We start from the raw sequence: 115,343 nt of genomic DNA on the forward strand, positions 1-115,343 counted from the left end.
CTCGCTTGGCGGAGATTCCATCAAAGGAATTCAAATGGCGAGCCGCTTGAACCAGCACGGCTGGAAGCTGGAAATGAAAGATCTCTTCCAGCACCCGACGATCGAGGAGCTGACCCACTACGTAGAGTGTGCCGAAGGCAAACAGGCAGACCAAGGTCCGGTGGAGGGCGAAGTCATCCTGACGCCGATCCAGCGCTGGTTCTTTGAAAAGAACTTCACGAACAAGCACCACTGGAACCAATCGGTGATGCTTCACGCCAAGAAAGGCTTTGATCCTGAACGGGTGGAGAAAACATTGCAGGCGCTGATCCAGCATCATGACGCGCTTCGTATGGTTTACCGTGAGGAAAACGGGGACATCATTCAGACGTATCAACCGATCGGTGAGAGCAAGGTAAGTTTCGAAATCGTGGATCTGTACGGCTCTGATGAAGAGATGCTGAAAAAACAGATTAAGATTCTGGCGAACAGGCTGCAAAGCAGTATCGATCTGCAAAACGGGCCGCTTCTAAAGGCGGAGCAATACCGTACGGAAGCTGGGGATCACCTGCTCATCGCTGTACACCATCTCGTGGTCGACGGTGTGTCATGGCGGATTTTGCTTGAAGATTTTGCTTCAGGCTACATGCAGGCTGAAAGAGCAGAGAGCATTGTCTTCCCGCAAAAAACAAACTCCTTCAAGGACTGGGCGGAAGAACTGGCGGCATTCAGCGAATCAGCGCATCTTTTACAGCAGGCTGAATACTGGTCGCAAATTGCCGCTGAACAGGTTTCTCCTTTACCGAAGGATTGTGAAACAGAGCAGCGGATCGTCAAGGATACATCATCCGTCCTATGTGAATTAACGGAAGAAGACACTAAGCATCTTTTAACAGATGTTCATCAGCCATATGGAACTGAAATCAACGATATTCTTCTCAGCGCGCTCGGTTTGACAATGAAAGAATGGACAGACGGTGGCAAAATCGGCATTAATCTTGAGGGGCACGGCCGGGAGGATATCATTCCGAATGTGAATATCTCCAGAACGGTCGGCTGGTTTACGGCACAATACCCTGTTGTGCTCGACATGTCTGAAGCAGATGCCTCAGCTGTGATCAAAACAGTCAAAGAAAACCTGCGCCGCATTCCGGACAAAGGTGTTGGCTACGGCATTCTTCGTTATTTCACAGAAACAGCTGAAACAAAGGGCTTCACACCGGAGATCAGCTTCAACTATTTGGGCCAATTCGACAGTGAAGTCAAAACCGATTTCTTTGAACCGTCCGCTTTCGATATGGGGCGCCAAGTAAGCGGAGAATCAGAGGCGCTGTACGCATTAAGCTTCAGCGGCATGATCAGAAACGGCCGGTTTGTGCTTTCCTGCTCCTACAATAAAAAGGAGTTTGAAAGAGCCACGATTGAAGAGCGAATGGAACGGTTTAAAGAAAACCTTCTGATGCTGATCCGCCATTGCACGGAAAAAGAAGACAAGGAATTTACGCCAAGCGACTTTAGCGCCGAAGACCTTGAAATGGACGAGATGGGAGATATCTTTGACATGCTTGAGGAGAATTTAAAATAAAACGCATGGGAATTACAGAAGGCGGGAGCGAAACATATGAGTCAATTTAGCAAGGATCAGGTTCAAGATATGTATTACCTATCGCCGATGCAGGAGGGGATGCTGTTTCATACCATCCTGAATCCCGGCCAAAGCTTTTACCTTGAACAAATCACGATGAAAGTAAAAGGCAGTTTGAATATCAAATGCCTTGAAGAAAGCATGAATGTGATCATGGACCGGTACGATGTATTTCGTACCGTGTTCATTCACGAAAAAGTAAAAAGACCTGTCCAAGTCGTATTGAAAAAACGGCAGTTTCATATAGAAGAAATCGATCTGACACATGTAACGGACAGCGAGCAAACAGCCAAAATCAATGAATACAAGGAACAGGATAAGATCAGAGGCTTTGATTTGACGCGGGATATCCCAATGCGGGCAGCTGTTTTCAAAAAAGCTGAAGATAGCTTTGAATGGGTGTGGAGCTACCACCACATTATTTTGGACGGATGGTGCTTCGGCATCGTCGTACAGGATCTATTTAAAGTCTACAATGCTCTGCGCGAACAAAAGCCGTACAGCCTGCCGCCAGTCAAACCGTATAAAGATTATATCAAGTGGCTTGAAAAGCAGGATAAACACGCATCACTGTGTTACTGGCGCGAGTACTTAGAGGATGTTGAAGGACAAACGACGTTTGCGGAGCAAAGAAAGAAACAAAAGGACGGCTATGAGCCGAAAGAGCTGCTCTTTTCATTGCCGAAGGCGGAAACAAAGGCCTTTACCGAGCTTGCAAAATCGCAGCATACCACTTTAAGCACGGCGCTGCAGGCAGTCTGGAGCGTATTGATCAGCCGCTATCAGCAGTCTGGTGATTTAACTTTCGGTACAGTCGTTTCCGGGCGTCCCGCGGAAATCAAAGGCGTTGAACATATGGTCGGGCTGTTTATCAACGTTGTCCCGAGACGTGTGAAGCTGTCTAAGGATATCACCTTTACCGGCTTGCTCAAGCAGCTGCAGGAGCAATCGCTGCAGTCCGAGCCGCATCAATATGTGCCGCTTTATGACATCCAAAGCCAGGCCGATCAGCCGAAACTAATTGACCACATCATTGTTTTTGAGAACTATCCGCTGCAGGATGCGAAAAATGAAGAAAGCAGTGAAAACGGCTTTGATATGGTGGATGTTCATGTGTTTGAGAAGTCGAATTATGATCTCAACCTGATGGCTTCTCCAGGTGAAGAGATGCTGATTAAGCTTGCTTATAATGAGAATGTGTTTGATGAGGCGTTTATCCTGCGCTTGAAATCTCAGCTTCTCACAGCAATTCAGCAGCTCGTCCATAATCCGGATCAGCCTGTCAGCACGATCAACCTCGTTGACGACAGGGAGAGAGAATTTTTGCTTACCGGCTTAAACCCGCCGGCTCAAACTCATGAGACAAAGCCTCTGACCGATTGGTTTAAGGAAGCGGTGAATATCAATCCGAATGCGCCGGCGCTAACGTATTCCGGCCAGACCCTGTCTTATCGCGAATTAGATCAGGAAGCGAACCGCCTTGCGCACCGTTTGCAAAAACATGGTATGGGCAAAGGCTCCGTTGTAGCGCTGTACACGAAGCGCTCACTTGAACTGGTGATCGGCATTCTCGGTGTATTAAAGGCGGGAGCAGCTTATCTGCCGGTTGATCCGAAGCTGCCAGAGGACCGAATCTCGTATATGCTGGCTGACAGTGCCGCAGCCTGTCTGCTGACACATCAGGAGATGAAAGAACAAGCGGCTCAGCTGCCGTATACAGGTACAACGCTCGTCATCGATGATCAAACACGGTTTGAGGAACAGGAAAGCGATTCTGCCACCGCGATAGATCCCGATGATCCGGCATATATCATGTACACGTCCGGCACAACCGGAAAGCCGAAGGGCAATATGACCACTCATGCCAATATTCAAGGGTTGGTCAAGCATGTAGACTACATGGCATTTTCTGAAAAAGATACGTTCTTATCTGTTTCGAATTACGCCTTCGATGCATTTACCTTTGATTTCTACGCTTCCATACTGAATGCGGCACGGCTCATTATCGCAGATGAGCATACGCTGCTTGATACAGAGCGGCTCACTGATCTGATCAAGCAGGAGAATGTCAATGTCATGTTTGCGACAACCGCACTATTTAATCTTCTCACAGATGTGGGAGAGGATTGGATGAAGGGGCTTCGCTGTGTATTATTCGGCGGAGAGCGCGCGTCTGTGCCGCATGTCAGGAAAGCGCTGCGGGTCATGGGGCCGGGCAAGCTGATTAACTGCTACGGGCCGACTGAGGGAACAGTGTTTGCGACTGCTCACGTCGTGCATGATATACCGGATTCCATCTCCTCATTGCCAATCGGAAAGCCGATCAGCAATGCCAGTGTTTATATTCTGAATGAGCAAAGCCAGCTCCAGCCATTCGGGGCGGTCGGTGAACTGTGCATCAGCGGAATGGGCGTGTCAAAAGGGTATGTAAATCGTGCTGACCTCACGAAGCAAAAGTTTATCAAGAACCCGTTTAAGCCGGGAGAAACACTTTACCGCACAGGGGATTTAGCACGCTGGCTGCCGGATGGAACGATTGAATACGCCGGCCGTATTGACGACCAGGTCAAAATACGGGGACATCGGATTGAGCTTGAAGAAATTGAAAAGCAGCTGCAGGAATACCCGGGTGTGAAAGATGCGGTCGTTGTTGTGGACTGCCCTGAGTCTGGCGATGCATCAATCAACGCATACCTGGTGAACCGGACGCAGCTTTCAGCTGAAGACATAAAGGCGCACCTGAAAAAACAGCTCCCTGCTTACATGGTGCCGCAAACCTTTACTTTCTTGGATGAGCTTCCTTTAACGACAAACGGGAAAGTCAATAAACGGCTGCTGCCAAAACCTGATCAGGATCAGCTGGCGGAAGAATGGATCAGACCGCGCAACGAGATGGAAGAAACAATCGTACAAATCTGGTCTGAGGTTCTCGGCAGAAAACAAGTCGGCATTCATGACGATTTCTTTGTGCTCGGAGGACATTCCTTGAAGGCAATGACTGCCGCCTCTCGCATCAAGAAGGAGCTCGGAATTGATCTTCCGGTAAAGGTTTTGTTTGAAGCGCCAACAATAGCCGGTATTTCAGCGTTTTTGAAAAACGGGGGCTCAGATGGATTGCAGGATGTAACGATAATGAATCCCGATCAGGAGCAAATTATTTTCGCATTTCCTCCAGTCTTGGGGTATGGCCTCGTGTACCAAAATCTGGCCACCCGCTTGCCGTCATACAAGCTGTGCGCCTTTGACTTCATTGAGGAAGAAAATCGCCTTGACCGCTATGCGGATTTGATCCAGAAGCTTCAGCCGGAAGGGGATTTGACTTTGTTTGGATATTCAGCAGGATGCAGCCTGGCGTTTGAAGCTGCCAAAAAGCTTGAGGAACAAGGCCGTATTGTTCAGCGGATCATCATGGTGGATTCCTATAAAAAACAAGGTGTCAGTGATCTGGACGGACGCACGGTTGAAAGTGATGTCGAAGCGTTGATGAATGTCAACCGGGACAATGAAGCGCTCAACAGCGAAGCCGTCAAACAAGGACTTAAGCAAAAAACACACGCCTTTTACTCATACTACGTCAGCCTGATCAGCACAGGCAAGGTGAAAGCAGAGATTGATCTGCTGACTTCAGGCACTGATTTTGACATGCCGGAATGGCTTGCATCATGGGAAGAGGCAACAACAGGTGCTTATCGTGTGAAAAGAGGCTTCGGAACACACGCAGAAATGCTGCAGGGCGAAACGCTAGATAGGAATGCCGGAATTTTGCTCGAATTCCTTAATACACAAACCGTAACGGTTTCTTAAATGAAGTGATGAAAGGAGGAGACAGCCAATGAGCCAACTCTTCAAATCGTTTGATGCGTCGGAAAAAACGCAGCTCATCTGTTTTCCGTTTGCCGGCGGCTACTCAGCGTCGTTTCGCCCTCTCCATGCTTTTTTGCAGGGGGAGTGTGAGATGCTTGCCGCTGAGCCGCCGGGACACGGCACGAATCAAACGTCAGCCATTGAGGATCTCGAAGAGCTGACGGATTTGTACAAGCAAGAACTGAACCTTGGCCCTGATCGGCCGTTTGTGCTGTTCGGACACAGTATGGGCGGCATGATCACCTTCAGGCTGGCGCAAAAGCTTGAGCGTGAAGGCATCTTTCCGCAGGCGGTTATCATTTCTGCGATACAGCCGCCGCATATTCAGCGGAAGAAAGTGTCCCATCTGCCTGATGATCAATTCCTTGATCATATTATCAAATTAGGCGGAATGCCCGCAGAGCTTGTTGAAAATAAGGAGGTCATGTCCTTTTTCCTGCCTTCCTTCCGATCGGACTACCGGGCTCTGGAACAATTTGTGCTTCACGATCTGGCTCCGATCCAATCGCCTGTTCATGTCTTTAACGGGCTTGATGATAAAAAATGCATTCGAGATGCGGAAGGGTGGAAGAAGTGGGCAAAAGACATCACATTCCATCAATTTGACGGCGGTCACATGTTCCTGCTGTCACAAACGGAAGAAGTCGCAGAACGGATTTTTGCGATCTTGAATCAGCATCCGATCATTCAATCGTGATCAAAAGCGGACGGCTCAGAGCTGTTCCGCTTTTTTAGTGTTGAATGCCAATTTTTGCATGGTATAATAGTCGAAATACTCAAATAAAGGCAGGTCAAAACATGCGCACGTCTCCCAGGATGAAATGGTTTGTATTGCTGTTTACGTTTGTTTTCGCCATCGGAATGAACTCATTCAGAAACTCGTTTCAATTTTTTATGCTTCCAATGGCGGATGCTTTCCATGCCGACAGGTCGCTGATCTCGGTTTCTGTCAGCATTTTTATGATCACAACCGGCATCGTCCAGTTTTTTGTCGGTTTTTTTATTGACCGGTTCAGTGTCAGAAAAATTATGGCGCTGGGAGCTGTTTGCATCAGCGCAAGCTTTTTGGTGCTTCCGTATTCACCAAATGTTCATGTGTTTTCCGCTATTTACGGTGTGCTTGGCGGAATCGGCTATTCCTGTGCTGTCGGCGTGACGACCCAGTATTTCATCAGCCGCTGGTTTGATACGCACAAAGGTCTGGCGCTTGCTATTTTGACTAATGCCAACTCTGCGGGCTTGCTGCTTCTCTCGCCCATTTGGGCCGCGGCACCGTACCATGCCGGCTGGCAGAACACCTATACCATTTTGGGAATCGTCATGGCGGCTGTTCTGCTGCCGCTTCTCGCCTTCGGGATGAAGCACCCGCCACATGCACAAGCGCAGTCAGTGAAAAAATCTTATGACTGGCGGGGATTTTGGAACGTGATGAAGCAGTCCCGCCTCATTCATATCCTGTACTTCGGGGTGTTTACTTGCGGATTTACGATGGGAATCATTGATGCTCACCTCGTCCCGATACTGAAGGATGCGCATGTCTCTCAAGTCAACGGAATGATGGCCGCGTTCGGGGCGTTTATTATCATTGGCGGATTATTGGCGGGCTGGCTGTCAGATCTCCTCGGCAGCAGAAGCGTCATGCTATCCATCTTATTTTTCATTCGGCTGCTCAGCCTGATTTGCCTGCTCATCCCCATTCTCGGAATTCATCACAGCGAACTTTGGTACTTTAGCTTTATCCTGTTATTTGGACTCAGTTACACAGGCGTGATCCCGCTGACCGCGGCGTCAATTTCAGAAAGCTATCAAACAGGATTGATCGGCTCGCTGTTAGGCATCAATTTCTTTATCCATCAGGTTGCCGGGGCTCTCAGTGTGTATGCGGGCGGTTTGTTTTTTGACATGACTCATGATTATCTGCTGATTGTTGCTGTGTGTATCGTGTTTGTGGGTGTATCGGCTGTAATAGAGCTTGTGCCGTTTTTCAATAAACAAAAGGCAAAAGAAACCCATCAATCAATATAAAAGGACCGGCACTGTCAATGCCGATCCTTTTTAAATTTGAGTTTTTTTGTTTCGGTATTTTTAAGGATAATCCCCTTGAATCTGTTCATCTCCTCTTCGGAGTGGAAAAAATGTTTTGGTATCGCAATATATTGGCTGCTGGATGTATTGATCCGAAAGATATTCCTATATTCGAAAACAGCTGTGATTTCATTCCAATTAAAAATGAGGTTATATTTTTTAGAACTTATACGGATTCCTTCGTGATTGAGGGTATATGTTCTTTTGGATTTTATCCGTTCGTTCTTCTTGTATGCTCTGGAAAACTTCATATATAGAAGAAGGAGGAGCAGCAGTGTAAACAGAACTGACATCACGATAATCAACATACTGTTCATAAACAAGTTAAGCGCGTCACTGCCATAAACGATACGGGGCCATCCGTTAATGAAGTTAACTGAAGCAAATATGGCGCAAAACAACAGAAAGTAAAAGCATGACATTTTTCCGATTTGATAAAAAAAGATTTCTCTTACATCCTTAAAAGTGATTTCTCCTGGAAGATTGATACTTTCACTAGCATATTGAATCATACGGTAAACCTACACCTCTAACCACGTTTTTCCTTTCAGTCTAGCATAATTTCTCATTTTTTTGCAGGCATACCAGGGTGCTTTGTTTTTTTCTGCAGATTGGTATTGCTCCCCAGCACACCAATAATAATAAAAACCGCTCCGGCAAGATGATACCAGGCAAGGCTTTCGTTTAGAATCACGACTCCTGCAATCATTGTCACAATGGTGGACACATGATTAAAAGCGCTCATTTTAAACGCCTCAATCCGTGACAGCGTATAGTTAGACAAGAATGAAGTGACGAGTGAAGACAGCACGCCCAAATATACAATGGCGAGAACAAAGCCGGGTTCCCGGAATGGCTGGAAATAAGTGCTGACAGTACCAGCCGAGCCGTGGCGCACAAGGGCGATGGCGTTGAAGACGACAAAGCCGATGGCAGACATGATGTAGGTAAGCTCGGTCAGCTTGAACCGCTGCGTCATTTTTCTGGCGGCGATATTGTACATCGCTGAAGACAAGGCGGATAATAGAATCAGCAAAGACCCTTTTAAGCTGGCTGATTCCACGTCAACGCCTTTCATCACAAAAATAAACATGACGCCGGCAACAGATAAAACTGTGAACCCCTTTTGCGCCCACGTCGGGCGTTCCCTTAAAACATAAGCGGCAAACACCATCGTGAAAATCGGAATGGCTGCCTGAATAATTCCCGCTTCAGATGAGGACGAGTACACAAGGCCGAATGCCTGAAAGCTGAAAAATAGCGCGGGATACAGCAGGGCGAGCGGCAAAATGGCAATGACGTCCTTTACGCGGATTGAAAGCTTTACCCAGCCGAATAAGACAGGTACAGTGGCCGCAGCAAACGCAATGGTGAACCGGTGTGCCAAAATATCAAACGGCTCTGCTGTTTGCAGCGCGATTTTTATGAATAGAAAGGATAAACCGATAATGAACGAATATAAAACAGCCGCTATATAAGCGGAGGCTTGCTGATGTTTAACCATAATGGGAGGTGCTCCTTTACATGAATTGCAGCGCCGGTCGCTCCCTTTATTGTATGGCCGCGGTCAGAACGGTACAATGAGAAAAACAATGAACTGTACCGGTACAAAACAGGGGGGGGAGAACGCATGGAGAAATATATGAGTCTATTAACGAGGATAGAGGAGATGATGCAAAGCACCGCCTATCAAGAAGGAGACAGGCTTCCATCTATCCGTCAGCTGTCCGCCCGCTGCCAAGTCAGCAAAAGCACAGTAATCCGCGCGTTGCAGGAGCTGGAAAAGCGCCACCTTATCTATTCCGTTCCGAAAAGCGGCTATTATATTGTGAAAAAGACGGAGAAATCAAAAAGCGGGCAGCCTGGCCCCATCGACTTTGCCACATCTGCGCCGGATCCCGATGTGTTTCCGTATCTTGATTTTCAGCACTGCATCAACAAAGCGATTGATACATACAAAAACGATTTGTTTATTTATGGGACGCCAAAGGGGCTTCCATCACTCATCCGCGTACTCCGAAAGCTCCTGGCCAATCAGCAGGTATTTGCGGATGAACGGCATATTTTCATTACATCAGGTGTCCAGCAGGCGTTATCCTTGCTTTGTGCCATGCCGTTTCCAAATGGGAAAGAGAAGATCGCCATTGAACAGCCGGGCTACCATTTGATGGTCGAACAGCTTGAGACGCTTGGGATTCCCGCCATCGGGGTGAAACGAACGGAAGAGGGGCTTGATATAGCTGAGGTTGAGCGGTTATTTCAAACAGAATCGATTAAATTTTTTTATACGATGCCCCGCTTCCATAACCCGCTTGGCTGCTCTTTGTCAGAGCGTGATAAACAGGAGCTTGTGAGACTGTCAGAAGCGTATGATGTCTATCTCGTTGAGGATGATTACCTCGGTGATCTGGAGGAAAATAAAAAGGCAGATCCGCTGTACGCATATGATCTGTCCTCACATGTCATCTATTTGAAAAGCTTCTCGAAAATGATGTTTCCCGGCCTTCGCGTGGGGGCGGCTGTTTTGCCCGAAGCACTGACTGACACGTTCTATGCGTACAAAAAGCTGAACGACATCGACTGTTCGATGATTTCTCAAGCAGCATTGGAGATTTACCTGAAAAGCGGTATGTACGGCAGGCATAAGGAGAAAATCAAAGATTCCTATAAGGAGCGATCACTGAGGCTTCATCAAGCCATTCGAACTCACAGGCAGCTGGGAAGCGGACGCTTTAGGTTCTCCAGCGGGCAGGCACCCTGCATGCACACCCACCTGGTGCTTCATTGGGATCTGCCCGCCTCAAGAGTGATTCAAAGGCTGAAAAAACAAGGGGTTCACCTTGAGGCGATAGACCGTCATTATTTATCAGGTTATCAAAAAGAAAATCTATTAAAAATCAATATATCCAATGTGAAAACGGAAGATATTGATCGCGGTGTCAAGCTGTTGATGAGCCATTTATAAAAGCGCTTCGTACGGGACCATTGTGATATCCTCAGGGAAATCAGGGTGCGCGGCGCATACAGCCATTTTGTAGCCGGGATCGACATCATACGTTTTAATATAGCAGGAGGAATGGCTGTCCGGAAGCTCAATGGATACTTCTCCGTCCTGATGCAGGCGCACTGAAAAGGAATCAAGCGGAAGCGATAAGCCTTTGCCTTCCTGTTTGATAAAGCTTTCTTTCATTGACCATAGATGATAAAAATAGTCTGTCTGCTCGTCCTTGTTTTTGGCTAAAAGATCGCTGTACTCTGTTTTTGAAAAGAAGCGCTTTGCGATCTCAAGGCTGATTGGTTTCGTTTTTTCAATATCTATGCCGATCGGCTGAGAATCAAACGCGCAAACGACCCAGTGGCCGGAGTGGGAAATGTTGAAATGAGTGTCAGGCAAATCAGGGATGCATGGCTTTCCGTATTCCTGCGTGCTGAAGCGGATAGCGGCTTTGTCCAACTGGTGCTGCCTGCTGACGACTGAGCGAACGAGCACGTCTCCCAGCAGGGTGCGGTGTGCATCTTCTTTATGATAAAATCTCCGGCATTTCTCCCGTTTTTCAGGCGATATGAAAGACATGAACCGTTCAGTTTCTTCCTGTGAAAGCGGGCGGTCCATATAAATTCCGTAAATCTTCATTCTAGGTCCTCCGTCTGCAAAAGATTGTCAAAACCATCCTATCATACATCAACAAGACTCATATAGAGGAGAAAATAAAAAACAAAGCCAAGACGGCTTTGTTTTAGTGTACAGGCGGAGATGCTTTTACAGCGGCTGTCCGCCTTGCCACGGCATAATTCAGCAGCTGGATTGACTGGGGCAATGAAAAGCGCAAAATAAGTCCGGTGAAGATGGCGGTCAAAATGGTGCCAAAACCGATCGGGCCGCCCATGCCCCATGCCGCAAACAAAATTGTTATTTCCATGCCATTCCGCACCCATTGCACATTCCAGCCGGTTTTTTCTGTAATCAGCATCATCAGTGAATCACGCGGTCCCGCGCCAAGGCCTGCTGATACATAAACACCGACGCCGTAACCGATCAGTACCACGCCGAGAGAGAAGACGATGACCGAACCTGTGTAGGTCGAGGGGGCAGGCAGAATGAAATTGAAAAAATCTATAAATACACCAATGAGCACCATATTCAGGATGGCCCCAATTTTCGGCCAAGCCCTCGTAAACAATGACGTGAATCCGACGATGAGCGCTCCAATAATGATGGACCACTGGCCGACGGTAAGCCCGAAGTGCTGAAACAGGCTGTAATGAAATGCATCCCACGGACTAATGCCGAGTGCTTTTCCTTCTATCGTCAGGGATACACCAAAAGCCAAAATGATCAAACCGGCAAAATAAAATGTCCAGCGCAGAACAAGTTCTTGCTTCACGTGAGGTCCCTTCTTTCGTAAAAATCAGTCGATTGTCATTGTAGCACATCTGACAGAAGGGCGGAATAGGCGGAAGGGGCTCAACAAAAAAACAGGGCTGCCGCAGGCGCCCTGTTTTTCTTATTACAGCGGGTTCAAAATCCGGTTCAAGAACCGCTGTGTCCGTTCTTCTTTTGGGGCGGAGAAAATTTGCTCCGGCGGTCCCTGCTCCACGATAACACCGCCGTCGATGAAGATGACTTCATCGGCAACCTCCTGCGCGAACTTGATTTCGTGGGTCACCACGACCATGGTCCAGCCTTCATTGGCCAAGTCCTTGATAACCTTCAGCACCTCTCCGACGAGCTCCGGATCAAGCGCTGAGGTCGGTTCGTCAAACAGCATGAGCTCAGGCTGAATCGCCAGTGCGCGTGCGATGCCGACGCGCTGTTGCTGGCCGCCGGAAAGCTGGAACGGATATAAATCCATTTTGTCCTTCAATCCGACTTTATCAAGAAGCTGGATCGCTTCTTTTCTGACTTCCTCTTTGTTCCGTTTTTGCACCTGCACAGGGCCCTCCATTACGTTTTCGAGGGCTGTGCGGTGCGGGAACAGGTGATACGCCTGAAATACCATTCCGGATTTTCGGCGAAGCTTTAGAATATCCGCCTGTTTCACCTTTTTGGAGAAATCGATGGAGAAATCATCAAATGCAAGCTCTCCGCGATTCGGGATCTCCAGTGCGTTCAGGCAGCGGAGCAGCGTCGTTTTCCCTGAACCTGAAGGCCCAAGTATGGCGATGACTTTTCCTTTTTCAATCTTCATATCTATCTTTTTTAAAATTTCATTTTCACCGAATGATTTGTTTAATCCTTTAATGGTAAGCATACTCGGAACCTCCTTATTTGGCCACGTAGCGGTCAAGACGCCGTTCGATGACATGCTGGACGAGTGAAAGCAGGAAGCAGATAATCCAATAAATAAAGGCTGCTTCAATATAGATCACTAAAATTTGATCAAGATTCCGCGCGCCGATTTCCTGGGCTTTTCTGAACAGCTCAGCGACCAGAATTTGAGAGGCGAGGGATGTATCTTTAATCAGGCTGATAAAGGTATTGGATAATGGCGGGATCGACACACGAAACGCCTGCGGCAGTATGACGCGGAACAGCGTTTTTTGATGTGTCATGCCGATTGTGTAGCCGGCTTCCCATTGCCCTTTCGGCACGGATAAAATAGATGCCCGGATGATTTCAGATGCATAGGCGCCGACGTTTAATGAAAAGGCGATAACTGCGCTTGGGAATGGATCTAATGTGACGTTAAAGGCCGGGAACAGATAGAAAATGATGAACAATTGAACGAGAAGAGGAGTGCCGCGTATTGCGGATACGTATACGCTGAACACCCATCTCAAAGGTCTCACTTTCGACATTCTGGCAAGCGCCGTAATCAGCGCCAGGATCATTCCAAATATAAAGGAAAGAATCGTAAGGGGAATCGTATAGTAGATTCCCCCTGAAAGTATCGGCCAGAATGACTGCTGCACCAGATCCCACGGGATCGCCGTGCCAAGCGTCAATGCCGGTAGATTATTTAGAAACATCTTCGCCGAACCATTTTTTAGAAATTTTAGAAAGAGTCCCGTCCTCTTTCATTTCTTTTAATGCTTTGTTGACTTGATCAACAACCTCTCCGCTTCCTTTACGGAACGTGAAATAGGTTGACTGAGGATCACCTGTTTCAAACGCGATTTTCACGTTTTTATTGCCGGATGTTTTTAAGTAGTTCAATACGGCAAGCTTATCGTTGTATGTCATATCGACGCGGCCTTGCTGGATCATTTGAAGGGCCTGCGCCATGCCCTCAACGCCTTCTACTTTAGCGCCGGCATTTGTAGCTAATTTGTTGTAGTTGCTTGTCAGTGATTGAGCTGACGTTTTTCCTTTTACATCTGCTTCAGACTTAATATCGTTGTTGTCTTTTTTCGTCACGACAACGGCTCTTGATGTTGTGTATTTATCTGAGAAATCATATTGATTTTCACGATCTTTTTTTCCGACTTGGTTGGCAACAACGTCAAACCGTTTGGAATTCAGGCCGGCAAACATGCTGTCCCATTGTGTTTCTTTAAAATCGACTTTCAGCCCAAGGCGTTTTGCGACTTCTGTGATGACTTCGACATCATAACCAGTCAGCTTGTCAGTGTCTTTGTCGTGGTAAGTGAACGGCTCATATGTTCCTTCCGTTCCGACTGTGAGCACACCTTTTTTCTTGATTGAAGCCCAAAGATCGCCATCTTTGGCATTATCTTTTGACTGATTGTCATTTCCTGCTCCGCAAGCTGCAAGAGCTGCAATGCTTACGACCATGAATAAAGCCAATAATGCTTTTTTCATCTTATTCCCCACTTTTCTGGTTGATTTTATTGAAATAAAAAATTAGCTTACAAATCTAAAGGATAACTTTTTTTTAGTATGAGTCAAGTATTTGGTTTTCATAAGACAAAATCTTTTAAAATAAATCCAAAAATTGCTGTGCCGGTTTAGGCAAATAACTGTCCGTTCTCCACATGACAGCCGGCGTCATAATGAAGGGATTATTTTCGATATGGACGGTGTGAACGTGATTTCTCATATGAACGGGAATCATTGTGACAGGCAGAATAGACGCGCCAAATCCTGATGACACAAGGCTGAGCAAAGTTGCAGAGTCATGGCATTCACAAACAATGCTCGGCTTCAGGTTCAAACGATGAAATTCATTCATGACCTGATTATAAACGCCTTTTCCGTTGACAGGCCGCAGCAGAATCAGCGGAAACGAAGGAATGTCCTCCATCTTAATGGTGTCTCCGCACGGATATCCGGCTTCATCTGAAAGCACGAGCACACATGGAATGTCATCAAGCTGCTTGAATTGTACTCTGTCACTTTTGATCAGTGTTGTCGTGACCGCCGCATCGATTTGCCGGCTTTCCAGCAGCTCCAACAGTGTCGCAGGCTCATTTTCCCAAATATTAAAGGTGAGATGGGGGTATCTCTCTTTGATCTGTGTTACTTTTTCAAGCATCAGAGCCGCGCAATAAATTGTGGAACCCACGGCAAGCGTGCCGGCTACCTCCTCCTTCAGCTCCTGTACCTCAATGACAGCATCTTCAAACCTATGCAAAATCTCTTTTGCTCTTTTCAGAAAAACAGTTCCTTCATATGTAAGAGTCATTTGTTTTTTCTTGTTCCGATCAAACAGAACAACACCAAGCTCGTCCTCCAGCTGTTTGAGCTGCCTGCTTAAAGGCGGCTGCGCCATGTGAAGCTTTTTGGCTGCGGACGTGATTTTCTGTTCTTGGGCAATGGTAATGAAGTATCGAAGCTGGCGAATGTCCAAAAGAAAGCGCCTCCCTATTATACCTTTTAGGTATTAAATATAGATTTTATAGATATTTTTCATATGGATATATCAGGAGTATGATTGAAATGAAAGCAGAATTCAAGCGTAAAGGAGGGGGCAAAGTGAAACTCGTTGTCGGAATGACAGGGGCAACAGGGGCGATTTTCGGGGTCAGGCTGCTGCAGTGGCTGAAGGCCGCCGGAGTGGAAACCCATCTCGTTGTGTCTCCTTGGGCGAACGTCACGATCAAACACGAAACAGGCTATTCCTTACAAGAAGTAGAACAGCTGGCCACATACACTTACTCACATAAGGACCAGGCGGCGGCCATTTCAAGCGGGTCGTTTGATACCGATGGAATGATCGTCGCGCCGTGCAGCATGAAATCTCTCGCAAGCATTCGCACCGGAATGGCGGATAATCTGCTGACACGTGCGGCGGATGTCATGCTCAAGGAGAGAAAAAAACTCGTCCTCTTAACGAGAGAGACGCCTTTGAACCAAATTCATCTCGAAAATATGCTAGCGCTTACGAAAATGGGTACAATCATTCTTCCTCCGATGCCGGCATTTTATAATCAGCCGAGCAGCTTAGAGGAAATGGTTGACCATATTGTATTTAGAACGTTGGACCAATTCGGCATTCGCCTTCCTGAAGCGAAGCGCTGGAATGGGATTGAAAAACATAAAGGAGGAGCTTGATCATGGCTTATCAAGATTTCAGAGAATTTCTCGCAGCCCTCGAAAAAGAAGGACAGCTGCTTACAGTGAATGAAGAGGTAAAGCCGGAACCGGATTTAGGGGCCGCCGCACGCGCAGCCAGCAATCTTGGCGATAAAAGCCCCGCGCTCTTATTTGACAACATTTATGGCTATCATAACGCGCGAATTGCGATGAATGTCATCGGCTCTTGGCCGAACCATGCAATGATGCTGGGCATGCCGAAAGACACACCGGTAAAAGAACAGTTTTTTGAATTCGCAAAGCGTTATGACCAGTTTCCGATGCCGGTCAAACGTGAGGAAACAGCGCCATTTCATGAAAATGAAATCACAGAAGATATCAATTTGTTTGATATACTGCCTCTTTTCAGAATTAACCAGGGTGATGGAGGCTATTATTTAGACAAAGCATGTGTCATTTCCCGTGATCTTGAAGACCCTGACAACTTCGGCAAACAAAATGTCGGCATTTACAGAATGCAGGTTAAAGGAAAAGACCGCCTCGGCATTCAGCCTGTCCCGCAGCACGATATTGCCATCCATCTGCGTCAAGCTGAAGAACGCGGCATCAATCTTCCGGTCACTATTGCGCTCGGCTGTGAGCCGGTTATTACAACGGCGGCATCGACTCCGCTTCTCTATGATCAATCAGAATACGAGATGGCAGGCGCGATTCAAGGCGAACCATATCGCATCGTCAAATCAAAGCTGTCTGATCTTGATGTTCCGTGGGGCGCTGAAGTGGTGCTTGAAGGTGAGATTATTGCCGGAGAGCGCGAATATGAAGGGCCGTTCGGTGAATTCACAGGCCATTATTCCGGCGGACGCAGCATGCCGATTATCAAAATTAAACGCGTCTATCACAGAAACAATCCGATCTTTGAACATTTATACTTAGGCATGCCTTGGACAGAATGCGATTACATGATCGGCATTAACACATGCGTGCCGCTTTATCAGCAGTTAAAAGAAGCGTATCCAAACGAAATTGTGGCAGTAAACGCCATGTACACACACGGTTTAATCGCGATTGTATCCACAAAAACCCGTTACGGCGGATTTGCGAAAGCGGTCGGCATGCGCGCATTGACCACACCGCACGGACTTGGCTACTGCAAAATGGTCATTGTCGTTGATGAGGATGTCGATCCATTCAACCTGCCGCAGGTCATGTGGGCGCTTTCGACCAAAATGCATCCGAAACACGATGCGGTCATCATTCCGGACTTATCTGTTCTGCCGCTTGATCCGGGATCTAATCCGTCAGGAATCACTCACAAAATGATTCTTGACGCGACTACACCGGTTGCGCCGGAAACAAGAGGCCACTATTCACAGCCGCTTGATTCTCCGCTAACAACGAAAGAATGGGAACAAAAACTAATGGACTTAATGAATAAATAAGGAAAGGATGTTCGAAATGCATACATGTCCTCGATGCGACTCAAAAAAGGGAGAAGTCATGAGCAAATCGCCTGTAGAAGGCGCATGGGAAGTTTATCAGTGCCAAACATGCTTTTTTACATGGAGATCCTGTGAACCGGAAAGCATTACGAATCCCGAAAAATACAATCCAGCGTTTAAAATTGATCCAAAGGAAACAGAAACAGCCATTGAAGTTCCGGCGGTGCCGGAACGAAAGGCTTGACCAGCGTGAACTGTATGTCAGACCGTCTCTTTGAGCTGCTTGACGGGAGCTGCCTGAATGAGAAGCAGCATGAGGCCTTCGTTCTGCAAACAGTATCAGAGGATGGCTGGCCGCATGCCGCTATGATCAGTGCGGGTGAAATCATCGCGCTGAGCCGAACTGATATCCGAATCGCTCTGTGGAAAAACACAATGACGTCGGCCAACATCCTTCGCACAGGAAAAGCACAGTTCACGGCATGGTGGAAGGGAGCGGCCTATTATGTAAAGCTTGAATGCACGCCTTTGCCACCTTTGAAAGATGCCGAATATGAAAGAGACCGTTTTTCCTGCCGCATCGTTTCAGTGAAGGAGGACGTTGCGAAATACGCTGATTTGACTTCTGGTGTCCGTATCGAGCTTCACAGCCCTGAAGAGGTGCTGGGCAGATGGGAAAAGACCCTGGAAGATTTAAAAAGGTAATATCGATAGCCTGACGCCATGCGTCAGGCTTTTTTTATATAATGAAAACAAAGGGGGCGTGAGAAATGGAACGTGCGGGGATCTGTCACTCGGACGGCTTTGATTTAGCTTATCGAATTGAGGGCGAGGGCGCACCCATCCTTGTGATCGGGAGTGCGGTTTACTACCCGCGCCTTTTTTCCTCAGATATCAAACAGAAATATCAATGGGTCTTTGTCGATCATAGGGGATTTGCTAAGCCTAAGCGGGAGCTTCGTAAGGAGGATTCGAGGTTTGATGCCGTCTTGGCTGATATTGAAAGGATGAGAACATTTCTTCAGCTTGAGGATGTTATTATCCTGGGACATTCCGGGCATGCTTTTATGGCTTTAGAATATGCCAGGACATATCCTGAACATGTCCGGAAAGTGGCGCTCTTCAATACTGCGCCTGATAACAGTGAAGATAGACAGCGAAAAAGCGAATCATTTTTCATGGAAACAGCCAGTCTTGAGAGAAAGAAACGCTTTGAAAAAGATATCGCGAATTTGCCGCAGGACATTGAAAAAGATCCTGAAAGACGCTTCGTGCACATGTGTATTCGCGCTGAAGCGAAAAGCTTTTATCAAGAGCTGTTCCATGCAGCTGCTTTATGGGATGGCGTATTTACGAATATGCCGATCATGGATGAATTATGGGGGAATACATTTGCCCGGCTGAATCTCATTCAGCGGTTAGCTGAGGTGCAAGTGCCGGTGTACATCGGCTTAGGAAGATATGATTATTTGGTTGCGCCTGTTACGCTATGGGATGGTGTTGAAGATTTATATCCCCATGTGGAGAAGGTTATTTTTGAAAAGAGCGGCCATCAGCCGATGCTGGAAGAACCGCAAGCCTTTGATCAAAGCTTCAGCAAATGGCTGGATCAATAAAAAAACAGCCCGCAGATCAAAATCCGCGGGCTGTTGCTGATTATAAGACCCCTTTCATCGCGCGTTTGATCACCGGCGAGAGCAGCAGGAGAATGCCGCCAAGAACGATAGAAATCAAACCGATGGTGCCGAAGTATGTTGTTTCAGGAATTTTATCAAACAACCCGGCTACTTGGGCATTGATCGCTTGGGCTGCTGCGTTCGTCAGAAACCACATACTCATTGTCTGTGCAGAGAAGGCAGCTGGCGCCAGTTTCGTTGTCACGGATAAACCGACTGGAGACAGGCACAGCTCTCCAAGCACGACAAGCAGGAAGCTGAGAACGAGCCAAAGCGGGCTTACGAGTGCTTCTTTTCCTTGCATAGCCGGGAATACCATTATGATAAATGACAATCCGGCAAGAATAATTCCGATTGAGAATTTAACTGGTGTGGACGGCTGGCGTTTGCCGAGCTTCATCCAGAGCCATGCGAATATTGGCGCAAAAATGACGACAAACAATGGATTTAATGATTGGAACCAGGATGATTGAAGTTCGAATCCGCCCAATGAAAGTCTTATGCGTTCATCGGCATATACCGCAAGAATGGTCGCTCCCTGTTCCTGAATGGCCCAGAACATGACAGCACCGATAAACAAAGGAACGTAAGCGGCAAGACGGGATTTTTCTGTTTTGTCCGCTTTTTTGCTTGTAAACATGATGATGAAATAAATGACAGGAATCAAAATACCGAGAATACTAACAAGGTCGATGAAACGATTGATCGTCAGCACGCCTGTTTGTACAGAGATAATCACTGCGATCGCCACAATGATAACACCGATTCCGGTGCCAATCGCAGATTTTTTAGACAGCGGATTCGGCACATTGGAACCTGCAAGCCCGAGGTTTTTCTTTCTTGTCAAAGCAAATACGATGAGTCCGAGAAGCATTCCGACCGCGGCAGTTCCGAAGCCGAGATGATAGTTGTACTTCTGTCCGAGTGTTCCGACAATTAACGGCGCAAGTAAACCACCAAGGTTAATCCCCATGTAGAAAATACTGAAACCTGAGTCGCGGCGCGGGTCTTCTTTCGTGTAAAGATCCCCAACCACGCTTGAAACGTTTGGTTTTAATAAGCCTGTTCCGACAATGATAAGCACCATGCTGATATAAAATGCGATCGCGCTGCCCGGATAGGCGAGTGCAATGTGGCCGAACATAATGAATATGCCGCCGTAAAACACGGTGTTTGCGGTACCGAATACCCGGTCAGCAAGCCATCCGCCAATAATAGTGGACATGTATACGAGTGATCCGTAAATCGACATAATGGCAACCGCAGTGCCCTTGTCAAAGCCGAGCCCTCCGTTTACCGTCTCTGTATACAAATAGTAAAGTAAGATTGCTCTCATTCCATAGTAAGAGAAACGCTCCCAAAATTCGGTGAAAAATAGTGTAAATAGTCCTCGCGGGTGACCAAAGAACCCTTTTTGCGGGACGCTTTTAATGATACTTTCGTTATCAATCGAAGCCATGTCAGCCAAACCCTTTCTAAAAAAAGTGTATTATAAAAATCATATTCTTATATAATACTTGTGTCAATATAATTTATACTCATTTCAAATAGTTCCATAATGGAAAAATTATAAATACCTAAAAATAGTGATTTTCTCCTAATTTTTAAGTCCTTTATCGTGAGATTTTCTTACACAACTATTCCTTTATATTTTTTTAATAAAATTTTAGAGAAATGTACAAGCAGACCGGGCCTTTGTGAGTAACATGATAGTAATCATAGAGAAGGAGGCTCGCAATTGGCTGAATTCATATTAAATGCAGCGGATTTCGGTGTTCCTGGAGATGGTCAAACGGATTCGACAAAACTGATTAATCAGTGCCTCAGTACAGCTGTTTCGAAAGGCTATCATACTGTCTGGTTTCCAAAGGGAACATATTTAATAGATGGAACGCTTGGCGGAGATTTTAATCAGAAGTTTCGAAACGCGGGGATCATTGTTCCCGGTAACCTTGAGATTATGATGGACCCAGAGTGTATCATGAAAGTAATCCCGAATAGTTCGTGGGGTTATTCCGCATTTTATGTAGGCAAGCAAGAGAATATAACCATTTCCGGGGGACAAATTATCGGCGAACGCGATGAGCATACGTATGCCTCGGCGGGGATCAGGTCTACCCATGAATGGGGCTTTGGCATATGTATTGAAGGATGCTCGAATGTTGTCATTGATCATGTCAAAATTTCTGATTTTACCGGTGATGGGATCATTGTCAGTCCGAGGGGATTAAAGACCAATCAAGATTATCGAACGTCAGAGCAAATTATCATCCGCCACTGTGAGGTTCGGCGGTCGAGGAGAAATAACATTTCCATTACCGGATGTGACATGGTCACGGTGGAGGAATGCGTGATTGAAGATGCAGGAACGGGGAATGGGACAGCACCGAAATACGGAATTGACATTGAAGGGTATGGAGAAGGTGATGTTGATTATGAGGAACCGATTAATGTATCAATTCGAAATAACTACTTTATTGGAAACGTTTCAAGTTCTGTGACCAATTTTAACGGGTATGGCGTTTTAATAGAAGGAAATCACTCAGACAATACAATCAGCTACGGATATGGGACGCAAACAGTGATCAAGGGAAATATTCTGAGAGGCTCTGGAGACGCGGCGGCTGCGCCAAGAGTCGGGATAACCGGACTCGGTGTGTCACAAGGGAAAGAGACCAGTGATGCGGTAATCGCTGGCAATCTGATTACCGGATTTTCAACTGGAATTGATGTCAGGGGAAAGAGCGTTCTTGTGACCAACAACAAAATCAGCAACTTTGAAAACACAGGGATATTGGTTTATCAGTCTTCCGACGTAAAGGTAGACGGAAACCACATTCAAAACGGACTGTCTGAAACAAGACGCAGCATCGGTCTTCGCGCAGTGCTGTCAGATGACATCGCTTTTCTGAATAACTGTCTCATTCAAGTCATTGACGGTGTGAACATCTCCGGAGGCGACATGATCATTAAAGATAATCTCCTGAGAAAATTCAGCCGGGGCATTTGGATCGCTCAGGGGAATGCGGTGATTGAAGGAAATACACTAAATCCTGACACGTTTGAAGCAGTCCCGGAATCATATTCTGTTTCCGTCACAAATAATGCTGGCGCTATCATTAAAAACAATACATTTAAAGAGTTTAAAAATTACCCGATTTACTGCTCCACAAGTGCAAAAACCTCAATTGTCGGCAACCACCTTGAGAGATCTCCGCTTTTGGTCACCATCTATATCAGCACCGGTGTGCATGAAATTTTTGATAATACCATTTCAGTCAACAGAACAGCCGGGAATCCGATTGTGATTTATGTCAATGGATCTGCAGGATCTATCATTTCTGGAAACACCATCAATAACCTCTCCGCAGGCACTGCAACAGCTATTCAAACAAACACCTCAACCAATTCCAAAATCATTGGCAACCGCATTTTTAAAGGGACCATCAACAAACACAGCAGTGATACACTAGACGGAAATATTATTGCCTGAAAAAAGCGCCCCCTCTAGGGGCTCTTTTTTTTCGATTTATAGATCACGTACATTTCTCTCACAAGGACTATCACAAAAAATAAAAGCACGACCCATTCCGCAAATGTTGTCATCTTAAAGCTGGACATATTGTTATAAATGGCTTTTGTTAAACTGAACCCTTGAAGCATGTCCATCAATACAGAAATAGTTAATAAACAAATTAATATGACTCCTGTCACGCCCAATATCTTCATGCTTCATCATCCTCCGCTTTTAGTGTCTATCGTTGGCGGAGAAGTTATACGGCATCTAAACCTCATGCATAATCTCAATTCTAATAGGAAGAATATGAGAAAACGACAAGGAAAGGTATTTGTGTATGCCTTTATTTTCTAAGCGAAAGAACAATACCGGTTCAAAAGACAAGCAGAATACAGAAGAAAAGAATCAGGAACAGCAGCAAGAAAAAGAAAGGCCGGTTCTCATTTCTCCTAGTTTGGCAAAGAATATAGCGGAAACGAAAAAGGAAGTCGGAAGCAGCTCTGACGTTATCATTCGCGAGATTAAAATCGGGGAGCAGGATCGTGTCCATCTAGCTGTTATTTATATTGCTGGGCTGGTCGATAATAACACGATCCATGAGTCGTTAATCGACCCATTGGTACAGGATGAGTCTATCCAGAATACTCATGCGATTCAGGAAATTCTTGAAAAAACGCTCCCGCTGGGCGGAGTGAAAGCAGAAAAGAGCTGGGACAAGCTTTTTTCAGAGTTAATGCTCGGCAATTCGCTCGTTTTTGCCGATGGCTATGCCGAAGCGCTGATTTGCAGCACTCAAGGGGGGGAGCAGCGTTCCATCCAAGAGCCGAGCACCCAGGTGTCATTCCGCGGCCCGCGCCAAGGGTTTACAGAGTCTCTGCAAACCAATATTTCCATGATCCGGCGATACATTAAAAATCCGAATTTATGGGTTGAAAAAATGAAAAAAGGTTCTGTCACAAATACGGATATCGCTCTCATTTACATTCAAGGAATATGTGATGAAAAGGTGCTGAAGGAAGTGAAGCAGCGCCTGGAAAAAATAGATATTGACAGTATTTTGGAATCTGGATATATTGAGCAGCTGATTGAAGATGAAACCTTTACGACGTTTCCGACTATGTATCATACAGAACGCCCTGATGTTGTAGCGGGAAATCTGTTAGAAGGAAGATTCGCGATTATTGTGGACGGAACACCGTTTGTGCTTATTGCCCCGGCTTTATTTGTTCAATTTTTTCAGTCTGTTGAAGATTATTATTCGCGTTTTGATATTGCGACAAGCATACGGGTCCTGCGGGTTTTAGTCTTTTTCATTTCGCTTGTGGCTCCGGCTGTATACGTGGCAGCCACGACGTTTCACCAAGAAATGATACCGACTCAGCTGTTAGTGGTTATTGCGGCCCAGCGGGAAATTGTCCCGTTTCCGGCAGTTGTGGAGGCGCTAACGATGGAGGTTGCATTTGAGATTCTGAGGGAAGCGGGGGTCAGGCTGCCCCGGGTTGTCGGCTCGGCAGTGTCAATCGTAGGCGCGCTCGTAATTGGCCAGGCTGCCGTACAAGCTGGTATCGTCTCTCCGGCAATGGTGATTATCGTGGCACTTACCGCGATTGCGAGCTTCGCAACACCGGCGTTTGCAATGGCGATTTCAGCCCGGCTAATTCGGTTTATTTTTATTATTGCCTCAGCTGTTATGGGTTTTTACGGGCTGATTTTAGGGATCATTATGATGTTTGTGCACTTATGCAGTCTTCGTTCATTTGGCGTTCCATATATGTCGCCGCTTGCACCCTTTTCTTCACAAGGCGTAAAGGACGCGCTTTTCAGGGTTCCGTGGTGGGCGGATGAAAAGAGGCCGGAATCGATCAGTAAGGAAGATAAGGTGCGGCAGGGGCAAGATCAACGCCCAGAGCCGGCCGCATCACGAGGAATGGTGAACAAAGATTTGGAAGAAGGGGATCAGAATGGTACGTAAATGTCTATTAGCCGTTCTCATGCTTTTGAGCGTCATTGTGCTGCCCGGCTGCTGGGATAAGCGGGAGCTGACGGATCTTGCGATTATCTCGGCGATTGGCATCGATCGGACAAACGACGGCAACTACGTGCTGCATCTTCAAATTATCAATCCAGGAAATGTTGCCGGCGGCCTTCAAGGAGGCGGTGCTGGAGACAGGCCGCCTGTATCTGTCTATTCGATTGAAGGTAACAATATGACGGAAGCACTCAGGAAAGCCTCCATGAAGGTATCACGTCGGCTTTATTTTGCCCATACCAATCTAGTCGTGATCAGTGAAAAGCTGGCAAAAGAAGAAGGTTTGGATTTTGTTTTAGATAATCTTGACCGGGACACAGAATTCAGGACAACGGCAACATTTGTCGTTGCTCATAAAACAAAAGCAGAAAATATTGTGAAAATCTTGACGCCAATTGATAAAATTCCATCAAATAAAGTCAATAAGACCTTGGATTTCACGGAGGCGCAATACGGGCGGGTGGTCAAAACCAATATTCAGGACGTTTTGAAAACACTTGCCGCCAACACTAGGGCACCGGTTATTCCGGGATATATGATGATTGGTGACGATAAAAAAGGAGTCAGCATGGAAAACACACAGGCGACTGACCCAAAAGCCATTCTTCAGGCAGATGGTTTGGCGATTTTTGATAAGGCTGGGTATTTAAAGTATTGGCTTGAAGATCATGAAAGCGTGGGGGCAGTCTGGCTTATGAATAAGATCCAGCATACGTTTATTAATGCTGACTGGGACAAGACGAAGGATGCGGTCAGCTTGCAGGTTACCCATCAGGATACAAAGCTGGTACCGGAGATGCGGAACGGACGTCCATACATCCATGTGAAAGTGTCGGTTGAAGGAATTATAGATGCTGTCAAATACCCTTTCCAATTGTCTGACCCCAAGGTGCTGCCCGCTATTGAAAAAGCGCTCAACAAAGAGCTGGAAAAGGAAATCAGCCATACTGTGAAAAAGATCAAGAAGAATAAAATAGATTTTATCGGTTTTGGTGACACGATATATAGAAAGTATCCGGAGCAGTGGGCGAAAATGAAGGACACATGGGACAAAGAGTATTTGCCGGAACTGCCCATCGATGTGAAGGCCGAGACGTATATCAGAAGAACGGGATTGCGAAACAATCCGATCAAACACCAGTTTAAAGATGATTAGGTCTGAAGGAAGGGGAAGTGACAGATGGAAAAAGCCAGAATAAGCATAAGGCAGCTGTTTGTCATGATTATCATTTTTGAACTGGGCAGTTCCTTATTGATTACACCGGGATCAATGGCGGGCAGAGATGCTTGGATAGCAGTTCTATTAGGCTGTGCGGCCGGGCTGTTTCTTTTCTATTTGTATCAGGGCATTTATCAATGTTATCCGGAATCTTCGCCGAAAGAATATATGGATGATATGCTCGGAACCAAGCTGAGCTGGCTGTTTTCTTTTCTCTATATCTTGTACTTTGCCTATATTGCCGCAAGGGTGCTGCGTGACTTTGGAGAAATGCTGCTGACGTTTGCTTATCATGATACACCTATCATAATTGTAAATGCTTTATTAATGGTAGTAAGCATATATGCCGTAAGAAAAGGAATAGAAGTGCTCGCACGCGCGGCCGAACTTCTTTTCGGGGCCATGTATTTACTGGGCGCGATCGGCCTCGTGCTGATTATTGTCTCAGGCACTATAGACCCACACAATTTAAAGCCGATTTTGGCAAACGGCATTTCTCCTGTCCTTCACTCTGTTTTCACACAGACCATGTACGTTCCATTTGGTGAAGTTGTATTATTTGTGATGATTTTCCCTAACCTGAATGACAGAAAAGATGTGAAAAGAATGGGGATGATCGCCATGGCTATTAGCGGATTGGTTGTGGCGCTCACCGTTGCGATTAATATCAGCGTGCTTGATGTTGATCTTACACTCAGATCCCAGTTTCCGCTTTTAAGCACGATCCAGACAATCAAGGTCGAAGAATTTTTAGATCGGCTCGATGTCTTTTTTATGCTGGCGCTGATTATCGGCGGTTTCTTTAAGGTCAGCCTCTATTTATATGCCACTGTGGTGGGGATATCTACGCTCTTTAAGGAAAAGAACCCCTCTCAATTGGCTTATCCGATGGGATTGGGCATCTTAATCCTTTCGATTACGATTGCGACTAACTTTTCGGAGCACTTGAACGAAGGCCTGAAAGTGGTGCCGCTGTATATTCATTTGCCTTTTCAATTATTGTTTCCGCTCTTTCTGTTTATTCTGGCTGTTTGGAAAAAGAAGCGAAGAGAGAAGTCAAAAGGGGCAGGAGCGAAAAAAAGATAAAAAGAGCGGGGGGATGCAGCCGCCGCTCTTTTTATGTTCACTTCTATATAAAAGGGGGATATAGGGTGCGCCCCTGTCTGCACTGGCAGAGGCGCGTTTTGTTATACCACTGCGACGTTTTCCTTCACAGTAAAGCTTCCTCTTGAAAGTCTGATATTAATATCTGATACTTTTGCAATTTGCTCATCGTGCGTCACCATGAGGACGCATTTATCTTCCTTGTGCGCCAGATCTTGAAAGAGGCGCACAATTTCTTTTGATGTGTCCTCATCAAGGTTTCCGGTCGGTTCATCGGCTACGATAAGATCCGTGTCACAGCAGAAAGCCCTTGTAATTGATACCCGCTGTTGCTGTCCGCCGCTCAGTGTGAGCACTTTTTGCCGGGCTTGTTTTTCGTTGATGCCGACCTTCTGCAGCATGTCAAGCGCATATGATTCTTTGTTCTTTTCTTTAGATCCTGTGATTTCCATAGCAGTTGTGACGTTCTGCAAAGCCGTCATATACGGAAGCAGGTTGTACGCCTGAAAAACGATTGATACATATTGATTTCTGAAATTGGTTAAGCCGATTTTAGAAACCGCTTTTCCGTTGTAAAGGATGTTTCCTTCTTTTGGTGCGTCAAGTCCGCCTGCCAGAGACAGGAAAGTGGTTTTCCCCGTCCCTGATGTGCCGACGATTGTGTAGAATTTGCCTTTTTGAAAGCTGATGTTAATATCCTGAAACAACGGCTGGCTTTTGTCTTTATACCAGTAGCCGACTTGCTGAAATTCTAATAAGCTCATAGGTTCCGCCTCTTTCTATTCCTGTTTTGTCAATATCGTTTTCGGATGAAGCCGCAGTACTGAAATTGACGGCAGCAATGTTGCAATGATTGCGATGAAGATGCCGATTCCGCCAAGAACAAGCATGTCGTTCATAGAAACCGCGACGTTCAGTGAATCGATAACGTCCACGTTCGATGAACTGTGGCCGAACATTCTGCCGCCCATGCCGCCACCGCCGCCAGGCATTTGTCCGTTTTGCCCGCTTGCAGTTTGCGTTGAATCTGTTGATGAACTGATCTGCTGGGATAAAAGCTGATTTCCAAGCTGATTCGCGACGAGATTTCCAGTCACCGATGCAAGGCCGATGGCGATAACGGCCACGATCAGAATCTCAGTCAAGAACTGTCCAATCAATTTCCACCGCTTTTCACCGATGGCCATTAACACGCCCATTTCGTATTTGCGCTCCCTGATCGACATCATGACAATCAGGCCGAGAATGACAGCTCCTGCCACTGATACAAGATACACCACGTTTTTAGAGAAAGAAGCTACATTTTCAATTGGGCCGACCATTTGCTGGTAAAGCTGATCGTTTGTATTCAGTGTGTACGTGTCAAAGTCAATTGATGTTTTCTTCGCCGCCTTTACGAAAGCATTCATATTTTTTGCATCGTTCATATAGTAAACGGCAGAGTCAATCGTATTTTGATAGTCGTCGCCTTTCAGCGCCGCTGTTGCTGTGTAAGGCGTATAAAGCTTGTTATAAGGATTTAAAAAAGAGAAATTTTGGGCTTGGTCATCTCCTGAAGATGTTGTTTTATAAATACCGACGATCTTCAGCTTTACCGTCGTATCTTCATCTGTTGCTGATTCAATTGTGATCGAATCGCCAACGCTTAACTCATTTTCTTCCGCTAATGTTTCGTTGATCACTGTTACTTTTTTGCCGACATCTGATTTTGTAATCGCGCGTCCGTCAGTGATTTTTGAATCTCCGTCAGAGAAATCATCAACTAATGCTGTGCTGATGACACCTACAATAGAAAGATCGGCTTGAACCATTTGCGGTCCGCCTTGTCCGCCGCCTTGGCTGTTTTTAGCATTTGAGTTTGAACTGCTTGAGCTTTCAATCGCATCAAAGTTTCCCGCGTTGGCTGAAGCTGATGTGATGTAATTGTAGCTCTTCACATGATCGAGGGCTGCAAGCTTATTCGCATCAGACACTTTGATCGGTGTTGATTCGAAGCTGCGTTTTTCACCGTTGTCCTGCTGTTTTTCCATTTGCTTTTGGCGGTCAACCTGAAGTGTCACGCTTCCGCCGAGCTCCTGTCTGGCCAGTTCGCTTGATTTTTGTGCTGCTGACTGGATGGTGAGACCTGATAGAACAAAGACACATATGACTGTAAACACAAATAATTGCAATAACGTTTTTCCTTTTTTAGCCTTCATATTCCAAAAGGCCCGTTTGATAAAGTTCATTTATGTTCCTCCGTATTGGTATTTTTACTTATAAGACCGCCTCTGGGGCGCGCCCGCTTGCTGATAAATTAATAGTAGTCCAAAGGTATGAAAAAAATATGAACAATCTATTTCTAGTTGATGAAATAAAAACTAACAATTGTGAAACGCAAAACCTTCTGTTTAAAATGGTGCTATTATATAAAAAAGCATCAAAACAACCGGAGGATATAATGAAAATATTAATGATAGAAGATAATGTTAGTGTTTGTACGATGACGGAGATGTTCTTTTTTAAGGAAGGCTTTGAAGCGGAATTCGTTCATGACGGATTAGAGGGATACCAGCGTTTTACGGAAGAAAATTGGGATCTGATCATTTTGGATATCATGCTTCCATCTATGGACGGCGTGACCATTTGCAGAAAAATAAGAGAGACAAGCACGGTGCCGATTATCATGCTGACTGCCAAAGACACTGAATCAGATCAGGTCATCGGTTTTGAGATGGGGGCGGATGATTATGTCACGAAGCCGTTCAGCCCGCTGACATTGGTTGCCCGCATCAAAGCCGTCATCAGAAGGTACAAGGCGACAGGCAAAGCGGTTGTTGATGAAGATATGATCGAATCGGAATGCTTTACAATTAATAAGAAGACGAGAGAAGTCTTTTTGAACGGCGAGCCTGTAGAAAATCTCACGCCGAAGGAATTCGATCTGCTTTACTACCTTGTCCAAAATCCGCGGCAGGTGTTCTCCAGAGAACAGCTGCTTGAGCAGGTATGGGGCTATCAATTTTATGGAGATGAGCGGACGGTTGACGTTCATATCAAACGGCTGCGGAAAAAGCTTGCCAGCGAAGACAAGCCTTTCCTGTATACTGTGTGGGGAGTAGGGTATAAATTTGATGAAGATTAAATATTTATATCAGCTGCTGCTGAGCCATATCAGCATTTTGATTTTAGCGTTTGTCATTATCATTTCTCTGTTTTCCCACTTTGTGAAGGAATTTGCCTATCAAAACAAAGTAGAGGAATTGACGTCATATGCGGTGCAAATTGCTAGCGAATTCCAAGCCGGACAGGTTGATATGCGCAGGCTATATCCATATCAGGACATTTTGAGCACAAGAAAGACGCAGTTTATCATTCTTAATGAAGAGCAGCAGCCTTATTTTCTTCCTGAAGGCTTTCATCATCAACCAAGGGAACAGCTGAAGAAATCAGAATGGAATAAGCTGAAAAAAGGGCAGACTGTCATGATCAGGGCAGATGGCCGTTTTGATGATGAAGTGTCTCTTGTGGCGCAGCCTATATTTGTTCAGAACGAGTTTAAAGGCGCCGTTCTGCTGATTTCTCCAATCAGCGGCGTTGAACAGATGGTCAATCAGGTCAACCTCTATATGTTTTACGCTGTGATCAGCACGCTCGTCATTACGATTCTTGTGAGCTGGCTCCTATCCAAATTCCATGTCAAACGGATTCAAAAGCTGAGAGAAGCGACAGATAAAGTGGCTTCCGGCGATTATGACATCCACTTGGAAAACAGCTACGGGGATGAAATCGGCGTACTGGCGTCCGACTTTAATATTATGGCGAAAAAATTAAAGCAGTCGAGGGATGAAATCGATCGCCTTGAGAAGCGGAGAAGGCAGTTTATCGCTGACGTTTCACATGAATTAAAAACCCCGCTGACGACGATCAACGGTTTGGTTGAAGGGCTGAACAGCCATACGATTCCTGAGGATAAGAAGGATAAGTGCTTCTCGCTGATCAGTGAGGAAACGAAGCGCATGCTGCGGCTCGTAAAAGAAAATCTGGATTATGAAAAAATCAGGTCCCAGCAAATTACTTTGAACAAGCTGGATGTTCCGCTGATCGAGGTGTTTGAAATCGTGAAAGAGCACTTGGAGCAGCAGGCGGAAGAAAAACAAAACAGGCTGATAATCCAGGTAGAGGATCACGTGATCGTTCATGCCGATTACGACCGGCTCATTCAAATTCTCGTCAACATTACGAAAAACAGCATCCAATTTACGCAAAACGGTGACATTTGGCTGCGCGGAATAGAAGGTTATAAAGAGACGATTATTGAAATTGAAGATACGGGGATCGGCATTTCAAAAGAGGATATTGAGCATATTTGGGAGCGGTTCTATAAAGCAGATATTTCAAGAACGAACACGGCATACGGTGAATACGGACTCGGTCTCTCGATCGTCAAGCAGCTCGTTGAAATGCATCGGGGTACAGTAGATATCAAGAGTGAGGAAGGGAAAGGCACAAAATTTATCATCCGCTTTCCTTTAATGGCAAAACAGCAATAGCATACAGGGCGGCCATCGTCAGATGAGCCGCCTTTTTTTGCACACCGCTTCGGTTTATTGCGTGCTCCCGAAAACAAAGATTGCGTGTTTTTCGGGTTGGGACGGTCTATAAACATGATAAAATATGACATAAACAGTTTTTGATGGGAGAGGGTGAAGGAATGAAGAGCGGGGTAATTCCTTCTTCAGCGGTCGGTCAAAAGATTAACGAGTGGTACAAATATATCCGGACATTCAGCGTGCCGGATGCCGAAGTGTTAAAAGCTGAAATCCAGCAGGAACTGAAACACATGCAGCATGACTCCAACTTGCTGCTTTATTATTCACTAATGGAATTCCGGCACCAGCTTATGCTGGATTATCTTGAGCCGTTAGAAAAATTAAATATCGAAGACCAGCCAAGCCTGTCTGAATTATCACGAAACATTGACAGCAACCAGGCAGATCTTAAAGGGCTGCTCGACTATTACGTGAATTTTTTCCGCGGGATGTATGAGTTTGATAAGCGGGAATTTATTTCTGCCATTACATACTATAAACAGGCGGAGAAAAAGCTTTCCTTTGTCGCAGACCATATTGAACGGGCTGAATTCTATTTTAAAATCGCGGAAGCTTATTATTATATGAAGCAAACGTATTTTTCATTGATTAATATAAAAAACGCCTATGAAATTTACGTGGAGCAGGAAACCTATAATGTGAGAATCATTCAATGCCATTTCGTGTTCGGCGTCAACCTGATGGATGAAAGAAATTTCGAACAAGCCGCACGCCATTTCAAATTGGCGCTCGATATGGCCCAAGCGGAACAAAAAGCCCAGCTGGTCGGAAGAGCATACTACAATCTCGGATTATGCTATTACAATCAAGACCTTCTTGACCCTGCCATTGAGTACTTTGAAAAAGCGGTCTCCACGTTTGAAAGCAGCAGGATCATCAATTCTCTGCCGCAAGCATATTTTTTAATCACCCTGATTTATTATAAACAGGGAAAACATGATAAAGCTTCGGAATATCACAAGCGGGGCTATGAATATGCTAAAGAAACAGACGATGCAGACTATGCAGTAAAATTCGAGTTTTTGCAATCCCTATATCAGGATCAGCCCAGTGAAGAAGGAATCGAACGATGTTTTCAATACTTAAAAAATAAAAATATGTACGCTGATATAGAGGATTTAGCCCTAGAAGTAGCAAAATATTACTATGAACAGAAGTGGTTTAAACTGTCTGCTTCCTACTTTCTACAAGTTGAAGAGGCAAGAAAACAAATACAAAGGAGTGAAGGTTTGTATGAAATTGAAATCTAAGTTGTTTGTTATTTGTTTGGCCGCAGCCGCGATTTTTACAGCGGCTGGCGTTTCTGCTAATGCCGAAGCACTCGACTTTCATGTGACGGAAAGAGGAATGACGTAAGAACAATCCCCTTCTCATTTTAGAGAAGGGGATTTTTTAAAAAAAACACCGTAAGACAAAGAGTCTTACGGCGCCGCCTTCTAGGAGATTACTTTTACTTAGTAGCCTCCTACAAATGCAGTTCCCACAATGATCAAGAGGATAAATAACACAACAATCAAAGCGAAAGAAGTTCCGTAACCTGACATTATGTGCACCTCCTTGCGAGATTGCTTTAGCAAATGCTGCAAAACTGTGGCGGACAGGGTCCCGCAGAGACGGTCAGCAGTTTAGAAGCCGCCAACAAACGCAGTCCCTACGATAATTAAAAGAATAAACAATACAACGATTAAAGCAAAAGAATTGCCGTAACCGCCGCCGTTAGAGTATCCTGACATAAGGTTTCACCTCCCTATGAAGGATACTATAAGATATGCTGAGCCGATCTGTTTGGCAGGGATAATAGTGGACAAGAGAAAAAAATGAACAATTCGGCTATATGAAGGCAATATGAAAAATAGCGGGCGCTGCCGCCCGCTATTTTATGTACGATTAAGAAATCAGCACGCCCGCGAAAAATTCCTGGTATAACGCTTGAACGGCTTTTCTTTCTTCGGCTTCTTTTACGCCAAACATCATGCTCACTTCAGAAGATCCCTGATTAATCATTTCGATATTCACTTGTGCCTCTGATAATGCTTTGGCGGCTCTTGCTGTTGTACCGACATTGTGGCGCATCGCTTCTCCTACAACCATAATCAGTGCGAGATGATGCTCGACAATCACTTCGTCGGCATGCAAATCCTCTTTGATCCGTTTGATGACGCTGCGTTCAGTGGCGGCATCCATTTGCCCCTGCCGTAAAATGATCGTCATGTCATCGATTCCCGATGGAACATGCTCATACGTCAAACCATGCTCCTCCAAGATTTGAAGGGCCCTGCGGCCAAAACCGATTTCTCTGTTCATGAGATACTTGCTGATATAAATGCTGCAAAAACCGGTGTCGCTGGCAATGCCGACGACAGGCCCGTTTGTGTTATCACGCTTGCTGACGACGCGGGTGCCTCCGGCTGAGGGGTTGTTCGTATTTTTGATCTGAACAGGAATCCCCGCTCTGAATGCCGGAATGAGCGCTTCGTCATGAAACACTGAAAAACCCGCGTAGGACAGCTCCCGCATCTCTCTGTATGTCAACTCACTGATTTCCTTTGGATTTTCAACGAAGGACGGATTGACAGAATACACAGCGTCCACGTCTGTAAAGTTTTCGTACAAATCAGCTTGAAGTCCGTTGGCAAGAATCGAGCCGGTAATATCAGAACCGCTCCGTGAGAATGTGATCACATCGCCATCCTTGCTGAATCCGAAAAAACCGGGAAAAATAATGAGTCCGTCGCGTTCCCGAAGACGATAGAGGTTTTGATAGGATTCAGGAAGAACTTGCGCGTTGCCGGGTTCATTTGTCACAAAAAGGCCGGCATCCTTCGGGTTTACATATTCCGCTTTGACGCCTTTATAGCGGAAATAAGCGGCGATCAGCTTGGCGTTGTTATCCTCCCCGCTGGCCTTGACTGCGTCAAGATATTGCTCGGGATTGCTTTTGTCTCCTTCTAAAAGCGTAAACAAATCATCTCTGATTTTTTCGATAATGCTTTGCCCCAGCTGAAGCTCATTGGCGATGAGAGCGTACCGTTCCACAACCGCTTCCGCCAGTTCAGGTGCGCTGCCTGATGCCAAATATTGTTCTGCACATGCGATTAAGAGATCAGTCACTTTCGTATCCTCGGCATAGCGTTTTCCCGGAGCTGAAACGACTACAGCTTTCCGTGCCGGGTCTGAGGTAACGATGTGAAACACCTTGTCAAGCTGGGCGCCTGAAGCAAGTGAGCTGCCTCCGAATTTAACGACCTTCATGTTTACATCTCCTAATGTTTAAAATTTTCACACAAATTTAGTATTTATTATCTCTCTTTCAGTCCTGTAAATCAAGGGATAATTTCTTTCTGGAGAGAACATTTGTATTTTTCACAAGGAATAATGTCAGGTTTACTGACCGAAGACCTGCGTTATAAAGATAAATATGGTAAACAGCCTAACGTTTTGGGATGGAAAATGGTTAGAATGATTAGTAAAATTGATAAATGACTAGGTTAATAATTTTAAAGAATATTGACTAACCCTAAAAAAATGGTAATATGTAAATGATAATGATAATCAATTACTATATGGCCATATTGTTTGAGTCCTTGCGGAGTAGGAGATACGTTCTTTTTGCTGTAAGGATGTAAGGAGGCAGCATGAAGCTACGTTACTTATTTATTCTACTTATCATATTAGCAGTCACATCTGTATTTATCGGCGTAGAAGATCTGTCGCCGCTTGATCTCTTCGATTTAAGCAAACAAGAGGCGTCAACGCTGTTTGCAAGCCGTTTGCCGCGATTGATCAGCATTGTCATCGCGGGCTTAAGCATGAGCATCTGCGGTTTGATTATGCAGCAGATCAGCAGAAACAAATTCGTGTCACCGACGACGGCGGGCACGATGGATTGGGCTCGGCTCGGCATTTTAATTTCCTTGCTGCTGTTTACATCCGCCAGTCCTTTAATCAAAATGCTGGTCGCGTTTGTCTTTGCCCTAGCAGGCAACTTCCTGTTTATGAAGATCCTTGAAAGAATCAAGTTTAACGACACCATCTTTATTCCGCTTGTCGGCTTAATGCTCGGGAATATCGTCAGTTCAATCGCGACTTTTATCGCGTATAAATATGACTTGATCCAGAATGTGTCATCATGGCTTCAGGGAGACTTCTCCTTAGTTGTGAAAGGGAGATACGAGCTTCTTTATCTGAGTATTCCGCTGGTCATCATTGCCTATGTGTATGCGGATAAATTCACTTTGGCTGGTATGGGAGAAAGCTTTTCTGTCAATCTCGGCCTAAAGTACAAGCGGGTAGTGAACATCGGGCTCATTATCGTGTCCCTGATCACGTCTCTTGTCATTTTGACTGTCGGTATGCTGCCGTTTCTCGGTTTAATCATCCCGAATATTGTATCGATTTACAGAGGAGACAATCTGAAGAGCAGCCTGCCGCATACTGCGCTGTTGGGAGCGGTTTTTGTGCTGTTTTGCGATATACTGGGCAGAATCATTATCTTCCCTTATGAAATCTCGATTGGCCTGATGGTCGGAATCATCGGCAGCGGCATTTTCCTGTTTATGCTGTTAAGGAGAAAAGCGTATGCGTAACCAGATGAAAATTGCGTTGCTCGTTGGTTTAGCCATTGTATGTATTGGCTTGTTTCTGTTTTATGACTTAGGCAATTGGGATTACACCCTGCCGAGACGAATCAAAAAGGTCGCCGCCATTGTGCTGACGGGGGGAGCGATTGCGTTTTCGACCATGATCTTTCAAACGATTACGAACAACCGCATCCTGACGCCGGGCATCTTGGGCCTTGATTCTCTCTACATGCTGATTCAGACCGGCATTATCTTTTTGTTCGGTTCTGCGAATATTGTCATTATGAATAAAAACATCAACTTTATCATCTCTGTTCTTCTGATGATACTGTTTTCTCTTGTTTTGTATCAGATCATGTTCAAGGGTGAGGGGAGAAATATCTTTTTCCTTCTGCTTATCGGTATCGTGTTTGGCACGCTGTTCAGCAGCCTGTCTTCCTTTATGCAGATGCTGATTGATCCGAATGAGTTCCAAGTGGTGCAGGACAAGATGTTTGCCAGCTTTAACAACATCAATACAGATTTGTTATGGCTCGCGTTCATCATCTTCCTGCTGACAGGCGCTTATGTCTGGCGTTTTACAAAGTTTTTCGATGTGCTGTCGCTCGGACGCGAGCACGCCGTGAATTTGGGCATTGACTACGACAAAGTGGTGAAGCAGATGCTGATCGTGGTTGCTATTTTGGTTTCTGTTTCAACAGCGCTAGTTGGGCCGATTATGTTTTTAGGCCTTCTTGTCGTCAACCTGGCGAGAGAATTCCTGAAAACCTATAAGCATTCATACTTAATCGCAGGCTCTGTTTTCATCAGCATCATTGCGCTGGTCGGAGGGCAGTTTGTGGTTGAGAAAGTGTTTACCTTCTCAACGACGCTGAGCGTGATTATTAATTTTGCCGGCGGGATTTATTTTATCTACTTGCTGTTAAAGGAGAATAAATCATGGTAGAGGTCAGAAATGTAAGCAAACAATATGGCGGGAAAGTTGTCCTTGAAGAGACGTCAGTCACGATTCAAAAGGGCAAAATCACCTCGTTTATCGGTCCTAACGGCGCCGGCAAAAGTACGCTGCTGTCTATCATGAGCCGCCTGATCAAAAAAGATTCCGGCGAGATTTACATAGACGGACAAGAGATTGGATCATGCGACAGCAAAGAGCTTGCCAAGAAAATGAGCATTTTGAAGCAGGCGAACCAAATCAATATCAGGCTCACGATCAAAGACCTCGTCAGTTTTGGAAGGTTTCCGTACTCACAGGGCCGGCTGACAGAAGAAGATTGGGTTCATATCAACCAGGCGCTCAGCTATATGAAGCTGGAAGACATTCAGGACAAATACCTGGACCAGTTGAGCGGCGGACAGTGCCAAAGGGCATTTATCGCCATGGTCATTGCCCAGGATACCGATTATATCTTTCTGGATGAGCCGCTGAATAATCTGGATATGAAACATTCAGTTGAAATTATGAAACTGCTGAAACGGCTGGTAAAGGAGCTTGGAAAAACGATCGTCATCGTCATTCACGATATCAATTTTGCTTCTGTCTATTCGGACTATATCGTCGCTTTGAAAAACGGCCGCATCGTAAAAGAGGGGCCGCCTGAAGAAATAATAGAAACCTCTGTGCTAGAGGAAATCTACGATATGACCATCCCGATTCAGACGATTGATAATCAAAGAATAGGTGTTTATTTTTCTTAATATATAGAAGAGGTGAAGAGCATGAAAAAGTTCGCATTACTATTCATCGCATTGGTGACGGCAGTTGTCATTTCTGCATGCGGAAACCAAAGCACAAGCAGCAAAGGTTCTGATTCAAAGAAAGAACAAATCACGGTGAAACACCAGCTGGACAAAAACGGCACAAAAGTACCGAAGAACCCTAAAAAAGTTGTCGTATTTGACTTTGGAAGCTTAGATACATTAGATAAACTAGGACTTGATGATAAAGTAGCGGGCCTGCCGAAACAAGTCCTTCCTAAATATCTGTCCAAATTCAAAGATGACAAATATGCTGATGTCGGAAGCTTAAAAGAGCCAGACTTCGAGAAAGTGGCAGATTTAGACCCTGACTTGATCATTATTTCAGGAAGACAATCTGAGTCTTACAAAGAATTCTCTGAGATCGCGCCGACAATTTACCTTGGCGTAGACACAGCGAAGTATATGGAATCATTTAAATCAGACGCGGAAACAATCGGTAAGATCTTTGATAAGGAAGACGAAGTGAAGGATGAACTCGCAAAAATCGATCATTCAATCGCAGATGTAAAGAAAACGGCTGAAAAGCTTAACAAAAACGGTCTTGTGATTATGGCGAACGATGGCAAAATCAGCGCATTTGGCCCTAAATCAAGATACGGCCTGATCCATGATGTGTTCGGCGTGACACCGGCTGATAAAAACATCAAAGCGTCTACTCACGGACAAAGCGTTTCATACGAGTACATTTCAAAAACAAATCCTGATTACCTGTTTGTCATTGACCGCGGTACAGCGATCGGTGAAACATCATCTACAAAGCAAGTTGTTGAAAACGATTATGTGAAAAACGTAAACGCAGTGAAAAATAATCACGTTGTCTACCTTGATTCTGCTACTTGGTACTTATCAGGAGGCGGTCTTGAGTCTATGGCACAAATGATCAAAGAAGTGAAAGACGGTTTAGAAAAGTAAAACAAAAAAGAGCCTCCGCTATTTAGCGGGGCTCTTTTTTGGTGATCAGCGTGCCGGCTGCTGTTCGGCAGGGCGCTGAGGTTTCTTTAATGTGAATGAGAGAAGGAAGCCGACAAGTGCTATGACGGCAGCTACAATAAAAGCGGCGTTCATGCCGTGCAGGGCGGCGTGCTTTACATTTGACGTGCCTGCATGTGCCGCCTGGTTGCTCATCACGGAAACCAAGAGTGCGGTTCCGATCGAGCCGCCGACTTGGCGAATCGTGTTGTTCATCGCCGTTCCGTGCGGAATCAGGTGGCGCGGCAGCGCATTGATGCCGGCTGTTGTCACCGGCATCATGATCATGGCGGTGCCTAAGAGACGAACGGTGTATAAAACGACAATCCAAGCGAGTGACGTATGGTCAGTGAGCTGCATAAACGGCAGTGATGTCAGGAAGATGATGCAGAAACCGGCAATCGCCAGCCCTCTTCCGCCGACACGGTCAAAAACTCTGCCGATAATCGGTGACATGAAGCCCATCACAACGGCTCCCGGCAGAAGCATAAGCCCTGTATCAAAAGCTGTGACATCTCTGACGTTTTGTGTATAAAGCGGCAGGATGGTTTCCGTACCGATCAATAATGCAAAGACAAGGGTTCCCAGCAGTGTTGTTAAGCTGAAAACGCCAAACGTGAAGACGCGAAATTCCAGCATCGGTTTTTCAAGCTTCATTTGTCTTGTGATAAACAAGAGCAGTGCGATGACACCCACCAGCAGGGAAATTAAGACGGTTGAACTGGTCCAGCCGTAAGAGCCGACGCTTGAGAAGCCGTACAGAAGGCCGCCGAATCCAAATGTTGAAAGGATGACTGATAAAATATCAATCTGTGTTTTTCTTAAAGTCGTCACGTTTTTCATCAGGATGCTGGCAAGAATCAAATCAATCACAGCAAACGGAAGAATAATATAAAACAATGATCTCCAAGAGAAAGCTTCGACAGCCCATCCGGAAAGAGTCGGTCCGATCGCAGGCGCGAATGAGATGACCAATCCAACCATACCCATAGCCTGGCCGCGCTTTTCAATCGGAAAGATTGTCAGGAATACAGTCTGCATGAGCGGCATCATAATGCCGGCTCCGGCCGCTTGAATGATACGAGCCGTCAGCAGAACCGGGAAGTTCGGTGCGAATGCTCCGACAATTGTTCCGGCGGTGAAAATGCTCATTGCTGTGATGAGCAGCGCCCGGCTTGTGAATTTCTCAATTAAAAACGCGGTAATCGGAATTAAAATCCCGTTGGTTAACATAAATGATGTGGTCAGCCATTGTGCTTGGTTGGCATCGACATTGAAATCCCTCATGATATGGGGAAGTGCGGTAATCAACAATGTCTGGTTCAAAATCGCCACAAACGCTCCGGCTAACAAAATGCCGACAATGACAGAACGGTTAAAAGGTTTTTGTTCAATACTTGTGTCCAATACATATCCCTTCTTTTCTCTAAGTAATTAACAGTGTTTTTAACATGGAAACGGGCTGTGTTAAAACACCGGTTTGTTCCAGATAGCCAATCAGTGATTTGAGTAAAAAAGCGCGGGGTTCTTCCTTCTTCGCTTCTTCCTCCAGCATGGCGGCTGCGGATGTCAGTTCATCTACGTCATAGTCCGCGGCGGGCAGGGAAGAGATGCCTTTATGTAATTCCTTCAGGCTTTCCGATAATAGGACTGACTTATCCTTTGGCTTGTAGGAGGATGCCGAATGAATATAAAGCTCGATGGCTTCGGGCGGAAGAAGAGACTGACGGGTTTCCTTGTTTTTGACAATCTGATTGAGGGTGCTGATGATAAACTCTGCGATCGGGTCAAGCTCAAGCGGTTTTTCCTCGATTTTGATCAGCATTAAAAACTCGCGCATCATGCCGTGAAGAATGATGACCAAATCCCACACAAACGGGAGAATGGTTTCACCATAAGCCTGGATCAGCGAATCACGGTGCCAGCAGATAATCGTCGATCTGGTCTGATGGATATGCTGTTTGACCCGGTCATTATGCAGCTTGGGGTTTCCGTAGGTCAGCATATTGAAAAACTGCTGGTTCCGCCTGAAGCCCTCCAGTTCCATTTTGACCTTTTGCGTCAAACGCTCCTCCGGTGTTAGTTCGGTATTTTCCTGAAGTCTTGAGGCTGCGGCCACCATTTGCTTCTGGTTAAATGACAGCAGCTCCAAAAGCAGATCTTCTTTAGATTGAAACAGCTTATATATCGAAGCTTTTGACATCTTACATTCTTCTGCGATCGCCTGCATGGAAACCGACGTAAAATCCTTTTCCGAAAAAAGCTTTCGCGCGGCTAACAAGATATCTGTTTTTTTATCAAGCATCTCATGGCTTCCTTCTTTCTTGAACATTAGAAAACCCATTGGTTCACAGAAAACCAATGAGTAACAATGAAAAAATTTTACCAAATAAACGAAATAGAAGTCAATGGATTTTAACCGGGCAAACAAAAGGCCTGCCGGAAAATCCGACAGGCCGAATAAGGGCTTATTTTTCAACTTTAAATCCTTGTTTTTCAAGCATTTCACGGATGTGCGGATAGTACAGGCGCTCATAGTAAGAAGCGATGCTCTGTGACCAGTTTCTTGTTTCTTTTCCGTTTGTCCGTTTATTCATGTATTCAGACATCTGTTCGTCGTATGCCTGAATGTGAGACGTCAGCTCATCCTGATTCATATAAGTTTCCTGGTGATTGACAGCTTCCTGCGGCAAGCGCGGTTTTTTCGCTGAACGGTCGGCAGGATGCCCAATGACAAGGCCGGATAAAGGGAACACGTATTTTGGAAGCTCAAGCAGTTCGATCAGCTCTTGAGGGTTTCCGCGAACCGCACCGATCGGAACTGTGCCAAGTCCGAGTGACTCAGCCGCTGCTGTTGCTGTGCCGAGGGCAATACCAGCGTCTACTGCGCCGACAAGAACAGATTCCAATCCATTTGTGATTTCCATTTTGAAATCATGCAGATCTTCAAGCGCGATTTTGGCCCGGTTGAAATCTGCGCAGAACAGCAGGAAAACAGGAGCTTGATCGATCCATGGCTGTCCGCCTGCCAGCTCGGAGATTTTCTTTTTGCGCTCTTTATCCTGCACTGTGATCACAGTCACTTGCTGCCCGTTAATAGAAGATGGGGCTGCTTGCACTGCTTGAATGATTTGGTCCAATTGTTCCTGAGCTACAGGTTCATCTGTGTAGCTGCGAATCGAGCGGTGGTCTGTTAATGATTTAATCACTTCATTCATATGAGACACCCTTTCTTTACTCGCTAAGCTCTGTGCGGACAACATCAAGAGGTGCGCTCAGCAGTTCTTTTCCTTTTGCGACAAACCCTTGGAAATGCGCCGTTTCATTATGGAATTTCATTGCCGCTTCATCTTTCCATTTTTCAAGCATGACAAATGTATTTTCTTCGCCTACTTTTTCAAATAGGTCGTATTGCGCGTTGCCTTCCTCAGCTCTTGAATGCTGAACAAGTGATTGAGCCTCGCTCAAAAATTCCTCACGTTTTTCTGGTTTTACTTTGATGTAAGCTTGTAATACGATCATTTAAATCTCCTCCGTCGTTATGCGAATTTATTGTTCGAATTTCATCGAACTAACTTTACCATGTATTCTAAATAAGGTAAAGGAAAAACCCTTAATTAGTAAAATTGTCATTCTAATTGTTGTGTGATACATTTGTGTCATGAACATTCCAAACCATCCAGAAACAGAAACATTGCAGCTGACAAAGGTTCTTCATGCACTTAGTGATCCGCTTCGTTTAGAGCTCGTCAAGCAATTAGCTGAAGCAAAAGAAAAAACGTGCAGCACCTGTGCAGATGTGCAGGTTGCCAAATCGACTTTGTCGCATCATTTTAAAGTTTTGAGAGAATCAGGCATCGCACAAGTTCGGATAGAAGGGAAGCGCCGGTATTATTCGCTTCGCGCTGAAGACCTTGAAAAGGCATTTCCGGGCCTGCTTGAAGCTGTGCTGAATGTAGACCAGGACCGCTGGTGAATCAATCCCCTGTAACGGGGATTTTTTTATGTCCGTAAACCGCTTTGAAAAGACGCTGCACACCCTCCTGAATATCCTCTTCCTTCAGCCGAGCAAAGCCGATAATGAGTGCTGGCCTGCCTGTTTGCCGCTGGTTTTTCTTCAAATTAAATCGGCTCATTCCGAATATTTCAAGCTGCAGGCCGGCAGCATGTGACAGGATGTCTTGTTCGGTGCGGCTGGTATCAAATTCGGTAACAAAATGCAGCCCCGCATTTGCTCCTTTAACGGTAACTGCTCCGCTGAACCCTGCTTCTAAAGCGGTGATCAGGCGTTCTCTCTTTTCTTTATAATGCTGCTTCATTTTTTTTATATGCTTCTGATATTCGCCAGACTCGATAAATTCCTGCAGGGTGAGCTGCGTAAGTGACGAGCAAGTCTGCAGATCATAGCCCCGCTGTTTGTATGTCCTCAACAGCTCAGGCGGCAACACCATATAGCTGATCCGCAAGCCGGGGAGAAGGGACTTTGAAAAGGTTCCCATATAGATGACATTTTGAAAACGGTCGAGGCTTTGCAGCGCCGGAATACTGTCTACATCATATGTGAATTCACTATCATAATCGTCCTCAATGATATATCGGCGCGGCTCCTCGGCTGCCCAGTTCAGCAGCTGAATTCTTCTGGATACAGGCATAATCGTTCCGGACGGAAACTGATGCGACGGGGTGGTCACCAGCACATCAGGCTGCTGTCTGGCGATTTCAGCAATCGACATGCCTTTTTCATCCAGCGTAATCGTCTTTACTTGTTTTCCGGCATTCTTCAAAAGCTGATACATGCGCCGGTAGCCAGGCTCCTCCATCGCATACACGGCTTCCTTGGGTAAAAGCTCAGTCAACAGCTGCATGAGCACCTGTGTGCCTGCCCCAATGATCATTTGTTCTGGCCTGCATTTTACACCCCTCGTCAGGGAAATGAGCCTGGTAATGGCCGCTCTCACTTCATATATCCCTTGCGGATGTGACATATCGCCGAGCGTGCGGTATGAGCGGGAGGCCGCTTTTTGCTCGCAGCGGAACCAGCTTTTGATCGGAAAATGGTCTGTATCTGAACTCATGTGTGAAAACGATATCCAATCGCTCTGGTCGATGTGAATCTCTTTTAGATCATCCGGCAGTGCAAATGGAGGATGCTCCTCGGCGGAAAACATGTCTAGTTCCTCCACGAAGAAACCCTTACGCTCAATGGCGTACAAATACCCCTCAGCCAGCAGCTGCTGATAGGCTGAATTCACTGAATTTACGCTGACCTTGAGATTTTCAGCCAGTTCCCGCTTGGAGGGAACCTTCGAGTGCGGCAGCAGATTGCGGCTGAGGATTTCTTTTTTCAGCTTTTGATAAATTTGCTGATAGATATAATCAGCTTGTTCTGAACGATCGAGTGTAATCGTGATATCCATTTGCAGATTCTCCTTCTGATACCATCAAAAAGTTATAATTGGTACTTTTCATCATACCAAAGAGAAGTCAGAATGATAAGAAAATACCGACAGGGGGATATTCACATGAGTCAAACAACAGCAAGCATCACAACTGCACAATGGCAGCAAAAACGGGATCAATTTGTGTCAAAAGGTGTGAGCAACGGCAACCGCAGTCTGGCGGTCAAAGGAAAAGGGGCTGAGCTGTACGATCTGGACGGCCGGAGATTTATTGATTTTGCCGGCGCCATCGGAACGTTAAACGTCGGACACTCTCATCCGAAGGTGGTTGAAGCTGTGAAGCGGCAGGCGGAGGAGCTGATTCATCCAGGCTTCAATGTCATGATGTACCCATCTTATATCGAATTAGCCGAAAAACTGTGCGGCATTGCACCGGGCGGCCACGAGAAAAAAGCGATTTTTCTTAACTCAGGGGCGGAAGCCGTCGAAAACGCTGTAAAAATCGCCAGAAAGTATACAAAGCGCCAAGGCGTTGTCTCGTTTACACGCGGGTTTCATGGGCGCACGAATATGACGATGAGCATGACAAGCAAGGTAAAACCTTATAAATTCGGTTTCGGGCCTTTTGCGCCAGAGGTTTATCAAGCGCCATTCCCTTATTATTATCAGAAGCCGGCCGGCATGAGTGATGAAAGCTATGACGATATGGTCATTCAAGCATTCAATGATTTCTTTATCGCTTCAGTGGCACCTGAAACGGTGGCGTGTGTCGTGATGGAGCCAGTGCAGGGAGAGGGCGGGTTTATTATTCCTTCGAAACGGTTCGTACAGCACGTCGCTTCATTCTGCAAAGAACACGGCATAGTTTTTGTTGCTGATGAAATCCAAACCGGCTTTGCCAGAACTGGCACTTATTTCGCAATTGAACACTTTGATTTAGTGCCTGATTTGATCACGGTTTCTAAATCGCTTGCGGCAGGCCTGCCATTAAGCGGTGTGATCGGGCGTGCGGAAATGCTTGATGCGGCAGCGCCAGGGGAGCTGGGCGGCACGTATGCCGGCAGCCCGCTCGGCTGCGCGGCGGCTTTGGCTGTCTTGGATATTATTGAAGAAGAAGGGCTGAATGAGCGATCTGAAGAAATTGGCAAAACCATTGAAGGCAAGGCGTATGAGTGGAAACAAGAATTCCCGTTCATCGGTGACATCCGTAGACTGGGGGCGATGGCGGCAATCGAAATCGTCAAGGATCCTGACACGCGTGAGCCTGATAAAGCAAAAGCAGCAGCTATCGCAGCCTATGCGAATGAAAATGGATTACTTTTGCTGACAGCGGGAATTAACGGTAATATCATCCGCTTTTTGACGCCGCTTGTCATCTCAGACAGCCTTTTAAATGAAGGGCTAAGCACCTTGGAGGCGGGCCTGCGAGCTTAATCATTGGAAAGAAAACGGCTGGGTCTGCTATCATTTTAAGTAATCATGAAAAGAAAGGAATGTTCAATATGTCAGATCAATTAACGGTCTACAACCCGGCTACGGGCGAGGAGATCAAAACGATCCCTCAGCAATCAGCCAAAGAAGTAGAAAAAGCCATTGAACGTTCACATCAAGCGTTTAAAACGTGGTCTAAAACATCAGCGAACGAAAGAGCGTCTCTTTTGAAAAAATGGTATGAGCTGATTGTTGAACATAAAGAAGAACTTGCAGATTTAATAACAAAGGAAAACGGAAAACCCTATCAGGAAGCAGTCGGAGAGGTATTATACGGCGCAGGCTATATCGAATGGTTTGCAGAGGAAGCGAAGCGTGTGTACGGAAGAACGGTCCCGGCTCCGACAACGGGTAAACGAATTGTTGTCACACGTCAGCCCGTCGGCCCTGTTGCCGCTATCACGCCTTGGAATTTTCCGAATGCGATGATCACACGCAAAGCGGCGCCCGCTCTTGCTGCAGGATGTACATTTATCATCAAGCCGGCGCCGGACACACCGCTGTCTGCCTATGAGCTTGCGCGCCTCGCATATGAAGCGGGCATTCCAAAAGACGTGCTGCAGGTTGTCATCGGTGACGGAGAAGAAATCGGAAACGTGTTCACAAGCAGTCCGAAAATCCGCAAAATCACGTTCACAGGGTCAACACCAGTTGGGAAAATCCTTATGAAAAACAGCGCGGACACTGTGAAACACGTTTCAATGGAACTCGGCGGACATGCCCCGCTGATCGTAGATGAAGATGCGGACATTGACCTTGCCGTTGAACAGGCGATGGCGTCTAAATACCGGAACGCCGGCCAAACATGCGTTTGTGCCAACCGCTTGATCGTTCATGAATCCATCAAAGATGAATTTGCTGCGAAACTTAGCGAGCAAGTGTCTAAGCTGAAAGTCGGAAATGGACTTGAAGAAGGCGTCAATGTCGGCCCGATCATCAACAAAAGAGGCTTCGAAAAAATCGTCAGCCAAATTGATGATGCGGTTGAAAAAGGCGCTAAAGTTATTACTGGGGGCACATATGACCGAAACGATGACAAAGGTTGCTACTTTGTGAATCCAACAGTGCTTACCGATGTTGATACGTCCATGAATATCATGCATGAGGAAACATTCGGCCCGGTCGCCCCGATCGTCACGTTTTCTGATATTGATGAAGCGATTCAGCTTGCCAACGATACACCGTACGGCTTAGCTGCTTACTTCTTCACAGAAAACTACCGCCGCGGCATCTATATTTCCGAAAATCTAGAGTATGGCATTATCGGCTGGAATGACGGCGGACCGTCAGCGGTTCAAGCGCCATTCGGCGGAATGAAAGAAAGCGGCATCGGCCGTGAAGGCGGTTCAGAAGGCATAGAGCCGTACCTTGAAACAAAATATTTGTCCATCGGTTTGTAAAAGAATGCAAGCTCCTGAGAGCTGCCGGATTTTCCGGCAGCTCTTTTTGTGTTCCGGCGAATAATCACAACAATTCCAGCCAAAATAACAGCAAATACATTTTGAAAGAAGGTTCCCCAACAATGGATTTATTATTGGCTCTTCTCCCAGCTTTGTTTTGGGGGAGCATTGTTCTCTTCAATGTGAAATTAGGCGGCGGGCCGTACAGCCAGACTCTGGGAACGACGATCGGGGCGCTCATTGTTTCTATCGTTATTTACTTTTTTGTTCAGCCCGTTCTGTCACTTCGCATTTTTATTGTTGGAATCGTATCCGGCTTATTTTGGTCACTTGGCCAGGCCAACCAGCTGAAAAGCATTGAATTGATGGGTGTATCGAAAACAATGCCGATTTCCACAGGAATGCAGCTCGTTTCCACCTCGCTGTTCGGTGTGATCGTGTTCCGCGAATGGTCAACACCGATTGCGATTACGCTTGGCATTCTCGCTCTGATCTTTATCATTGTGGGAATCATTCTCACATCATTGGAAGATAAGAATGATAAAAAAGAGGGCGAGCCAAGCAATCTGAAAAAGGGCATTTTGATTCTCCTCGTCTCGACTCTTGGTTATTTGGTTTATGTAGTCGTAGCTAGATTGTTCAATGTGTCCGGCTGGTCCGCGCTGCTGCCGCAGGCAATTGGCATGGTGGTCGGGGGGTTAGTTTTAACCTATAGGCACAAACCCTTTAACAAGTATGCAATTAGAAATATTCTCCCAGGCTTAATCTGGGCAGGCGGAAATATGTTTTTGTTTATTTCTCAGCCGCGAGTTGGCGTTGCAACGAGTTTCTCCCTTTCACAAATGGGAATTGTCATTTCTACGCTCGGGGGTATTTTCATCCTGCGTGAAAAGAAAACGAAACGCCAGCTAATAGCAATTGCAATCGGGATTATCCTGATTATTGCGGCTGCCGTATTCTTGGGAATCGCGAAATCAAATTCATAACAAATGGAGGAAGATGTATATGTATCCGGATTTAAAAGGAAAAGTCGTTGCCATTACAGGAGCTGCATCAGGGCTTGGAAAGGCAATGGCCATCCGCTTCGGCAAAGAGCAAGCAAAAGTGGTTATCAACTATTATAGTGATAAACAGGATCCAAACGAGGTAAAAGAAGAGGTCATCAAGGCGGGCGGTGATGCTGTTGTCGTCCAAGGAGATGTCACGAAAGAGGAAGATGTAAAAAATATCGTACAAACGGCAATTAAAGAGTTCGGCACACTCGATATTATGATTAATAATGCCGGTCTTGAAAATCCTGTGCCGTCTCACGAAATGCCGCTTAAGGATTGGGAAAAAGTCATCGGCACGAACTTAACGGGTGCCTTTTTAGGAAGCCGTGAAGCGATTAAGTACTTCGTAGAAAACGATATCAAGGGAAATGTCATCAACATGTCCAGCGTGCATGAGATGATTCCGTGGCCGTTATTTGTCCACTATGCAGCTAGTAAAGGCGGGATTAAGCTGATGTCTGAAACACTGGCTTTGGAATACGCGCCGAAGGGCATTCGCGTCAACAATATCGGGCCAGGTGCGATCAACACGCCAATCAATGCTGAAAAATTCGCTGACCCTAAACAGAAAGCGGATGTAGAAAGCATGATTCCGATGGGATATATCGGCGAACCGGAGGAAATCGCAGCAGTAGCGGTGTGGCTTGCTTCTAAGGAATCCAGCTACGTCACAGGCATTACGCTGTTTGCAGACGGCGGAATGACGAAATATCCTTCCTTCCAGGCAGGCCGCGGTTAAACATAAAAAGCGACCCAGACATGACATCTGGCTCGCTTTTTTTATTAGGCGCGCTTTTTCTTAACAAGCGCTGCTATAGATAAAATAATGGCAGCCGCGGACAGCACAATCGCTGTGATGTCTAGAGCTGAAGAACCTGTGTTTTCAGAATCGTCTTCTGTTTTCGTGGCACCGTGCTCATCTGTCACTTGTTTTGCAGAAGTGATATTTGTAATGGAATGAGGTGTATCGGCATCCTCGTCACCTGTCCATTCAACAATGCTGCCGTCTTTGTAATATTGATATGCGTCCCAAGCGGCTTTCTCCGCTTTGTCAGGGTTTTTGGCAACAAAGGTAAACTGCTGGAACTGTCCTTCCTGAATGCCGCCGCCAGTCGCTTCCCACGTCACGGACACTGATTTGTCATCATGTTTTTGGGTGGAAACCTTCCAGCCCGGAATTGGCTCGTATTGCTGGAATTCAACATCTTTCGGCATTTTGAGGACAACCTTCGTTGTCGGTTGATTTTTCTCGGAAGGAACCTTCATTGTATACGTTTCCCAAGAGCCAGCAGCGGATTCAGCCGGTTTTACAGAAACGTGCGCGCTGGCAGGAGCCGTAAAGAATAAGAGAGAGGCGACAATAGCCGGACATAGTGTCAATGCGATTTTTTTCAACAACGTAAACACTCCTTTAATTGGTCTTTGTAAACATGATATTGATTTCGTTAAAGTCACCGGTCAGTCCGTGGACTTTGATCTTCCAGTTTCCCTTCTCATTAATGGACAGGTTTTCATCCTGGAAGACGCCTTTTGTTTTCTCTTTTAATTGAAACGTGCTTTTGTTTTCGTTGCCTGACAGCCCTGTTTTATAAATGGTTAACGTGATTTGCTGGATGTTTTTCACCGGATCTCCGTTATGGTCGGTGACTCGCAGCTCAAATACATTTTTCCCGGGCTGGTTTGGGCTGATGCTGAGTGAAACGCTTTGTCCATTCTCAATTGCTTTAGTTTGGTAGAACGGTTCCGGCTGCGGCTCAGGCGGGCTTGGCAGGCTTGTGAACACGGCAGCTGTGATCAATACAGCAATGCCGATTGCCCACTCCGCTTTCAACGTTCGACTGATTCCTGTGCGGCGCTGCTTTCTGGTAAGAAGAAAATGAATCGCGCCTAAGACCAGCATGAAAACAAACAGCCCGCTTTTCACTAAAAGAGCTTGGCCGTACGCTGTATGAAACAGTGAATCCATTGAACGAATGATGAAAAATCCATTGAGCAAGCCTGAAAACATAATGACGCCGACTGCAGTGAGTGCCCATGGGGAGAACCGGCTTACCGTTTCCCATGCGAGCGTTTTGTCAGGCTGCCTCCATTCTTTTGAGAGCAGCAAAACGAGTGCCGCGATTCCGCCGACCCAGATGGAAGCGGAAGATAAATGAAGGAAATCCATCAAAATGCCCACTGTTTTTTCTTCAACGACAGCGGCATGCCCGGTAAACGCCTTGGCAAGCAGGAGACCGAAAAAGAAAATAGTTGGCGCTGTCCAATAGCCAAAGGATGAAAAGCGGTTTTTCCGTATCGCAGGGATTACAGACAGTGCGAGCAGCACGAACAGCGCGGCCTGTATAATCCAAATAGAGCCGCCTGCTGTCTCAAACAGTGTTTCTCTAATGTAGCCCGGCTGGAATGCGCTGCCCCAGCCGCCGCCTGCGTTCGCTTTTGTTTGAATCGGAAGCTGCAGCAAAAGCGCCAGACCCAGTGCTGCGATCGAGACGATCAGGATACGCCTTGTCCGTTTAACGAGCTGTTCTGATTTCCCTTTATACCAGAAAAGATGGAAGAAAACCGTTCCGATAAACAGAGATAAGGCTGTATACAGAATCGCGCGATCTGCGGCTGTTCCCGGATTCAGCGCTGAAACGGATGCTTTTTGGCTGCTGAATCCGCCATCCGCTTTCCCGATACTGAACGGGATGACGCCGGAAACCGGATGCCCGTCCGCAGATACGGCATTCCATTCCGCTCTGTACACATCATGAGGCAGATTCTTTTTTAGCTTCACTGTCATGATGTGATTGTTGTCTTTTTTGATTTCCGTCTTGTCCATATCCACACGGTCGCCGTTTGAATTATAGACTTTAATGTAATGAAATCCTTCTTCAACAGGTTCATTAAATTCAATTTCCACCTGTGCAGGCGCGCTTTTTAATTCGCTGTTTTCCCCAGGTGAGGATTTGACAATATAGGCGTGAGCAAAGCTTGTTTTCGGCAAGAAAACAAGAAAAAGCAGCAGGATGATCCACCATCTGTTTCGCTTCATCACTCAGACACCACCTTCCGCTGTATGTGTTTTGTTATTTCTTGGTGCAGGTGCAGCGTTTCTTTCTGTCTTTAAGCATGTCTTCCAGCGCTTGGTCGAAAGTGCGGACGGCTCCGCCGAATCCTTTTTGAAATCGTTCGGCATGATCGAGCGTCGCAAACGGAATGGCCTGCGGCTGACAGCAATGCAGGTTTAATTCAGCATTTACTACGAAATAAGCCGAACTGGCACTGACGGTTGTGTGTAACAGAAAATCTCTGCAAATCAAGTGTGAAACCTCTTCCGTTTTATCCGCGTAACGCAAAAACGCACAATGTGCGCAGCATAGCTGTTCAATGTCTTGGTTTACCGTAATCAGCTGAACCGAATGAGCTTGATTGACGGGCTTCAAGGAATAGCTGCACATATGATCTGTTTGAGGTGTTCGGACGGGGAGCGTGATACCGCCGGCTGTTTTAATGACCTGATTTGACTGAACCAGCTGATTGACATCTCTATATACCGTCATTTCCGAAACGCCGAACCTTGCGCTGATGTCAGAAATTCTAAGCGAGCCTTCTTCTTTCAGCCACTTCAGTATGTGTTGCTGTCTATTAATCGGAAGCATTCATACACCCTCTTCATTAAGATCTATTTAAGCGTAGAGGATTTTAGAGACGGAGACAAGTAAGTGGATGATAAAAAATGTGAAAATGTGTTGAACAGCAACAAAACGAAACAGAAGGGACTCTGGTATAATAGACATATGGAATAGAAAGTGAGGAATACCCTATGAAAGAAACACCATGCCCGAACTGCGGCAAACCTTTGACAGGCGATATGGTCAGATCATCAAATGTGCCTTGTCAATTTCGCTGCGGCCACTGCCGGGAACGGCTTTATGAATATAAAGTTTCAGCTCCGATTATGCTGGTATCATTAGCGGCCATCGTGCTGCTCATTTATGTTTTGATGCTCCTCCGCAATGCGGCAGGCTCAGTGCTGCCAGTTGTACAGCACGTGCCGATGGCTGTATTTGCGCTTGTGTGCGCGTATCCCGTTTTTATAGTGAGTGAGCGGATGATTGCAAAGTACGTGATTCAAAACGGCAACATCATTTATAGAGGAAAGAGAAAAGGCTCCTGATATCAGGAGCCTTTTTTATTTTTAAAAAATTGTCACAGTCATGTGCCAAAGTCCTCTTTACTTTCAATTGTATAGGGGCTGTAAGCGTTTTAACATAGAGTTAAAGGGAAGCATCATTCTCTAAAACATATCTTTGTATCTTATAGCGACAAACAAAACAGGGAGGGTTTATATATGCAGCAAGAACAGCAGCAAGGCGGCATGAAAGTGAAAGTGCAGCGCTTTGGGAGTTATTTGAGCGGAATGATCATGCCGAACATCGGCGCGTTTATCGCGTGGGGCATCATTACCGCGTTGTTTATTCCGGCAGGATGGTTTCCGAATGAACAGCTGAACACGCTAGTCAGCCCGATGATTACGTATTTATTGCCGCTTTTGATAGCGTATACAGGCGGAAAAATGATCTACGACCACCGCGGCGGAGTTGTCGGCGCGACAGCGGCAATTGGGGTGATTGTCGGATCGGATATTCCAATGTTTTTAGGCGCAATGATTATGGGTCCGCTTGGCGGATACCTCATTAAACAAACTGATAAATTGTTCAAGGATAAAGTCAAACAGGGCTTTGAAATGCTGATCAACAACTTTACGGCAGGGATTGTCGGCGCGGCTTTAACGATTCTCGCGTTTTACGCCATCGGCCCCGTTGTCCTGACATTAAACAAATTGCTGGCGGCTGGTGTGGAAGTCATTGTACACGCTAATTTACTGCCGGTAGCCAGTGTTTTTGTAGAACCAGCGAAAGTGTTGTTCCTCAACAACGCCATTAACCATGGAATCTTAAGCCCGATCGGAATCGAGCAAGCATCTCAAACAGGAAAATCAATTCTGTTTTTAGTAGAAGCAAACCCTGGACCGGGGCTCGGCATTTTGCTGGCGTACATGTTCTTTGGCAAAGGATCTTCAAAATCAACGGCTCCCGGTGCGGCGATCATCCATTTCTTCGGCGGGATTCACGAAATTTATTTCCCGTACATTCTGATGAAACCGGCCCTGATTCTCGCAGCCATTGCCGGCGGAGCAAGCGGACTCTTAACGTTTACGATCTTTAATGCCGGACTTGTCGCGGCAGCGTCACCGGGAAGCATTATCGCATTGATGGCAATGACGCCAAGAGGAGGCTATTTCGGCGTATTGGCGGGCGTATTGGTCGCTGCTGCTGTATCGTTCATCGTTTCAGCAGTGATCCTGAAATCCTCAAAAGCAAGTGAAGAAGACCTGGCTGCCGCAACAGAAAAAATGCAGTCCATGAAGGGAAAGAAAAGCCAAGCAGCAGTTGCTTTAGAGGCGGAACAAGCCAAAGCAGAGGAAGCGTCTGAGCTGTCGCCTGAAAGCGTGAACAAAATTATCTTTGCGTGTGATGCGGGAATGGGATCAAGTGCCATGGGGGCATCCATCTTAAGAAACAAAGTGAAAAAAGCAGAGCTTGACATCAGTGTGACCAACACGGCCATTAACAATCTGCCTAGTGATGCGGATATTGTTATCACCCACAAAGATTTAACAGATCGCGCGAAAGCAAAACTGCCGAACGCGACACACATATCAGTGGATAACTTCTTAAACAGCCCGAAATACGATGAGCTGATTGAAAAGCTGAAAAAGTAATTTCATAGAAAGAGAGTGATACTCATGCAAGTACTCGCAAAGGAAAATATTAAACTCAATCAAACGGTATCATCAAAAGAAGAGGCCATCCAATTGGCAGGCCAGACGCTGATTGACAACGGCTATGTGACAGAGGATTACATTAGCAAAATGTTTGAACGTGAAGAAACGTCTTCTACGTTTATGGGGAATTTCATTGCCATTCCACACGGCACAGAAGAAGCGAAAAGCGAGGTGCTTCATTCCGGAATCTCAATTATACAAATTCCAGACGGTGTTGAGTACGGAGAAGGCAACACGGCAAAAGTGGTATTCGGCATTGCGGGCAAAAATAATGAGCATTTAGACATTTTGTCTAACATCGCCATTATCTGCTCAGAAGAAGAAAACATTGAACGCCTGATCTCCGCTAAAAGTGAAGAAGATTTGATCGCCATTTTCAACGAGGTGAACTGACATGATCGCCTTACATTTCGGTGCGGGGAATATCGGGAGAGGATTTATCGGCGCGCTGCTTCACCACTCCGGCTATGATGTGGTGTTTGCGGATGTAAACGACACGATGGTCAGCCTCCTCAATGAAAAAAAAGAATACACAGTCGAACTGGCAGAAGAGGGGCGTTCATCAGAGGTCATTGGCCCGGTCAGCGCGATTAACAGCGGCAGCCAGCCGGAGGAGCTGTATCGGCTGATTAATGAGGCTGCGCTCATCACAACAGCTGTCGGCCCGAACGTGCTGAAGCTGATTGCTCCGTCTATCGCAGAAGGTTTAAGGCGGAGAAACGCTGCCAACACACTGAATATTATTGCGTGCGAAAATATGATTGGCGGAAGCAGCTTCTTAAAGAAAGAGATATACAGCCATTTAACGGAAGCAGAGCAGAAATCCGTCAGTGAAACGGTAGGTTTCCCGAATTCTGCCGTTGACCGGATCGTGCCGATTCAGCATCATGAAGACCCGCTGAAAGTATCGGTTGAACCATTTTTCGAATGGGTCATTGATGAATCAGGTTTTAAAGGGAAAACACCAGTCATAAACGGCGCACTGTTTGTTGATGATTTAACGCCGTACATCGAACGGAAGCTGTTTACGGTTAATACCGGACATGCGGTGACAGCGTATGTCGGCTATCAGCGCGGACTTAAAACAGTCAAAGAAGCAATCGATCATCCGGAAATCCGCCGTGTCGTTCATTCGGCGCTGCTTGAAACTGGTGACTATCTCATCAAATCGTATGGCTTTAAGCAAACTGAACACGAACAATATATCAAAAAAATCATCGGACGCTTTGAAAATCCTTTCATTTCGGACGATGTGACCCGCGTAGCGAGATCGCCTCTCAGAAAACTGGGCGAAAATGATAGACTTGTAGGCCCGGCAAAGAAAATAAAAGAACCGAACGCACTGGCGGAAGGAATTGCTGCAGCCTTGCGCTTCGATTTCACAGGTGACCCTGAAGCGGTTGAACTGCAGGCGCTGATCGAAGAAAAAGGATACAGCGGCGTACTTCAAGAGGTGTGCGGCATTCAGTCCCATGAACCGTTGCACGCCATCGTTTTAAAGAAACTCAATCAATAACCAACCACCCGTGACACAATGTCACGGGCTTTTTTTACAATCTCGCCATCTAGTATAATAGAAAGCGCTTATGATAACAGGGGGAGGAGAATGACGATGAAACAATTCGAGATTGCGGCAATACCGGGAGACGGAGTTGGAAAAGAGGTTGTAGCGGCTGCTGAAAAAGTGCTTCATACAGCGGCTGAGGTACACGGGGGTTTGTCATTCTCATTCACGGCTTTTCCATGGAGCTGTGATTATTACATGGAGCACGGCAAAATGATGCCCGAAGATGGAATACATACGCTTACTCAATTTGAAGCGGTTTTTTTGGGAGCCGTCGGAAATCCGAAGCTGGTTCCCGATCATATATCGTTATGGGGGCTGCTGCTGAAAATCCGGAGGGAGCTTGAGCTTTCTATTAATATGAGACCCGCCAAACAAATGGCGGGCATTACGTCACCGCTTCTGCATCCAAATGATTTTGATCTCGTGGTGATTCGCGAGAATAGTGAGGGTGAATACAGTGAAGTCGGCGGGCGCATTCACAGAGGCGATGATGAAATCGCCATCCAGAATGCTGTGTTTACGAGAAAAGCGACAGAACGTGTCATGCGCTTTGCCTTCGAATTGGCGAAAAAACGGCGCGGCCATGTGACAAGTGCGACAAAGTCTAACGGCATTTATCACGCGATGCCGTTTTGGGATGAAGTCTTTCAGCAGACGGCCGCTGAGTATAGCGGAATCGAAACGTCATCCCAGCATATTGATGCGCTGGCCGCTTTTTTTGTGACGCGTCCGGAAACGTTTGATGTTATTGTGGCGAGCAACTTGTTCGGTGATATTTTAACCGACATCAGCTCGAGCCTGATGGGAAGCATCGGCATTGCGCCTTCTGCGAACATCAATCCATCCGGCAAATATCCATCCATGTTTGAACCGGTTCACGGCTCAGCTCCTGACATTGCCGGACAGGGCCTTGCCAATCCAATCGGCCAGATTTGGACAGCGAAGCTGATGCTTGACCACTTCGGGGAAGAAGAACTGGGAGCGAAAATTCTGGATGTAATGGAGCAAGTAACTGCCGACGGCATCAAAACACGCGACATTGGGGGACAAAGCACAACAGCTGAGGTCACTGATGAAATCTGCGCGCGTTTAAGAAAGTGCTGATGAAACAGGCCGGGGAAGTTGTCTGCCCCGGCCTGTCCATTTCCTTACGAAAATTTCCACAAAAGTCTAACCAGGCTGATCCAAATGCTGTATAATAATTTGGAATTCTTAGGAAAGCATTGGGTGAAGGAAGTTGAATGCAAAAACAATCACGTTAAAGAAAAAAATAAAAATCAAATGGATCGTTGTACTCAGTATCGTTATGATCGCAGCTCTCATTTTTACGATCAGATTGGTGTTTTTCAAGCCCTTTCTAGTTGAAGGCCAATCGATGGCCCCAACGATTAGAGATTCAGAAAGAATTCTGGTTGATAAAGCAGTCAAATGGACTGGCGGGTTTCATAGAGGCGACATCATAGTCATTCATGACAAAATGAGCGGCCGCTCTTTTGTCAAACGTTTAATCGGTTTGCCTGGTGACAGCATCAAAATGAAGAATGATCAGCTATACATAAATGATAAAAAGGTGGAAGAACCGTACTTAAAGGAACAGAAACAAGAGGCCGAAGAGTCGGGTGGAACCTTAACAGGCGACTTCGAAGTTGAGGTTCCTTCCGGTAAATATTTTGTAATGGGAGATAATCGTCTCAATTCACTGGATAGCAGAAATGGAATGGGCATGCCTTCTGAAGAAGATATCATCGGTACTGAATCTCTCGTCTTTTATCCTTTCGGTGAGATGAGACAGGCAAAATAAAACGCAATGCAAAAAGAACGTGAAACGTATGACGGCACCGATAATAAAGCGCCGTGTACGTTTAAAAAAATGATGATGAAACGGGGCGGAGCCGGCTTTCCGCCCCGTTTTTTATGATGGAAAGCGTTTTGAAGAAAAGGGCCCTGTCGAAATAAACAGAATCAGGATTGGCGAAGCCGTGAAGCGCATCAAATTGATAAATCTCCAGATGGGTATGCTGTTTCTCCCGAAGTTTTTTGATCAGAAGCGCTACGTCAAACGATGGCTCATAAGAAGGGAAAAACAATAGGACCGGGCAGGCTGGCACGTGATGAAGAGAATCACGTATCCGGGAACCGTAATAACAGACAGCTCCGCTTACCTCAGGCATACTGCTGCATTTCCATGCGATAGTAGCCCCTACGCTGAATCCAATCACAAAGATTTGCCGTCCGGCGTTTTGCCTGATCAAATTCTGGATGATGGTTTCTCCCGTTTTCAGCCGTTCATGTTTTGTAAATTGTTCGTATGCCGTTTTTTCCTCTAGCAGTGTGTAGACTTCATCTGGGCCGAGCAAGTTGGGCGTCAGCACATCATATCCAGCCATGTTGATCAGCCGGGCCATCTTTTTCATATGACTGTTTACACCGTATATTTCGTGGACAAGAATGACAAGCGGCTTTGGGGACATAACGGCCTCCTTTTGTGTTTTTTCCATTATATCCTATCGTTACGCTTTAGGCTGAGATATAATGGTCAAAAAAAGGAGATATACAATGAACTCATTATCTTTGCCTCACCGCTATCCATTTTTGTTTATTGATGGCGTGACGGATAGCGAGCCCGGCAAACATGCGGCAGCTTATAAACGAATTAGTGAGAACGACTGGTTTATCACTGATACGCAAACAGAAATGCCGTTTTCACTTGTGATTGAAGCGCTAGCGCAAACCGCTGCTTTTACAGGGATTACAGATGAGAACAGCTTGGGATTATTGTCTTCGGTGAAGAAAGCGGAAAAGCTGGGAGCCGCTGTGCCCGGTGACCGGCTTGATCTTACGTTTGAAGTCACGCGCAATCGGCGCGGGTTTGTGTTCGGACATGCCAAGGCGTCAGTAGGAGAGCAGCCTGTTGCTGAAGCTGAAATCGGCATCTATATTGAAAAATGAAAAAAACCCTTCACAACGTTTTGTGAGGGGTTCTATTTTGTGTCGTAATCCCGTTCGCTTTGAGAGTCATCTTTTTGCTGGCGTTTGTGTTTTTCATCATTCATATTTTCCTTCAGCTCTTCATTAGGAATTGGATCGGTTAAGTCGTTGTGCTCGGGATTTTCATTTGGTTTGTTTTGCTGTTTTCTTTCTGTCATGTTTGATCACCTCACCGTTTGTTTTCCTCTTATCAGTTCACCTCAAACATGGGAAATCGCTTTTTTGTCCCGCTGGGTATAATGTATTAGAATAGAGAGAAGCACAACAAAAAGATAAAGAGAGGTACATATATGTCTGTTCAAAGAGAAGATGTAGATATCAAGCTGATCGCAATTGATATGGATGGAACACTGCTGAACGACGAGCAGCTGATCTCGGATGAAAACCGCAAAGCCATTCGTGAAGCGGAGGATAAAGGTGTGTATGTGGTAATCAGCACGGGCCGGACGCTGATGACGTGCCGGGAGCTGGCGGAGTCGCTGAAGCTGTCATCCTTTCTGATCACGGCAAACGGCAGCGAAATCTGGGACTCGGATTTTAATTTGGTGGAACGGAAGCTGCTCCATACAGATCATATTCAAATGATGTGGGATTTGCGGAATAAACACAACACCAATTTCTGGGCTTCTACCGTGAACAAAGTATGGAGAGGCGAGTTTCCGGAAAACATTACGGATCATGAATGGCTCAAATTCGGCTTTGACATCGAGGATGACAACATCCGAAACGAAGTGCTTGAGGAGCTGAGAAAAAACAAAGAGCTCGAAATCACAAATTCAAGTCCGACAAACATTGAAGTCAACGCGCTCGGCATCAACAAAGCGGCAGCCCTTGCCAAGGTTACGGAAAAACTCGGCTTCGCGATGGAGAATGTGATGGCGATGGGCGACAGCCTTAATGACATCGCGATGATTAAAGAAGCGGGTCTGGGCGTCGCAATGGGCAATGCGCAAGACATCGTGAAAGAAACGGCTGATTGGATCACAGATACAAATATTGAGGATGGTGTCGCTAAGGCGATTCGCCATTGGGTACTATAAAAAAAAGAGAGTCCTAAGACGGACTCTCTTTTTTGGTTTGGCAGGTTTTCTTCTGGGACAATGGTAGGTTTTCTGACAAAAGTATTTCACAAACTAATATGATTGACTTATAATGAAATAAAGTTCAAAAATTCGGAATAGTTGTTCCGAATTTCGGGACAATAAATACATAAAGCATATCGTTTGCTTTGGCAGGAGGGATTCTGTGTTTCAAATTGATTTAAACTGTGATTTAGGAGAAAGCTTCGGAGCCTACAAGATAGGCCTTGACCAAGATATTTTAGAGTATGTGACATCAGCGAATATCGCATGCGGATTTCATGCTGGAGATCCTAGTGTTATGCGAAAAACCGTCGCGCTTGCAGCAGAAAGAGGCGTAAAAATCGGCGCGCATCCGGGCTTGCCGGATTTACTCGGTTTTGGGCGCCGCAATATGGCGATTTCACCTGAGGAAGCGTATGATCTTGTCATTTATCAAATTGGCGCGCTCTCTGGCTTTCTAAAAGCAGAGGGACTTCACATGCAGCACGTCAAGCCGCATGGCGCTTTATACAATATGGCGGCAGTCGATCAAAAACTGTCGGATGCGATCGCGAAAGCTGTCTATAAGATTGATCCCGGCCTTATTCTTTTCGGTCTTGCTGAGAGCGAGCTTGTAAAAGCGGGAGAACGGATCGGGCTTCAGACTGCAAATGAAGTGTTCGCCGACAGAACATACCAATCGGACGGCACGCTGACACCGCGCTCCCAGCCGGACGCACTCATTGAAAGTGATGATGCAGCCGTCACTCAGGTGATCAAAATGGTGAAAGAAGGAGCGGTCAAATCTCAACAAGGACATGATGTGTCATTAAAAGCAGATACGGTCTGCATTCATGGAGATGGAGCCCATGCGCTGACATTTGCCCGAAAAATCAGAAAAGAGCTTAAGGCAGCAGGAATTGAAGTGACAGCTATTTCAGAACAGAAGTCAACATAAAGGAGGAACCATAGATGGAGCAGCAGAAAAAAACAGCAGGAAAAAAAGCGGGCAGCTGGTCATTGCTGATGGGTGCCGCCTTTTTAATGGCAACCTCAGCAATCGGACCGGGTTTCCTCACCCAAACTGCAACTTTCACAAACACACTCACGGCAAGCTTCGGTTTTGTCATCTTAATCTCTATTATTTTAGATATTTTTGCCCAAACCAATGTGTGGCGCATTATCGCGGTTTCTGGAAAACGCGGTCAGGAAATTGCCAATATGGTGCTTCCGGGACTGGGGTATTTCATCGCCATTCTCGTCGTGCTTGGCGGGCTTGCTTTTAATATTGGGAATATCGGAGGTGCCGGGCTGGGGCTTCAGGTGCTGTTCGGCATTAGCCCGGAAACAGGCGCGTTGATTAGTGCTGTAGTTGCCATTTTAATCTTTTTAATCAAAGAAGCAGGAAAAGCAATGGACCGTTTTACGCAAATCGCGGGACTCGTGATGATTATTTTAACGGTCTACGTTGCGGTGACAACAGCTCCTCCGGTCGGACAGGCTGTCGCAAATACATTTGTCCCGGAACACATCAGCATATTTGCTATTGTCACCCTAGTGGGCGGAACCGTCGGTGGTTATATCACATTTGCCGGAGGACACCGTTTGCTTGATGCCGGAATTAAGGGGAAGGAATCCATTCCGCAGGTGACAAAAAGCTCGGTTGTCGGCATTTTAATTACATCTGTCATGCGGATCGCTCTATTCCTTGCGGTGCTTGGCGTTGTGTCAAAAGGCCTGCACATCGATGAAAGCAACCCCGCGGCGTCTGTCTTCAGACTGGCTGCTGGAAATGTCGGTTATAAAATTTTCGGATTGATCATGTGGTCTGCGGCCATTACATCTGTGATTGGAGCAGCTTATACATCTGTTTCGTTTTTCAAAACTTTTTCTCCAAAAATTGAAAAGAATTCACGCGGGATTATTATCGGATTTATTGTGATTTCTACGTTAGCTTTTGTCACAATCGGACAGCCTGCGAAGATCCTCGTCCTTGTCGGATCGCTGAACGGCCTGATTTTGCCGATTGCACTCGGAACGCTGCTTGTTGCAGCCTACAAGAAAAACATTGTTGGTGATTATAAGCATCCGCTATGGCTGACAAGCACAGGCGCGCTTGTTGTGATTGTAATGGCAGTTATGGGAATCTACACGTTATGTACACAACTTCCTCAATTGTGGAGCTGATATAAGTGGAGCAATTAAACAAAATGGCGCCAAAGGATGTACGCGCCCTGATACGAGAGGGGAAAATAAACGGGCCGACCGCAGGCATGTCCGGCGGCTATGCCCAAGCGAATCTTGTTGTTTTGAAGAAAGACCTTGCTTTTGATTTCCTGCTGTTTTGCCAGCGAAATCAAAAGCCCTGCCCTGTGCTCGATGTGACTGAAGCAGGTTCGCCTGTGCCGTCTCTGGCTGCGCCAGATGCTGATATCAGAACGGACTTTCCGAAATACCGTATTTACAGGCACGGTATCTTAACGGAAGAAGTATCTGATATTACACCATACTGGAAGGACGATTTTGTCGGCTTTCTGATCGGATGCAGCTTCTCCTTTGAACAGGCACTGATCAATAATGGGATAGCGGTCCGGCATATTGATGAGGGGACAAATGTCCCGATGTATCAAACGAATATCGATTGTGTTCCGGCGGGGGTGTTTCACGGACGGATGGTTGTCAGCATGAGACCGGTTCCTGAACGGCTGGCTGTACGTGCCGCGCAAGTGACCTCGCGTTTTCCGGCTGTGCACGGAGGGCCGATCCATATCGGCAATCCGGGAGCAATCGGCATTCGCGATCTGGACAAACCGGATTTCGGAGATGCCGTTTCCATTCGTGAAGGCGAGGTTCCTGTTTTTTGGGCATGCGGAGTGACACCGCAAGCCGTGGCTATGAATGTAAAACCTGAAATGGTCATCACACATGCGCCGGGGCATATGCTCATCACAGATATTCGAGACGAGTCGCTTGCGGTGCTGTAACCTCTCGTCATCCTGATGAACGAGAATTAAAAGAGGTGAGAAAGATGACTGTACGATATCAAATCGAACAGCTCGGTGATTCTGCAATGATGATCCGATTCGGAGAAGAAATCAACGAACAGGTCAACGGCATTGTCCATGCTGCGGCCGCTTATATAGAAGAACAGCCATTTCCGGGATTCATTGAATGTATCCCGGCTTTTACAAGTCTAACCGTATTTTATGATATGTATGAAGTGTACAAGCATTTGCCTCAGGGGATAAGCTCACCTTTTGAGAAGGTCAAGCGCGATGTCGAAGAGCGGCTGGTAGAAATAGCTGAAGACTATGAGGTCAACCGCCGTATTGTAGAAATTCCCGTCTGCTATGGCGGTGAATTCGGTCCTGATTTAGAAGAGGTGGCGAAGATCAATCAGCTGTCACCGGAGGAAGTGATCGACATTCATACAAGCGGTGAATATGTGGTGTATATGCTCGGATTCGCGCCCGGTTTTCCTTTTCTAGGCGGGATGTCAAAACGCATTGCAGCTCCGAGAAAATCATCGCCAAGACCGTCGATTCCCGCAGGTTCGGTCGGTATTGCGGGATTGCAGACAGGTGTTTATCCGATTTCAACGCCGGGCGGCTGGCAGCTGATCGGCAAAACGCCGCTGGCGCTTTTCCGGCCGCAGGAAAATCCGCCGACATTGCTGCGGGCGGGAGATACTGTGAAATTCGTTCGCATCTCAGAAGAAGACTATCACGCCTATAAGGAGGAGTCCAATTGAGCATGAAAGTATTAAAGCCCGGACTGCTCACAACGGTTCAGGATATAGGCAGAACGGGTTACCAAAAATACGGCGTTCTGGCCAGCGGCGCCATGGACACGGTTTCACTGCGCATTGCCAATTTGCTGATCGGAAACGGCGAAAATGAAGCAGGTCTCGAAATAACGATGATGGGGCCGGGTCCGTCGTTTCATTTTGCAAAAACGGCGCTGATTGCGGTGACAGGGGCGGACTTCACGCTGCGTATTAATGACGAGGAAGCGCCTTTATGGAAGCCTGTGCTCGTCAAGGAAAACAGCACGGTCAGCTTTGGCCCCTGCAAGCTCGGCAGCCGTGCTTATTTAGCCGCAGCCGGCGGCATTGATGTGCCTGCCGTCATGGAAAGTAAAAGCACATACGTCAGAGCAGGTATCGGCGGACTACATGGCAGAGCGCTTCAAAAAGAAGATGAACTGTCTATTGGAAAGATGTCAGCTCTTTCGCAAACCATCCTTTCCCGTTTAAGTCCGCAGCTTGAAAAACAGGGATTTGCAGCACCGAAGTGGTCGGTCAGCCGCGGCAGATTTCTGCCGCTGAAGAAGAATCCCATCATTCGGGTACTGGAAGGAAAGCAATTCGCCTTTTTCACAGAAGAATCAAAAGCGCGTTTTTATGAAGAAGCATTTCGTGTCACGCCGCAATCCGACCGTATGGGCTACAGGCTCAAAGGAGAACCGCTCGAACTGAAGGCCCCGCTTGAGATGGTGTCAGAAGCGGTTTCGTTTGGAACAGTACAGGTGCCGCCTGACGGCAACCCGATTATCCTGCTTGCAGACCGGCAGACGACTGGCGGCTATCCGAGGATCGCGCACATCATATCCGCTGATCTTCCGATTGTTTCCCAAATCATGCCGGGCGAGCACGTCCAGTTTGAGCCTGTGTCTCTTCAGGAGGCAGAAGCGCTTGCAGTAGAACGGGAACAGCATATAAAAGAACTGAAAACGAGAATGAAGATAGAATGGCTGACATAGCAAAGGGGATGAATGATGCAGAATAAAAATAAAACCGTAGTCAAATCTATGGCGCTGCTTAATTTGTTTTTGCATAAACCAAGTCTAACCTTAAGTGAACTGGTGTCGCTGACAGGAATGCCGAAGACCTCTGTTCACCGGATGGTCAGCTCTTTGGAGGAAATGGGGTTCCTCAGTCGGGATGCGTCCGGCGCTTATTTGCTGGGATTGGTGTTTTTGGAATTCGGACAGCTTGTCGCTGACAGGCTGGATATCAGAAAAATAGCGAAACCCGTGATGGAAGAGCTGTGCCGGGAAGTGGACGAGGCCGTGCAGTTGATCATGAGGGACGGCAATGAAGCGATATACGTTGAGAAAATAGAAGGGACACAGACTGTGCGGCTGTATACGGCGATCGGCAGGCGTTCCCCCCTGTATGCGGGAGCGTGCGCCAGAAGCATTCTGTCCTTTCTTCCCCGTGAAGAAATCGAAACATACATCAAACAAACCGAGCTCATTTCAATTGGCTCCGGAACGATTACCGATCCCGAAAAACTGCTTCAGGAGATTGATGCCTCTGTGCAAAATGGCTATACTGTCAGCTATTCAGAGCTCGAAAACTATACGGCGGCGATCGGCGCCCCGATTTTTAACCATAAGCGCCAGGTGGCAGCCGGCATTAGCATCGCAGGCTTTGAAGCGAGATTCACAGAAGACAGGCTGCCCTATTTAACAGAAAAGGTGAAGGACGCCGCTTTACAGATTTCAAGAAAAATAGGATATACATAAGTAGCCAATCTTTACTCTGCTGCGTACATTAACGTATCGACGTTCAGGAGTGGAGGAAAGAACATGGTGCTTCGATATACAGCTCTGGGCGATTCCTTAACGACAGGCAGAGGCTCCGGGCTGTTTTCACCCGGCTTCGTCCAGCGTTTTGGAGACATGATGTCAGCTGACTTGAAAACAAAAACGGCAATAGCCATATTTGCCAGATCAGGCCTGAATACAGAAGAGATTTTGGGACTCCTGTCATATTCCTATGTGCAAAAATGCATTCGATATGCTGATATGATAACGATCACAGGCTGCGGAAACGATCTCATCGATTCGGTCATAGCCTACCAAACCTCTAAGGATGAAACAATTTTCAGCCGTGTATCCGCCCATTGCCATGAGAATTTTGAAAAGATGATTGCCAAGATCGCCGAGATCAAAGGAAAAAACCCCTCCCCGTACGCTATCCGAGTGTTCAACTTATACAATCCGTTTCCCGGCATTGAAATCGCCGGCAAATGGATCACATCCTTCAATTCACATTTAGAAACACTAGCATCAGCACCCCATGTCAAAATCGCGGATGCCTACAGCATCTTCAAAGGCAAGGAGCAGGAATATCTGTCCTTTGACGGTGTCCATCCGAACAGCAAAGGCTATCAAGCGATGGCTGAAGCCGTTCACAAGTTACGCTATAAAGAATTGTCAGTTTCATAGAAAACGCGCCTAATGACAGGCGCGTTTTTTAAGTGTGATCGAAATATTAAAAGAAACTTAAAATTCCCTTCCTCCTGTTCTACATCCCAAAAAAGTGCGCTAGAATAATGGAGGGCGTAGGCAAATATAGCCATAGCGTTCAATATTTCGTATATAAGGAAGGATGGTCCTTTTGTTTCGCATTGTTAAAATGTCCTTTGCGGTTATCATTATTTTATTGGCGCTTATTGCTTTTAAATATACGGAACACACCTCTGTTATCCAATCGGTCATGCTCGTTTTTCTTGGCGCAGTCATGTTTATGCAGGGGCTTGAAGAACGCAAAAAAGAAAATGACGGCTCAGGCGCTTTTAATATTTATACCGCCGTTTTTGTATGGTCTGTCTCCCTTATCGGTTTTACACTTCATATTATATAAATCTATTACACATCCTGAAAATGCCCGACCGCCGGGAACGGGGTATAGAACCGATGAAGCAAGGCTTTCCACTCTTGATACTCAGAAGAACCGCGAAAGCCTTCCGTATGGTCCTCAAGTGTTTCCCACTCCACAAGAAGCAGATATTTATGCGTTTCCTCCATGCATTTTGATAACGAGTGAGCGATATAGCCCTTCATGCCGGAAATGATCAGCGCCGCTTGCCGGAACGCCGCCTCAAACTCTTGTTCAAGCCCTTCTTTAATGTGAAGCATTGCTGCCTCTCTGACCATGCTATCCCTTCTTCCTGTCTTTTCAAATAGTCTACAGCAAACGATAGGAGATTTCTGCAAAATCGGTGAACTTTTCCTTCATTTTCAAAAAAATCTTGCGCGCACCAATTCAATTAAGAGAAAATAACAAGTGGAAGGCAGGGGAAAGTCATGTTAAAAAAGTGTATTCTACTAGTATTTCTATGCGTCGGATTGGTTGGGTTGATCGGATGCTCCAAAACAGATTCACCAGAGGATCGCATGGAAGCATTCGTGAAACAGTGGAACGATCAGCAATTCGATGACATGTATCAAAGCCTGACTAAAGATGTCAAAAAAGAAATCTCAAAAAAAGATTTCGTCAACAGATATAAAACCATCTATGATCAGGCCGGCGTGAAACATTTGAAAGTCACTGCGGGAGAAGTAGATAAGGACGATAAAGACAACAAGACGATGAAACATATCCCGTATAAAGTCAGCATGAACACAAATGCGGGCAAAGTCAGCTTCAAAAATACTGCTGTGCTGAAATTAGAAAAAACAGATGACGAGGAGTCATGGAATATAGATTGGGACCCATCATTTATTTTCAAACAGCTGGCTGACGACAAAACCGTGCAAATTATGAGCATTGAACCGAAACGAGGCCAAATTTACGATAAAAATGGAAAAGGCTTAGCCATCAATACAGATGTTCCGGAAATCGGGATTGTTCCCGGAGAGCTTGGCGATAAAAAAGAGAAAGTCATAAAAGAGCTCGCGAAAAAACTTGATTTGACTGAAGACGACATCAAGAAAAAGCTGGATCAAGGCTGGGTAAAAGACGATTCATTTGTGCCGCTCAAAAAGGTCAAGCCTGACCAGGAGAAATTAGTTTCTGACGCGACGTCATTACAAGGCGTAACAAGAACGAATGTCAGCTCCCGCTACTATCCGTATGGCGAAAAGACAGCCCATTTGACAGGCTATGTCCGCGCCATTACAGCGGAAGAACTGAAGAAAAAGAAAGATGGAACGTACAGCGATACGTCAAACATCGGCATCGCCGGACTTGAAAATGTGTATGAAGACCAACTAAGAGGCACAACTGGCTGGAAAATCTACGTGCCGCAAACCGGAGAAGTCATCGCTGAAAAGAAAGCAAAGGACGGCGAGGATCTTCATCTTACAATTGATATTAAAACGCAAACGAAGCTGTATGATGAACTCAAGGATGACAGCGGGGCGGCAGTCGCGCTGCAGCCGAAGACAGGTGAAACACTTGCACTTGTCAGCGCGCCTTCCTACGATCCAAACGGGTTTATTTTCGGCTGGAGCGATAAGGAATGGAAAAAGCTAAACAAAGATAAAAACAATCCGTTTTCAGCGAAATTCAATAAGACATACGCACCGGGTTCCACTATTAAACCGATTGCGGCTGCTATCGGAATCAAAAACGGCACCCTTAAAGCCGATGAGAAGAAAACCATCAAAGGTAAGGAGTGGCAAAAAGATTCGAGCTGGGGCGGCTATTCAGTGACACGTGTGTCTGAGAGACTTCAGCAAGTCGATTTGGAAAACGCCCTTATTACATCAGACAATATTTATTTTGCCCAGAACGCGCTTGATATGGGAGCGGATACCTTTACAAAAGGCTTGAAGACATTCGGTTTTTCGGAGGACATTCCGTATGAATTCCCGATCCAGAAATCATCTATTGCAAATGACAAACTTGATTCAGACATTTTGCTTGCGGATACAGGATACGGACAAGGGCAAATGCAAATGTCTCCGCTTCACTTGGCAGCTGCTTACACGCCATTTGTTGACAATGGAGACCTTGTCAAACCGACGCTGATCAAAAAAGACTCGCAAACCGCTGATGTTTGGCACAAGCAAGTGGTCACCAAGGAAGGAGCGGCAGACATTACAAAAGGTCTGAAGGGCGTTGTCGAAGATGAGCGCGGATCAGCGTATCAGCCTGTCGTGAAAGGAATCACAGTGGCCGGAAAAACAGGAACAGCCGAGCTGAAAACATCCAAAGATGATAAAGACGGCACGGAAAACGGCTGGTTTGTCGGCTACGATTACAAAAACAAAGACCTGCTTGTCGCCATGATGATCCAAAATGTGCAGGACCGCGGCGGCAGCCACTATGTCGTTGAGAAAGCGAAAAAGCAATTTCAATCGAATTAAAATGTCTTTTTAAAAGGGGCGAAAGGAAAAAGGGGATCTGAGGCCGAATGAACTAGTAAGGGGCAAAACCCGGTTTATACAAGGAAAAGAGGGATTTTGCATGCAGCGTATTCAATTGGCGGAGGATCTTCAATTTTCAAGAGTCGTACACGGCCTTTGGCGGCTGAATGAATGGAACTATTCAGATGCTGAACTGCTGAGTCTCATTGAATGGTGTATCGATCACGGCATCACGACCTTTGATCATGCGGATATTTATGGGGGCTATACGTGCGAAAAGCTGTTTGGAAACGCTCTTGCCCTTTCGCCTGGATTAAGAGAAAACATAGAGCTGGTCACAAAATGCGGTATCGTTCTTGAATCGCCTGAACGGCCCGCTCACAGATCGCATCATTATAACACAAGCAAATCGCATATTTTGGCATCTGTCGAGCAATCTCTTATGAACCTTAGGACGGATTATATCGATGTGCTGTTGATTCACAGACCGGACCCGCTCATGGATCCGGAGGGGGTAGCAGAGGCGTTTCAAGCGCTGAAATGCTCTGGAAAGGTCAGGTACTTCGGTGTTTCGAACTTTAAAGATCACCAGTATCGGATGCTGGAATCGTATTTGCCTGAGAAGCTCGTGACCAACCAGATTGAGCTTTCCGCTTATGAATTAGAAAATGTGCTCGACGGCACTTTGAACCTCTGTCAGGAAAAACGGATGCCGCCGATGGCTTGGTCGCCTCTGGCAGGCGGCAAAGTTTTCACGGGTGACACGGAAAAAGACCAGCGTGTCCGCACGGCGCTTGAATCTGTTCAAGCAGAGATCGGCGCCGCTTCATTGGACGAGGTCATGTACGCATGGCTGTTCACGCATCCGGCCGACATCATGCCGATTGTCGGAAGCGGAAAGCGCGAGCGGATTTCCGCCGCGATAAATGCGATGTCATACAAGCTTGACCAAGATCAATGGTTTCGCATTTTTACAGCCGTACAGGGTTACGATATTCCATAAAAAGCATCAGCTTACCAGCTGATGCTTTTTCAATATTGTCACACCGCTTAGTGCCAAATTACCATTTATAAGTGATTGATTCTTTTGTGAAAGCGTTTTATATTAAAAGGAAACCTCTCTATATCCTCTACTGCATCTCCTTGCGACTTCATCCGCACATCAAGATTGTCTAGGAGGTCTTTTTTTATGTATATGACTGCCAGAGAACAAAAGCTGTTAAAGCACTTGTTATTACAAAATAGATATATAACCGTAACTGAGCTTGCTGAGCTGATGGAAGTCAGCACGAGAACCATTCACAGGGAGCTCAAATCAATTAAGCCGCTGATGGAAACCGTCGGGCTTACGCTTGATAAGCAGCCCGGCAAAGGGTTGAAAGCAGTGGGAAGTCCTGAAGATAAACAAAAGCTGCTCACCGATTTATCATATGAACAGCATGAATACAGCGCGGACGAACGGAAACTGCTCATTCTCTGTTCGTTATTAGAGTCTCAGGAGCCCGTCAAGCTGTACACGCTCGCTCATGATCTCCAGGTGACGAATGCCACGGTCAGCTATGACTTAGACGAGCTGGAGAAATGGATTTCTCCCTTCGGACTGACACTGATCCGTAAAAGAGGTTTTGGCATCCAGCTCATAGGGCCGGAGAATGCGAAACGGAAAATTGTCGGCAACTTGATTGTGAACCGCCTCGACATCCAAATGTTTTTGGAAGCGGTTGAGTTAAACATCAAAGGAAAAACTGATTCTTCAGAGAAAATGTTCGGTGTTGTCAGCAAAGGTGAGCTGCTAAAAATGGAGCGCATCTTATTTCAGCTGAAAGAAAAAATCGCGTTTTCATTGTCCGACAGCTCCTATATAGCACTCGTCGTCCATCTGACGTATGCGATCGAACGGATTAAGCTCGGGGAAACTATCACCATGGAGCAAAATGAGCTTGCGGAGCTGATGAATGCGAGAGAATACAGCTCGGCTCTTGAAATCGCGGGCGAGCTTGAACGTGCCTTCGGCGTGACGATACCGGAGGCAGAGGTCGGCTATATTACAATTCATCTTCGAAGCGCCAATCGAAAATACAAAACAGAATACAAAGCGCAGGAAATTGAGCTGGAAACAGCCCTGCAAACAAAGCGGCTCATTGCTTTTATTTCAGATAAAATCCGAATGGATCTCACGAAAAACTACTCTTTATATGAAGGCTTGATCGCCCATTTGGAGCCGGCCGTCAGCCGCATAAAAGAAAATATTGAGATATACAATCCGATGAAGGAACAGATTAAGCGAGATTATTTTCTGCTTTATATGGCGATTGAAGAAGGCGTCGAAAAATTTTTTCCGGGCATGTCCTTTTCTGATGATGAAATCGCTTTTATCGTTCTTCACTTTGGCTCGGCTCTTGAAATCAAAAAAGAAGAAGCAAAAGTGAAAGCGCTTGTCGTCTGCTCAAGCGGGATTGGCTCTTCGAAAATGCTTGCCTCCAGGCTGAAGAAAGAGCTGCCGGAAATTGGATCGTTTGATATGTCATCCCTGATCGAGCTAAAGGGGAAGGATGTTCAAACGTATGATATGATTGTATCCACTGTTCCGATTCCTTATGAAAACATAGATTACATCATGGTCAGTCCGCTATTAAATGAGGAAGACGCAAACCAGGTCAAGCAGTATATCAAGCGGAAAATTCCCCTTATTCTTAACAAAAAAAGAAGCCCCAAGGAAGAAACGCAGCAAGCTGATGCACCTGATATGCTGGAAGCGGCGGAAAGCATAGGTCGGTATATGGAGGTTATTCAAGATGTTTTGCGCCACTTTACACTAACTCAACTCAAAACAAACCCGGATCATAGCATGCCTCTATTAGAGCTTTTTCAGCAGCTGAAGAAGGATGGCTTGATCCGTGATCCGGAAAAAGCCGCGGTTTGCCTGGCTGAGCGGGAGAAACAAGGGGGATTGGGAATCCCCGGAACAAACATGGCGCTTTATCATCTCAAAAATGATGAAATTGTCCTGCCTTTTTTCAAAATGTTTGATCTCAGCACCTCCTATGAAGTGGATGGCATGGACGGAAATACCCTCAGGATGACACGCATCCTTGTCATGATGGCGCCTAGCTCATTATCTCCTGAAGGCTCGGAGATTTTAAGCGCGATCAGCTCGGCAATTATCGAGAGCGGAGAAAGCATGGCGGGGTTTCAGGAAGAAGGAGAACAAGAATTGTATCAGCGGTTAAACCGCATATTTTTCACTTGGATGAAAGAAAAAAACATACTGTAATGCTGCATGGCACACGTCAAAAAATTGGCGTGTGTTTTTCTGTGGATGGGGAACAAAATAAGAAAATGTGGGACTATTTTATCATTCCGTATTGGAATAATTCCAAAATGAAATAGTTTTACAAGTTATCTTTTTTGGGTTAAAATGGGTGAGTAAGGAAGAAAATCTAACAAATTATTGAAGATTCAAGAGAATATAGGAGATGACGATATGGAAACATTACAGCATCTGATTCTGCATGACATGCCGGATAGCGAAGAAATAGAGGCTGTAAAAAGCGGAGACCATACACTGACATATAAAGGTTACCGTAAACGGATTAATCAGCTGGCGAATGCCATGCTGCAAAAAGGAATTCAAAAAGGCGACCGTGTTGCATTGCTTTGCAAAAACGGCCATCCCGCATCAACTGTTATGTTCGCCGCGCTTGAAATAGGTGCTGTTGTCGTACCTGTCAGCTGGCAGCTGAAACCATATGAAATGACAGGCATTTTAAAAGCAAGTGAACCGAAAGCGATGTTTTACGGAGCGGAGTTTAAAGAGACGCTGGATGAAGTTCTTCCTGAATTGTCCTCACTGTGTTTAACAATGGAGACAGGAACAGCTTACGAAACATCTGCTGAATTTGAAGCACTGTTTGCCGGTCCTGATCAATTGCCGGAAACGGAAATGGTTTCCCCAGATGATACAGCACTTCTCATGTTTACGTCTGGCACAACGGGAAACCCGAAAAGATGCATGATCACACATGGCGGCATATACAGATATGTCAAAAAATCCAACAGCTCAGTAACACGCATGAAGGGCCTTCGTTTTCTCGCGTGCCATCCGATTTATCATACGAGTGCGCTCATTTGCATCATGCTTGGAACGTTTGCAGGAACAACCTTTGTGTTCACAAAGGATCAGGATCCTGTTCACATGCTGAAGGTCATTGAAGAGGAGAAAATTCAGACCGTGATGGCTCTTCCTGTGTTTTACACGTATTTGCTTGAAGCGTGGGAAACGCACCAAACTGACTTATCTTCGCTTGTTATTTTAATGACAGGCGGAACAAAAGTGCCGAGCAGCCTAATCCGCCGCTATCTTGATATCGGTATTCCGCTCGCGCATGGCTATGGAAGTACTGAGGCTTGGGGAATCAGTACATGGATGCCTGATATGGGAATGGATAAAGCGGCATCCGCAGGAAAACCTGTGGCAGGTGTTAAAGTCAAAGTGGAAGATCCTCTGACGGGAGAAGAACTCCCGCAAGGAGAAATCGGCGAAATCGTTGTTCATACTCCATTCTTATTTAAAGGCTATGAAGACAACCCTGAAGCAACAGCGAAAGTGCTGCAAAACGGATGGTTCAGAACCGGAGATTCAGGCTATGTGGATGAAGATGGCTTTATTTTCATCACTGGACGCTACAAGGATGTCATTATTTACGGAGGCGATAACGTCTATCCTGATCAGGTTGAAGAAGTTATCCAACAGATCCCGGGAATCCTTGAAACGGCGGTGGTCGGTATACCAGACCCGCTTTACGGTGAAAAACCGAAAGCTTTTATCGTGAAAAATGGCGGCCAGCGCATAACGGAAGAGGATGTCATCTCATTTTGTAAAGAGCGCCTGTCCGCTTACAAAATACCTGAAGTTGAATTCGTTAACGAACTGCCGAAAAACAACCTCGGCAAGGTGAAAAAAGACGTCCTGCGCAACCAGGCTGTACATTCATAAAAGAAGAAGCCCGCCACTTATGTGGCGGGCTTCTTTGCAGTCGCACAAACGGAAAGCTCAGGCTTAATGTTCCTAAAGTGTATATCAATGTCCTCGAAGCCGGCTGCTTTGAAGTCGGCAATTATCTGTTTTCCAAATGATTTGGTTTTCTCAGGACTGGCATCCGCTTCCCGCGGCTGCATCGTAATGGCTGCTTTGCCGCCGGGCTTTAGTGCCCGATAAATCTGTTTCATGCCTTTTGTTTGGTCATTCCAAATGGTGTAGTTGTTAACGGAAATCACTTTATCATAAAACGAGGCGGAAAGAGGAAATGTCTCGACGCTTCCTTCTATCAGGCGCACACCCTCTGATTTCACTCTGCGGGCGGCCAGCTTCAGCATGGCTTCTGACACATCAATCCCATGAAGGTGAACATCCTTTTCGCGTTTCAATATCTGCTGCATGCAGTATCCGGGGCCAAACCCGACTTCTAAAATGCTATCCCCGCGCATGATCTCAAGCTGATTGATTGTCCATTGATTCAGTGTCTGATTTTCAGCAGCCATGATGTACCCGGCAATCATGCCGATGACGCCTTTAGGTCTGCTGAATTTTTTTGAAAGCATGTTAATCATTCAGTAACCCCCTTTTCAAGTTATTTCCTCCCAGCGTTCCATGTGAAACATTTTTCTGATAAAGCAATGCGAAGGTGCCAATCCATGTTTATCCAAAGAGCGTGTGAGGTACACAACAAATAGACAAGAAACCAAAGGAGGAGAATCATCATGGCTCATTATCCAAAAGAACTGCCGGCACAAACCCAAAATCGCCAGCCGGGAATTGAAAGCGAAATGAATCCAAGTCCTGTGTATGAGTATGAGACTTATAAAGGAGCGGACAAATTAAAAGGAAAGGTTGCGCTCATTACAGGCGGCGACAGCGGGATCGGACGCGCGGTTTCCGTCGCTTACGCAAAGGAAGGCGCTGATATCGCCATTGTATATAAGGATGAGCATGGAGACGCCGAAGAGACGCAGAAACGCGTTGAACAAGAAGGTGTAAAATGCCTGCTGATTGCCGGTGACGTCGGTGAAGAGGAATTCTGCAATGAAGCGGTTGAAAAAACGGTCAAGGAACTAGGCGGCCTTGACATCCTTGTCAACAATGCAGGTGAACAGCATCCTAAGGAAAGCATCAAAGATATTACAAGCGAACAGCTTCACCGCACATTCAAAACCAACTTTTATTCTCAATTTTATTTGACTAAAAAAGCAATTGATTACCTGAAACCGGGCAGCGCCATCATTAATACGACATCCATCAACCCGTACGTAGGGAACCCGACACTGATTGATTATACAGCGACAAAAGGGGCGATCAATGCCTTTACAAGAACAATGGCGCAGGCGCTTGTCAAAGACGGCATCCGTGTGAATGCAGTTGCGCCGGGACCAATCTGGACGCCATTAATCCCAGCTACGTTCCCTGAAGATACAGTGGCCCAATTTGGGCAAGATACGCCGATGGGCCGTCCTGGACAACCTGTTGAGCACGTCGGCTGTTATGTGCTGCTGGCATCAGATGAGTCCTCTTACATGACAGGCCAGACCCTGCATGTCAACGGCGGAAATTTTGTGACGACATAAGAGGGAGTGAGACATATGGGCATCACGAAAGAAGAAGTGAACAGCTACTATCAAAAAGCAGGGATTGTATTAACGGACGAGGAAGTAGACCAAATCCAGCTGATGGATTACGGCTTAGGAAAAGAAAGAAAAGTCGGGCTCCAGCTCTTCGTCTACGTCAATACTGACCGTTATTGCTCAAAGGAATTGGTGCTGTTTCCGGGACAGACTTGCCCGGAACACCGCCATCCGCCGGTCGACGGCCAGGAAGGCAAGCAGGAGACCTTCCGCTGCCGCTACGGAAAAGTGTATCTTTACGTAGAAGGAGAAAAAACGCAGCTGCCAAAGGTTCTCCCTCCTCAGGAAGACAGAGAACACTATACGGTCTGGCACGAAATTGAGCTAGAACCGGGCGGGCAATATACGATTCCCCCGAATACAAAGCATTGGTTTCAAGCCGGGGAAGAGGGAGCCGTCGTGACGGAAATGTCGTCTACGAGCACTGATAAACATGATATCTTTACCGATCCAAGGATATAAGGATGAGGCTTAAACAGCCCATCCTTTTTTGTATTGAAAAAAACGGAATCATCGCTATAATGGGTAAAAAAGGAAAGAGGGCGAGGCAATGTTCACTTGCAAGGTAAATGAGCACATCACCATCCGATTATTGGAGCCGAAGGATGCGGAGCGGCTGGCCGAACTCATTATCCAAAATCAGGTTAGGCTTAGCAAGTGGCTATTTTTTGCGGAAAATCCAAGCAGCGCTGAAACGTACAGAGAAACGATCATTCCAGATTGGCGGCGCCAGTATGCCGACCTGAACGGCATTGAGGCGGGGCTCCTTTATAACGGCAGCCTATGCGGCATGATCAGCCTGCATAACCTTGATCAAGTGAATCGAAAAGCGGAAATCGGATACTGGATTGCCAAAGAATTTGAAGGGAAAGGTATTATTACAGCTGCCTGCCAAAAACTCATTACGTATGCTTTTGAAGAGCTTGAGCTGAATCGTGTGGCGATCTGTGCGGCTGTCGGAAACGAAAAAAGCAGAGCGGTTCCGGAGCGGCTCGGCTTTTTAGAGGAAGGAAAGGCACGGGACGGCTTATTCGTAAACGGCAGGCATCATGACCTTATCTATTACAGCTTGCTAAAGCATGAATGGAAAGGATCAAAATAAAGAGCACACTTTCTTGTTTAAATCTTCCCCTGATGTGGAAAAGTAACAGCGGAGACGTTAAAAAGGAGTGATTCGAGATGAATCAGCAAGACGTTAAACAAAAAGTGCTTGATGTTCTAGATCACCATAAAGTAGGTTCGCTCGCAACAGTTCAAAAGGGCAAACCGCATTCCCGCTACATGACTTTTTTCCATGACGGGCTGACGATTTACACACCGACAAGCAAGGAAACTCATAAAGCTGAAGAAATTGAGAACAACCCCAATGTCCACATTTTATTAGGCTATGATTGTGAAGGCTTTGGCGACGCTTATGTCGAAGTTGCCGGAAAAGCCAAAATCAACAATTCGGCAGAACTCAAGGACAAAATATGGAGTTCCAAATTAGAGCGCTGGTTTGACGGCAAGGATGATCCGAATCTGGTGATTCTTGAAATTGAACCGGAGGATATCAGATTAATGAATGCCGGGGAGAAAACACCGGTCTCACTCGAACTATAAAAAATTTGTGTTTTCAGGGGCGATATGTTATTATGAATAGCTAGTAAGAAAAATAAGCAAATAAAAAAGAAAGTAAACTTCTTTTTTCTGTTTTGAGAGAGAAGCTTACCGCTTCCCAAGCAGCATAACCAGCTGCCCTTATTCTTTTCCTTCATAACAAATCGCCCCTAACGATGAGATGGAAAAAAGACTTTTTTGTTTTACAATTCACACCGGCGCGGCTTCGGAGCCGCAGTGACGATTGAGAGGTAGGGCTTTCGTTGTCTTGTGTTCAAGAAATTTCCATGGTGTTTACTTTCCAGAATGATTCTTCGGAACAATGCTTTATGAATCTAACCCGCCTGACTTGGCGGATTATATAATCTTTATTTGCGTATAGAAAAGAATAAGACAAACCGCCCGGCGTACGCCGGCGGTTTTTTTATTGCGAAAAACACATCGTACTGAAACCTAATTGCCTTCTTTCCAGTCTTATCTCTAGGATGAAATTGGAGGAAGAATAACGTGCATGTTATTACAACACAAGTACTTTTTATTTTTTGTTTTTTATTGCTGATTCACTCGATAGAAACCTTAGCCTATGCCACAAGGCTTTCCGGGGCTCGCGTTGGATTTATTGCGTCCGCGCTTTCCCTGTTTAACGTCATGGTCATTGTGTCCAGAATGTCGAACATGGTGCAGCAGCCCTTTACCGGGCATTTAATTGATGATGCGGGAAAAAACGCACTGGCGATTGTAGGGGAGCAGTTCCGCTTTTTAATTTTCGGATCGACAGTCGGCACCATCCTGGGCATCATCCTGCTCCCGTCTTTTGTCGCCCTGTTTTCACGGGCGATTATTCACTTGGCGGGCGGCGGCGGCTCCGTTTTTCAAGTATTCCGAAAGGGATTCTCGAAACAAGGATTCAAAAATGCCCTTTCCTATTTGCGTCTGCCGTCTATTTCATATGTAAAAGGATTTCATATGCGCTTGATTCCGAAGCGTTTGTTTGTCATCAACATGCTGATTACATCCATTTATACGATCGGCGTGCTTTCGGCTTTGTACGCAGGCCTGCTGGCGCCGGAGCGCAGTACGACAGCCGTCATGGCATCGGGTTTGATCAACGGAATTGCGACGATGCTGCTGGCCATTTTTGTTGACCCTAAGGTATCCGTTCTTGCAGATGATGTAGCAAAAGGAAAACGAAGCTATATCTATTTAAAATGGACCTCTGTCACAATGGTCACATCAAGGGTGGCGGGCACACTCCTCGCCCAGCTCATGTTTATTCCGGGGGCCTACTATATCGCCTGGCTGACAAAGTGGTTTTAATAAGAAAGGCTGGATCATGGAGATCCAGCCTTTTTTGCATTTCCTTATTTATATTTCCTTAATCCGCGGTCGTACAAAAAATTTCCGAATGGGACGAAAGCGGCGATGAAGCCGGCGGCTGACCATTTCAGCGGCCATTTGACAGAGAAGGTTGCATAAGCCAAGACAAGCAAATACAAAATGAACAACCCGCCGTGAACCGAACCGACAATTGTCACCGCAAGCGGAAGCCCTGCCCAATATTTAAGCGGCATAGCGATGAACAGCAGGATTAAGAGTGACATTCCTTCAATAAAACCCATCGTGCGAAGTCTTCCGATCGGCGTGTGCAGCATAAATCGCCCTCCTTGTGGACACGTTTTCATTTTATACTATAAACAATCCGGAGGGGCATATGACAGCTTTCAAAAAATGTTCGGAAAACATTCATTTTTACATGCCTTTTCCAGGGAACTGTACTTGTCATTTACAAAAATACCCGAGATAATGTGTACAAAATCATAAAAGAAGGATGTTGAAATGAAACTTGACCAGATTGATCTGAATATCATTGAGGAGCTGAAGAAGGACAGCCGTTTGTCGATGAGGGAATTAGGAAGAAAAATTAAGCTGTCGCCTCCATCTGTGACAGAACGGGTAAGACAGCTTGAATCATTTGGCATCATCAAGCAATACACGCTGGAGGTCGATCAGAAAAAACTGGGCCTTCCCGTTTCCTGCATTGTGGAAGCAACCGTCAAAAACGCGGATTACGAGCGGTTCAAAAGCTATATTCAAACATTGCCGAATATTGAATTTTGCTACCGAATTGCTGGTGCAGCCTGCTATATGCTGAAAATCAATGCCGAAAGCCTCGAAGCGGTAGAAGATTTCATTAACAAAACATCGCCCTACGCGCAAACCGTCACTCACGTCATTTTCTCAGAAATTGACACGAAAAACGGGCGCGGTTAGAGAGTGCCTCGCGAAGTCTGGTATAATAACAGGATGAGCGTGAAAGAAAGAGAAGTGATCAAGCATGTCAAAAACAGTTGTATTAGCTGAAAAACCTTCGGTCGGCCGGGATTTAGCCCGGGTGCTGAAGTGCCATAAAAAAGGAAACGGTTATCTCGAAGGTGATCAATATATTGTGACCTGGGCTTTAGGCCATTTGGTGACACTTGCTGATCCGGAAGGCTACGGAAAAGAATTTCAATCATGGCGTCTGGAGGATCTTCCGATTATCCCAGAACCATTAAAGCTTGTGGTCATTAAAAAAACCGGAAAGCAGTTCAATGCAGTCAAATCCCAGCTTACCCGTAAAGACGTCAATCAGATTGTCATCGCGACTGACGCAGGCCGGGAAGGTGAGCTTGTTGCGCGCTGGATCATTGAGAAAGCGAATGTCCGCAAACCAATAAAGCGGCTGTGGATTTCATCTGTGACGGATAAAGCGATCAAGGAAGGTTTTCAAAAGCTGCGCAGCGGCAAAGAATATGAAAACCTGTACCATTCTGCCGTCGCCAGAGCGGAAGCGGATTGGATTGTGGGGATTAATGCGACCCGTGCGCTGACAACAAAATTCAATGCCCAGCTCTCATGCGGGCGTGTACAGACCCCGACGCTTGCCATGATTGCAAAGCGCGAAGCAGACATTCAAGCGTTTACGCCAGTTCCGTATTACGGCATCCGTGCTGCAGTCGACGGCATGACGCTGACGTGGCAGGATAAGAAATCAAAGCAGACGAGAACGTTCAATCAAGACGTAACAAGCCGTTTGCTAAAAGACCTTCAAGGAAAGCAAGCGGTCATAGCTGAGCTGAAAAAAACAGCGAAAAAAAGCTTTGCGCCTGCGCTTTATGATTTAACGGAGCTGCAGCGTGACGCCCACAAGCGGTTCGGTTTTTCTGCTAAAGAAACGCTTTCGGTGCTGCAGAAGCTGTATGAGCAGCATAAGCTCGTCACATATCCGCGGACGGACTCTAGATTTTTATCCAGTGACATCGTCCCGACGTTAAAAGACCGTCTGGAAGGCATGGAAGTAAAACCGTATGCCCAATATGTCAGCCAAATTAAAAAACGCGGCATTAAATCCCATAAAGGATATGTCAATGACGCGAAGGTGTCAGACCACCACGCGATTATCCCGACCGAAGAGCCGCTCGTTCTCAGCAGTCTGAGTGATAAGGAACGAAAGCTGTATGACCTGATTGCGAAACGTTTCCTTGCAGTATTAATGCCTGCCTTCGAATATGAGGAAACAAAGGTCATCGCAGAAATCGGCGGAGAAACCTTTACGGCAAAAGGCAAAACCGTACAGTCGCAAGGATGGAAAGCTGTTTATGATATGGCGGATGAGGATGATGAGCAGGACGATGACAGAGATCAGACACTTCCTGCGCTTCAAAAAGGCGACACACTTGCCGTCCGCACGTTAACGGAAACAAGCGGCCAAACGAAGCCGCCCGCCCGCTTTAACGAAGGGACCCTGCTGTCAGCGATGGAAAACCCAAGCGCGTTTATGCAGGGAGAAGAAAAAGGCCTCGTCAAAACGCTTGGAGAAACAGGCGGCCTCGGCACGGTGGCAACGCGTGCCGACATCATTGAAAAACTGTTCAACAGCTTTTTAATCGAGAAAAAAGGCCAGGATATCTTTATCACTTCTAAAGGAAAACAGCTCCTGCAGCTTGTTCCGGAGGATCTGAAATCACCGGCCTTAACAGCAGAATGGGAGCAAAAGCTGTCTGCGATCGCCGCAGGCAAATTGAAATCGGCTGTCTTTATTAAAGACATGAAGGCTTACGCACACCAAACCGTAAAAGAAATCAAAAACAGCAGCCAAACCTTCCGACACGACAACATCACGGGAACGGCATGTCCAGAATGCGGCAAAATGATGCTGAAAGTAAACGGCAAACGCGGGACGATGCTCGTGTGCCAAGACCGTGAATGTGGAAGCAGAAAAACGATTGCCCGAAAAACAAACGCGCGCTGCCCGAACTGCCATAAAAGAATGGAGCTTCGCGGCCAAGGTGAGGGCCAGACCTTTGCGTGTGTGTGCGGTCACCGTGAGAAGCTCTCTGTATTTGAAAAACGAAAAAATAAAGACAAAGCGCGTGCTTCCAAAAGGGACGTATCCTCTTATTTGAAAAAACAAAATAAAGATGAGCCGATTAACAACGCGCTGGCAGAACAGCTGAAAAAACTCGGATTGGATAAATAATAAAAAACCTGTGCCTATCGCACAGGTTTTTTATATTGGACTTAGGTCCTGTTTTTTTAATGTTCAAAAAGGGAAAAAAAAGCTAGCAATCTGCATTTTTTTCTTTTATAGTAAATGTACTTTGTAACATGGCAGTCATATTTTCGTCTATAACTATTTGTGAGCGTCTGATTCGCTTCAGGCGACAAAGGGGGATTTGCCTGTGAGGCATGTACTAATTGCTGTCATCTTATTCTTCTTATCTATCGGACTTTCAGCAGGGTGTGCTGAAGCTGGAAACAAGACCCAAAATCAATCAGCGGCAGAAGTGAACACCAGTCCGCTCCAGCCAGCGGAATATTTCATCTATCATAATCTAATGAATGATCAAGGCCTGATCAAAACCGACTTTTCAGACCAGCCTTCGTATTTATCGGAATCTCTCGGCCTGTGGATGGAGTTTCTGCTCAGCAAAAATGACGCACCTCATTTCCAAGACCAATATCGGCATCTGACTGATTCATTTCTGATGAGCAATCACTTGGTGACATGGAAGATTCAAAATGGACAAGCGAGTGGGACGAATGCGCTGATAGATGATATGAGAATTATGCTGTCTCTTGACCAAGCCGCCACAAAATGGAGCCGCAGCGACTACGCGCAAACGGCTAAGGATATCGGCATGGCTTTGAAGACATACAATATGAACAACGGGTTATTTACAGACTTTTACGACTCACAGGCCGCTTCAAAGGATGTGACGCTTTCATACGTCATGCCTGATGCCTTAGCTGTCTTAAAGAAGAATGGAATCATAGACGAAGAAACAGAACAGCGGAATGCAAATGTTCTCTATTCAGCTCCTTTAAAAAATGGCTTTCTGCCGATGACATACAGCTCGGAGACAAAGGAATACACATATGACAGTGAAATCAACCTGATTGATCAGCTTTACACTGCTTGGCATTTGCCGGAAGGGGATGAAAAAGCATCTGTTTTAGCGGACTGGATCAAGCAGGAATTTCAGAAAAACGGAAAGCTGTACGGGCGGTATTCGGGAGATACGAAGGAGCCTGCCGTCCAATATGAATCGCCATCCGTATATGCATTAGCCGTATTGTTTTTGACAAAACAGCATGAAAGCAGCTCTGTCATCAAAGCCATATATGACAGAATGAATGACTATGAAATTCATGATCCGGTGAAATCGTATTATGGAGGCTATATGAGCGGCACTCAGACGCATTCATTTGACAACCTGCTGCCGCTGTTAGCCGAAAGGAAGCTTTTTAATGAAAATATCATTCAGTGAATCACAAAAATTATTTGCATATTTTTCAGGGCTCATCGCGGCCCTGTCTCTGTTTATTTATTATGTGTCAGCCCAGCAATCGGAAGGCGCCCTGATCCTTTGCATCACGTTTGTCGTCATCGCCGCAGGCATCTGGTTCGGCCCGATTTACGCGCTGGCGGTGACCTTAATCGTACTTTTTGTTCTCGGCACCTTAATGATGTTTTTCCAGACTGGACAGGCATCGCTCTTTCCAGCTGAGGAAGGGCTGCGAATGCTTGTCGTGTGGGGAATCGCGCTTTTGCTGTTTTCTTTTGTTTCCGGAAGAATCCACGATATCACAACAGAGCTTCGGCGCTCAATTACACGGCTTCAATCCGAAATCAAAAGCTTTGTTGCTGTTGACAGAGTGACCGGGTTTGATAACAAGCAAAGGATGAAGCTGGAGCTTTCAGAAGAAATCAAGCGGGCGGAGCGCTATGGCAATTCTTTTGTGTTTTTGCTGCTCCATATGCATTATTTCAAAGAGTTTAAGTCTTTGTACGGTGAAAAAGAAACGGACCGCCTCTTCCAATATGTCGGCCAGCAAATCAGGACGAGCGTTCGGGAAACGGATAAGAAATTCCGCCCCTCCGACGAGCGTATCGGAATCGTCCTGACGCACACGCCTGCTGAACATATGCCTGCCGTCCTGACCAAGCTGAAAAAACAATTAGACACGTATCAGCTGGAAAATGGAAAGTATGTGTCGCTCACATTCCACGTCTGTTACTTGCCTTACCGCAACGATATCAAAACAGCTGATCAATTTTTAGAAGAACTTGAAAACGAGATGATGATGAATGAACTATAAAGCTATCACGCTGCTCTGCGTCACAATGCTTCTGCTTTCAGCGATTGCGTCTTTTCCCGTTTCTGCGCAAGCGAAGGAGCAGGATGCCGGCATTCTCATCATCTATTCAACCTTGGACGGCAAAGAGTCGTCTCAAGTCAAAATGCTCGATTTGCTTGCGGGACACTTTACATCCCATGTGACAGTCAAAAAAGATTCAGATGTTGAAGCGTCGGATTTCAAAGGAAAAGACCATGTGATGTATTACGGCCAAACGAAAAGAAAGCTCAGCAAAAAATTGCTGTCTCTTATCAGCGGCGTAAAAAAACCGGTTGTCGCCATTGGCTATAACGCAGGCCAAATCAGCCAATTTTCTGGGCTTTCATTAGCCCGCAAAGAAAATGTGTTTCAGGTTCACAGCAGGTCGGAAAAGGCTGATGTGTCTCTGGAAAGCGGGCTTAATGTGCTGAGCGTATCAGGCCTGAAAGGAACGGCGCTTTACACCTTCAAAGCCGACGACGGCAAAACGCATTCTTTTATATGGAAAACAAAAAAAGGGAATGTGTACATTGGTTTAACGAATTTGTTAAATGACAATTTGATCGTGGCGAAACAGCTCAGAGAAGCCTTCGGAGAGAAGGCGGGGACGACGTTATTGTATTTGCGTCTCGAGGATATCAGCCCGATGTCTGATGAAAAATTGCTGCTTCAAGCCGGTACATATCTGCATAACCGGCATATTCCTTTTATCCTAGCGGTCATTCCGGTTTACTTGAATCCGGAAACAGGCGACAAAGTGTATTTGTCTGATAAACCGAAGATGGTCAAGGTGCTGAAAAAGCTGCAAAGCATGGGCGGCAGCATCATTGTTCACGGCTATACCCACGCTTATCGTTACAGTGAGACAGGGGAGGGCTTTGAATTTTGGGATGCAAAGGCGGATCAGCCGATTACATCCGGAAATGCCGAAGACACCCCGGCTATTTTGGAGAAGGCACAGGACTTCCCGAACGAACAAGCCTACTTCAGCTATCTCGAACCATTTCGGGAAAAGGAAGAAACGTATACGAAGCAAAAACTGACGCGGGCCATTGAGGATTTGACATCATCGGGTCTTTACCCGCTGGCGTTTGAAGCGCCGCATTACACGATGTCCGAATACGGCTATCAAATCGCCTCACAGTATTTCACAAGCATTTTCGGCCAGGTTCAGCTCAGCGACACAACGTGGAAAACATCCGGTGCACCTCCGTTCGTGACCGCTCCTTCGCTGCTGCACGGAATGACGCTTTATCCGGAGACGATCGGCTTTGTTGATACATCAAAGCAAAACCCGCTCGGTGAGATGGAGGAGCATATCTCTCAGATGATTGATTTTGAAGGCGGAGTAGCCGGAGGGTTTTATCACCCGTATCTCGGGATGAAATATCTGCCGGAGCTGGTTGATCAGATGGAACGCATTCCAGACAGTGAATGGCTTGATTTAAAGAAAACGCAACAAACCGTCAAAACAGACAAAGTGGAAATTCATACAAGCGGTGATGGAACGATTCAGGTGAAAAACGGCGTAAGCGCCATTGACGAGTTTTTCGATCATCATCGGCAAACCCCTCTGGAAAAGGCATTATGGATTCTCTCCGCTGTCGTGCTCTTATTTGTCATCATGTTTGTCAGTTATACGTTTTACTTGAGAGCCACATTGAAAAAACGAATTTTTAAGGAGAGAAGAAGCCTTGGGTAATACGCTGTTCTTTATCTCGCTAAGTTTAATATGGGTGATGCTTCTCTACCACATGTTCCTCATGCAGGGCGGGTTCCGCCACTATATGACCTTCGAACGGAATATCCCGAAGTGGAGAGAAAACATGAAGGAGCTGCCAAAGGTCAGCGTCCTCATTCCGGCGCATAACGAAGAGGTTGTGATTCGGCAGACGCTGAAGGCGATGGTCAACCTTTATTATCCAAAGGACCGGCTGGAGATTATCGTCGTGAATGACAATTCGTCAGACCGGACGGGTGATATCGTCAATGAATTTTCCGAGAAATACGATTTCATCAAAATGGTGATTACGAAGCCGCCAAATGCAGGAAAAGGAAAATCCTCTGCACTTAACTCCGGTTTCGCCGAATCGAATGGCGATGTGATCTGTGTGTATGACGCCGACAACACGCCTGAGAAAATGGCCGTGTATTATCTCGTGCTCGGCCTGATGAATGACGAAAAGGCAGGCGCCGTGGTAGGGAAATTCCGCGTCATCAATGCAGCAAAGACGCTGCTGACGAGGTTTATTAATATCGAAACGATCTGTTTTCAGTGGATGGCCCAGGGAGGCAGATGGAAGTGGTTCAAAATCGCCACGATCCCAGGCACCAACTTCGCGATCCGCAGAAGCATTATCGAAAAGCTCGGAGGCTGGGATGACAAAGCGCTCGCTGAGGATACTGAGCTGACCATCCGGGTGTATAATCTCGGCTATCACATCCGCTTTTTCCCTGCCGCCATTACATGGGAGCAGGAGCCGGAAACATGGAAGGTATGGTGGCGCCAGCGCACCCGATGGGCGCGCGGCAATCAATATGTCGTGCTCAAATTTTTGGCGCAGTTTTTCAAGCTGAAACGAAAACGGATTATCTTTGATTTGTTTTATTTTTTCTTTACGTACTTCCTGTTTTTCTTTGGCGTGATCATGTCGAATACGATTTTTATAGTGAATTTGTTTTATGATTTGCATTTATCGGTTGGATTTTTGGCAATGATTCTCTGGATTTTGGCATTTTTCTTATTTATGACAGAGGTCATGATTACGTTGAGCATTGAAAAAACAGAAATGAACAGGCAAAACTTTTTTATCGTATTTCTCATGTACTTTACATACTCGCAGGCATGGATTGTGCTTGTTATCTACTCTTTATTCGTAGAAATCAAGCACCGTTTATTCAAGCAGGAGGTCAAATGGTACAAGACAGAACGATACAATCAACATAAAAGCGGGTGACCTTTTTGAAACAAATAATGATTTTTCTCACAAGCTTCATGCTGCTGGCGATGGCTGGACAACCGGCTCTTGCCAAGGATGTACAGGTCAGCGGTTCGCTTCTTGGGAAAAGCAGCCAAGAACAAGCCAAACAGCAGGTGCTGACAAGCGAGCTGATTACACTGTATGGATCAAAAGACAGCGCGGAGCTGACGTATCAGATCCCGGCAGGCGCCTCTTCAGGCAATCAGCAATTGGTAATTGAATACGAAGCATCAAATCTTTTAATCTCTCCTTCATCGTTAACGGCTGTCATTGATGATGAACCAGTCAAAACGTTAAAGCTTGATGGTGATTCCAAACGGAAAACAGTGAAGCTGAATCTGAATAAAAGCCAGTCAACGCAAGGTTATCACAACGTATCGCTGAAATTTTACGGCGTAATGAAAGAGGGCGTTTGTGTCAGACAGGATACGTCTGGAAACTGGATCAAAATTTATCCGGACAGCCGGCTGACGCTTGCTGACAGCAGTGAAGCGAAGGGAACGTCGCTGGACCATTATCCGTATCCTTTCGCCCAATCTGGAAATACAGCGGAAGAAACAGCTATCGTCATTCCGGATAACCCAAGTTCAGCAGAAATAGAAGCTGCTGTTAAAACAGAAGGCTATTTGAAAACGGTGGACAGCAGTGTCAGTATTGCGTATGTCACGGAATCTGAACTGAAAAAAATCGATAAGCCGACGATTGTTATCGGCGTGGACAAGCATTGGAACGGCAAAGTGAAAAAACTGTTGAAACAAGCTGGGCTACAGGCAAAAGGAGAAAACCTTCTGCTTGCGGAGCGGGTGCTGAAAGCAGAGGGCAAACAGCAGCCGGTTCTGTTTGCGCAAGCGGCGTCCGAGGACGCGCTCGCTAAAAAAATCAGCGTGATGACAGATCAGACATACACAGGCCAGCTCAGCGGCGATACACTTTCAATCGGCAAGCTTCAGCAGACTGAAAAAAATGAAAGCGATAAGCTGACCCTTGAGAATTTTGGAGCGGGCGATATCACAATTGGAGCTGACAAAACATCTTCAGCACATTATTTTTATCCGGCTTCGGCTGTTTTAGATGAAAACCAATCAGCGAAGCTGTCGCTTAAACTGAAAAAGTCTGAAACGATTCAAGCCTCAACGGACGAAAATGAATCGGCTTCTCAGGCTGCAGAGCTGAAAGTGATGATCAACGGCCAGCCGCATTCGGTCCGTCTTGATGACTTAGGAAAAGAAGATAAAAACGGATTCTATCATGTCACGGTGAAAGTGGACCCTAAGCTGCTGCAAAAAAACCGCTACATTGATATTCAGTTCGTCACAACGGGGTTAAAGGAAAACAACCCTTGCAACACCACTGATGAAGAAAAGTGGGTCTTTATCGATAAAAGCAGTACATTAACATACGCCATCAAAGGGATGTCCCCGTCAGCGGATTTTCAAGAATGGCCGCTTCCTTACGCCGGAAATCAGGATCAAACAACGATAATCGTGCTTCCTGACACCGTAAGCCAACCGAAGCTTGAGGAGCTTTCTCTCGTAACGGAATCCTTTGGCAACGAAGCACAGCATTCATACACGGTAAAGAAATCATCTGACGTTACAGCAAACGATGTGAAAGGTCGAAACCTCATTTTTATAGGGGGGATCAATCAATTTTCTCTTCTGAAGGAGAAATCATCAGACCTGCTCGTGCCGCAGGCAAGGACCGGCTCGTTTGATGTGTCAGGCTTTGGGATGTTGAATGAGACGACAAAACAAGTGGTGTTTACCCAAGCATCACCTTGGGATTCACACTACACAATGGCTGTTTTTGCACCGGCAAAAGGAGAGGGCACGGCTGTCACGAAAGAGATCATCAATTATCTGAACAGCAACGATGATTCGGCAACCGTCCTTAATGAAACAAATAGCCAGCAGGTGTTTACAAACCATCAGCAGCTCAAATCGGAGACAAACAGCTCCGGCGCAGAACAACCAACACTGGATCATAGCCAGAAATGGATGTATATTGGTGTGCTGGCGCTTATTATGGTAATTGCGGCATTGTTCATTTGGATTGCCGTAAGACGCAGAAAAAGAAAGACAGATACAGATTAAAACAGGGGCATTTCATGCCTCTGTTTTTTTGTTTTTGGCAAGAAAGTTCCATTTGTGGAACTTGTCATTTTATTTTTTTCTCCCAGCCAATAAGCCTCTTTACAACGTGTGGGAAGGGGAGTATGATCTCTTTTAGAAAACAAATCGCTTAATCTGAAATCAGAGCGGGGGACCCATTAGAATGGCTTTTTGCCGTTGGGGTGAATCCTTTTTAGGTAGGGCTAACTCTCATATGCCCGAATCCGTCAGCTAACCTCGTAAGCGTTCGTGAGAGGAGATGAATGAAACCTGTGTTCGATGTTATGGCACAGGGGCATCCGTTTGCCTCTGTGTTTTTTGCCGTTCATTTTTAGGAATGTAAATCGCATACAGAGACATCATAGCAGAAAGGACTATTGCAAAATGTGAGAGCAAGACACTGATGTTTTATTGTTTTAATTGAAAAATGAGAAATTAAAAGGGGAAGACACCGATGTATCATTCAATCAAACGTTTTTTGATTGGGAAACCACTAAAATCTCAAGCAGCTGGAGAGCAAAAACTGACGAAATTAAAAGCCTTGGCAATGCTTTCCTCAGATGCGCTGTCATCTGTCGCATATGGGACCGAGCAAATTCTAATCATTTTAGCAACAATCAGTGCTGCCGCATTTTGGTACTCCATTCCGATTGCGGTCGGTGTTCTCATATTACTGCTCGCACTGATTCTTTCATACAGGCAAATTATTTACGCTTATCCGCAGGGCGGCGGGGCTTATGTTGTTTCGAAAGAAAACCTCGGTGAAAAGCCTGGATTGATCGCGGGCGGTTCATTGCTTGTCGATTATATTTTAACGGTAGCGGTAAGTATTTCCGCAGGCACGGACGCCATCACGTCGGCCTTTCCTGCATTGCATGATTATCATGTGCCGATCGCTATTTTTCTCGTGTTAGTGATTATGATTTTGAACCTGCGCGGGCTTTCGGAATCGGCATCCATTCTTGCCTACCCGGTTTATCTGTTTGTGGTGGCGCTATTGGTTCTCATTGCAGTCGGGTTGTTCAAGCTCATGACAGGACAAATAGACCAGCCAGTCCATCATACACCGCTCGGCACACCTGTAGCCGGCATTACGCTGTTTTTGCTGCTTAAGGCTTTTTCCTCCGGATGCTCAGCGTTGACGGGAGTTGAGGCCATTTCTAACGCCATTCCTGCTTTCAAAAACCCGCCTGCGCGAAACGCGGCAAGAACGCTTGCGATGATGGGGATTTTGCTGGCGATTCTGTTTTCTGGCATCACGGTGCTCGCATACGGATATGGAACGGCACCTAAGCCCGATGAAACAGTGGTTTCACAAATTGCATCCGAAACCTTCGGGCGGAATGTGTTCTACTATGTCATCCAAGGTGTCACATCGCTTATTTTGGTTCTTGCGGCAAATACGGGATTTTCAGCCTTCCCGCAGCTTGCCTTCAACCTGGCGAGAGACCAGTATATGCCGCGAATGTTTACAGTCAGGGGCGACCGCTTAGGCTTCTCAAATGGGATTATCTTTTTAGGCTTTGCGTCCATTGTTCTCATTATCTTATTCGGAGGACAGACGGAGCACTTAATCCCGTTATATGCTGTGGGCGTATTTATTCCATTTACGCTTTCACAAACCGGCATGTGCGTTAAATGGATCAAGCAAAAACCAAAAGGCTGGATCGGAAAAATGCTGATCAACTCCTGTGGCGCTCTGATCTCATTTATGGTTCTATCCATTCTGTTTGTGACGAAGTTTAATGTCGTATGGCCTGTGTTAATCTTTATGCCTATCGTCGTTTTGCTGTTTTTTGCGATTAAAAATCACTATACAGCGGTTGGTGAACAGCTTCGCATCGTAGACAAAGAGCCGGAAGAAATCAAAGGCACCGTTGTGATTGTGCCTGTGGCCGGTGTCACCACCGTCGTGCAAAAATCGATTCACTATGCGAAATCACTGTCCGATCAGGTGATCGCCGTTCACGTGTCATTTGACAGAGAACAGGAAAAGAAAGTCGAAAAACGCTGGGAAGAGCTTAATAACGGAGTGCGTCTCGTTACGCTTCACTCCTCGTACAGAAGCCTTGTCCATCCGTTTGATAAGTTTTTAGAAACAGTTGAGGCAAAAGCGAAGAAGGAGCAGTTTTCCGTTATGGTGCTGTTTCCGCAATTTATAACGAAAAAACGCTGGCACACCATCCTTCACAACCAATCGGCCTTCCTCCTCAGAGTACGGTTGTTCTGGAAAAAGGACATAATGGTTGCCACACTGCCGTATCATTTTAAAAAGTAAAGCTCTAGGGCCAAGGGAGTCACCTTGGTCTTTTTTTGCGGGAAAGGGAGGAATGGCGGTGTATACACAAGGTGCTTTTGTGATCGTACTGAACGAAAATCAGCAGATTCTATTGGTCAAACGAAAAGATGTTCCTTTATGGGATCTGCCGGGCGGCAGGATTGATCCGGGGGAATCGGCTGAGGCAGCGGCAGTACGTGAAGTATTGGAAGAGACAGGATACAATACAGCGCTTTCTGCGAAAATAGGTGTTTATCAAAGACTGAAGTTTCTAGATGAACAGCATGTGTTTTTTGGAAGCATAACAGGCGGACAAGCAATAGCGGACGGCACAGAGACAGCACGATTAAAGTGGTTTTCTCCGCAGCGTTTGCCGCTTTTTATGGTGCCGAACCGAAAACGGCAAATCAAAGATTACGTGAATGGCACCTTAAACGCAGCCATCACCCTCAAGGACGTCGGCATGCTTGCGGCGATCGATCTGTTGAAAAGAAGACTGGGCAAGCGATAAAGGTCTCGGGGTTTTAAAGCCTTTCTCCTGTGGTATTGAAAAAAGGAAAAAGGAGGATACGTTATGGCACACAAAACTGCAGGACAAGCAATGACAGAGCTGCTTGAGCAATGGGGAGTTGATCATGTTTACGGCATCCCCGGAGATAGTATAAATGAGTTTATTGAAGAATTAAGACACGAAAGAAATCAACTGAAGTTCATTCAAACCCGCCATGAAGAGGTGGCGGCACTGGCAGCCGCGGCTGAAGCAAAACTCACCGGCAAGATCGGAGTCTGTCTGTCGATCGCTGGACCGGGGGCTGTGCACTTATTAAATGGTTTATATGATGCAAAAGCGGACGGCGCCCCTGTGCTGGCGATTGCAGGACAGGTTTCTTCTGGCGAAGTCGGACGGGACTATTTCCAGGAGATTAAGCTGGAGCAAATGTTTGAGGACGTGGCTGTGTTCAACAGAGAGGTACATAGCGCGGAATCACTTCCGGATCTCTTAAATCAGGCGATCAGGACCGCCTACAGCAAAAAAGGCGTTGCGGTATTGAGCGTGTCAGATGATCTGTTTGCGGAGAAAATCAAACGCGAGCCTATGTATACTTCACCAGTGTATATTGAAGGGAACCTTGAACCGAAAAAAGAACAGCTCGTCACCTGCGCCCAATATATTAATAATGCTAAGAAGCCGATTATCTTGGCGGGGCAGGGTATGAAAAAGGCGAAACGGGAGCTCTTAGAATTTGCGGACAAAGCCGCCGCTCCGATCGTTGTCACACTACCGGCAAAAGGCGTCGTTCCCGATAAGCACCCGCATTTTCTCGGCAACCTCGGGCAGATCGGAACAAAGCCGGCTTACGAGGCAATGGAGGAATGTGATTTATTAATCATGCTCGGAACGTCATTCCCGTACCGCGATTATTTACCTGATGACACACCGGCAATCCAGCTCGATTCAGACCCGGCGAAAATCGGAAAACGGTATCCGGTGACAGCGGGCCTTGTCTGCGATTCGGTTCTCGGCCTGCGCGAATTGACAGAGTATATTGAACGCAAGGAAGACAGAAGATTCCTGAATGCCTGCACAGAACATATGCAGCATTGGTGGAACGAAATTGAAAAAGATGAGACAGAGGCAACAACACCGCTTAAACCCCAGCAGGTCGTGGCACGTCTTCAGGAAGCGGCTGCTGATGATGCGGTGCTCTCTGTAGATGTCGGCACTGTGACAGTTTGGATGGCGCGTCATTTCAAAATGAACGCGAAACAGGATTTCATCGTTTCCAGCTGGCTTGCGACAATGGGATGCGGCCTGCCGGGAGCGATCGCAGCAAGCTTGTCCGAACCGGAACGCCAAGCGATTGCCGTCTGCGGTGACGGGGGATTTTCCATGGTCATGCAGGATCTTCCGACCGCCGTCAAATATAAGCTCCCGATCACGGTTGTCATTTTAAACAATGAAAATCTCGGCATGATTGAGTATGAGCAGCAGGTCAAAGGCAATATCGACTATGTCACAAAACTTCAAAATGTCGACTATGCCGCATTTGCAGAAAGCTGCGGAGCAAAGGGCATTAAAGTGACCAAAGCGGAAGAGCTTGCGCCGGCTTTCCATGAGGCGCTGCACTCTGACCAACCTGTCGTTGTGGATGTCATGATTGGAAACGAACCGCCGCTTCCTGGCAAAATCACCTACGGGCAGGCAAAAGGCTTTAGCAAGTACATGCTGAAAAACTTCTTCGAAAACCAAAAAATCGAAATGCCATCACTGAAGAAAAGTTTGAAGCGGTTATTCTAAAAAAAAGAGGCCCTTTTAGAGGCCTCTTTTTAGTGTTGGAAACAAATGTATTTCAGGTTATCCTTGTACTATATTGGTATGAGGAGGATTACATGTTTGAGTTCATAAAATTATCGTTGTATGTATTAGGATCTGCAGGAATGATCTATGCGTCATATCACGATTTTCACCATGCTCAAAACGGACAAAAGGACAAATGCATCTTCTTTCAAAGCAAAAAGATCAGCGCATTTGTCCTTGTATGTTTCATTTGTTTATTCTTATCAAATTTCACAAAACTCTTCTCGGTATAGGGCTATTTCTCTTTTTTCTTCAGCCCGAAGAAGAAAGGAAAAGCAGAACCGACCAAGAAGGTGCCGAATAAAAACATGCCGCCGATAAACACGTGGAAATTCGTGTGTCCGGCTGTAAACGCGGTGATCAAGGAAATGATACTGAGCACGATCATGGCAATGCCAGGTGCGACTCTCATTTTCCCCTTGGATTTATAGGCAGCGACAGAACATATAATGCCGATTACAATAGGAACAATCCACAAATAAAACAGAATAAATACTGACATATCAAAACTCCGATTTTTTCTTCTATCATAACAAATTTCTGTCAAAAAGGGTATCAATGAGCTTTTGCCAAAAATAAAAAACCGGCTTTTGCAGCCGGTTTTTTATCGAAACGTATCTACAATTAAAAACACATTCAAAGCGACGATCAATACCGCAATCAGCCAAGACACCACTGTGACCCATTTGGCGTTGATCAGAGATCCCATGATCCGTTTATTGCTTGTAAACAGAATAAGCGGAATGAGGGCAAAGGCGATCCCGAAGGACAGCACGACCTGGCTCAATACGAGAGCGGTCGTCGGATTAACGCCAGACGCGATGATCAGGATCGGCGGAATGATCGTGATAAACCGCCGTACATAAAGCGGGATGCGGTAGTTGATAAATCCTTGCATAATCACGTCGCCTGAAAGTGTGCCGACAGACGAACTGGATAGCCCGGCAACGAGCAGCCCAATCCCGAATAAAGCCGCAGACATAGGGCTGACAAGATGTCCGAATTGCTGAAACGCGACATCAAGGTCCTCAACAAACAGGCCGTTTTTGAAGAATAATGCGGCAGCCACAATCAGCATACTTGCATTAATAGCTCCTGCAATCAGCATCGCTATTAAAATATCAATAAATTCAAATCTGAAGATTTTTTTCCGTTCTGCATCCGTTTTGCCGACCACCCGCCGCTGTGTAAGGGCAGAGTGCAAATAAATGGCGTGCGGCATAACAGTTGCGCCGAGAATACCCGCGGCAAGAAGCACACTGTCAGTGCCATGAAACGCCGGGACAAAGAGGCCCTTCATCACTGACACGGCATCAGGCTTTGCGAAAAATGTCTGCAGTGCAAAGGCGATCACGACTACAAACAGCATACCGGCAATGCCGGCTTCAAGTGAGCGATAACCGCGGCGCTGAAGCTCCAAGATCGCGAAAGAACCGATCGCCGCTATAATAGACGCTTCAAGCATCGGAATGCCGAACAGCAAATACAGTCCCAGAGCCGCTCCGATAAATTCCGCCAGATCAGTTGCGATAATGACAAGCTCGCCCTGAATCCATAATCCGATCGAGACAGGCTTCGGGAACTCTTCACGGGCAACCTCAGGCAAATTTTTGCCTGTCGCAATACCAAGTTTGGCGGATAGGGATTGAATTAAAAGCGCCATGATATTAGAAAATAATATCACCCATAAGAGCATGTATCCGTATTTAGAACCCGCCGAAATATTCGTTGCGAAGTTGCCGGGATCAATATAGGCAATGGCTGCTATAAATGCAGGGCCCAGAAAAGGGAGCAGCCCTCTGAATCCTCTGATTTTCCCGTCAAGCGCATCTTGGACGGCTTTGGAACGGGGAGATTGTGCTGTGATGTCCTTGTTCATCATGTCTCACCTGAATTCTGATTGTTTTTGCCGTACAACAAAGAGTTTCCTTAAGGCAAATTATTTTATCTACATCATATGACCATCCCGGTTTCTTGTCAACCGAAAATGTTCAAAATACACTTCTGAATTTTTCCCTGTTATGTAACATGATATGTAGGGATTCGGGATAAGGTCCCATATAAAAAGGCATCGTTTCAGTTCGAAACGATGCCTCCTGTATCAAATCAGTCTAGGCTTCCTTCCGCAGCCCGCGGAATATCAGGCCCAGCAAGAATACGAAGATGGCTGCCCCGATGATGGCCGGGAAAATAGCAAAGCCTGCGAGGCTCGGTCCCCATGTGCCAAGAAGTCCGTGCCCGATCCAAGCACCGATCAGCCCGGCAATCATAGAGCCGAAAATTCCTCCCGGCAGCCGATTTCCTGCAATGGCGCTTCCAATTAATCCGATAACAATAGCAACCACTAATGAAACCAAAAAGCTAAGCATCATGATCACCTCTCATAAATGATTTACCAATCAATAACCGCTCCTGCTCATTTCGAAACACCTAAAAGCATATCGCTTTATGATCCCGTTTTGATCTTTCTATGAACACTGCCGTCAGCCAAATGAACAACGACCTCAGTGCCTTTATGCGCAGCGATTTCCTTTGCCCGTTCAATCGCTTCTCTCTTTGTATCCTTGATGTCAGACGCGCGTTTGGCTCCCTCGGCTTTGACTGCCCAGCCGTTTTTATGCTTGATGACATGCTCTGCTTTATCCATGAGTTCAGGGTCTCCGCCGCTGTTGGAACCTTCATCGTGTTCTGTCTCGTCATCATGTTTGAGGAAATCATCAATTTCATCTGTAGAGGCGTTTTCCGCCCATTCCTTCGCTTTGCTTGTCGCAATCGGGATCGCACGTCCGTCCTCATATCCCTCATCAATCATCGCATTCGCAATCTCAATTGCTTTTTTCTTGACCGGCTTCTCAAGGTTCTTTAATGAAGCGGGATAATCCTTCATCGACCATGGCATGTCCATCACTCCTTTTTCTTTTATAAAAATGGTACCCGCAGGTGAAAAATAAAAACGCACCTGAACAAATGAATGTATACTATATAGTAGAAAAAACGGAAGGGAAGTGCGGATTGGGTGCCAACAGAACGAAAAGAAGACTTACATCAGCAATTAAAAGAGATAGAGAAATGGGAAAAAGCTCAGCAAAAAGTCTGGTTTTGGGAAAAGCTCAGCCGTCTCCCGTTTCAGCTGCTGGACAAGCTGACACCTGAATTCATTCAGAAAAAGATCGGCAAGCTCTTGGATGAGATCGGCAGTTTTATTCAAACAGGCGGACAGTACCTGACATCTGAAAAACAGATTATCAGGATGTTTCAAAAGAAATTGCCGGAGGAGATCTTTGAATCACTGGAGGACGTCCGGAAAGCGCCTCTTCCTGTCATGGATGAAATTGCGGAAGGAATGGGCAAAAACAGAATCAACGCAGCAACCGTTCAAGGCGCGACAACCGGTGTGGGCGGCGTGTTTACGCTGGCGGCAGACATTCCGGCAGTGCTTGGCTTATCACTAAAAACATTACAGGATATCGCAGTTGCATACGGCTATGACCCAAAGGAGAAAAAAGAACGCGTCTTCATAGTGAAATGTTTGCAGCTGACGTCGGCTGATGTTGTCGGCAAAAGATCGATTTTGCAAGAATTAAAACACTACGATCAAGACCGTACATATAAGAATGTCGCATCTCAAATCCAAGGCTGGCGTGAAGTCGTTTTAGGCTATCGAGACACGTTCGGCTGGAAAAAGCTTTTCCAGCTGGTGCCGGTCGCCGGAATGGTTTTTGGCGCCGCTGCCAATCGCTCAACATTAAACGACATTACCGAGACAGGCATGATGCTGTACAAAAAGAGGCGCATTCTTGAACGACTGAAAGATACAGAACGAGAGATGGAATAGCAGAAAGCAGACGGACACCGCGCTCCGCCTGCTTTTTTATTGAAAACACACCCAATGTGTTTTGTTTGTTTAAAAGAATTGATAGCGGGAATACAACAACCAACACCAATTAAAGGAGGAATTCAAAATGGCAGACGATAACAAAATGAGCAGAGAAGAAGCAGGTAGAAAAGGCGGAGAAACAACAAGCAAGAACCATGACAAAGAATTCTATCAAGAGATTGGGAAAAAAGGCGGAGAAGCCACTAGCAAAAACCATGACAAAGAATTCTATCAAGAAATCGGTGAAAAAGGCGGAGAAGCCACTAGCGAAAATCATGACAAAGAGTTCTATCAAGAAATCGGTGAAAAAGGCGGAGAAGCCACTAGCGAAAATCATGATAAAGAATTCTATCAAGAAATCGGCCGTAAAGGCGGAGAGGCTACAAGCAAAAATCATGATAAAGAATTCTACCAAGAAATCGGCTCAAAAGGCGGAAACGCCCGCAACAACGACTAATCAAAAGTATAAAGGCAGACAACCTGTAAATAAAAAAGCAAAGCGATCCGGCACATCAGCTGGATCGCTTTTTTTGGAATCTTCTCAATTTATGCTACTATTGCGATACAATAAGTGAAAAAGGGGTTTTCGCTAATGTCCAAGATGCAAAACTTGCTCGCCATCGCAAATGAAGTCAAAGAAAAGCACGCTAATTTTTCAATTTCAGAGGTCAACGACCACTGCGTGCGCCTTGCGGTGTTTACGGGAGAATATGACTGGCACCATCACCCTGACTCAGACGAATTGTTTATTGTTCTTGAAGGGGAGCTGCTGATCGATTTTAAGGACAAAGAAACCGCGGTGCTCAAAGCAAATGACAGCCTGCTCATCCCGAAAGGCACGGTTCACCGCACACGCTCTTACGTCAGAACGGTAAATCTCTGTGTGGAGCATAAACAAGCCGAAACCGTCATCATAGAGGAGTAGCCATGCTAATCAAAAAGATCATATGTGAAGTAGACGCTGCAAACGCTGAAGCATTTGCAAAAGCGCAGTCACAGTGGGGAGCGCTATCACATGTGAATGGCTTCATCAAACAGGCCGGCGGCTGGCGAAAAACGATAGACGAGCCGCTCACCGCAGAAATCATCAGTGTATGGGAAAACAGAGAAGCCTATGATCATTTTATGGAGAATGAACATGACAGCATATACGAGGAAAACGATCAGAAGGCTGTAATTCTTTCGATAGAGGTAACGGTGTACGAAGAGGATAAACCGTTCGTTCACGATCTGTTACATAACCCCGATATCCGGTACGAACCAGACTGGACGGTTCTGAAGGCATAATCAAAGCCCAAAACATCATGTTTTGGGCTTGTCTCTTTACTCGCGTCCCGGAAGTGTATTATGAACAAAAGGCGGTGCTGGTTTTAACTCCGGTTTTTCTCCAAACGTTTTTGCTTCTTTTACATATTCAAAGGCTTCTCCGTCCGGCGCTTTTTCATTCAGCCAGTTTTGCTTGGCGCTTTCTTCGCCTTCAGAGAAATTGATAAGCTGATGTGAGAACTCTTGTTTTTCGAGCGCTTTCGGGAATGTACCCGGCACAACCGGACCTTCCTGTGCTTCTAATTCTTTAATGGCGGCGAGCCATTGATTTTGGTGCATCGTGTCACGTGCCAGCAGGAAGCTGAGCATATCTTTGACGCCTTTGTCATCCGTCATTTCAAACAGGCGTGCGACCTGCAGACGGCCCTGTGATTCCGCATTCAGGTTGGCGCGGAAGTCTGCCAGCAGGTTTCCGCTTGCTACGATATAACCGCCGCTCCAAGGTACGCCTGTACTGCTTTCAGGCATAGCGCCAAGTCCTGATACAATCGCATGGTGAGGGTTCATGCCGCCTAGGATGGAGCCGATGACCGGATCTTCAGCAGCTTTTTCCTGCTGATCAAGAGGTGCATCCTCAAGAAGTCTGGCAATCATTGTTGCAATCATTTCAACATGCCCGAGCTCCTCGGTTGCCGTATCCATCAGCAAGTCCTTGTATTTTTCATTTCCTCTTGTGTTCCAGCCTTGAAATAAGTACTGCATGGCAACTGAAATTTCTCCGAATTGCCCGCCTAAAATTTCTTGCATTTTTTTAGCGAATAATGGATCTGGACGATCTGGTTTAGCAGGATGCTGCAGCATTTTTGTGTGCTTAAACATGTACCCATCTCCTTTTTTCGTTTATCTCTTTTTATATTTCCGCTCGTTTGAAAGATAAACGAAAAACAGCGTATCGAGATGGGAGCTATGAATCTTTTCGCAGCTCCAACAGTTCCTTGATCAGCTTCCGGCCAAAGATTGGCTCGTACTGCCGGTATACAGGATCAAGACGCTTCATCCATTCTTTTTTCTCTTTATCCGACAGCTCATAAATATGTATAGCAGAATTCTTTTTGATTTCCTCCAGCTGCTCCTTGTTCATTTGTTCGGCATACGTTTCATTCCACTCCGTCGTCTCCTTCATCGCTTCAGTCAAAATGCGCCTTGTTTCTGGGGTTTGCGACTTCCAGAAGTGTTCATCAGTCATGACAGCGTAGCCGAGGTAACCGTGGCTGCTTATTGTCAAATAGTCCTGAACATTATAAAATTTTTTAGAATAGATGTTTGAGATTGTATTTTCTTCACCATCAACTACATTGTTTTCTAACAGCTGAAAGGTAGAATTGAAGGATTCCTGATGAGGTATTGCGCCAAGCAGCTTGAACTGATCCTCTATCACATCGCTTTGCATAATGCGCAGATCCTGCCCTTTTAAATCATCCGGTGTTTTGACCGGCCCTTGATTTGTCGTGATTTGTTTAAAGCCGTTCGTCCAATAGGCCAGTCCTTTTAATTGGTTTTTCTTTAGAGAATCAAACAGCTGTGTGCCGATGCTTCCATTCAGCCCTTTTTTGGCGGCATTGTAATCTGTAAAAGCATACGGCAGATCCAGCACTCCCCATTCAGGCGAGAGCATGCCGAGCTTGGATGTTGAGGGGGCGATAAATTGAACATCGCCGTTTTGCAATGCTTCGATTTCTTCAATGTCCGAGTACAGGCTTCCATTCGGAAATACTTCTATTTTTATTTTCCCGCCTGATTTTTCGTTCACCAGATCAGCGAATTTATTGGCGGCCAGCCCTTTTGGCGTATTTTCAGCAACCACGTGGCTGAATTTAAATACGATTTGATCCTGCAAGCCTTCCTGGTCGTCATCATAAACAAGCTCTTTATTGCCGGTATGATCATGGAATCCGATAAATAAAGCGGTTGCAATTCCAGCGATCATCAGTGCGAGACATGCAAGCAAACTCTTCATGAAAAGTCCTCCCCTATGTTAAGGATAATGGGGGCAATGACATTCGTAAAGACCTGAAAGGAGAAGCTGATGAACAAAAAGAAGCTCTCAATCCGTTGGAAAATCACGATCTTATCCTATATACTCGTCATTTTCTCCTTTTTGATCGGCGGCATTGTGCTCATTGGCAACATTCAGCATACAGAGGAGCGGGAGCTGAAAAAGCGGCTGATGAATACGGCCCGGACGGTGTCAGAGATGACAGAAGTGAAAGAAGCCTTGGCGCGAAAAAAACGAACAGAAGCGGTTCGCCATGCGGTTGAAGAAATCAGGATGATTAATGAAGCAGACTATATTGTCGTCATGGATATGAATCACATCCGATATACGCATCCTGTCAGCACTAGCATCGGCAAGAAATCAGAGGGAGCAGACGAGGAGGCGGCGTTTGCGGAGCACATTTATTTCTCTGAAGCAAAGGGCGAGATCGGCACAGCGGTTCGCGCTTTTTATCCGGTTAAAGATCAAGACCTGAACCAAATAGGCGTGGTGCTTGTCGGAAAAACGCTGCCGGGGATTGCTGACATCCTGCTTCATTTAAAGCGTGATATCGCATTCATCGTTGTGCTGACACTCGGCTTCGGGCTTGCGGGTTCCTTTTTGCTTGCCCGTCATATCAAAAAACAAATGTTTCAGCTTGAGCCTCATGAGATTGTCCGAATGTATGAAGAGCGGACGGCAACGTTTCACTCGATGAATGAAGGGGTGATCGCCATTGACAACCGTCTCATCATTACGATTTTCAATGAAAAAGCGAAACAGATCTTTGAAGTGCAGGGGAATCTGATCGGCAAGGTGATCTGGGAGGTTCTCAAGGATTCGCGCCTGCCCGAAATCGTGGAGCGAAACAAAGCGGTTTATAATGAAGAAATTCGTGTCAGCGGTAAGGTCATCATGAGCAGCAGAATTCCGATCGTCATGAAGAAAAAAGTGATCGGCGCCGTCGCGATTTTTCAGGACAGAACGGAAGCGGCCAAGATGGCAGAGGAATTAACTGGTGTCAGAAACTTTGTGGAGGCGCTCCGTGTCCAAAATCACGAGCATATGAATAAGCTGCACACGATCGCTGGTCTCATCCAGTTAGGGAAATCTGAAAAAGCCTTGCAGCTTGCATTCCAGGCGTCAACTGAGCAGGAAAATGTGACTGAATTTCTGCACCGCTCGATTCAAAATGACGCTGCGGCAGGCCTTCTATTAAGTAAAATCAGAAGGGGAAGAGAGCTCGGCATTGCTGTTCATATAGATGAAAACAGCAGTCTTCAGCAATTTCCCGAGCATGTTGATCAGCATGATATCGTCGTGCTTTTGGGGAATCTGATTGAAAATGCCTTCGGTTCATTTGAAACCGTTCAATCTGATGACAAACGAATTGACATTAGTATCGAACAAACGGATGATATCCTTGCTATTTTAATAGAAGATAACGGTTGCGGGATTGAACAGGCACATATGCCGCGCCTTTACGACAAAGGTTTTACGGTCAATAAAACAGGCGGCACAGGCTATGGCCTGTATTTAGTGAAACAAATCATAGACAAAGGATCGGGCACGATAGAAGTTGATTCACATGCGGGGCAGGGGACATCTTTTTCTATCGTTTTTCCAATGAAGGGGGAGGAAGCACAGCATGGCTCGTAAAGAATGGAAAGTTCTGCTCATTGAAGACGATCCGATGGTTCAAGAGGTCAATAAGGATTTTATTACAACTGTTAAAGGCTTTACTGTCTGTGCAACAGCAGGAAACGGAGAGGAAGGCATTAAGCTGATTAAAGAAGAACAGCCCGATCTCGTCATTCTCGATGTGTACATGCCGAAAAAAGACGGCATCAAGACCTTGCAGGAGATCAGAAAGCAAAAGCTTGAAGTGGATGTCATTGTCGTCTCCGCTGCAAAGGACAAGGAAACGATCTCACTCATGCTGCAAAACGGGGCGGCTGACTATATCTTAAAGCCGTTTAAGCTTGAGCGAATGAGACAGGCGCTCGAAAAGTACAAGCAATATAAACAAAAAATCGAAGCGAATGATACGCTGTCCCAGGAACAGCTCGATGCGATCCTGAATATTCCGCAGCAGGCCGTACAGAACCTGCCGAAAGGGTTGAATCACTTCACGATGAATGAAGTCACTGCTTTTTTGACACAGCAAACCGCATCCCTTTCTGCGGAAGAGGTCGCCAAGGCGCTCGGCATCGCCAGAGTGACAGCCAGACGATATCTTGATTACTTAGAAAAAACCGGGATCATCAAATTGGACGTTCAATACGGCGGAGTCGGCCGGCCTGTCAACCGCTACGTGTTAAAAGGAGAAACCTGAGACCAAAAAGACCAAAATGTCCGTTATGATCATAAACTTCCCCAGACTATATGAAAACGCTATCATTCTAGTAAGAAAGACACAAAGGCGAATAGGACAGGGGGATGAAGGATATGAAACTGTTTAAAAATTTAACAGTTCAGGTCATAACCGCGGTTGTCATCGGGGTCATTGTCGGGCTGGTCTGGCCGGATGTCGGCAAAGAAATGAAACCGCTTGGCGATACATTTATCAACGCTGTTAAAATGGTGATCGCGCCAATCATTTTCTTCACAATCGTTCTCGGGATTGCAAAAATGGGCGATATGAAGAAGGTTGGAAAAGTAGGGGGAAAAGCGTTTATCTATTTCGAGGTTGTCACCACCCTCGCACTCATTATCGGTTTATTTGTCGTCAACATAATGAAGCCGGGTGCGGGTCTTGATTACAGCAAACTTGAAAAGGGAGATGTATCACAATACACGCAAAATGGCGGTCAGGGAATCGACTGGATTGAATTTGTAACACACATTGTTCCGTCCAACATGGTTGATGCCTTCGCAAAAGGGGACATTTTGCAGGTCTTATTCTTTTCTATTCTTTTCGGAGTCGGTCTTGCAGCATTAGGTGAAAAAGGGAAAAGCGTGATTGATTTCTTCGACAAGATTTCTCACGTCTTTTTCAAAATTATCGGCTACATCATGCGTGCCGCGCCAATCGGGGCATTCGGGGCGATGGCGTATACGATCGGGCACTTTGGGCTTGATTCCATCAAACCGCTGGCAAGCTTAATGATGTCTGTTTATATTACGATGTTCCTGTTCGTATTTGTTGCTTTAAATATCATCTGCAAGCTTTACGGATTCAGCCTGTGGAATTATCTGCGCTTCATTAAAGATGAGCTTCTGATCGTGCTTGGCACAAGCTCTTCCGAATCGGTGCTTCCGCGTATGATGGATAAAATGGAGCGCTACGGCTGTTCCAAATCCGTTGTCGGGCTTGTTATTCCGACGGGCTATTCGTTTAACCTCGACGGCACATCCATTTATTTATCAATGGCGACTGTCTTTTTGGCACAGGTGTTTGGAGTAGACCTCAGTATCGGCCAGCAAATTACGATTATCCTCGTTCTGATGCTGACATCGAAGGGAGCGGCAGGTGTGACGGGGAGCGGATTTATCGTCCTTGCATCAACGCTGTCAGCGCTTCAGGTCATCCCGCTGGAGGGTCTTGCGCTCCTGCTTGGTGTCGACCGTTTCATGAGTGAAGGAAGAGCCATTGTGAACCTGATCGGAAACGGAATCGCCACGATCATTGTTGCAAAAAGCGAAAATGAATTTGATGAAGCAAAAAGCGTAGAGGCTGTTGAAGGCATGAAAAAAATGAAAACAGCAGTTTGAAAAAAGAACGGCCCATCCATGGGGCCGTTTTTTTAATTGTTTAAGAATTATTAAGGTAAGGACAGAGACCTCAGCATTTTTTTGTTATATAATTTACAAATGGATACTATATTGAATGAAGGACGTTTGTCCTAACAGGAGTGTATAAATGGCCGCTTTAGTTAAATTTTTTCAGCACCCGGGAGTAAGGCGTTTCTCCATCTTTGTCGTGTTAACTGGTGTGTTATATCTATTTAAGAGCATGATCAACTTAATATTGCTTACCTTCATTTTCACGTTTCTAATGGATCGTTTGGAGCTTGTCGTGCGGCAGTTTGTAAGCCAGTTCTTCCGCGTGAGCCAGCGGGTTGTCATTACGTTTCTTTACATGCTGCTGGCTGTGCTACTAACAGTGGGGGGTTTTGTGTTTTATCCGGTCGTCGCGGCGCAGATCCAGCAGCTGGTCAAGCAGATTAAACATATTGCGTATCACCCTGACAGCATCCCTTTCTTTGATGAGATCACCAGTGTTTTCGGAGATATCAACATCAGTTCATATGTCAAAGAGGGTTTCAATGTAGTGTATACGTATCTGGCCGATATCAGCACATTCGGTTTGCAGATCGTGATGGCGCTTATTCTCAGCATGTTTTTCTTATTTGAGAAAAAACGCCTATCTGAATTCATGGCGAAATTTAAAACGAGCAAACTGAGGGTTTTTTATGAGGAAATTGCTTTTTTCGGAAGCAAATTTGCAAGAACGTTCGGCAAGGTGCTTGAGGCACAATTTATCATTGCGCTCGTCAATTGTATTCTGACGTTTATCGCGCTTTGGATTATGCATTTTCCGCAGCTGTTTGGGCTGTCTATTATGGTGTTTTTCCTTGGACTGATCCCTGTGGCAGGCGTCGTCATTTCCCTGATTCCGCTCAGCATTATCGCCTACAGCACTGGCGGCGGAATGTATGTGGTCTACATTGTGCTGGTCATATTCGCCATTCATGCGATCGAAACCTATTTCTTAAATCCGAAGCTGATGTCTGCGAAAACAGAGCTGCCAATCTTTTTCACCTTCACAGTACTCATTTTCTCTGAACACTTTTTCGGCATTTGGGGCTTAATTATCGGAATTCCGATCTTTGTATTTCTCCTTGATATTCTTGATGTCACCAACAAGGAGGATCGACCTAAAAGATCCCGAGAAAAAAGTAACAAAAAATAGTTTACAAAATTGGATCTTTTCTGTATAAATAAAATAGATCATATAATAGTAAGCCACACGCTTAATCCTGTCATAAGGAGTGGGGGACCCGATCTTTTGGGGTTAATTTTTCATCTGAAAAACGGACATCTCTTCGTCCGAACCCGGCAGCTAACCTCATCAGCGTGAAGAGAGAGTCCTGTGGTTTGATTGTATAGCCAAAGCCCGCGGGAGTCTCTCGCGGGCTTTTTTCAAAAGAGGGAGGAATGCGGATGAAGCTGGCTACAAAGATTATCATTGCATTGGTGCTGGGTGCTGTGACGGGGATTATTCTTAACGTAACATCACCTGAATTATTTGAAAATTTAAATAAGTTTGTATTTGGTCCTCTTGGCACCATCTTTTTAAACCTCATTAAAATGCTTGTCGTTCCGATTGTCTTTTTCTCACTAACGCTGGGAGTAGCCGGGCTGGGTGACCCTAAGAAGCTTGGCAGAATCGGCGTGAAAGCCATTTCTTATTTTCTCATCACGACTGCAGTCGCTATTACGATTGCCATCATTTTAGCTCTTGTCATCAAACCGGGAGAGTTCGGAACGTATGATACTTCATCTGCCGAATTCACTGCTGAAAAAGCCCCAAGCATTGCAGACACTCTGTTAAACATTATTCCGACCAATCCTGTTCAAGCGATGACGGAAGGAAATATGCTTCAAATTATTGCTTTTGCCATTTTTGTCGGACTAGGGATTACAATGCTCGGAAAAAAAGCGGATATGCTGCTCAAAGTCGTTGAACAAGGAAATGAATTGATGATGTACTTGGTGAATCTTGTCATGAAGTTCGCTCCGTATGGTACATTCGGTCTGATTGCGACAGCTATCGGAAGCCAAGGATTCAGTGCAATGAAAGCGATGGGATTGTACATGATTGTGGTAATCGTTGCATTGCTGATACATGCAGTCGTTACCTACGGATCTACGGTGGCGCTTCTAGCCAGAAGAAACCCGATCACGTTCTTTAAAGATTTCTCAGAGGTTATGGTTGTGGCGTTCAGTACCTCCAGCAGCAATGCGACACTCCCGGTATCCATGGATGTGGCACAGAGAAAATTAAAAGTGCCTGAGCCGATCAGCAGCTTCGTCCAGCCGCTCGGTGCGACAATTAACATGGACGGAACAGCCATCATGCAGGGGGTAGCCACTGTCTTCATTGCGCAGGTGTTCGGGCATGATCTGACATTTACGCAGCTGCTGATGGTAATATTGACGGCTGTACTGGCAAGTGTCGGAACCGCTGGTGTTCCGGGAGTCGGTTTGATTATGCTAGCCATGGTGCTTCAATCTGTCGGCCTGCCTGTCGAGGGAATCGGATTGATTCTTGGAATTGACCGCTTGCTTGATATGCTCCGTACAGTGGTGAACACAACAGGTGACGCGGCCTGCGCTGTTATCATTACAGAAACCGAAAAGGATAAGCAGCCTGAGCAAACGCCGACTCTATCGGTTTAACCAAACATTTGGAAGCAACAAATGCTATAATACAAACAGTGCCTAATTTTGGGCACTGTTTATTTTTGGTCGAAAAAGGAGGAAGGCTTTATGGCTGAGCCGATTTTACATATTGAAGGCCTAGATAAAAAGATTGGGTCTAAAGCGATTTTAAAACAGATCAGCATGGACGTCATGGAGGGTGAAATCATCGGTCTGCTCGGTCCGAATGGTTCTGGAAAAACAACACTTATCCGTATCATCGTCGGGCTGCTAAAACAAAACAGCGGAAGCGTGACAATCAGCGGATTCCAGCATGATACAGAGTTTGAAAAAGCGATGGAAGCGGTTGGAGCGATCGTTGAGAACCCTGAGTTCTATCCGTACCTGACAGGCTGGGAAAACCTCAAGCACTTTGCGAATATGCACAAAAAAATAGCGGATGAACGGCTTGATGAGGTGGTAGAACGTGTCGGGCTGACGTCAGCAATTCATGATAAGGTGAAAACCTATTCCCTTGGGATGCGCCAGCGTCTGGGAATCGCCCAGGCAATTCTTCACCGGCCGAAGCTTCTCATTCTAGATGAACCGACAAACGGCCTCGATCCTGCGGGGATGAAGGATTTTCGCGATCATATTAAGGAGCTCGCAGAAGTGGAAGGAACAGCAGTCCTGTTCGCCACCCATTTATTGCGCGAGGTTGAAGATCTGTGCGACCGTGTCATCATCATTCAAAAGGGTGAGATCAAAGCGGAAGTCCGTTTACAAGGAACTGATCAAACCACAGAAAAAGCGATTATAGAAGTGCAGCCGCAAGAAAAAGCGCTCAATTGGCTGACAGGCAATCAATATCAAGCTGAGCGCCAAGCTGGGACGATTGTAGTTGAGGTAGCAAAAGAAAACATTCCGGAGCTGAACCGATCACTTGTCGGACAAGGTCTGAATGTATTTTCCATTACGCCTTACACGCAATCACTGGAAGACGAATTTATAAAAGCGACGACTGCTCATCAAGAGGAGGGAGAAGAGCTTGTCTAAATTAATTTGGAATGAACATATGAAACTTTTTAATCGGAAGGTCACTTTGGTTTCCCTGATCCTGATGGCTGTCTTTCAATTCTTCATGGCATTGATCATTAAACGGATTGTCATCAGTGCCGGGACAGATGAAAACTTCATCGGCTATTTATCGTATACACCGAGCCTGAACATTTTGCTGCAGGCTTTAACGATCGTGATTGCAGCAACAATTATTTCGATGGAATTTGATAAAAAGACGATCAAATTTCTGCTCATTCGGCCGGTTAAACGCCAAAAGGTTTTTTGGTCAAAATTAATCACAGTCGTAATGGTAAGCTTTTATTTGTATTTGGCATACTACATTTTGGCTTTATTATTCGGTCTCGTGTTTTTTGGCACATCCGTGACCTCGGAATCACAGACATTGCTGATAAACACCTTGGCGCTGATCGGGTCAAACTGGCTTGAAGCCGTGATGATGGGATTATTCGGCCTGCTTTGTTCTTCGCTTTTCCGAAATAGCGCGGTAGCAGTTGTTGTTTCTTTTGTCGTTTTATACGGAGCGAGTACACTTGTTCAGCTCATGAAGTTGTTTGAAAACAAGTGGGGCAGCTTTTTGCTTTTTGCGAACACTGACTTTACGCAATACGGAAGCGGACAGACAGCGTTGTTTTCAGGCATGACGCCATTGTTTTCAATTGGGATCATCATCATACATGCCATATTCTTCATTGTCGTTGGCTGGTGGTGCTTCTGTAAACGTGATGTTCGGGTCTAAAGGCAAGGAATGACATTTTTGTGAAAAAGCTCACGTAAATCAATATCATTTGATATTTTGGTTTATACTAAAGGTACTGACGGAGGTGTCTCGATTGAGGAACTTTATTACCGCTTTACCGATCGTATTGCTGCTTGGATTCTCATTTGTGTCATTCATGTTTCAGTTTGAACATCTTGTTTATTTCAGGCTCGCGCTAGGGTTGTTTTCTCTCGTGGGGCTGTACATGATATATAAAATGAAGACGGGCATTCGCTATTTTATCATCTATCTGTATGCCAGCTGGATTGTGTTGGCTGCAGTGACCGCTTTTGAAGAGCCGATTTTCTCAAGCTTTTTCTTTGGCGGCCTGGTGATGACAATGGGTTACCTGACATATATGCTGATTTATCTCGGCATGAAACAAGACCGGGATGCAAATCCTGTGTAAACACGCTGTTCCCTAGGGGAACAGCGTGTTTTTCTTACTGGACAAAAAGATTAACAGTTGCGGAAAAATGGCAGGAAATCTATAATACATATTAAATTTATCGGAATTAAAACTTGGGAGGCTGCCGGATGTCATTATTTATACAAAACGATCAACAACGGCAATGGATGGAGAAAATCGGACGGATTGCGGATGAATTTCAGCAAACAGCTGCTGAAGATGATGAACAGGGACGTTTTCCTGTGGAGAAAATACAAAAACTGCGTGATGCTGGTTATACGGCATTAACATTGCCAGCTTCTCATGGTGGAGGGGGCATTTCTGTTTACGATATGCTCCTGTTTCAAGAGCGGCTTGCGCGGGGAGATGCTCCTACGGCTCTTAGCATCGGCTGGCATTTGAGCGTAATCGGGGAGCTTGGAGAAGGCAACAGCTGGGATGAAAACGTATTTGCATTTGTGGCCAAGGAAGTCCAAAACGGAGCCGTCATTAACAGGGCGGCGACTGAAGCGAAAACCGGAAGCCCGACAAGAGGAGGGCGTCCGGGTACAAACGCCGTCAAAAAGGATGGCAAATGGGCAGTGAACGGAAGAAAAACCTTTACGACAATGTCACAAGCACTGGATTATTTTTTAGTAACCGCATGGATTGAAGACAAACAAACAACAGGCGTGTTTCTCATTCATAAAGATGATCCCGGTTTGTCGATTGAAGAAACGTGGGATATGATGGCGATGCGGGCGACAGGGAGCCATGATCTTGTACTGAACGAAGTCATGCTTGAAGAGAATAAGCTGGTCGAATTGCTTCAAGGGCCTCGTGGAGCTAAGCCGAATGGCTGGCTGCTTCATATTCCGGCGATTTATCTTGGTGTGGCTCAAGCTGCGCGTGACTATGCAGTTCAATTCGCATCTGAGTATTCTCCAAACAGTTTGAAGGGACCGATCAAGGATGTTCCGGCCGTACAGCAAAGGACAGGCGAAATGGAGCTTGAACTGCTTAATGCCAGACACTTTCTTTTCCATATCGCTCAATTGTATGACGATCCGGAGCGGCGTCCACACTTGACAAGCGAGCTCGGTGCGGCGAAACATATTGTCACAAACGCTGCGCTGTCTGTTGTTGATAAAGCGATGAGAATTGCCGGGGCCAAAAGCCTTGAACGAACCAACCCGCTCCAGCGCTATTACCGTGATGTGCGCGCCGGTCTCCACAACCCGCCGATGGATGACGCCGTGATACACAAGCTGGCAGCAGAAGCGTTTAAGTCATAAAAAAAAGAGCCTTTCCGGCTCTTTTTATGTATTGTTTTGCTCTTGCAGATTTTTTTGATGCTTTCGGTCGATCCTGTCATAAATAACATTCATCAGCTTTGGATTGCCCATAATCGCCTCTTTGTTTTCCTGGATTAGCTGTTGGTAAGTTTTTATTTTACGCTTCGGCATGCTCCGGCTCCCTCCTGACATGTTTGTATTCACTTTCTAAAGCGACAATTCATACAGATGACGCTTTGACTTTTTGTATATACCATTCTGTATTAACAGATGAATGAGCTGTTTTTTTCTGATTTCTGCAGACTGAGGTGTCATTGTGTCACCAACCTCCAATCAAACGATATTGATAATCATTATCAATTAACCTCAGTATACAATGTCCGCAATAGCCTGTAAAGGCGAAAACAGTCCTATTCTTTGCCAATTTACAAACATTCAACAAATCGACAAAAAGTTTCCCGGGCAATAATTACTGTCGAAATGTCCCGCTTCATTGAACGCTGTTCTGCTATTTTTCATGTTTTGAACCATACTATGTAATAGAATGGAGGCTGGTATTCAATGGAGCGGACAGAAAATCTGAAAAAGGGAGAAAAAGGGGCGCTCCTCAATATTTTTGCATATGTCATTCTTGCTGTTGTGAAGCTAGTCATTGGGATTCTATATCATTCTGAAGCGCTGAGAGCAGACGGGTTAAATAATGGAACAGATATTGTTGCGTCATTAGCAGTGTTCATAGGATTGCGGATTTCCCAAAGGCCGGCGGACAGCGATCATCCATACGGCCATTATCGGGCTGAAACAATTTCGTCTCTTATTGCGTCTTTTATTATGATGGCAGTCGGCATTGAAGTATTAATCGGCGGAGGAAAAGCGATTGCGGGCGGCACGACGGAAACGCCAAATCTTATCGCGGCATGGACGGCGTTAGGCAGTGCTGTGTTTATGTATGGCATCTATTTATATAACAAAAGGCTGGCAGCATCCATTAAAAGCTCTGCCCTGATGGCAGCGGCAAAAGACAGCAGATCAGACGCTTTTGTAAGTGCCGGCGCGTTTATCGGTGTTTTTTCGTCCCAGCTGCAGCTGCCGTGGATTGATCCGGTAACGGCTTTTATCATCGGCATCATCATTTGCAAAACGGCGTGGGATATCTTTAAAGACGCTTCACATTCTTTAACAGACGGCTTCCATTTAAAAGATCTTGAGCCCTACAAACAGACCGTCGGGAGGATCGAAAATGTGCATCGCTTAAAGGATGTGAAAGCGAGGTATTTAGGCAGCACAGTTCATATCGAGATGGTCATTACGGTTGATCCGAAGCTTACAGTAGAAGAAGGTCATGGAGTGGCTGATGAAGTAGAAGACAAAATAAAACATGAACACGATGTCACTCATGTTCATGTTCATGTAGAGCCCGACGACATAAAATAAGGCTGTTTAACGAATTAGCTTATATGTTCAGATAAAAATTCAGTCACTTCTTCAGGCGTTTTGGCATTGGCGCTGTGAAGGTGAGCTGTTTTTTCACCGTTTTTGAAAATAAGCAGGCTGGGAATGCCCATTACTTGGTATTTTTCAGCCAGGTCAGGAAGCTCGTCCTTATTCAGTTCATACCAATCGTTTTGGTTGTACTCTTCCAAAATATCGCCGATGAACATATTCATGCGTGTGCAGTCTGGGCACCAATCAGCATAAAACTTTACAATGATTTCTTTATCAGATTGAATCAGTTCATTAAATTGTTCGTTTGTCGTGATTTTTTTCATATGTCACATCTCCTTTTCAATGCCATTTTAATATAAAATAAAAAGGAATTACATACAAATGCATTCAACATCAGCATGCCCAAAAATAATTAGATCATTTTCCGGTGAAAGTGATAAGATAGTAAAGATGAATTGTAGTGGGGGGAGTATCCATTGAAAACAAGTCTAGGATTAGTGTACGGAGGAAAGTCGGCAGAACATAATGTTTCCCTGCAGACAGCTCTGGCTGTAATCAAAGCGCTAAATACTGAGAAGTTTGATATACATCCGATTTATATAACAGAAAAAGGCGAATGGGTAAGAGGCGCCCGTTTAACTGAGCCTGTTTCAAATGTGAAAATGCTTCAATTTGAGCAAGGAGGCAGTGCTTTTTCTCCAGCTGCCTTGAACCAGGAGATGTTTCCGCAGGAAGTGTCACAGCAAAATGAAGCCATCGACGTCGTATTCCCGCTCCTCCACGGACCGAACGGAGAAGACGGTACGATCCAGGGAATGCTTGAGCTGTTGAACATTCCTTATGTCGGCAACGGAGTGCTTGCTTCCTCAGCTGGCATGGATAAAGTTGTCATGAAACATTTATTTGCGCAGGCCGGCCTTGCTCAGGCTAAATACGCAGCTTTCCTTAAGAAAGACTGGACTCGTTCTCCGAAAGAAAGCTGTGAGCAGGTTGAAAAGGAATTAGGCTACCCTTGCTTCGTAAAACCGGCGAACCTCGGCTCAAGTGTCGGAATCAGCAAATGCCGAAACCGTGAAGAACTGCAAAAAGCGTTTGAGCTTGCTTTCCAATATGACCGCAAAGTCGTCGTTGAAGAAGGAATTAACGGCCGTGAGATCGAGATCGGCGTTCTTGGAAATGACGATCCTAAATGCTCTGTTGTGGGAGAAATCGCACCGAAGACAGATTTCTACGATTATAAAGCGAAATATGAGGATGGAGATACTGATCTGATGATTCCGGCGATTGTGACCGATGAGGAATACGCAACAATCAGTGAGATGGCGATCAAAGCGTTTAAAGCGATCGATGGTTCAGGACTCGTCAGAGCGGACTTTTTCCTGACAGCTGACGGCGAAGTTCTGATCAATGAAGTCAACACAATGCCTGGCTTTACACCATTCAGCATGTTCCCGCTGCTCTGGAAAGAAGCCGGAGTGGAATATGCTGACCTGATTGAACAGCTTGTGGAGCTTGCAAAAGAACGCCACGCTGAAAAACAATTGATTAAGCATACATTCTAATGAAGAAGGACACTGCCGGTAAAAGGGCAGTGTTTTTTCCCGTATATACAAAAGAAAGAGAGGGACCTTACTTGATTAAGCGAACAGTAAAAAACATTGCCGAAATGGTCAATGGCACACTGACAAATCCGAAATATGAACAAACAGTCATTCATGGAGTGGCAACTGATACAAGAAAACTGGAACAACATCAGCTTTTCATTCCGCTGAAAGGGGAACGTTTTGACGGCCACGCTTTTGTGGAGCAGGCTTTTGAAGCCGGTGTAGCGGCCGTTCTTTGGGATCGGTCAGAGCCAAATCCGCCCGAGAATCACGCCGTCATTTTAGTGGATGATACCCTTACCGCACTTCAGAAGCTTGCAAAAGCATATTTGCAGGAGCTTGGCACGCGTGTCATCGGAGTAACCGGAAGCAATGGCAAAACGACAACAAAAGATATGATTCACGCCGTACTGGGGACCCAGTACCGTGTCCACAAAACAGGAGGAAACTTCAATAATCATATCGGTTTGCCGTTGACGGTTTTAGCGATGCCTGAAAATACGGAGATCGCCGTATTGGAGATGGGAATGAGCGCCAAAGGAGAAATTGACCTCTTGAGCCGCCTGGCAAACCCGGATGCGGCAGTGATTACGAATATCGGCGAATCGCATATGCAAGACCTTGGCTCTAGAGAGGGCATCGCGGAGGCGAAGCTTGAAATCATTAACGGGCTTAAAGAAGACGGAGTGCTGATTTATATCGGGGACGAACCGCTTCTTCAAAATGCATACAGCTGCCAGACGAAAACGTACGGTACGGGAGCGCATAATGATTATCAGCTTCAGGATGTCAGCCAGAGCGAGGAAGGAACCCATTTTACAATCAAAGGGATAGAAAAAACGTTTTTTATTCCGATACTCGGCAAGCACAATGTGATGAACGCCATGGCTGCGATTGCTGCAGGGGCTTATTTTGGCATCACGCCTGAGGGTGCGGCAAAAGGACTGAGCGGCCTAAAGGTAACCGGGATGAGACTTGAACTCATCAAAACAGACAGTGGCCTTTCGATAATCAATGACGCTTATAATGCGAGCCCGACTTCCATGAAAGCTGCAATTCAATTGACAGAAAGCCTCGAAGGCTACGGCAAAAAAATGCTCGTGCTCGGTGATATGCTTGAACTCGGTGATCTTGAAGAAACGTTCCATAAAGAGTGCGGCGCTGTGATCAGCCCTGAGAAAATTGACCGCGTCTTTACGTACGGAAAACTGGGAGCTTTTATCGCGGAAGGCGCCCTGAAACACTTTGGGAAAGACCGCGTCAGCCACTACACTGAGAAAAAAGATCTCCTCCAAGCTGTGAAGGAAAACGCATCAAAAGGCGATTTGATTTTATTCAAAGCGTCCAGAGGTATGAAGCTTGAAGAAATCGTTAAAGATTTAATAGAGAGCCCGCTTTCCTAAGAAAATATTTTGCGAAAAAACGCATATTGCATCATAAAATAACATGATGTGCAAACACTAATGTATGCCGGCCGAAAATTATGTATATCTGGCCGGCTGCGGCTATGATACAATATATATAGGTTATTTCGCGATACGAACATATTCGTCCGGACTTTTCATCCGCTGACCGAAGTTCTCCGCCGGATTCTTGGGAGCGGATGGAAAAGCAGCCGGCATATTCGAGATGCTGATCTGCTTCTCATCTTATTGAAAAACAAATAGTGTAATGGTAAGATAAAACTTAAAGTAATTCGGGCTTTGTATACGGATGGATCCTGTCCTTTTTGTCTAAAGGGCAGTTTTATAAGTGGTAAATCACGACATTA

The 115,343-nt window shown here is 45.9% G+C and carries 114 protein-coding genes, 1 pseudogene and 2 riboswitches; of the genes and pseudogenes, 78 read left to right on the forward strand and 37 right to left on the reverse strand.

Translation table 11 applies throughout. The features are described 5' to 3' along the window. The 4 genes from BLL41_RS13900 to BLL41_RS13915 all read left to right on the forward strand — a co-directional run. A partial coding sequence (locus tag BLL41_RS13900) for a condensation domain-containing protein (protein WP_083428020.1) occupies window positions 1-1,564 on the forward strand: 1,564 nt, incomplete at its 5' end. Between the two features lie 36 nt (window positions 1,565-1,600). Next, on the forward strand, window positions 1,601-5,428 hold the full coding sequence (srfAC, locus tag BLL41_RS13905; RefSeq protein WP_071578310.1) for a surfactin non-ribosomal peptide synthetase SrfAC: 3,828 nt from the start codon (window positions 1,601-1,603) through the stop codon (window positions 5,426-5,428). 28 nt (window positions 5,429-5,456) lie between these two features. Continuing rightward, the gene (gene srfAD / locus BLL41_RS13910; RefSeq protein ID WP_071578311.1) at window positions 5,457-6,185 is read left to right on the forward strand and encodes a surfactin biosynthesis thioesterase SrfAD; all 729 of its coding nucleotides are present in this window, start codon (window positions 5,457-5,459) and stop codon (window positions 6,183-6,185) included. A gap of 101 nt (window positions 6,186-6,286) precedes the next feature. Continuing rightward, window positions 6,287-7,513 carry an MFS transporter gene (locus tag BLL41_RS13915; protein WP_071578312.1) on the forward strand — a complete coding sequence of 409 codons (1,227 nt, stop codon included), beginning with the start codon at window positions 6,287-6,289 and terminating at the stop codon, window positions 7,511-7,513. A 14-nt stretch (window positions 7,514-7,527) separates the two neighbouring features. Here the strand turns inward: BLL41_RS13915 and BLL41_RS13920 are convergent, their stop codons facing one another. Then, window positions 7,528-8,085 (reverse strand): YcxB family protein, encoded by a 558-nt coding sequence (locus tag BLL41_RS13920; RefSeq protein WP_071578313.1) that lies wholly within the window; start codon window positions 8,083-8,085, stop codon window positions 7,528-7,530. Between the two features lie 53 nt (window positions 8,086-8,138). Beyond that, entirely contained in the window at window positions 8,139-9,077 is a 939-nt protein-coding gene (locus BLL41_RS13925; protein ID WP_071578314.1) for a DMT family transporter, read from the reverse strand. Window positions 9,078-9,203: 126 nt separating this feature from the next. On the opposite strand from BLL41_RS13925, the gene BLL41_RS13930 reads away from it, so the two are divergent. Then, window positions 9,204-10,538 carry an aminotransferase-like domain-containing protein gene (locus BLL41_RS13930; RefSeq protein WP_071578315.1) on the forward strand — a complete coding sequence of 445 codons (1,335 nt, stop codon included), beginning with the start codon at window positions 9,204-9,206 and terminating at the stop codon, window positions 10,536-10,538. Here the strand turns inward: BLL41_RS13930 and BLL41_RS13935 are convergent. The 6 genes from BLL41_RS13935 to bsdA form a co-directional block, all read right to left on the reverse strand. Beyond that, complete coding sequence (locus tag BLL41_RS13935) at window positions 10,533-11,207, reverse strand: 4'-phosphopantetheinyl transferase family protein (RefSeq protein ID WP_071578316.1); 675 nt, start codon at window positions 11,205-11,207, stop codon at window positions 10,533-10,535. The two genes, BLL41_RS13930 and BLL41_RS13935, sit on opposite strands and share 6 nt — an antisense overlap. Window positions 11,208-11,310: 103 nt before the next feature. Continuing rightward, window positions 11,311-11,958, reverse strand: coding sequence for a YczE/YyaS/YitT family protein (locus BLL41_RS13940; RefSeq protein ID WP_071578317.1), 648 nt, complete (start codon window positions 11,956-11,958; stop codon window positions 11,311-11,313). A gap of 123 nt (window positions 11,959-12,081) precedes the next feature. Next, window positions 12,082-12,825, reverse strand: coding sequence for a cystine ABC transporter ATP-binding protein TcyC (gene tcyC / locus BLL41_RS13945; protein WP_071578318.1), 744 nt, complete (start codon window positions 12,823-12,825; stop codon window positions 12,082-12,084). 13 nt (window positions 12,826-12,838) lie between these two features. After that, complete coding sequence (gene tcyB / locus BLL41_RS13950) at window positions 12,839-13,543, reverse strand: cystine ABC transporter permease TcyB (RefSeq protein WP_003234541.1); 705 nt, start codon at window positions 13,541-13,543, stop codon at window positions 12,839-12,841. Then, a complete protein-coding gene (gene tcyA, locus BLL41_RS13955) occupies window positions 13,530-14,336 on the reverse strand; it encodes a cystine ABC transporter substrate-binding lipoprotein TcyA (RefSeq protein WP_071578319.1) in 807 nt (268 codons plus the stop codon). The genes tcyB and tcyA overlap by 14 nt, the downstream gene beginning before the upstream one ends. A 115-nt stretch (window positions 14,337-14,451) precedes the next feature. Beyond that, entirely contained in the window at window positions 14,452-15,324 is an 873-nt protein-coding gene (gene bsdA, locus BLL41_RS13960) for a transcriptional regulator BsdA (protein ID WP_069839841.1), read from the reverse strand. Window positions 15,325-15,413: 89 nt separating this feature from the next. Here bsdA and BLL41_RS13965 point away from each other — a divergent pair, with 89 nt between their 5' ends. The 5 genes from BLL41_RS13965 (at window position 15,414) to BLL41_RS13985 (ending at window position 19,068) form a co-directional block, all read left to right on the forward strand. Beyond that, window positions 15,414-16,028, forward strand: coding sequence for a non-oxidative hydroxyarylic acid decarboxylases subunit B (locus tag BLL41_RS13965; protein ID WP_071578320.1), 615 nt, complete (start codon window positions 15,414-15,416; stop codon window positions 16,026-16,028). A gap of 2 nt (window positions 16,029-16,030) precedes the next feature. Continuing rightward, window positions 16,031-17,452 carry a phenolic acid decarboxylase BsdC gene (gene bsdC, locus BLL41_RS13970; RefSeq protein ID WP_040084185.1) on the forward strand — a complete coding sequence of 474 codons (1,422 nt, stop codon included), beginning with the start codon at window positions 16,031-16,033 and terminating at the stop codon, window positions 17,450-17,452. A gap of 16 nt (window positions 17,453-17,468) precedes the next feature. Beyond that, entirely contained in the window at window positions 17,469-17,696 is a 228-nt protein-coding gene (gene bsdD, locus BLL41_RS13975) for a phenolic acid decarboxylase subunit BsdD (protein ID WP_010886405.1), read from the forward strand. Continuing rightward, complete coding sequence (locus BLL41_RS13980; RefSeq protein ID WP_141770206.1) at window positions 17,693-18,157, forward strand: pyridoxamine 5'-phosphate oxidase family protein; 465 nt, start codon at window positions 17,693-17,695, stop codon at window positions 18,155-18,157. The genes bsdD and BLL41_RS13980 overlap by 4 nt, the downstream gene beginning before the upstream one ends. A gap of 65 nt (window positions 18,158-18,222) precedes the next feature. Then, window positions 18,223-19,068 (forward strand): alpha/beta fold hydrolase, encoded by an 846-nt coding sequence (locus tag BLL41_RS13985; protein ID WP_071578322.1) that lies wholly within the window; start codon window positions 18,223-18,225, stop codon window positions 19,066-19,068. Window positions 19,069-19,108: 40 nt separating this feature from the next. On the opposite strand, the gene BLL41_RS13990 is transcribed toward BLL41_RS13985, so the two are convergent. After that, window positions 19,109-20,587 carry a peptide MFS transporter gene (locus BLL41_RS13990; protein ID WP_071578323.1) on the reverse strand — a complete coding sequence of 493 codons (1,479 nt, stop codon included), beginning with the start codon at window positions 20,585-20,587 and terminating at the stop codon, window positions 19,109-19,111. A gap of 279 nt (window positions 20,588-20,866) precedes the next feature. Between BLL41_RS13990 and BLL41_RS13995 the strand changes: the two genes are divergently transcribed. After that, on the forward strand, window positions 20,867-22,621 hold the full coding sequence (locus BLL41_RS13995) for a right-handed parallel beta-helix repeat-containing protein (RefSeq protein ID WP_071578324.1): 1,755 nt from the start codon (window positions 20,867-20,869) through the stop codon (window positions 22,619-22,621). Between the two features lie 14 nt (window positions 22,622-22,635). Here BLL41_RS13995 and BLL41_RS14000 read toward each other — a convergent pair whose 3' ends face one another. Then, the gene (locus BLL41_RS14000; protein WP_071578325.1) at window positions 22,636-22,857 is read right to left on the reverse strand and encodes a YczF family membrane protein; all 222 of its coding nucleotides are present in this window, start codon (window positions 22,855-22,857) and stop codon (window positions 22,636-22,638) included. A 125-nt stretch (window positions 22,858-22,982) separates the two neighbouring features. Here BLL41_RS14000 and gerKA point away from each other — a divergent pair, with 125 nt between their 5' ends. From gerKA to gerKB, 3 genes are read left to right on the forward strand one after another with little or no spacing between them, the layout of a single operon-like run. Beyond that, window positions 22,983-24,617, forward strand: coding sequence for a spore germination protein GerKA (gene gerKA, locus BLL41_RS14005; RefSeq protein ID WP_071578326.1), 1,635 nt, complete (start codon window positions 22,983-22,985; stop codon window positions 24,615-24,617). Beyond that, entirely contained in the window at window positions 24,607-25,830 is a 1,224-nt protein-coding gene (gene gerKC, locus BLL41_RS14010; RefSeq protein ID WP_071578327.1) for a spore germination protein GerKC, read from the forward strand. Before gerKA ends, gerKC begins: the two co-directional genes overlap by 11 nt. A 24-nt stretch (window positions 25,831-25,854) precedes the next feature. Beyond that, window positions 25,855-26,979 carry an endospore germination permease GerKB gene (gene gerKB, locus BLL41_RS14015; protein ID WP_071578328.1) on the forward strand — a complete coding sequence of 375 codons (1,125 nt, stop codon included), beginning with the start codon at window positions 25,855-25,857 and terminating at the stop codon, window positions 26,977-26,979. A gap of 101 nt (window positions 26,980-27,080) precedes the next feature. On the opposite strand, the gene BLL41_RS14020 is transcribed toward gerKB, so the two are convergent. Both BLL41_RS14020 and BLL41_RS14025 read right to left on the reverse strand, forming a co-directional pair. Continuing rightward, on the reverse strand, window positions 27,081-27,761 hold the full coding sequence (locus tag BLL41_RS14020) for an ABC transporter ATP-binding protein (protein ID WP_071578329.1): 681 nt from the start codon (window positions 27,759-27,761) through the stop codon (window positions 27,081-27,083). Window positions 27,762-27,776: 15 nt separating this feature from the next. Next, window positions 27,777-29,225 (reverse strand): ABC transporter permease, encoded by a 1,449-nt coding sequence (locus BLL41_RS14025; protein ID WP_071578330.1) that lies wholly within the window; start codon window positions 29,223-29,225, stop codon window positions 27,777-27,779. Window positions 29,226-29,437: 212 nt separating this feature from the next. Between BLL41_RS14025 and yclJ the strand changes: the two genes are divergently transcribed. The 4 genes from yclJ to phrC all read left to right on the forward strand — a co-directional run bounded on the left by yclJ (window position 29,438) and on the right by phrC (window position 32,945). After that, the gene (gene yclJ, locus BLL41_RS14030; protein WP_041521471.1) at window positions 29,438-30,121 is read left to right on the forward strand and encodes a two-component system response regulator YclJ; all 684 of its coding nucleotides are present in this window, start codon (window positions 29,438-29,440) and stop codon (window positions 30,119-30,121) included. Then, window positions 30,108-31,529 (forward strand): two-component system sensor histidine kinase YclK, encoded by a 1,422-nt coding sequence (gene yclK, locus BLL41_RS14035; RefSeq protein WP_083428021.1) that lies wholly within the window; start codon window positions 30,108-30,110, stop codon window positions 31,527-31,529. Before yclJ ends, yclK begins: the two co-directional genes overlap by 14 nt. 161 nt (window positions 31,530-31,690) lie before the next feature. Further along, window positions 31,691-32,839, forward strand: a complete 1,149-nt coding sequence (gene rapC / locus BLL41_RS14040; RefSeq protein ID WP_071578332.1) for a response regulator aspartate phosphatase RapC — start codon at window positions 31,691-31,693, stop codon at window positions 32,837-32,839. Further along, window positions 32,823-32,945 carry a phosphatase RapC inhibitor PhrC gene (gene phrC, locus BLL41_RS14045; protein ID WP_003224994.1) on the forward strand — a complete coding sequence of 41 codons (123 nt, stop codon included), beginning with the start codon at window positions 32,823-32,825 and terminating at the stop codon, window positions 32,943-32,945. Before rapC ends, phrC begins: the two co-directional genes overlap by 17 nt. A gap of 98 nt (window positions 32,946-33,043) precedes the next feature. Here the strand turns inward: phrC and BLL41_RS14050 are convergent, their stop codons facing one another. From BLL41_RS14050 to BLL41_RS14060, 3 genes are all read right to left on the reverse strand, one after another. Then, the gene (locus BLL41_RS14050) at window positions 33,044-33,133 is read right to left on the reverse strand and encodes a YjcZ family sporulation protein (protein ID WP_015482794.1); all 90 of its coding nucleotides are present in this window, start codon (window positions 33,131-33,133) and stop codon (window positions 33,044-33,046) included. 81 nt (window positions 33,134-33,214) lie between these two features. Beyond that, on the reverse strand, window positions 33,215-33,322 hold the full coding sequence (locus tag BLL41_RS14055; RefSeq protein WP_071578333.1) for a YjcZ family sporulation protein: 108 nt from the start codon (window positions 33,320-33,322) through the stop codon (window positions 33,215-33,217). 154 nt (window positions 33,323-33,476) lie between these two features. Then, window positions 33,477-34,841, reverse strand: coding sequence for an aspartate kinase (locus BLL41_RS14060; protein ID WP_071578334.1), 1,365 nt, complete (start codon window positions 34,839-34,841; stop codon window positions 33,477-33,479). A 383-nt stretch (window positions 34,842-35,224) separates the two neighbouring features. Here BLL41_RS14060 and yclN point away from each other — a divergent pair, with 383 nt between their 5' ends. The 4 genes from yclN to yclQ are packed head-to-tail and all read left to right on the forward strand — an operon-like array spanning window position 35,225 to window position 38,842. Next, entirely contained in the window at window positions 35,225-36,175 is a 951-nt protein-coding gene (yclN, locus tag BLL41_RS14065; RefSeq protein ID WP_014475804.1) for a petrobactin ABC transporter permease YclN, read from the forward strand. After that, window positions 36,168-37,115, forward strand: a complete 948-nt coding sequence (gene yclO / locus BLL41_RS14070; protein ID WP_071578335.1) for a petrobactin ABC transporter permease YclO — start codon at window positions 36,168-36,170, stop codon at window positions 37,113-37,115. The genes yclN and yclO overlap by 8 nt, the downstream gene beginning before the upstream one ends. After that, window positions 37,109-37,867, forward strand: a complete 759-nt coding sequence (yclP, locus tag BLL41_RS14075; protein ID WP_071578336.1) for a petrobactin ABC transporter ATP-binding protein YclP — start codon at window positions 37,109-37,111, stop codon at window positions 37,865-37,867. The genes yclO and yclP overlap by 7 nt, the downstream gene beginning before the upstream one ends. A gap of 21 nt (window positions 37,868-37,888) precedes the next feature. Then, complete coding sequence (gene yclQ, locus BLL41_RS14080; protein ID WP_071578337.1) at window positions 37,889-38,842, forward strand: petrobactin ABC transporter substrate-binding protein YclQ; 954 nt, start codon at window positions 37,889-37,891, stop codon at window positions 38,840-38,842. 45 nt (window positions 38,843-38,887) lie between these two features. On the opposite strand, the gene BLL41_RS14085 is transcribed toward yclQ, so the two are convergent. From BLL41_RS14085 to BLL41_RS14100, 4 genes are all read right to left on the reverse strand, one after another. Beyond that, window positions 38,888-40,306 carry an MDR family MFS transporter gene (locus BLL41_RS14085; RefSeq protein ID WP_071578338.1) on the reverse strand — a complete coding sequence of 473 codons (1,419 nt, stop codon included), beginning with the start codon at window positions 40,304-40,306 and terminating at the stop codon, window positions 38,888-38,890. A 19-nt stretch (window positions 40,307-40,325) separates the two neighbouring features. After that, window positions 40,326-41,204 carry a TetR/AcrR family transcriptional regulator gene (locus BLL41_RS14090; RefSeq protein WP_071578493.1) on the reverse strand — a complete coding sequence of 293 codons (879 nt, stop codon included), beginning with the start codon at window positions 41,202-41,204 and terminating at the stop codon, window positions 40,326-40,328. Between the two features lie 163 nt (window positions 41,205-41,367). Continuing rightward, on the reverse strand, window positions 41,368-42,117 hold the full coding sequence (nfsA, locus tag BLL41_RS14095; RefSeq protein ID WP_071578339.1) for an oxygen-insensitive NADPH nitroreductase: 750 nt from the start codon (window positions 42,115-42,117) through the stop codon (window positions 41,368-41,370). A 16-nt stretch (window positions 42,118-42,133) separates the two neighbouring features. After that, window positions 42,134-42,421: a putative quinol monooxygenase gene (locus tag BLL41_RS14100; RefSeq protein ID WP_003234477.1), complete on the reverse strand. Its 288-nt coding sequence runs from the start codon at window positions 42,419-42,421 to the stop codon at window positions 42,134-42,136. 139 nt (window positions 42,422-42,560) lie between these two features. On the opposite strand from BLL41_RS14100, the gene BLL41_RS14105 reads away from it, so the two are divergent. Beyond that, window positions 42,561-42,875, forward strand: coding sequence for an ArsR/SmtB family transcription factor (locus BLL41_RS14105; protein ID WP_003234476.1), 315 nt, complete (start codon window positions 42,561-42,563; stop codon window positions 42,873-42,875). Window position 42,876: 1 nt separating this feature from the next. Here the strand turns inward: BLL41_RS14105 and gabR are convergent, their stop codons facing one another. Then, window positions 42,877-44,316 carry a MocR-like transcriptional regulator GabR gene (gene gabR, locus BLL41_RS14110; RefSeq protein WP_071578340.1) on the reverse strand — a complete coding sequence of 480 codons (1,440 nt, stop codon included), beginning with the start codon at window positions 44,314-44,316 and terminating at the stop codon, window positions 42,877-42,879. 105 nt (window positions 44,317-44,421) lie between these two features. Between gabR and gabT the strand changes: the two genes are divergently transcribed. The 4 genes from gabT to gdh all read left to right on the forward strand — a co-directional run bounded on the left by gabT (window position 44,422) and on the right by gdh (window position 48,980). Continuing rightward, complete coding sequence (gabT, locus tag BLL41_RS14115; protein ID WP_071578341.1) at window positions 44,422-45,732, forward strand: 4-aminobutyrate--2-oxoglutarate transaminase; 1,311 nt, start codon at window positions 44,422-44,424, stop codon at window positions 45,730-45,732. A gap of 68 nt (window positions 45,733-45,800) precedes the next feature. Further along, window positions 45,801-47,189 carry a succinate-semialdehyde dehydrogenase gene (gene gabD, locus BLL41_RS14120; RefSeq protein ID WP_071578342.1) on the forward strand — a complete coding sequence of 463 codons (1,389 nt, stop codon included), beginning with the start codon at window positions 45,801-45,803 and terminating at the stop codon, window positions 47,187-47,189. Window positions 47,190-47,311: 122 nt separating this feature from the next. Then, window positions 47,312-48,175 (forward strand): glucose uptake protein GlcU, encoded by an 864-nt coding sequence (gene glcU / locus BLL41_RS14125; protein WP_071578343.1) that lies wholly within the window; start codon window positions 47,312-47,314, stop codon window positions 48,173-48,175. Window positions 48,176-48,194: 19 nt separating this feature from the next. Next, window positions 48,195-48,980: a glucose 1-dehydrogenase gene (gene gdh, locus BLL41_RS14130; RefSeq protein WP_071578344.1), complete on the forward strand. Its 786-nt coding sequence runs from the start codon at window positions 48,195-48,197 to the stop codon at window positions 48,978-48,980. A 44-nt stretch (window positions 48,981-49,024) separates the two neighbouring features. Here the strand turns inward: gdh and BLL41_RS14135 are convergent, their stop codons facing one another. Genes BLL41_RS14135 through cutR form a run of 3 tightly spaced genes read right to left on the reverse strand, consistent with a single transcriptional unit; the run spans window position 49,025 to window position 51,885 of the window. Then, window positions 49,025-49,639, reverse strand: a complete 615-nt coding sequence (locus BLL41_RS14135) for a YcnI family copper-binding membrane protein (protein ID WP_071578345.1) — start codon at window positions 49,637-49,639, stop codon at window positions 49,025-49,027. A gap of 13 nt (window positions 49,640-49,652) precedes the next feature. Then, window positions 49,653-51,278: a copper transporter YcnJ gene (ycnJ, locus tag BLL41_RS14140; RefSeq protein WP_071578346.1), complete on the reverse strand. Its 1,626-nt coding sequence runs from the start codon at window positions 51,276-51,278 to the stop codon at window positions 49,653-49,655. Window positions 51,279-51,312: 34 nt separating this feature from the next. Then, a complete protein-coding gene (gene cutR, locus BLL41_RS14145) occupies window positions 51,313-51,885 on the reverse strand; it encodes a copper uptake transcriptional regulator CutR (RefSeq protein ID WP_071578347.1) in 573 nt (190 codons plus the stop codon). A gap of 164 nt (window positions 51,886-52,049) precedes the next feature. Here cutR and BLL41_RS14150 point away from each other — a divergent pair, with 164 nt between their 5' ends. The 6 genes from BLL41_RS14150 to sipU all read left to right on the forward strand — a co-directional run bounded on the left by BLL41_RS14150 (window position 52,050) and on the right by sipU (window position 57,442). Further along, on the forward strand, window positions 52,050-52,403 hold the full coding sequence (locus BLL41_RS14150) for a hypothetical protein (protein WP_071578348.1): 354 nt from the start codon (window positions 52,050-52,052) through the stop codon (window positions 52,401-52,403). A gap of 174 nt (window positions 52,404-52,577) precedes the next feature. Next, window positions 52,578-54,011 carry a PTS mannitol transporter subunit IIBC gene (locus BLL41_RS14155; protein WP_071578349.1) on the forward strand — a complete coding sequence of 478 codons (1,434 nt, stop codon included), beginning with the start codon at window positions 52,578-52,580 and terminating at the stop codon, window positions 54,009-54,011. A 24-nt stretch (window positions 54,012-54,035) separates the two neighbouring features. Then, window positions 54,036-54,467 (forward strand): PTS mannitol transporter subunit IIA, encoded by a 432-nt coding sequence (locus BLL41_RS14160; RefSeq protein ID WP_071578350.1) that lies wholly within the window; start codon window positions 54,036-54,038, stop codon window positions 54,465-54,467. A gap of 1 nt (window position 54,468) precedes the next feature. Further along, window positions 54,469-55,590, forward strand: a complete 1,122-nt coding sequence (locus tag BLL41_RS14165; RefSeq protein ID WP_071578351.1) for a mannitol-1-phosphate 5-dehydrogenase — start codon at window positions 54,469-54,471, stop codon at window positions 55,588-55,590. Between the two features lie 90 nt (window positions 55,591-55,680). Beyond that, window positions 55,681-56,745 (forward strand): tartrate dehydrogenase, encoded by a 1,065-nt coding sequence (locus BLL41_RS14170; protein ID WP_083428022.1) that lies wholly within the window; start codon window positions 55,681-55,683, stop codon window positions 56,743-56,745. A gap of 133 nt (window positions 56,746-56,878) precedes the next feature. After that, window positions 56,879-57,442: a signal peptidase I sipU gene (gene sipU / locus BLL41_RS14175; protein WP_071578352.1), complete on the forward strand. Its 564-nt coding sequence runs from the start codon at window positions 56,879-56,881 to the stop codon at window positions 57,440-57,442. 61 nt (window positions 57,443-57,503) lie between these two features. Here sipU and BLL41_RS14180 read toward each other — a convergent pair whose 3' ends face one another. Then, complete coding sequence (locus BLL41_RS14180) at window positions 57,504-58,112, reverse strand: dienelactone hydrolase family protein (protein ID WP_071578353.1); 609 nt, start codon at window positions 58,110-58,112, stop codon at window positions 57,504-57,506. 85 nt (window positions 58,113-58,197) lie between these two features. On the opposite strand from BLL41_RS14180, the gene BLL41_RS14185 reads away from it, so the two are divergent. After that, entirely contained in the window at window positions 58,198-58,590 is a 393-nt protein-coding gene (locus BLL41_RS14185) for a 3-hydroxyacyl-ACP dehydratase FabZ family protein (RefSeq protein WP_071578354.1), read from the forward strand. Window positions 58,591-58,622: 32 nt separating this feature from the next. On the opposite strand, the gene BLL41_RS14190 is transcribed toward BLL41_RS14185, so the two are convergent. Further along, on the reverse strand, window positions 58,623-58,787 hold the full coding sequence (locus tag BLL41_RS14190; RefSeq protein WP_071578355.1) for a hypothetical protein: 165 nt from the start codon (window positions 58,785-58,787) through the stop codon (window positions 58,623-58,625). Between the two features lie 132 nt (window positions 58,788-58,919). Between BLL41_RS14190 and BLL41_RS14195 the strand changes: the two genes are divergently transcribed. From BLL41_RS14195 to BLL41_RS14235, 9 genes are all read left to right on the forward strand, one after another. Further along, window positions 58,920-59,669 (forward strand): Cof-type HAD-IIB family hydrolase, encoded by a 750-nt coding sequence (locus BLL41_RS14195; protein WP_071578356.1) that lies wholly within the window; start codon window positions 58,920-58,922, stop codon window positions 59,667-59,669. Between the two features lie 205 nt (window positions 59,670-59,874). Further along, window positions 59,875-60,648: a 5-oxoprolinase subunit PpxA gene (gene pxpA / locus BLL41_RS14200; protein WP_071578357.1), complete on the forward strand. Its 774-nt coding sequence runs from the start codon at window positions 59,875-59,877 to the stop codon at window positions 60,646-60,648. 14 nt (window positions 60,649-60,662) lie between these two features. Beyond that, window positions 60,663-61,877, forward strand: a complete 1,215-nt coding sequence (locus BLL41_RS14205; RefSeq protein ID WP_071578358.1) for an NRAMP family divalent metal transporter — start codon at window positions 60,663-60,665, stop codon at window positions 61,875-61,877. Between the two features lie 23 nt (window positions 61,878-61,900). Continuing rightward, window positions 61,901-62,674, forward strand: a complete 774-nt coding sequence (locus BLL41_RS14210; protein WP_083428036.1) for a putative hydro-lyase — start codon at window positions 61,901-61,903, stop codon at window positions 62,672-62,674. A 44-nt stretch (window positions 62,675-62,718) separates the two neighbouring features. After that, window positions 62,719-63,441, forward strand: a complete 723-nt coding sequence (gene pxpB / locus BLL41_RS14215; protein ID WP_069839878.1) for a 5-oxoprolinase subunit PxpB — start codon at window positions 62,719-62,721, stop codon at window positions 63,439-63,441. A gap of 2 nt (window positions 63,442-63,443) precedes the next feature. Continuing rightward, window positions 63,444-64,451 (forward strand): 5-oxoprolinase subunit PxpC, encoded by a 1,008-nt coding sequence (gene pxpC / locus BLL41_RS14220; protein ID WP_083428037.1) that lies wholly within the window; start codon window positions 63,444-63,446, stop codon window positions 64,449-64,451. Window positions 64,452-64,466: 15 nt separating this feature from the next. Continuing rightward, a complete protein-coding gene (locus tag BLL41_RS14225) occupies window positions 64,467-65,219 on the forward strand; it encodes an IclR family transcriptional regulator (RefSeq protein WP_071578361.1) in 753 nt (250 codons plus the stop codon). A gap of 63 nt (window positions 65,220-65,282) precedes the next feature. Then, a complete protein-coding gene (gene lipC, locus BLL41_RS14230; protein WP_071578362.1) occupies window positions 65,283-65,924 on the forward strand; it encodes a spore germination lipase LipC in 642 nt (213 codons plus the stop codon). 172 nt (window positions 65,925-66,096) lie between these two features. Beyond that, window positions 66,097-66,342 carry a YczI family protein gene (locus BLL41_RS14235; protein WP_014662805.1) on the forward strand — a complete coding sequence of 82 codons (246 nt, stop codon included), beginning with the start codon at window positions 66,097-66,099 and terminating at the stop codon, window positions 66,340-66,342. Between the two features lie 5 nt (window positions 66,343-66,347). Here BLL41_RS14235 and BLL41_RS14240 read toward each other — a convergent pair whose 3' ends face one another. Continuing rightward, window positions 66,348-66,635: an antibiotic biosynthesis monooxygenase family protein gene (locus BLL41_RS14240; RefSeq protein ID WP_071578363.1), complete on the reverse strand. Its 288-nt coding sequence runs from the start codon at window positions 66,633-66,635 to the stop codon at window positions 66,348-66,350. Window positions 66,636-66,785: 150 nt separating this feature from the next. Here BLL41_RS14240 and pbpC point away from each other — a divergent pair, with 150 nt between their 5' ends. The 4 genes from pbpC (at window position 66,786) to BLL41_RS14260 (ending at window position 73,788) form a co-directional block, all read left to right on the forward strand. Next, window positions 66,786-68,792 (forward strand): penicillin-binding protein 3, encoded by a 2,007-nt coding sequence (gene pbpC / locus BLL41_RS14245; protein WP_071578364.1) that lies wholly within the window; start codon window positions 66,786-66,788, stop codon window positions 68,790-68,792. A gap of 100 nt (window positions 68,793-68,892) precedes the next feature. Then, complete coding sequence (locus tag BLL41_RS14250) at window positions 68,893-69,795, forward strand: aldo/keto reductase (protein ID WP_071578365.1); 903 nt, start codon at window positions 68,893-68,895, stop codon at window positions 69,793-69,795. Window positions 69,796-69,981: 186 nt separating this feature from the next. Next, window positions 69,982-72,066 carry a mannitol operon transcriptional activator MtlR gene (mtlR, locus tag BLL41_RS14255; protein ID WP_071578366.1) on the forward strand — a complete coding sequence of 695 codons (2,085 nt, stop codon included), beginning with the start codon at window positions 69,982-69,984 and terminating at the stop codon, window positions 72,064-72,066. Window positions 72,067-72,276: 210 nt separating this feature from the next. Beyond that, complete coding sequence (locus BLL41_RS14260) at window positions 72,277-73,788, forward strand: class I adenylate-forming enzyme family protein (protein WP_071578367.1); 1,512 nt, start codon at window positions 72,277-72,279, stop codon at window positions 73,786-73,788. Between the two features lie 17 nt (window positions 73,789-73,805). Here BLL41_RS14260 and BLL41_RS14265 read toward each other — a convergent pair whose 3' ends face one another. After that, window positions 73,806-74,402, reverse strand: coding sequence for a class I SAM-dependent methyltransferase (locus BLL41_RS14265; protein ID WP_071578368.1), 597 nt, complete (start codon window positions 74,400-74,402; stop codon window positions 73,806-73,808). Between the two features lie 150 nt (window positions 74,403-74,552). On the opposite strand from BLL41_RS14265, the gene BLL41_RS14270 reads away from it, so the two are divergent. The 5 genes from BLL41_RS14270 (at window position 74,553) to amj (ending at window position 78,386) form a co-directional block, all read left to right on the forward strand. Further along, entirely contained in the window at window positions 74,553-75,413 is an 861-nt protein-coding gene (locus BLL41_RS14270) for an SDR family oxidoreductase (RefSeq protein ID WP_071578369.1), read from the forward strand. A 15-nt stretch (window positions 75,414-75,428) separates the two neighbouring features. Continuing rightward, window positions 75,429-75,932: a D-lyxose ketol-isomerase gene (lyxE, locus tag BLL41_RS14275; protein WP_040084144.1), complete on the forward strand. Its 504-nt coding sequence runs from the start codon at window positions 75,429-75,431 to the stop codon at window positions 75,930-75,932. A gap of 88 nt (window positions 75,933-76,020) precedes the next feature. After that, entirely contained in the window at window positions 76,021-76,572 is a 552-nt protein-coding gene (locus BLL41_RS14280; RefSeq protein ID WP_071578370.1) for a GNAT family N-acetyltransferase, read from the forward strand. Between the two features lie 77 nt (window positions 76,573-76,649). Beyond that, window positions 76,650-77,072: a pyridoxamine 5'-phosphate oxidase family protein gene (locus tag BLL41_RS14285; RefSeq protein ID WP_071578371.1), complete on the forward strand. Its 423-nt coding sequence runs from the start codon at window positions 76,650-76,652 to the stop codon at window positions 77,070-77,072. A gap of 504 nt (window positions 77,073-77,576) precedes the next feature. Continuing rightward, window positions 77,577-78,386, forward strand: coding sequence for a lipid II flippase Amj (gene amj / locus BLL41_RS14290; RefSeq protein ID WP_003234394.1), 810 nt, complete (start codon window positions 77,577-77,579; stop codon window positions 78,384-78,386). A gap of 44 nt (window positions 78,387-78,430) precedes the next feature. On the opposite strand, the gene BLL41_RS14295 is transcribed toward amj, so the two are convergent. Continuing rightward, window positions 78,431-78,721, reverse strand: coding sequence for a DUF3817 domain-containing protein (locus tag BLL41_RS14295; RefSeq protein ID WP_014475846.1), 291 nt, complete (start codon window positions 78,719-78,721; stop codon window positions 78,431-78,433). A 184-nt stretch (window positions 78,722-78,905) separates the two neighbouring features. Between BLL41_RS14295 and lrpC the strand changes: the two genes are divergently transcribed. From lrpC to BLL41_RS14345, 10 genes are all read left to right on the forward strand, one after another. Next, window positions 78,906-79,340: a transcriptional regulator LrpC gene (gene lrpC, locus BLL41_RS14300; RefSeq protein WP_003246585.1), complete on the forward strand. Its 435-nt coding sequence runs from the start codon at window positions 78,906-78,908 to the stop codon at window positions 79,338-79,340. A 64-nt stretch (window positions 79,341-79,404) separates the two neighbouring features. Further along, on the forward strand, window positions 79,405-81,588 hold the full coding sequence (locus BLL41_RS14305) for a DNA topoisomerase III (RefSeq protein WP_071578372.1): 2,184 nt from the start codon (window positions 79,405-79,407) through the stop codon (window positions 81,586-81,588). A gap of 202 nt (window positions 81,589-81,790) precedes the next feature. Further along, window positions 81,791-82,879 carry a glycosyl hydrolase family 8 gene (locus BLL41_RS14310; protein ID WP_071578373.1) on the forward strand — a complete coding sequence of 363 codons (1,089 nt, stop codon included), beginning with the start codon at window positions 81,791-81,793 and terminating at the stop codon, window positions 82,877-82,879. Continuing rightward, window positions 82,860-83,711: a cyclic-di-GMP receptor EpsK gene (gene epsK, locus BLL41_RS14315; RefSeq protein ID WP_071578374.1), complete on the forward strand. Its 852-nt coding sequence runs from the start codon at window positions 82,860-82,862 to the stop codon at window positions 83,709-83,711. Before BLL41_RS14310 ends, epsK begins: the two co-directional genes overlap by 20 nt. A gap of 10 nt (window positions 83,712-83,721) precedes the next feature. Then, window positions 83,722-85,431, forward strand: coding sequence for a DUF2334 domain-containing protein (locus BLL41_RS14320; RefSeq protein WP_083428039.1), 1,710 nt, complete (start codon window positions 83,722-83,724; stop codon window positions 85,429-85,431). After that, entirely contained in the window at window positions 85,424-86,686 is a 1,263-nt protein-coding gene (locus BLL41_RS14325) for a glycosyltransferase family 2 protein (RefSeq protein ID WP_071578376.1), read from the forward strand. The genes BLL41_RS14320 and BLL41_RS14325 overlap by 8 nt, the downstream gene beginning before the upstream one ends. A 5-nt stretch (window positions 86,687-86,691) precedes the next feature. Further along, window positions 86,692-88,803, forward strand: a complete 2,112-nt coding sequence (locus BLL41_RS14330) for a cellulose biosynthesis cyclic di-GMP-binding regulatory protein BcsB (protein ID WP_071578377.1) — start codon at window positions 86,692-86,694, stop codon at window positions 88,801-88,803. Window positions 88,804-88,938: 135 nt separating this feature from the next. Continuing rightward, window positions 88,939-89,082, forward strand: a riboswitch (cyclic di-AMP (ydaO/yuaA leader). 193 nt (window positions 89,083-89,275) lie between these two features. After that, window positions 89,276-91,099, forward strand: coding sequence for a potassium transporter KimA (gene kimA, locus BLL41_RS14335; protein ID WP_071578378.1), 1,824 nt, complete (start codon window positions 89,276-89,278; stop codon window positions 91,097-91,099). A 58-nt stretch (window positions 91,100-91,157) separates the two neighbouring features. Next, window positions 91,158-91,610, forward strand: coding sequence for an NUDIX hydrolase (locus tag BLL41_RS14340; protein WP_071578379.1), 453 nt, complete (start codon window positions 91,158-91,160; stop codon window positions 91,608-91,610). Window positions 91,611-91,673: 63 nt separating this feature from the next. After that, complete coding sequence (locus BLL41_RS14345) at window positions 91,674-93,398, forward strand: pyruvate oxidase (RefSeq protein ID WP_071578380.1); 1,725 nt, start codon at window positions 91,674-91,676, stop codon at window positions 93,396-93,398. A 295-nt stretch (window positions 93,399-93,693) separates the two neighbouring features. On the opposite strand, the gene BLL41_RS14355 is transcribed toward BLL41_RS14345, so the two are convergent. From BLL41_RS14355 to BLL41_RS14370, 4 genes are all read right to left on the reverse strand, one after another. Then, the gene (locus tag BLL41_RS14355; RefSeq protein ID WP_038827757.1) at window positions 93,694-93,960 is read right to left on the reverse strand and encodes a hypothetical protein; all 267 of its coding nucleotides are present in this window, start codon (window positions 93,958-93,960) and stop codon (window positions 93,694-93,696) included. A 102-nt stretch (window positions 93,961-94,062) separates the two neighbouring features. After that, window positions 94,063-95,340, reverse strand: coding sequence for an Nramp family divalent metal transporter (locus BLL41_RS14360; RefSeq protein WP_014662829.1), 1,278 nt, complete (start codon window positions 95,338-95,340; stop codon window positions 94,063-94,065). 229 nt (window positions 95,341-95,569) lie between these two features. Then, on the reverse strand, window positions 95,570-95,827 hold the full coding sequence (locus BLL41_RS14365; RefSeq protein ID WP_071578495.1) for a GlsB/YeaQ/YmgE family stress response membrane protein: 258 nt from the start codon (window positions 95,825-95,827) through the stop codon (window positions 95,570-95,572). Between the two features lie 77 nt (window positions 95,828-95,904). Next, window positions 95,905-96,357: a DUF2188 domain-containing protein gene (locus tag BLL41_RS14370; RefSeq protein WP_071578382.1), complete on the reverse strand. Its 453-nt coding sequence runs from the start codon at window positions 96,355-96,357 to the stop codon at window positions 95,905-95,907. A 117-nt stretch (window positions 96,358-96,474) separates the two neighbouring features. Between BLL41_RS14370 and BLL41_RS14375 the strand changes: the two genes are divergently transcribed. The 4 genes from BLL41_RS14375 to BLL41_RS14390 all read left to right on the forward strand — a co-directional run bounded on the left by BLL41_RS14375 (window position 96,475) and on the right by BLL41_RS14390 (window position 98,622). Continuing rightward, the gene (locus BLL41_RS14375; protein ID WP_071578383.1) at window positions 96,475-97,293 is read left to right on the forward strand and encodes an EcsC family protein; all 819 of its coding nucleotides are present in this window, start codon (window positions 96,475-96,477) and stop codon (window positions 97,291-97,293) included. Between the two features lie 127 nt (window positions 97,294-97,420). Then, window positions 97,421-97,792, forward strand: a complete 372-nt coding sequence (gene gsiB, locus BLL41_RS14380; protein ID WP_003234357.1) for a glucose starvation-inducible protein GsiB — start codon at window positions 97,421-97,423, stop codon at window positions 97,790-97,792. 135 nt (window positions 97,793-97,927) lie between these two features. Beyond that, window positions 97,928-98,260 (forward strand): cupin domain-containing protein, encoded by a 333-nt coding sequence (locus BLL41_RS14385; RefSeq protein WP_015482823.1) that lies wholly within the window; start codon window positions 97,928-97,930, stop codon window positions 98,258-98,260. A gap of 2 nt (window positions 98,261-98,262) precedes the next feature. Continuing rightward, the gene (locus tag BLL41_RS14390; RefSeq protein ID WP_071578384.1) at window positions 98,263-98,622 is read left to right on the forward strand and encodes a YdbC family protein; all 360 of its coding nucleotides are present in this window, start codon (window positions 98,263-98,265) and stop codon (window positions 98,620-98,622) included. 36 nt (window positions 98,623-98,658) lie between these two features. Here BLL41_RS14390 and BLL41_RS14395 read toward each other — a convergent pair whose 3' ends face one another. Beyond that, window positions 98,659-99,480 carry a manganese catalase gene (locus BLL41_RS14395; protein WP_015382816.1) on the reverse strand — a complete coding sequence of 274 codons (822 nt, stop codon included), beginning with the start codon at window positions 99,478-99,480 and terminating at the stop codon, window positions 98,659-98,661. 85 nt (window positions 99,481-99,565) lie between these two features. After that, on the reverse strand, window positions 99,566-100,618 hold the full coding sequence (dctB, locus tag BLL41_RS14400; RefSeq protein ID WP_071578385.1) for a C4-dicarboxylate TRAP transporter substrate-binding protein DctB: 1,053 nt from the start codon (window positions 100,616-100,618) through the stop codon (window positions 99,566-99,568). 69 nt (window positions 100,619-100,687) lie between these two features. On the opposite strand from dctB, the gene dctS reads away from it, so the two are divergent. From dctS to BLL41_RS14445, 9 genes are all read left to right on the forward strand, one after another. Beyond that, window positions 100,688-102,295 carry a two-component system sensor histidine kinase DctS gene (dctS, locus tag BLL41_RS14405; protein WP_071578386.1) on the forward strand — a complete coding sequence of 536 codons (1,608 nt, stop codon included), beginning with the start codon at window positions 100,688-100,690 and terminating at the stop codon, window positions 102,293-102,295. Then, window positions 102,285-102,971 carry a two-component system response regulator DctR gene (gene dctR, locus BLL41_RS14410; RefSeq protein ID WP_071578387.1) on the forward strand — a complete coding sequence of 229 codons (687 nt, stop codon included), beginning with the start codon at window positions 102,285-102,287 and terminating at the stop codon, window positions 102,969-102,971. Before dctS ends, dctR begins: the two co-directional genes overlap by 11 nt. A gap of 113 nt (window positions 102,972-103,084) precedes the next feature. Next, a complete protein-coding gene (dctP, locus tag BLL41_RS14415; RefSeq protein ID WP_071578388.1) occupies window positions 103,085-104,350 on the forward strand; it encodes a C4-dicarboxylate transporter DctP in 1,266 nt (421 codons plus the stop codon). Between the two features lie 148 nt (window positions 104,351-104,498). Then, window positions 104,499-105,551, forward strand: a complete 1,053-nt coding sequence (locus BLL41_RS14420) for an AI-2E family transporter (RefSeq protein ID WP_071578389.1) — start codon at window positions 104,499-104,501, stop codon at window positions 105,549-105,551. A gap of 48 nt (window positions 105,552-105,599) precedes the next feature. After that, window positions 105,600-105,730, forward strand: a riboswitch (cyclic di-AMP (ydaO/yuaA leader). 72 nt (window positions 105,731-105,802) lie between these two features. Continuing rightward, on the forward strand, window positions 105,803-107,041 hold the full coding sequence (locus BLL41_RS14425; protein WP_071578390.1) for a dicarboxylate/amino acid:cation symporter: 1,239 nt from the start codon (window positions 105,803-105,805) through the stop codon (window positions 107,039-107,041). 90 nt (window positions 107,042-107,131) lie between these two features. Next, a complete protein-coding gene (locus BLL41_RS14430; protein ID WP_071578391.1) occupies window positions 107,132-108,058 on the forward strand; it encodes an ABC transporter ATP-binding protein in 927 nt (308 codons plus the stop codon). Beyond that, window positions 108,051-108,818: an ABC transporter permease gene (locus BLL41_RS14435; protein WP_071578392.1), complete on the forward strand. Its 768-nt coding sequence runs from the start codon at window positions 108,051-108,053 to the stop codon at window positions 108,816-108,818. Before BLL41_RS14430 ends, BLL41_RS14435 begins: the two co-directional genes overlap by 8 nt. 94 nt (window positions 108,819-108,912) lie before the next feature. Further along, entirely contained in the window at window positions 108,913-109,248 is a 336-nt protein-coding gene (locus BLL41_RS14440) for a hypothetical protein (protein ID WP_003225151.1), read from the forward strand. Window positions 109,249-109,376: 128 nt separating this feature from the next. Then, window positions 109,377-110,522 (forward strand): acyl-CoA dehydrogenase family protein, encoded by a 1,146-nt coding sequence (locus BLL41_RS14445; RefSeq protein ID WP_071578393.1) that lies wholly within the window; start codon window positions 109,377-109,379, stop codon window positions 110,520-110,522. Between the two features lie 24 nt (window positions 110,523-110,546). On the opposite strand, the gene fbpB is transcribed toward BLL41_RS14445, so the two are convergent. Both fbpB and BLL41_RS14455 read right to left on the reverse strand, forming a co-directional pair. After that, complete coding sequence (gene fbpB / locus BLL41_RS14450) at window positions 110,547-110,726, reverse strand: Fur-regulated basic protein FbpB (RefSeq protein ID WP_083252893.1); 180 nt, start codon at window positions 110,724-110,726, stop codon at window positions 110,547-110,549. Continuing rightward, window positions 110,680-110,837: pseudogene (locus tag BLL41_RS14455) on the reverse strand (Fur-regulated basic protein FbpA). Before BLL41_RS14455 ends, fbpB begins: the two are co-directional and overlap by 47 nt. A gap of 246 nt (window positions 110,838-111,083) precedes the next feature. Here BLL41_RS14455 and BLL41_RS14460 point away from each other — a divergent pair. Further along, complete coding sequence (locus tag BLL41_RS14460; protein ID WP_071578394.1) at window positions 111,084-111,956, forward strand: cation diffusion facilitator family transporter; 873 nt, start codon at window positions 111,084-111,086, stop codon at window positions 111,954-111,956. Between the two features lie 14 nt (window positions 111,957-111,970). Here the strand turns inward: BLL41_RS14460 and BLL41_RS14465 are convergent, their stop codons facing one another. Next, complete coding sequence (locus tag BLL41_RS14465; protein ID WP_003234326.1) at window positions 111,971-112,291, reverse strand: thioredoxin family protein; 321 nt, start codon at window positions 112,289-112,291, stop codon at window positions 111,971-111,973. 153 nt (window positions 112,292-112,444) lie between these two features. Between BLL41_RS14465 and BLL41_RS14470 the strand changes: the two genes are divergently transcribed. After that, window positions 112,445-113,530 (forward strand): D-alanine--D-alanine ligase, encoded by a 1,086-nt coding sequence (locus tag BLL41_RS14470; protein WP_071578395.1) that lies wholly within the window; start codon window positions 112,445-112,447, stop codon window positions 113,528-113,530. A gap of 71 nt (window positions 113,531-113,601) precedes the next feature. Continuing rightward, entirely contained in the window at window positions 113,602-114,975 is a 1,374-nt protein-coding gene (locus BLL41_RS14475; RefSeq protein ID WP_071578496.1) for a UDP-N-acetylmuramoyl-tripeptide--D-alanyl-D-alanine ligase, read from the forward strand. Window positions 114,976-115,343 lie beyond the last annotated feature (368 nt).

This window comes from Bacillus sp. FMQ74, from assembly GCF_001875785.1.
GTDB lineage: Bacteria > Bacillota > Bacilli > Bacillales > Bacillaceae > Bacillus > Bacillus stercoris.

Coding starts and splice junctions, on each gene's coding strand:
- gdh (WP_071578344.1), top strand. CDS start 48,195: ATGTATCCGGATTTAAAAGGAAAAGTCGTTGCCATTACAGGAGCTGCA.
- gsiB (WP_003234357.1), top strand. CDS start 97,421: ATGGCAGACGATAACAAAATGAGCAGAGAAGAAGCAGGTAGAAAAGGC.
- BLL41_RS14180 (WP_071578353.1), bottom strand. CDS start 58,112: ATGTCCCCAAAGCCGCTTGTCATTCTTGTCCACGAAATATACGGTGTA.
- BLL41_RS13965 (WP_071578320.1), top strand. CDS start 15,414: ATGAAAGCAGAATTCAAGCGTAAAGGAGGGGGCAAAGTGAAACTCGTT.
- BLL41_RS14365 (WP_071578495.1), bottom strand. CDS start 95,827: ATGCTTAGCTTTTTGGTTTCATTAGTGGTTGCTATTGTTATCGGATTA.
- BLL41_RS14195 (WP_071578356.1), top strand. CDS start 58,920: ATGTCTGTTCAAAGAGAAGATGTAGATATCAAGCTGATCGCAATTGAT.
- BLL41_RS14205 (WP_071578358.1), top strand. CDS start 60,663: ATGGAGCAGCAGAAAAAAACAGCAGGAAAAAAAGCGGGCAGCTGGTCA.
- yclN (WP_014475804.1), top strand. CDS start 35,225: ATGAAGCTACGTTACTTATTTATTCTACTTATCATATTAGCAGTCACA.
- BLL41_RS14285 (WP_071578371.1), top strand. CDS start 76,650: ATGAATCAGCAAGACGTTAAACAAAAAGTGCTTGATGTTCTAGATCAC.
- BLL41_RS14020 (WP_071578329.1), bottom strand. CDS start 27,761: ATGAGCTTATTAGAATTTCAGCAAGTCGGCTACTGGTATAAAGACAAA.
- BLL41_RS14445 (WP_071578393.1), top strand. CDS start 109,377: ATGTCATTATTTATACAAAACGATCAACAACGGCAATGGATGGAGAAA.
- tcyB (WP_003234541.1), bottom strand. CDS start 13,543: ATGTTTCTAAATAATCTACCGGCATTGACGCTTGGCACGGCGATCCCG.
- gerKB (WP_071578328.1), top strand. CDS start 25,855: ATGGAAAAAGCCAGAATAAGCATAAGGCAGCTGTTTGTCATGATTATC.
- nfsA (WP_071578339.1), bottom strand. CDS start 42,117: ATGAATGAAGTGATTAAATCATTAACAGACCACCGCTCGATTCGCAGC.
- pxpC (WP_083428037.1), top strand. CDS start 63,444: ATGAAAGTATTAAAGCCCGGACTGCTCACAACGGTTCAGGATATAGGC.
- yclO (WP_071578335.1), top strand. CDS start 36,168: ATGCGTAACCAGATGAAAATTGCGTTGCTCGTTGGTTTAGCCATTGTA.
- BLL41_RS14360 (WP_014662829.1), bottom strand. CDS start 95,340: ATGATGAACAAGGACATCACAGCACAATCTCCCCGTTCCAAAGCCGTC.
- BLL41_RS14430 (WP_071578391.1), top strand. CDS start 107,132: ATGGCTGAGCCGATTTTACATATTGAAGGCCTAGATAAAAAGATTGGG.
- lipC (WP_071578362.1), top strand. CDS start 65,283: ATGGTGCTTCGATATACAGCTCTGGGCGATTCCTTAACGACAGGCAGA.
- BLL41_RS14465 (WP_003234326.1), bottom strand. CDS start 112,291: ATGAAAAAAATCACGACAAACGAACAATTTAATGAACTGATTCAATCT.
- yclQ (WP_071578337.1), top strand. CDS start 37,889: ATGAAAAAGTTCGCATTACTATTCATCGCATTGGTGACGGCAGTTGTC.
- BLL41_RS14270 (WP_071578369.1), top strand. CDS start 74,553: ATGGCTCATTATCCAAAAGAACTGCCGGCACAAACCCAAAATCGCCAG.
- tcyA (WP_071578319.1), bottom strand. CDS start 14,336: ATGAAAAAAGCATTATTGGCTTTATTCATGGTCGTAAGCATTGCAGCT.
- BLL41_RS14105 (WP_003234476.1), top strand. CDS start 42,561: ATGAACATTCCAAACCATCCAGAAACAGAAACATTGCAGCTGACAAAG.
- dctB (WP_071578385.1), bottom strand. CDS start 100,618: ATGAAGAGTTTGCTTGCATGTCTCGCACTGATGATCGCTGGAATTGCA.
- rapC (WP_071578332.1), top strand. CDS start 31,691: ATGAAGAGCGGGGTAATTCCTTCTTCAGCGGTCGGTCAAAAGATTAAC.
- dctS (WP_071578386.1), top strand. CDS start 100,688: ATGAACAAAAAGAAGCTCTCAATCCGTTGGAAAATCACGATCTTATCC.
- BLL41_RS14170 (WP_083428022.1), top strand. CDS start 55,681: ATGACGATGAAACAATTCGAGATTGCGGCAATACCGGGAGACGGAGTT.
- BLL41_RS14055 (WP_071578333.1), bottom strand. CDS start 33,322: ATGTCAGGATACTCTAACGGCGGCGGTTACGGCAATTCTTTTGCTTTA.
- dctR (WP_071578387.1), top strand. CDS start 102,285: ATGGCTCGTAAAGAATGGAAAGTTCTGCTCATTGAAGACGATCCGATG.
- BLL41_RS13935 (WP_071578316.1), bottom strand. CDS start 11,207: ATGAAGATTTACGGAATTTATATGGACCGCCCGCTTTCACAGGAAGAA.
- BLL41_RS14265 (WP_071578368.1), bottom strand. CDS start 74,402: ATGATTAACATGCTTTCAAAAAAATTCAGCAGACCTAAAGGCGTCATC.
- BLL41_RS14385 (WP_015482823.1), top strand. CDS start 97,928: ATGTCCAAGATGCAAAACTTGCTCGCCATCGCAAATGAAGTCAAAGAA.
- BLL41_RS13990 (WP_071578323.1), bottom strand. CDS start 20,587: ATGGCTTCGATTGATAACGAAAGTATCATTAAAAGCGTCCCGCAAAAA.
- BLL41_RS13985 (WP_071578322.1), top strand. CDS start 18,223: ATGGAACGTGCGGGGATCTGTCACTCGGACGGCTTTGATTTAGCTTAT.
- gerKA (WP_071578326.1), top strand. CDS start 22,983: ATGCCTTTATTTTCTAAGCGAAAGAACAATACCGGTTCAAAAGACAAG.
- epsK (WP_071578374.1), top strand. CDS start 82,860: ATGAAAATATCATTCAGTGAATCACAAAAATTATTTGCATATTTTTCA.
- glcU (WP_071578343.1), top strand. CDS start 47,312: ATGGATTTATTATTGGCTCTTCTCCCAGCTTTGTTTTGGGGGAGCATT.
- BLL41_RS14100 (WP_003234477.1), bottom strand. CDS start 42,421: ATGATCGTATTACAAGCTTACATCAAAGTAAAACCAGAAAAACGTGAG.
- lrpC (WP_003246585.1), top strand. CDS start 78,906: ATGAAACTTGACCAGATTGATCTGAATATCATTGAGGAGCTGAAGAAG.
- mtlR (WP_071578366.1), top strand. CDS start 69,982: ATGTATATGACTGCCAGAGAACAAAAGCTGTTAAAGCACTTGTTATTA.
- gerKC (WP_071578327.1), top strand. CDS start 24,607: ATGGTACGTAAATGTCTATTAGCCGTTCTCATGCTTTTGAGCGTCATT.
- BLL41_RS14000 (WP_071578325.1), bottom strand. CDS start 22,857: ATGAAGATATTGGGCGTGACAGGAGTCATATTAATTTGTTTATTAACT.
- BLL41_RS14160 (WP_071578350.1), top strand. CDS start 54,036: ATGCAAGTACTCGCAAAGGAAAATATTAAACTCAATCAAACGGTATCA.
- bsdC (WP_040084185.1), top strand. CDS start 16,031: ATGGCTTATCAAGATTTCAGAGAATTTCTCGCAGCCCTCGAAAAAGAA.
- BLL41_RS14305 (WP_071578372.1), top strand. CDS start 79,405: ATGTCAAAAACAGTTGTATTAGCTGAAAAACCTTCGGTCGGCCGGGAT.
- BLL41_RS14355 (WP_038827757.1), bottom strand. CDS start 93,960: ATGTCAGTATTTATTCTGTTTTATTTGTGGATTGTTCCTATTGTAATC.
- BLL41_RS14395 (WP_015382816.1), bottom strand. CDS start 99,480: ATGTTTAAGCACACAAAAATGCTGCAGCATCCTGCTAAACCAGATCGT.
- gabD (WP_071578342.1), top strand. CDS start 45,801: ATGTCAGATCAATTAACGGTCTACAACCCGGCTACGGGCGAGGAGATC.
- gabR (WP_071578340.1), bottom strand. CDS start 44,316: ATGGATATCACGATTACACTCGATCGTTCAGAACAAGCTGATTATATC.
- BLL41_RS13930 (WP_071578315.1), top strand. CDS start 9,204: ATGGAGAAATATATGAGTCTATTAACGAGGATAGAGGAGATGATGCAA.
- BLL41_RS14420 (WP_071578389.1), top strand. CDS start 104,499: ATGGCCGCTTTAGTTAAATTTTTTCAGCACCCGGGAGTAAGGCGTTTC.
- gabT (WP_071578341.1), top strand. CDS start 44,422: ATGAGTCAAACAACAGCAAGCATCACAACTGCACAATGGCAGCAAAAA.
- BLL41_RS14280 (WP_071578370.1), top strand. CDS start 76,021: ATGTTCACTTGCAAGGTAAATGAGCACATCACCATCCGATTATTGGAG.
- BLL41_RS13915 (WP_071578312.1), top strand. CDS start 6,287: ATGCGCACGTCTCCCAGGATGAAATGGTTTGTATTGCTGTTTACGTTT.
- BLL41_RS14370 (WP_071578382.1), bottom strand. CDS start 96,357: ATGCCATGGTCGATGAAGGATTATCCCGCTTCATTAAAGAACCTTGAG.
- BLL41_RS14425 (WP_071578390.1), top strand. CDS start 105,803: ATGAAGCTGGCTACAAAGATTATCATTGCATTGGTGCTGGGTGCTGTG.
- tcyC (WP_071578318.1), bottom strand. CDS start 12,825: ATGCTTACCATTAAAGGATTAAACAAATCATTCGGTGAAAATGAAATT.
- yclJ (WP_041521471.1), top strand. CDS start 29,438: ATGAAAATATTAATGATAGAAGATAATGTTAGTGTTTGTACGATGACG.
- pbpC (WP_071578364.1), top strand. CDS start 66,786: ATGTTAAAAAAGTGTATTCTACTAGTATTTCTATGCGTCGGATTGGTT.
- BLL41_RS14050 (WP_015482794.1), bottom strand. CDS start 33,133: ATGTCAGGTTACGGAACTTCTTTCGCTTTGATTGTTGTGTTATTTATC.
- BLL41_RS14260 (WP_071578367.1), top strand. CDS start 72,277: ATGGAAACATTACAGCATCTGATTCTGCATGACATGCCGGATAGCGAA.
- bsdD (WP_010886405.1), top strand. CDS start 17,469: ATGCATACATGTCCTCGATGCGACTCAAAAAAGGGAGAAGTCATGAGC.
- pxpB (WP_069839878.1), top strand. CDS start 62,719: ATGACTGTACGATATCAAATCGAACAGCTCGGTGATTCTGCAATGATG.
- BLL41_RS14090 (WP_071578493.1), bottom strand. CDS start 41,204: ATGCTTGATAAAAAAACAGATATCTTGTTAGCCGCGCGAAAGCTTTTT.
- yclP (WP_071578336.1), top strand. CDS start 37,109: ATGGTAGAGGTCAGAAATGTAAGCAAACAATATGGCGGGAAAGTTGTC.
- BLL41_RS13925 (WP_071578314.1), bottom strand. CDS start 9,077: ATGGTTAAACATCAGCAAGCCTCCGCTTATATAGCGGCTGTTTTATAT.
- BLL41_RS14250 (WP_071578365.1), top strand. CDS start 68,893: ATGCAGCGTATTCAATTGGCGGAGGATCTTCAATTTTCAAGAGTCGTA.
- BLL41_RS14025 (WP_071578330.1), bottom strand. CDS start 29,225: ATGAACTTTATCAAACGGGCCTTTTGGAATATGAAGGCTAAAAAAGGA.
- BLL41_RS14460 (WP_071578394.1), top strand. CDS start 111,084: ATGGAGCGGACAGAAAATCTGAAAAAGGGAGAAAAAGGGGCGCTCCTC.
- srfAD (WP_071578311.1), top strand. CDS start 5,457: ATGAGCCAACTCTTCAAATCGTTTGATGCGTCGGAAAAAACGCAGCTC.
- ycnJ (WP_071578346.1), bottom strand. CDS start 51,278: ATGAAGCGAAACAGATGGTGGATCATCCTGCTGCTTTTTCTTGTTTTC.
- BLL41_RS14190 (WP_071578355.1), bottom strand. CDS start 58,787: ATGACAGAAAGAAAACAGCAAAACAAACCAAATGAAAATCCCGAGCAC.
- BLL41_RS14060 (WP_071578334.1), bottom strand. CDS start 34,841: ATGAAGGTCGTTAAATTCGGAGGCAGCTCACTTGCTTCAGGCGCCCAG.
- lyxE (WP_040084144.1), top strand. CDS start 75,429: ATGGGCATCACGAAAGAAGAAGTGAACAGCTACTATCAAAAAGCAGGG.
- phrC (WP_003224994.1), top strand. CDS start 32,823: ATGAAATTGAAATCTAAGTTGTTTGTTATTTGTTTGGCCGCAGCCGCG.
- srfAC (WP_071578310.1), top strand. CDS start 1,601: ATGAGTCAATTTAGCAAGGATCAGGTTCAAGATATGTATTACCTATCG.
- kimA (WP_071578378.1), top strand. CDS start 89,276: ATGTATCATTCAATCAAACGTTTTTTGATTGGGAAACCACTAAAATCT.
- BLL41_RS14240 (WP_071578363.1), bottom strand. CDS start 66,635: ATGGTCAGAGAGGCAGCAATGCTTCACATTAAAGAAGGGCTTGAACAA.
- BLL41_RS14225 (WP_071578361.1), top strand. CDS start 64,467: ATGCAGAATAAAAATAAAACCGTAGTCAAATCTATGGCGCTGCTTAAT.
- dctP (WP_071578388.1), top strand. CDS start 103,085: ATGAAACTGTTTAAAAATTTAACAGTTCAGGTCATAACCGCGGTTGTC.
- BLL41_RS14165 (WP_071578351.1), top strand. CDS start 54,469: ATGATCGCCTTACATTTCGGTGCGGGGAATATCGGGAGAGGATTTATC.
- BLL41_RS14295 (WP_014475846.1), bottom strand. CDS start 78,721: ATGCTGCACACGCCGATCGGAAGACTTCGCACGATGGGTTTTATTGAA.
- BLL41_RS14390 (WP_071578384.1), top strand. CDS start 98,263: ATGCTAATCAAAAAGATCATATGTGAAGTAGACGCTGCAAACGCTGAA.
- BLL41_RS14150 (WP_071578348.1), top strand. CDS start 52,050: ATGAAAGAAACACCATGCCCGAACTGCGGCAAACCTTTGACAGGCGAT.
- BLL41_RS14155 (WP_071578349.1), top strand. CDS start 52,578: ATGCAGCAAGAACAGCAGCAAGGCGGCATGAAAGTGAAAGTGCAGCGC.
- BLL41_RS14345 (WP_071578380.1), top strand. CDS start 91,674: ATGGCACACAAAACTGCAGGACAAGCAATGACAGAGCTGCTTGAGCAA.
- BLL41_RS13920 (WP_071578313.1), bottom strand. CDS start 8,085: ATGATTCAATATGCTAGTGAAAGTATCAATCTTCCAGGAGAAATCACT.
- BLL41_RS14185 (WP_071578354.1), top strand. CDS start 58,198: ATGAACTCATTATCTTTGCCTCACCGCTATCCATTTTTGTTTATTGAT.
- BLL41_RS14210 (WP_083428036.1), top strand. CDS start 61,901: ATGGCGCCAAAGGATGTACGCGCCCTGATACGAGAGGGGAAAATAAAC.
- cutR (WP_071578347.1), bottom strand. CDS start 51,885: ATGCTTCCGATTAATAGACAGCAACACATACTGAAGTGGCTGAAAGAA.